The sequence below is a fragment of the Thermoanaerobacter ethanolicus JW 200 genome, from assembly GCF_003722315.1.
In the GTDB taxonomy this organism is placed as follows: Bacteria; Bacillota; Thermoanaerobacteria; order Thermoanaerobacterales; family Thermoanaerobacteraceae; genus Thermoanaerobacter; species Thermoanaerobacter ethanolicus.
The window spans coordinates 287693-403035 of record NZ_CP033580.1 but is presented as its reverse complement, the minus strand read 5'-3'; the positions used below and the strand labels follow the sequence as shown (position 1 = coordinate 403035).

The 115343-nt window shown below is 32.7% G+C and carries 112 protein-coding genes, 1 tRNA gene and 4 pseudogenes (2 of these 117 running past the window's edge); 97 read left to right on the top strand and 20 right to left on the bottom strand.

Annotated elements, in window-relative coordinates; all coding sequences use genetic code 11:
• The 6 genes from EB239_RS02025 to dnaA form a co-directional block, all read right to left on the bottom strand.
• Positions 1-1873 carry the 5' portion of a glycoside hydrolase family 31 protein gene (locus tag EB239_RS02025; protein WP_003869990.1) on the bottom strand. 386 nt of this gene lie to the left of the window's left edge, so only the first 1873 of its 2259 coding nucleotides appear in the window; it begins with the start codon at positions 1871-1873; the stop codon falls past the left edge of the window.
• Between the two features lie 12 nt (positions 1874-1885).
• Positions 1886-2143: an extracellular matrix regulator RemB gene (gene remB / locus EB239_RS02020; protein ID WP_003869991.1), complete on the bottom strand. Its 258-nt coding sequence runs from the start codon at positions 2141-2143 to the stop codon at positions 1886-1888.
• A gap of 11 nt (positions 2144-2154) precedes the next feature.
• A complete protein-coding gene (gene recF, locus EB239_RS02015) occupies positions 2155-3243 on the bottom strand; it encodes a DNA replication/repair protein RecF (protein WP_003869992.1) in 1089 nt (362 codons plus the stop codon).
• Between the two features lie 10 nt (positions 3244-3253).
• On the bottom strand, positions 3254-3460 hold the full coding sequence (yaaA, locus tag EB239_RS02010) for a S4 domain-containing protein YaaA (protein WP_003869993.1): 207 nt from the start codon (positions 3458-3460) through the stop codon (positions 3254-3256).
• Positions 3461-3480: 20 nt separating this feature from the next.
• Positions 3481-4593, bottom strand: a complete 1113-nt coding sequence (gene dnaN, locus EB239_RS02005) for a DNA polymerase III subunit beta (protein WP_003869994.1) — start codon at positions 4591-4593, stop codon at positions 3481-3483.
• Positions 4594-4828: 235 nt separating this feature from the next.
• Positions 4829-6160, bottom strand: a complete 1332-nt coding sequence (gene dnaA / locus EB239_RS02000) for a chromosomal replication initiator protein DnaA (protein ID WP_003869995.1) — start codon at positions 6158-6160, stop codon at positions 4829-4831.
• Between the two features lie 509 nt (positions 6161-6669).
• On the opposite strand from dnaA, the gene rpmH reads away from it, so the two are divergent.
• The 18 genes from rpmH to ltrA (EB239_RS01905) all read left to right on the top strand — a co-directional run bounded on the left by rpmH (position 6670) and on the right by ltrA (EB239_RS01905) (position 24514).
• The gene (gene rpmH / locus EB239_RS01995; RefSeq protein WP_003867410.1) at positions 6670-6804 is read left to right on the top strand and encodes a 50S ribosomal protein L34; all 135 of its coding nucleotides are present in this window, start codon (positions 6670-6672) and stop codon (positions 6802-6804) included.
• Positions 6805-6840: 36 nt separating this feature from the next.
• Complete coding sequence (rnpA, locus tag EB239_RS01990; protein ID WP_003869996.1) at positions 6841-7191, top strand: ribonuclease P protein component; 351 nt, start codon at positions 6841-6843, stop codon at positions 7189-7191.
• A complete protein-coding gene (gene yidD / locus EB239_RS01985) occupies positions 7188-7397 on the top strand; it encodes a membrane protein insertion efficiency factor YidD (protein ID WP_004399512.1) in 210 nt (69 codons plus the stop codon). Before rnpA ends, yidD begins: the two co-directional genes overlap by 4 nt.
• Positions 7398-7414: 17 nt before the next feature.
• Positions 7415-8035, top strand: a complete 621-nt coding sequence (locus EB239_RS01980) for a YidC/Oxa1 family membrane protein insertase (protein WP_003869997.1) — start codon at positions 7415-7417, stop codon at positions 8033-8035.
• Between the two features lies 1 nt (position 8036).
• A complete protein-coding gene (jag, locus tag EB239_RS01975) occupies positions 8037-8657 on the top strand; it encodes an RNA-binding cell elongation regulator Jag/EloR (protein ID WP_003869998.1) in 621 nt (206 codons plus the stop codon).
• A gap of 94 nt (positions 8658-8751) precedes the next feature.
• Complete coding sequence (gene mnmE / locus EB239_RS01970) at positions 8752-10134, top strand: tRNA uridine-5-carboxymethylaminomethyl(34) synthesis GTPase MnmE (RefSeq protein ID WP_208638271.1); 1383 nt, start codon at positions 8752-8754, stop codon at positions 10132-10134.
• 9 nt (positions 10135-10143) lie between these two features.
• On the top strand, positions 10144-12045 hold the full coding sequence (mnmG, locus tag EB239_RS01965) for a tRNA uridine-5-carboxymethylaminomethyl(34) synthesis enzyme MnmG (RefSeq protein WP_003870000.1): 1902 nt from the start codon (positions 10144-10146) through the stop codon (positions 12043-12045).
• Entirely contained in the window at positions 12026-12748 is a 723-nt protein-coding gene (gene rsmG / locus EB239_RS01960; RefSeq protein ID WP_003870001.1) for a 16S rRNA (guanine(527)-N(7))-methyltransferase RsmG, read from the top strand. Before mnmG ends, rsmG begins: the two co-directional genes overlap by 20 nt.
• 443 nt (positions 12749-13191) lie before the next feature.
• A complete protein-coding gene (locus EB239_RS01955) occupies positions 13192-13638 on the top strand; it encodes an NUDIX domain-containing protein (RefSeq protein WP_003870002.1) in 447 nt (148 codons plus the stop codon).
• Between the two features lie 101 nt (positions 13639-13739).
• Positions 13740-14546: a nucleoid occlusion protein gene (noc, locus tag EB239_RS01950; protein ID WP_042835464.1), complete on the top strand. Its 807-nt coding sequence runs from the start codon at positions 13740-13742 to the stop codon at positions 14544-14546.
• A 121-nt stretch (positions 14547-14667) separates the two neighbouring features.
• The gene (locus tag EB239_RS01945) at positions 14668-15435 is read left to right on the top strand and encodes a ParA family protein (RefSeq protein WP_003870004.1); all 768 of its coding nucleotides are present in this window, start codon (positions 14668-14670) and stop codon (positions 15433-15435) included.
• Between the two features lie 24 nt (positions 15436-15459).
• Entirely contained in the window at positions 15460-16320 is an 861-nt protein-coding gene (locus tag EB239_RS01940) for a ParB/RepB/Spo0J family partition protein (RefSeq protein WP_003870005.1), read from the top strand.
• A 252-nt stretch (positions 16321-16572) separates the two neighbouring features.
• Positions 16573-17715, top strand: coding sequence for an aminotransferase class V-fold PLP-dependent enzyme (locus EB239_RS01935; RefSeq protein ID WP_003870006.1), 1143 nt, complete (start codon positions 16573-16575; stop codon positions 17713-17715).
• A gap of 19 nt (positions 17716-17734) precedes the next feature.
• The gene (locus tag EB239_RS01930) at positions 17735-18238 is read left to right on the top strand and encodes a DUF4446 family protein (RefSeq protein ID WP_003870007.1); all 504 of its coding nucleotides are present in this window, start codon (positions 17735-17737) and stop codon (positions 18236-18238) included.
• A 19-nt stretch (positions 18239-18257) separates the two neighbouring features.
• On the top strand, positions 18258-19130 hold the full coding sequence (locus EB239_RS01925; protein ID WP_003870008.1) for a diacylglycerol/lipid kinase family protein: 873 nt from the start codon (positions 18258-18260) through the stop codon (positions 19128-19130).
• Between the two features lie 83 nt (positions 19131-19213).
• On the top strand, positions 19214-20035 hold the full coding sequence (locus EB239_RS01920; protein WP_003870009.1) for a cyanophycinase: 822 nt from the start codon (positions 19214-19216) through the stop codon (positions 20033-20035).
• On the top strand, positions 20032-22662 hold the full coding sequence (gene cphA, locus EB239_RS01915; RefSeq protein WP_003870010.1) for a cyanophycin synthetase: 2631 nt from the start codon (positions 20032-20034) through the stop codon (positions 22660-22662). Before EB239_RS01920 ends, cphA begins: the two co-directional genes overlap by 4 nt.
• A 439-nt stretch (positions 22663-23101) precedes the next feature.
• Positions 23102-24514 carry a group II intron reverse transcriptase/maturase gene (gene ltrA / locus EB239_RS01905; RefSeq protein WP_129545080.1) on the top strand — a complete coding sequence of 471 codons (1413 nt, stop codon included), beginning with the start codon at positions 23102-23104 and terminating at the stop codon, positions 24512-24514.
• Between the two features lie 59 nt (positions 24515-24573).
• Here ltrA (EB239_RS01905) and yyaC read toward each other — a convergent pair whose 3' ends face one another.
• Entirely contained in the window at positions 24574-25134 is a 561-nt protein-coding gene (gene yyaC, locus EB239_RS01900; protein WP_003871388.1) for a spore protease YyaC, read from the bottom strand.
• Positions 25135-25283: 149 nt separating this feature from the next.
• On the opposite strand from yyaC, the gene mscS reads away from it, so the two are divergent.
• The 12 genes from mscS (at position 25284) to EB239_RS01835 (ending at position 35254) form a co-directional block, all read left to right on the top strand.
• A complete protein-coding gene (gene mscS, locus EB239_RS01895) occupies positions 25284-26138 on the top strand; it encodes a small-conductance mechanosensitive channel MscS (RefSeq protein WP_003871387.1) in 855 nt (284 codons plus the stop codon).
• A gap of 79 nt (positions 26139-26217) precedes the next feature.
• Positions 26218-26424 (top strand): DUF951 domain-containing protein, encoded by a 207-nt coding sequence (locus EB239_RS01890; RefSeq protein ID WP_003867429.1) that lies wholly within the window; start codon positions 26218-26220, stop codon positions 26422-26424.
• A gap of 67 nt (positions 26425-26491) precedes the next feature.
• Entirely contained in the window at positions 26492-26779 is a 288-nt protein-coding gene (gene rpsF, locus EB239_RS01885; protein WP_003871386.1) for a 30S ribosomal protein S6, read from the top strand.
• A gap of 31 nt (positions 26780-26810) precedes the next feature.
• Positions 26811-27263 carry a single-stranded DNA-binding protein gene (locus EB239_RS01880; protein WP_003871385.1) on the top strand — a complete coding sequence of 151 codons (453 nt, stop codon included), beginning with the start codon at positions 26811-26813 and terminating at the stop codon, positions 27261-27263.
• A 15-nt stretch (positions 27264-27278) separates the two neighbouring features.
• Positions 27279-27545, top strand: a complete 267-nt coding sequence (gene rpsR, locus EB239_RS01875; RefSeq protein WP_003867432.1) for a 30S ribosomal protein S18 — start codon at positions 27279-27281, stop codon at positions 27543-27545.
• 460 nt (positions 27546-28005) lie between these two features.
• The gene (gene ltrA, locus EB239_RS01865) at positions 28006-29418 is read left to right on the top strand and encodes a group II intron reverse transcriptase/maturase (RefSeq protein ID WP_129545079.1); all 1413 of its coding nucleotides are present in this window, start codon (positions 28006-28008) and stop codon (positions 29416-29418) included.
• Between the two features lie 119 nt (positions 29419-29537).
• Positions 29538-29846 carry a MazG-like family protein gene (locus EB239_RS01860; RefSeq protein WP_003871297.1) on the top strand — a complete coding sequence of 103 codons (309 nt, stop codon included), beginning with the start codon at positions 29538-29540 and terminating at the stop codon, positions 29844-29846.
• Between the two features lie 8 nt (positions 29847-29854).
• Positions 29855-30763, top strand: a complete 909-nt coding sequence (locus tag EB239_RS01855; RefSeq protein ID WP_003871296.1) for a YybS family protein — start codon at positions 29855-29857, stop codon at positions 30761-30763.
• An 18-nt stretch (positions 30764-30781) separates the two neighbouring features.
• On the top strand, positions 30782-32749 hold the full coding sequence (locus tag EB239_RS01850; RefSeq protein WP_003871295.1) for a DHH family phosphoesterase: 1968 nt from the start codon (positions 30782-30784) through the stop codon (positions 32747-32749).
• Positions 32746-33189 carry a 50S ribosomal protein L9 gene (gene rplI / locus EB239_RS01845; RefSeq protein ID WP_003871294.1) on the top strand — a complete coding sequence of 148 codons (444 nt, stop codon included), beginning with the start codon at positions 32746-32748 and terminating at the stop codon, positions 33187-33189. The genes EB239_RS01850 and rplI overlap by 4 nt, the downstream gene beginning before the upstream one ends.
• Before the next feature lie 22 nt (positions 33190-33211).
• Positions 33212-34540: a replicative DNA helicase gene (gene dnaB, locus EB239_RS01840; protein WP_003871293.1), complete on the top strand. Its 1329-nt coding sequence runs from the start codon at positions 33212-33214 to the stop codon at positions 34538-34540.
• Between the two features lie 36 nt (positions 34541-34576).
• On the top strand, positions 34577-35254 hold the full coding sequence (locus tag EB239_RS01835) for a Crp/Fnr family transcriptional regulator (RefSeq protein WP_042835638.1): 678 nt from the start codon (positions 34577-34579) through the stop codon (positions 35252-35254).
• Here EB239_RS01835 and EB239_RS01830 read toward each other — a convergent pair.
• Together EB239_RS01830 and EB239_RS14830 are read right to left on the bottom strand one after the other, a co-directional pair.
• Entirely contained in the window at positions 35238-36176 is a 939-nt protein-coding gene (locus tag EB239_RS01830) for a tetratricopeptide repeat protein (protein ID WP_318261423.1), read from the bottom strand. The two genes, EB239_RS01835 and EB239_RS01830, sit on opposite strands and share 17 nt — an antisense overlap.
• Positions 36177-36263: 87 nt before the next feature.
• Positions 36264-36530: a helix-turn-helix domain-containing protein gene (locus EB239_RS14830; RefSeq protein WP_003871290.1), complete on the bottom strand. Its 267-nt coding sequence runs from the start codon at positions 36528-36530 to the stop codon at positions 36264-36266.
• A 311-nt stretch (positions 36531-36841) separates the two neighbouring features.
• Here EB239_RS14830 and EB239_RS14575 point away from each other — a divergent pair, with 311 nt between their 5' ends.
• The 14 genes and pseudogenes from EB239_RS14575 to EB239_RS01775 all read left to right on the top strand — a co-directional run bounded on the left by EB239_RS14575 (position 36842) and on the right by EB239_RS01775 (position 47889).
• Complete coding sequence (locus tag EB239_RS14575; protein WP_164995793.1) at positions 36842-37003, top strand: hypothetical protein; 162 nt, start codon at positions 36842-36844, stop codon at positions 37001-37003.
• A gap of 138 nt (positions 37004-37141) precedes the next feature.
• Complete coding sequence (locus tag EB239_RS01825) at positions 37142-37672, top strand: hypothetical protein (protein ID WP_003871289.1); 531 nt, start codon at positions 37142-37144, stop codon at positions 37670-37672.
• A 14-nt stretch (positions 37673-37686) separates the two neighbouring features.
• Positions 37687-38403 carry a SurA N-terminal domain-containing protein gene (locus EB239_RS01820; RefSeq protein ID WP_003871288.1) on the top strand — a complete coding sequence of 239 codons (717 nt, stop codon included), beginning with the start codon at positions 37687-37689 and terminating at the stop codon, positions 38401-38403.
• Positions 38404-38495: 92 nt separating this feature from the next.
• Positions 38496-38624 (top strand): annotated as a pseudogene (locus tag EB239_RS01815) (Crp/Fnr family transcriptional regulator); the annotation flags it as partial.
• Between the two features lie 148 nt (positions 38625-38772).
• Positions 38773-38973 carry a hypothetical protein gene (locus EB239_RS14570; RefSeq protein WP_208638262.1) on the top strand — a complete coding sequence of 67 codons (201 nt, stop codon included), beginning with the start codon at positions 38773-38775 and terminating at the stop codon, positions 38971-38973.
• Positions 38974-39436: 463 nt separating this feature from the next.
• The gene (locus tag EB239_RS01810) at positions 39437-40018 is read left to right on the top strand and encodes a hypothetical protein (protein WP_318261456.1); all 582 of its coding nucleotides are present in this window, start codon (positions 39437-39439) and stop codon (positions 40016-40018) included.
• 69 nt (positions 40019-40087) lie between these two features.
• A complete protein-coding gene (locus tag EB239_RS01805) occupies positions 40088-40834 on the top strand; it encodes a hypothetical protein (protein WP_003871286.1) in 747 nt (248 codons plus the stop codon).
• Positions 40835-41316: 482 nt separating this feature from the next.
• Positions 41317-41490, top strand: coding sequence for a hypothetical protein (locus tag EB239_RS14565; protein WP_003871591.1), 174 nt, complete (start codon positions 41317-41319; stop codon positions 41488-41490).
• Positions 41491-41945: 455 nt separating this feature from the next.
• Positions 41946-43199 carry a hypothetical protein gene (locus tag EB239_RS01800; protein WP_003871057.1) on the top strand — a complete coding sequence of 418 codons (1254 nt, stop codon included), beginning with the start codon at positions 41946-41948 and terminating at the stop codon, positions 43197-43199.
• Entirely contained in the window at positions 43180-44514 is a 1335-nt protein-coding gene (locus EB239_RS01795) for a B12-binding domain-containing radical SAM protein (RefSeq protein ID WP_003871058.1), read from the top strand. The genes EB239_RS01800 and EB239_RS01795 overlap by 20 nt, the downstream gene beginning before the upstream one ends.
• A 169-nt stretch (positions 44515-44683) precedes the next feature.
• Positions 44684-45649, top strand: coding sequence for an ABC transporter ATP-binding protein (locus EB239_RS01790; RefSeq protein WP_003871059.1), 966 nt, complete (start codon positions 44684-44686; stop codon positions 45647-45649).
• The gene (locus EB239_RS01785) at positions 45646-46431 is read left to right on the top strand and encodes an ABC transporter permease (RefSeq protein WP_003871060.1); all 786 of its coding nucleotides are present in this window, start codon (positions 45646-45648) and stop codon (positions 46429-46431) included. The genes EB239_RS01790 and EB239_RS01785 overlap by 4 nt, the downstream gene beginning before the upstream one ends.
• Before the next feature lie 16 nt (positions 46432-46447).
• Positions 46448-47512 (top strand): radical SAM protein, encoded by a 1065-nt coding sequence (locus EB239_RS01780; RefSeq protein ID WP_003871061.1) that lies wholly within the window; start codon positions 46448-46450, stop codon positions 47510-47512.
• A 32-nt stretch (positions 47513-47544) separates the two neighbouring features.
• Positions 47545-47889, top strand: a complete 345-nt coding sequence (locus EB239_RS01775; RefSeq protein ID WP_003871062.1) for a PqqD family protein — start codon at positions 47545-47547, stop codon at positions 47887-47889.
• Positions 47890-48274: 385 nt separating this feature from the next.
• Here EB239_RS01775 and EB239_RS01770 read toward each other — a convergent pair.
• Positions 48275-48916 (bottom strand): annotated as a pseudogene (locus EB239_RS01770) (helix-turn-helix domain-containing protein); the annotation flags it as partial.
• Between the two features lie 101 nt (positions 48917-49017).
• Here EB239_RS01770 and EB239_RS14560 point away from each other — a divergent pair.
• From EB239_RS14560 to EB239_RS01725, 11 genes and pseudogenes are all read left to right on the top strand, one after another.
• Entirely contained in the window at positions 49018-49164 is a 147-nt protein-coding gene (locus tag EB239_RS14560; RefSeq protein WP_003871064.1) for a hypothetical protein, read from the top strand.
• A gap of 115 nt (positions 49165-49279) precedes the next feature.
• Positions 49280-50605, top strand: coding sequence for a radical SAM/SPASM domain-containing protein (locus tag EB239_RS01765; protein WP_003871065.1), 1326 nt, complete (start codon positions 49280-49282; stop codon positions 50603-50605).
• 92 nt (positions 50606-50697) lie between these two features.
• The gene (locus EB239_RS01760) at positions 50698-50886 is read left to right on the top strand and encodes a hypothetical protein (RefSeq protein ID WP_003871066.1); all 189 of its coding nucleotides are present in this window, start codon (positions 50698-50700) and stop codon (positions 50884-50886) included.
• A 91-nt stretch (positions 50887-50977) separates the two neighbouring features.
• Positions 50978-52294: a S41 family peptidase gene (locus tag EB239_RS01755; RefSeq protein ID WP_003871067.1), complete on the top strand. Its 1317-nt coding sequence runs from the start codon at positions 50978-50980 to the stop codon at positions 52292-52294.
• 11 nt (positions 52295-52305) lie between these two features.
• Entirely contained in the window at positions 52306-52800 is a 495-nt protein-coding gene (locus EB239_RS15335) for a S41 family peptidase (RefSeq protein WP_003871068.1), read from the top strand.
• 40 nt (positions 52801-52840) lie between these two features.
• Positions 52841-53284 (top strand): S41 family peptidase, encoded by a 444-nt coding sequence (locus tag EB239_RS15330; protein ID WP_003871069.1) that lies wholly within the window; start codon positions 52841-52843, stop codon positions 53282-53284.
• A 30-nt stretch (positions 53285-53314) separates the two neighbouring features.
• Positions 53315-54964, top strand: coding sequence for an ABC transporter ATP-binding protein (locus tag EB239_RS01745; RefSeq protein ID WP_003871070.1), 1650 nt, complete (start codon positions 53315-53317; stop codon positions 54962-54964).
• Positions 54965-54978: 14 nt separating this feature from the next.
• A pseudogene (locus EB239_RS01740) lies at positions 54979-55746 on the top strand (ATP-binding cassette domain-containing protein); the annotation flags it as partial.
• Positions 55747-56079: 333 nt separating this feature from the next.
• Positions 56080-56604 (top strand): hypothetical protein, encoded by a 525-nt coding sequence (locus EB239_RS01735; RefSeq protein ID WP_003871072.1) that lies wholly within the window; start codon positions 56080-56082, stop codon positions 56602-56604.
• Positions 56605-56644: 40 nt separating this feature from the next.
• The gene (locus tag EB239_RS01730; protein ID WP_003871073.1) at positions 56645-57124 is read left to right on the top strand and encodes a transcription elongation factor Spt5; all 480 of its coding nucleotides are present in this window, start codon (positions 56645-56647) and stop codon (positions 57122-57124) included.
• 282 nt (positions 57125-57406) lie between these two features.
• The gene (locus EB239_RS01725) at positions 57407-57610 is read left to right on the top strand and encodes a DUF2281 domain-containing protein (protein WP_003871074.1); all 204 of its coding nucleotides are present in this window, start codon (positions 57407-57409) and stop codon (positions 57608-57610) included.
• Between the two features lie 92 nt (positions 57611-57702).
• Here EB239_RS01725 and EB239_RS01720 read toward each other — a convergent pair whose 3' ends face one another.
• A complete protein-coding gene (locus EB239_RS01720) occupies positions 57703-58647 on the bottom strand; it encodes a helix-turn-helix transcriptional regulator (protein ID WP_003871075.1) in 945 nt (314 codons plus the stop codon).
• A 292-nt stretch (positions 58648-58939) separates the two neighbouring features.
• Here EB239_RS01720 and EB239_RS01715 point away from each other — a divergent pair, with 292 nt between their 5' ends.
• From EB239_RS01715 to EB239_RS01705, 3 genes are read left to right on the top strand one after another with little or no spacing between them, the layout of a single operon-like run.
• Positions 58940-60301, top strand: a complete 1362-nt coding sequence (locus tag EB239_RS01715; protein WP_003871076.1) for a radical SAM/SPASM domain-containing protein — start codon at positions 58940-58942, stop codon at positions 60299-60301.
• Positions 60302-60316: 15 nt separating this feature from the next.
• Positions 60317-61258, top strand: a complete 942-nt coding sequence (locus tag EB239_RS01710; protein ID WP_003871077.1) for an ABC transporter ATP-binding protein — start codon at positions 60317-60319, stop codon at positions 61256-61258.
• Positions 61255-61992, top strand: coding sequence for an ABC transporter permease (locus EB239_RS01705; RefSeq protein ID WP_003871078.1), 738 nt, complete (start codon positions 61255-61257; stop codon positions 61990-61992). Before EB239_RS01710 ends, EB239_RS01705 begins: the two co-directional genes overlap by 4 nt.
• Before the next feature lie 434 nt (positions 61993-62426).
• Here the strand turns inward: EB239_RS01705 and EB239_RS01695 are convergent, their stop codons facing one another.
• Positions 62427-63710, bottom strand: a complete 1284-nt coding sequence (locus tag EB239_RS01695) for a helix-turn-helix domain-containing protein (RefSeq protein WP_003871079.1) — start codon at positions 63708-63710, stop codon at positions 62427-62429.
• 390 nt (positions 63711-64100) lie between these two features.
• Here EB239_RS01695 and EB239_RS14555 point away from each other — a divergent pair, with 390 nt between their 5' ends.
• Both EB239_RS14555 and EB239_RS01690 read left to right on the top strand, forming a co-directional pair.
• Entirely contained in the window at positions 64101-64274 is a 174-nt protein-coding gene (locus EB239_RS14555; RefSeq protein WP_003871591.1) for a hypothetical protein, read from the top strand.
• A 443-nt stretch (positions 64275-64717) separates the two neighbouring features.
• Positions 64718-66100, top strand: coding sequence for a radical SAM/SPASM domain-containing protein (locus tag EB239_RS01690; RefSeq protein WP_003871592.1), 1383 nt, complete (start codon positions 64718-64720; stop codon positions 66098-66100).
• 201 nt (positions 66101-66301) lie between these two features.
• On the opposite strand, the gene EB239_RS01685 is transcribed toward EB239_RS01690, so the two are convergent.
• On the bottom strand, positions 66302-67579 hold the full coding sequence (locus EB239_RS01685) for a transposase (RefSeq protein WP_003869069.1): 1278 nt from the start codon (positions 67577-67579) through the stop codon (positions 66302-66304).
• A 194-nt stretch (positions 67580-67773) separates the two neighbouring features.
• Here EB239_RS01685 and EB239_RS01680 point away from each other — a divergent pair, with 194 nt between their 5' ends.
• Positions 67774-69507, top strand: a complete 1734-nt coding sequence (locus EB239_RS01680; RefSeq protein WP_003871571.1) for an ABC transporter ATP-binding protein — start codon at positions 67774-67776, stop codon at positions 69505-69507.
• A gap of 418 nt (positions 69508-69925) precedes the next feature.
• Here the strand turns inward: EB239_RS01680 and EB239_RS01670 are convergent, their stop codons facing one another.
• Positions 69926-71209: a helix-turn-helix domain-containing protein gene (locus tag EB239_RS01670; protein ID WP_129545078.1), complete on the bottom strand. Its 1284-nt coding sequence runs from the start codon at positions 71207-71209 to the stop codon at positions 69926-69928.
• Between the two features lie 203 nt (positions 71210-71412).
• Here EB239_RS01670 and EB239_RS01665 point away from each other — a divergent pair, with 203 nt between their 5' ends.
• The 15 genes and pseudogenes from EB239_RS01665 to EB239_RS01595 all read left to right on the top strand — a co-directional run bounded on the left by EB239_RS01665 (position 71413) and on the right by EB239_RS01595 (position 88579).
• Positions 71413-72117: an ATP-binding cassette domain-containing protein gene (locus EB239_RS01665; protein WP_003871196.1), complete on the top strand. Its 705-nt coding sequence runs from the start codon at positions 71413-71415 to the stop codon at positions 72115-72117.
• 82 nt (positions 72118-72199) lie between these two features.
• A pseudogene (locus EB239_RS01660) lies at positions 72200-73201 on the top strand (MFS transporter); the annotation flags it as partial.
• 248 nt (positions 73202-73449) lie between these two features.
• Complete coding sequence (locus EB239_RS14550) at positions 73450-73593, top strand: hypothetical protein (protein WP_003871194.1); 144 nt, start codon at positions 73450-73452, stop codon at positions 73591-73593.
• 4 nt (positions 73594-73597) lie between these two features.
• Positions 73598-75283 (top strand): ABC transporter ATP-binding protein, encoded by a 1686-nt coding sequence (locus tag EB239_RS01655; protein ID WP_003871193.1) that lies wholly within the window; start codon positions 73598-73600, stop codon positions 75281-75283.
• Between the two features lie 636 nt (positions 75284-75919).
• A complete protein-coding gene (locus tag EB239_RS01645; protein WP_003871191.1) occupies positions 75920-76723 on the top strand; it encodes a class I SAM-dependent methyltransferase in 804 nt (267 codons plus the stop codon).
• A 112-nt stretch (positions 76724-76835) separates the two neighbouring features.
• The gene (gene pepF / locus EB239_RS01640) at positions 76836-78647 is read left to right on the top strand and encodes an oligoendopeptidase F (protein WP_003871190.1); all 1812 of its coding nucleotides are present in this window, start codon (positions 76836-76838) and stop codon (positions 78645-78647) included.
• Between the two features lie 122 nt (positions 78648-78769).
• Positions 78770-80452 carry a phospho-sugar mutase gene (locus EB239_RS01635; protein WP_003871189.1) on the top strand — a complete coding sequence of 561 codons (1683 nt, stop codon included), beginning with the start codon at positions 78770-78772 and terminating at the stop codon, positions 80450-80452.
• A 102-nt stretch (positions 80453-80554) separates the two neighbouring features.
• The gene (locus tag EB239_RS01630) at positions 80555-81640 is read left to right on the top strand and encodes a CapA family protein (protein WP_003871188.1); all 1086 of its coding nucleotides are present in this window, start codon (positions 80555-80557) and stop codon (positions 81638-81640) included.
• An 86-nt stretch (positions 81641-81726) separates the two neighbouring features.
• Entirely contained in the window at positions 81727-83082 is a 1356-nt protein-coding gene (locus tag EB239_RS01625) for an FAD-dependent oxidoreductase (protein WP_003871187.1), read from the top strand.
• Positions 83083-83157: 75 nt separating this feature from the next.
• Positions 83158-83877, top strand: a complete 720-nt coding sequence (locus EB239_RS01620) for a YitT family protein (protein ID WP_003871186.1) — start codon at positions 83158-83160, stop codon at positions 83875-83877.
• 128 nt (positions 83878-84005) lie between these two features.
• Positions 84006-84176 carry a XapX domain-containing protein gene (locus EB239_RS01615; protein ID WP_003871185.1) on the top strand — a complete coding sequence of 57 codons (171 nt, stop codon included), beginning with the start codon at positions 84006-84008 and terminating at the stop codon, positions 84174-84176.
• Positions 84177-84235: 59 nt separating this feature from the next.
• Positions 84236-85483 carry a methyl-accepting chemotaxis protein gene (locus EB239_RS01610; RefSeq protein WP_003871184.1) on the top strand — a complete coding sequence of 416 codons (1248 nt, stop codon included), beginning with the start codon at positions 84236-84238 and terminating at the stop codon, positions 85481-85483.
• 233 nt (positions 85484-85716) lie between these two features.
• Entirely contained in the window at positions 85717-87099 is a 1383-nt protein-coding gene (locus EB239_RS01605; protein WP_003871183.1) for an NAD(P)/FAD-dependent oxidoreductase, read from the top strand.
• 15 nt (positions 87100-87114) lie between these two features.
• Positions 87115-88395 carry an adenylosuccinate synthase gene (locus tag EB239_RS01600; protein WP_003871182.1) on the top strand — a complete coding sequence of 427 codons (1281 nt, stop codon included), beginning with the start codon at positions 87115-87117 and terminating at the stop codon, positions 88393-88395.
• Positions 88396-88503: 108 nt separating this feature from the next.
• Positions 88504-88579, top strand: a tRNA-Thr gene (locus EB239_RS01595).
• A gap of 510 nt (positions 88580-89089) precedes the next feature.
• Here EB239_RS01595 and EB239_RS01590 read toward each other — a convergent pair.
• Positions 89090-90367, bottom strand: a complete 1278-nt coding sequence (locus EB239_RS01590) for a transposase (protein WP_003869069.1) — start codon at positions 90365-90367, stop codon at positions 89090-89092.
• 193 nt (positions 90368-90560) lie between these two features.
• On the opposite strand from EB239_RS01590, the gene EB239_RS01585 reads away from it, so the two are divergent.
• Both EB239_RS01585 and EB239_RS01580 read left to right on the top strand, forming a co-directional pair.
• Complete coding sequence (locus tag EB239_RS01585; RefSeq protein WP_003870735.1) at positions 90561-90749, top strand: SHOCT domain-containing protein; 189 nt, start codon at positions 90561-90563, stop codon at positions 90747-90749.
• Between the two features lie 31 nt (positions 90750-90780).
• Complete coding sequence (locus EB239_RS01580) at positions 90781-91065, top strand: SHOCT domain-containing protein (protein ID WP_003870736.1); 285 nt, start codon at positions 90781-90783, stop codon at positions 91063-91065.
• Positions 91066-91976: 911 nt separating this feature from the next.
• Here EB239_RS01580 and EB239_RS01570 read toward each other — a convergent pair.
• On the bottom strand, positions 91977-92771 hold the full coding sequence (locus EB239_RS01570) for an FTR1 family iron permease (RefSeq protein ID WP_003870737.1): 795 nt from the start codon (positions 92769-92771) through the stop codon (positions 91977-91979).
• Positions 92772-93205: 434 nt separating this feature from the next.
• Between EB239_RS01570 and EB239_RS01565 the strand changes: the two genes are divergently transcribed.
• Positions 93206-93613, top strand: coding sequence for a VOC family protein (locus tag EB239_RS01565; RefSeq protein WP_003870738.1), 408 nt, complete (start codon positions 93206-93208; stop codon positions 93611-93613).
• A gap of 46 nt (positions 93614-93659) precedes the next feature.
• On the opposite strand, the gene EB239_RS14680 is transcribed toward EB239_RS01565, so the two are convergent.
• Positions 93660-93809 (bottom strand): hypothetical protein, encoded by a 150-nt coding sequence (locus tag EB239_RS14680; protein ID WP_208638261.1) that lies wholly within the window; start codon positions 93807-93809, stop codon positions 93660-93662.
• A 254-nt stretch (positions 93810-94063) separates the two neighbouring features.
• Between EB239_RS14680 and EB239_RS01560 the strand changes: the two genes are divergently transcribed.
• The 4 genes from EB239_RS01560 (at position 94064) to EB239_RS01545 (ending at position 99253) form a co-directional block, all read left to right on the top strand.
• A complete protein-coding gene (locus tag EB239_RS01560) occupies positions 94064-95020 on the top strand; it encodes a ComEC/Rec2 family competence protein (protein ID WP_003870739.1) in 957 nt (318 codons plus the stop codon).
• A gap of 105 nt (positions 95021-95125) precedes the next feature.
• The gene (locus EB239_RS01555) at positions 95126-96319 is read left to right on the top strand and encodes an RNA-guided endonuclease InsQ/TnpB family protein (protein ID WP_003870740.1); all 1194 of its coding nucleotides are present in this window, start codon (positions 95126-95128) and stop codon (positions 96317-96319) included.
• Between the two features lie 135 nt (positions 96320-96454).
• Positions 96455-97702 (top strand): DUF1015 domain-containing protein, encoded by a 1248-nt coding sequence (locus EB239_RS01550; protein ID WP_003870741.1) that lies wholly within the window; start codon positions 96455-96457, stop codon positions 97700-97702.
• Positions 97703-97810: 108 nt separating this feature from the next.
• Positions 97811-99253 carry a M1 family metallopeptidase gene (locus EB239_RS01545; RefSeq protein ID WP_003870742.1) on the top strand — a complete coding sequence of 481 codons (1443 nt, stop codon included), beginning with the start codon at positions 97811-97813 and terminating at the stop codon, positions 99251-99253.
• Here the strand turns inward: EB239_RS01545 and EB239_RS01540 are convergent.
• A complete protein-coding gene (locus EB239_RS01540) occupies positions 99250-100233 on the bottom strand; it encodes an ATP-binding protein (RefSeq protein WP_003870743.1) in 984 nt (327 codons plus the stop codon). The two genes, EB239_RS01545 and EB239_RS01540, sit on opposite strands and share 4 nt — an antisense overlap.
• On the bottom strand, positions 100226-101200 hold the full coding sequence (locus EB239_RS01535) for a DnaD domain protein (RefSeq protein WP_003870744.1): 975 nt from the start codon (positions 101198-101200) through the stop codon (positions 100226-100228). The genes EB239_RS01540 and EB239_RS01535 overlap by 8 nt, the downstream gene beginning before the upstream one ends.
• 237 nt (positions 101201-101437) lie before the next feature.
• On the opposite strand from EB239_RS01535, the gene EB239_RS01530 reads away from it, so the two are divergent.
• From EB239_RS01530 to rlmH, 11 genes are all read left to right on the top strand, one after another.
• A complete protein-coding gene (locus EB239_RS01530; protein WP_003870745.1) occupies positions 101438-102793 on the top strand; it encodes a peptidoglycan DD-metalloendopeptidase family protein in 1356 nt (451 codons plus the stop codon).
• A gap of 463 nt (positions 102794-103256) precedes the next feature.
• The gene (locus EB239_RS01525) at positions 103257-104063 is read left to right on the top strand and encodes a peptidase MA family metallohydrolase (protein ID WP_003870746.1); all 807 of its coding nucleotides are present in this window, start codon (positions 103257-103259) and stop codon (positions 104061-104063) included.
• A gap of 59 nt (positions 104064-104122) precedes the next feature.
• Entirely contained in the window at positions 104123-104818 is a 696-nt protein-coding gene (locus EB239_RS01520; RefSeq protein WP_003870747.1) for a response regulator, read from the top strand.
• Positions 104802-106508, top strand: a complete 1707-nt coding sequence (locus EB239_RS01515; protein ID WP_003870748.1) for an ATP-binding protein — start codon at positions 104802-104804, stop codon at positions 106506-106508. The genes EB239_RS01520 and EB239_RS01515 overlap by 17 nt, the downstream gene beginning before the upstream one ends.
• A gap of 87 nt (positions 106509-106595) precedes the next feature.
• A complete protein-coding gene (locus EB239_RS01510; RefSeq protein ID WP_003870749.1) occupies positions 106596-106991 on the top strand; it encodes a hypothetical protein in 396 nt (131 codons plus the stop codon).
• A 12-nt stretch (positions 106992-107003) separates the two neighbouring features.
• Positions 107004-108293: a two-component system activity regulator YycH gene (gene yycH / locus EB239_RS01505; RefSeq protein ID WP_003870750.1), complete on the top strand. Its 1290-nt coding sequence runs from the start codon at positions 107004-107006 to the stop codon at positions 108291-108293.
• Positions 108294-108296: 3 nt separating this feature from the next.
• The gene (locus EB239_RS01500) at positions 108297-109127 is read left to right on the top strand and encodes a two-component system regulatory protein YycI (protein ID WP_003870751.1); all 831 of its coding nucleotides are present in this window, start codon (positions 108297-108299) and stop codon (positions 109125-109127) included.
• 126 nt (positions 109128-109253) lie between these two features.
• Positions 109254-110507 carry a UDP-N-acetylglucosamine 1-carboxyvinyltransferase gene (locus EB239_RS01495; protein WP_003870752.1) on the top strand — a complete coding sequence of 418 codons (1254 nt, stop codon included), beginning with the start codon at positions 109254-109256 and terminating at the stop codon, positions 110505-110507.
• A 66-nt stretch (positions 110508-110573) separates the two neighbouring features.
• Positions 110574-111677 (top strand): S1C family serine protease, encoded by a 1104-nt coding sequence (locus EB239_RS01490; protein WP_003870753.1) that lies wholly within the window; start codon positions 110574-110576, stop codon positions 111675-111677.
• Between the two features lie 10 nt (positions 111678-111687).
• Positions 111688-111855 (top strand): CxxH/CxxC protein, encoded by a 168-nt coding sequence (locus EB239_RS01485; protein ID WP_003870754.1) that lies wholly within the window; start codon positions 111688-111690, stop codon positions 111853-111855.
• 17 nt (positions 111856-111872) lie between these two features.
• Positions 111873-112340, top strand: a complete 468-nt coding sequence (gene rlmH / locus EB239_RS01480) for a 23S rRNA (pseudouridine(1915)-N(3))-methyltransferase RlmH (RefSeq protein WP_003870755.1) — start codon at positions 111873-111875, stop codon at positions 112338-112340.
• Here rlmH and EB239_RS01475 read toward each other — a convergent pair.
• The gene (locus EB239_RS01475; protein ID WP_003870756.1) at positions 112331-112732 is read right to left on the bottom strand and encodes a 23S rRNA (pseudouridine(1915)-N(3))-methyltransferase RlmH; all 402 of its coding nucleotides are present in this window, start codon (positions 112730-112732) and stop codon (positions 112331-112333) included. The genes rlmH and EB239_RS01475 overlap by 10 nt on opposite strands.
• A 128-nt stretch (positions 112733-112860) precedes the next feature.
• On the opposite strand from EB239_RS01475, the gene tyrS reads away from it, so the two are divergent.
• From tyrS to EB239_RS01460, 3 genes are all read left to right on the top strand, one after another.
• Positions 112861-114081, top strand: a complete 1221-nt coding sequence (gene tyrS, locus EB239_RS01470) for a tyrosine--tRNA ligase (RefSeq protein WP_003870757.1) — start codon at positions 112861-112863, stop codon at positions 114079-114081.
• A gap of 14 nt (positions 114082-114095) precedes the next feature.
• Complete coding sequence (locus EB239_RS01465) at positions 114096-114524, top strand: coiled-coil domain-containing protein (RefSeq protein ID WP_003870758.1); 429 nt, start codon at positions 114096-114098, stop codon at positions 114522-114524.
• A gap of 62 nt (positions 114525-114586) precedes the next feature.
• On the top strand, positions 114587-115343 hold the 5' portion of the coding sequence (locus tag EB239_RS01460) for a 5'-methylthioadenosine/S-adenosylhomocysteine nucleosidase family protein (protein WP_042835556.1). It continues 62 nt past the right edge of the window; the window shows 757 of its 819 coding nt (coding positions 1-757); its start codon is at positions 114587-114589; its stop codon lies off the right edge, out of view.

The window sequence follows — 115343 nt, the reverse complement described above, 5'->3', positions numbered from 1 at the left end:
AGTTTTTTCCTTTGAATCCTTTTCCCGTCCAGTAATCATACCAGATTCCTTCAGGCAAATAAACTTCTCTTCTTTCTTTTGAAGGAAGATATACAGGAGCAACTAAGAGACCTTCTCCAAACATAAATTCATCATATATCTTATGAGTATTTTCATCTTTTTGATATTCAAAAACCAAAGGCCTCATAATAGGATAGCCTTTTTGAGATGCAATGTAAAACAAATCATATAAGTAAGGCAAAAGTTCATATCTCATTTTTATATATTTTCGAGAAATATCTTCTGCTCTTTTACCAAAAGACCATGGCTCTTGGTCTTTTGTTCCTATTGCAGAATGAACTCTTAAAAACGGAGTAAATACCGCAGCCTCTATCCACCTTATAAAAAGTTCTTCATGGCAATCTCCTTCAAATCCTCCAACATCTGCTCCTACAAACGGTTGTCCAGATAGACCTATGTTCATTAACATTGGCATCATCATAAGAAGATGCTCATACAAGCTTCTGTTGTCTCCTGTCCACATTGCAGCATACCTTTGTATCCCTGAAAAAGCGGCTCTTGTCAAAACAAAAGGCCTTTCATTAGGTCTTATCCTTAGAAAACCATCTCTTGTGGCCATTGCCATGTAATTTGCATAGACATTGTGAGCCTCTTTGTGAAGTACCTTTTCTCCATCTAAAATATGAATATTATCCTCTGGCATTGTTTTTGTAGGTGTTTCAAAAACAGCTGGTTCATTCATATCATTCCATATACCATCAATGCCATCATTTATAAATTCTCTGTGCTTTTCACCCCACCAATATCTCACTTCTTCTTGTAAAAAGTCAGGAAAACAAGCTTCCCCTGGCCATACTTTTCCAACGTAGGTTATACCGTACTTATCCTTTACAAAATAACCCTTTTCAATTCCTTCTCTGTAAACATGGTAGTCGTAATCTCTCTTAACTCCTGGATCTACAATTGTCACTACTTTAAATCCCATTTCTTTAAGCTGTTTTAACATTTCTTTGTGGTTTTTAAACGTTTCTTTATTCCATGTAAAAACTCTATACCCTTCCATGTAATCTATATCGAGATATATCACATCACAAGGAATATCTTTTTCTCTAAAAGTTTTTGCAACCTCCAGTACTCTCTCTTGTGGGGTGTAACTATATCTGCTTTGTTGATTACCTAATACCCATAATGGCGGAAGACTTATCCTTCCTGTAAGATATGTATAATTTTCCACAACCTCTTTTATGTCTTCTCCGTATATAAAATAGTAGTTCATTTGGCCGCCATATGCTCCAAAAAAATAATATTCTTGACTTTCTTGACCCATATCAAAAAAAGACCTAAAACTGTTGTCCAAAAATATTCCATAAGTGTGATAATCGTTCATTCCTATGAAAAAAGGGTAAGACTCATATAAAAGTTTTGTAGTCTGGTTGTGAGTCATAAATTCATCTGTATTCCACATCTCCAGCCTTTCGCCTTTTTTGTCGAGATATCCTGCTTTTTCTCCAAAACCGTAAAAATGGTCTTCTCTTAACTTTTTATAGCACCTTACATCTGTTTCATTGAACTTTGCTCCTCCATTGTAATCCTCATTAATTATATTTCCATTTTTATCTAGGAAACTCACAGAAAGGTCATTTTTATTTATTTTTACTTTCAATGAATTAGTCTCAATTAATATGCTTTCTAATTCATCACTTATACTAAACTCAGGAGTATCGTATTCTTTCCTTTCTATCGCAATTGTATCCTTTCTTTTTTCCTCTTTATTACTTACAAAAACGTTAATAATTTTATCACCTAATACTCTAAGCTCTAACTTCTTTCCTTCATTTCTCACAACAATTTTTTCCGATGTTTTTTGATACAATTCAATACCTCCCTATTCCTCTATTTTTTGTGTCCTTCTTATAAGAGTAAAGGCAGAAATTGGTGATAAATAAATAATACTCCTCTTATCCCTTTCTGTGATTATAAAAGACTTTGGCTTTTCGTCAGAAATTCTGACCACAAATCCTTCTTCTTCCGCTACTCTCAGAAACTGAATAGTAGCTTCAGAAGTGGTTACAATATTCATATCAAAAATGCCTATAATTTCTTTATCGGGTACTACCACGTTGCCGCCTAAATGGACATACATTTTTTGACCCCCTATTCCTTAATGACAACCCCATTAGATATCTTAAAATAACAATCTCCTTTTAAATCTCTTTTTGTAGTATGGGTTATAAAAGTCTGAAAACCTTGCAATCTTTCTAAGATATATTTCTTTCTATTTTCATCTAACTCTGACATTACATCATCCAGAAGCAGTATGGGTTTTTCACCAGTCTCCTTTTTTAAAATTTCAAACTCTGATAATTTAAGGCATAAAGCCACTGTTCGCTGTTGGCCTTGAGAAGAATATACTCTTGAATCATAGCCGTTTATAATAATCTTAAAATCTTCCCTATGAGGTCCTACTTGTGTTGTAAGATACTTTAAATCTAAATCTATATTCTTTAATAGTTTTTCTTTTAATCTTTTTTTAACTATTTCTTCATCTGAAGCATCTTTAAGTCCAACACTATTTAGGTAGACAATTTCTGCTGTCTCATTGGAAATTTCAAGTAAAAATTTTTTTATATTAATTTCTACATTTTTTAAGTAACTTTGTCTCACCACAATTATTTTTGCACCGTATTCTACTAATTGGTCATCGAAAACTTCTAGTATACTTCTACTTTTTCCTTCTTTTATAGTCTTTAATAGTTTATTTCTATTTATTAGTATTTTGTTATATTGCATGAGATTATAAAGATAATTCTTTTCAACCACAGAGATACAAGAATCTAAATATTTCCTGCGATAGGAAGGTCCTTCTTTTATTATGTTTAAATCTTCAGGAGAAAAAATGACTGTCAAAAGTTGACCTAAAAGTTCGGAAGTTGACTTTATTTTATTGCCATTTACTTTAATGACTTTATTTTCATTTTTCTTGTATCCAAATTCTATTTTTTTATCGTTATTTTCTTGACAAATTATTGCTTTTACATAAAAATAATCTTCTCCAAATTTTATTAGTTCTGTAGTTTTGCTCCCTCTAAAAGACCTTCCCATACTTAAAAGCCTAATACTTTCTAATAAATTGCTCTTTCCTTGTGCATTTAAACCATAAAATATATTTATTCCTTCGCAAAATTCTATTTTTTGCTTTTGTAAATTTCTAAAATTGTCGACAAATAGCTCCTTCACATACAAGTTAAATTCCTCACTTTATGATATAAGTTTTACCCTCTACCTCAATTATATCATTTTTGCGAAGTTTTTTACCTCTTTTTAATTCTATTGCGCCATTTACTTTAACTTTTCCTTCTAAAATAAATTGCTTTGCTTGTCCTCCAGTTTGACATATTTTCATATACTTTAAAAATTGCCCTAAGGTAATATATTCCGTCTCTATAGGCACTTCTATCATTTAAAAAACACCTCTTATTTTTAATTGAGTTTTACAGGAAGTATCATATAAAGATAATCTTTACTTCCTATAGGTTTTATTATTAACGGATTTATACTATTTATGAAATAAAGCGTTATTTCCTCTTCATCGATGGCTCTTAAAGAATCTAATAAATATCTTGAGTTAAAAGCGATCTCAAGAAACATTCCTTTTACATCGACTTCTATCTTTTCTACCATTTTACCCTTTTCAGAATTAGAAGAAACAGTAATAAATTTATCACCAATCTCAAACTTAATCAAATTATTTTTGCTTTCTGCAATTAGTGAAGCTCTTTCAATACTTTCAGTTAAAACTTCTCTTTTGACTACCACTTCAGTCTTATAATCCTTTGGTAAAACAGCATTGTAGTTTATAAAGCTTCCTTCTAAAAGCCTCGATATTACCTTTGTATTTTCAATTTGGAATAACACTTGATTAGCAGTGTGGTATATCTCTATCTCTGTTTCCTCATCTTTTAAGATTCTGTATATCTCTTCTAAAGTTTTACCTGGAATTACTATAGAATATTTTTCTATATCCTCGTCAAAGAATTTTTCCTCACTCTGATAAGAATATATAGCCATTCTAAATCCATCTAAAGCTACTGCTTTAACTTCATTTTGAAACACTTCGAATAGAACACCTGTCAAAATAGGTCTTGTTTGCTCCTGGGCAATACAAAAGACCGTTTTTCTTATTAAGTCTTTTAGAATATTTTGCGTCAATTTAAAAGAATTTTCTTTAGATACTTTAGGAATTTCAGGAAACTCTAAAGCATCACTTCCTGCAATAGTGAAATTTATACTATCGCAAACTACATTTACTGTGTTTTGAGAATCACTTTCTATTTTTACATCTCCCTCAGGCAATTTCCGAACTAATTCTGAAAAAATTTTTGCAGGTACTACTATTTCACCCTCTTCTTCTACCACCGCAGGAATTTGACATTCTATTCCTATGTCCAAATCAGTTCCTGAAAATTTGACCTGACTTTTTAAAGCCGAGATTTTTATACCTTGAAGAATAGGAAGAGTAGTACGGGAGGATACCCCCCTTATTGCAATATTTACTCCTTCAAATAATGAATTTTTGTCACACACAAATTTCATTTTTTTCACTCCTGTTTTTGAGAATATTTTTTTGAATCAAATCATATAATAGATAAGATAAACATTTAGTAGTCGTAGTAATAGAAAGTGTTATTTTGTTAGTAAGAGTTTGTAAAGCAGAGAAAAAGTCGATAATTGTCTGTGAATAACTTTTGGATAATTATTTAAAATTATTAACAATATTCACAGACAAAAAATTTTAAAACATATAAACAGGGTTATCCCTGTTTATATGTTAAAAACCTTTTATTCTCTTTTTAAGTTCTTCAATCTGCCTTGAGAGAAGTTCATCTTGTTTTATTTCACTAGAGATTTTTTCATAGGCATGGATTACAGTAGTATGGTCTTTTCCAAATTCTTCTCCTATCTTTGGAAGAGATAAATCTGTCAGTTCTCTCGCTAAGTACATTGCAATTTGCCGCGGATAAGCTATGTTTTTTGTCCTTTTGCGGGACCTGAAATCTTCTAGTTTTATGTTATAGTACTTGCAAACTTCTTCTTGTATGAGTTTTACAGTTATTTCTCTCGTTTTATTGGATACAATTTCTTTTAAAGCATGCTTAGCTAATTCTAAATCTATATTAGATTTTGTAAGATTTGAAAAAGCTACGATTCTTATTAACGCTCCTTCTAACTCTCTTATGTTTGATTGGATTTTTTCTGCCACATAAGCTAAAACTTCGTCGGGTATATTTAGATTTTCTGATTGAGCTTTTTTCTTAAGTATTGCAATTCTTGTTTCATAATCTGGTGGCTGTATATCCGCAATTAAACCCCATTCAAACCTTGACCTTAGTCTCTCTTCTAAAGTTGGAATTTCTTTTGGTGGTCTATCACTGGATATAACTATTTGCTTATTGGCTTCGTAAAGAGTGTTAAAAGTATGAAAAAATTCTTCTTGAGTTCGTTCTTTTTTTGCTATGAATTGAATATCATCTATTAGAAGGACATCAATGTTTCTGTACTTGTTTCTAAATTCTTCGTTTTTGTCGTCTTTTATGGAGTTAACCAGCTCATTTGTAAACGTTTCTGACGTAACGTACATTATTTTGTAACCACTTTGATGTTTATTGATAAAGTGCCCTATTGCATGCATTAAATGGGTTTTACCTAAACCCACTCCTCCATAAATAAATAAAGGGTTATACGCTTTTGCAGGAGCTTGAGCTACTGCAAGACATGCAGCGTGAGCAAGTTTATTGCTGTTTCCAACTACAAAAGTATCAAAAGTATATTTTGGATTTAGGGTGGAAAGAGTAGTGGATTCAGTTAAGTTTTCTTTTTCGATAGATTCTTTAATTTCTCTATATTCTTCTTCGTCTTCTGATAATATTTTTATCTCGTATAGTTTATTTGTAGCTTTTGAAGCAGCGTCGTAGATAATATTTATATATCTTCCATTTATTATATTTTTTGTAAAAGTATTAGGAGTGCTTAAAAATAATACATCATCAATGATTGCTAAGGGTTTTATGTGAACTAACCAGGTGTTATAGCTGGTGGGGGTAAGCTCACTCTTTATGACCTCCACTATCCTCTCCCATATTTGACGATGATCTCCATACATTGTATGACCTCCTAAGCCCATCAATAAAATGTGGATAACTTATTTAAAAGGGTGGCATAATATATTATCGGTATAAGTTAGTTGTTAGTAAGTTAAATTTAGTTTTGTGAATTTTTTAATTTGATAACTTTTACAAAAACACATGTGCAGATATTGTTGATAAAAGATATTTTGATAAAAAAACTGATAAAAAAATTAAAATACATTGATTATAAATATAATGAATAAGAAAACTAACATTTAAATAACAACTTATTCACAAATTTATCAACAACCTGTGAATAAGTTGTTATTTTTGTGGCTACAATTTATTTAAGTTATCAACAGTTTAATTTTATAATAGCAAATTATCAACAGATTATCAATAAGAAAAATAATTTTGTCTACAGCTGTGTGTAGATAATTCTTAAGTTGTTGATAATTTTCTTATTTTAAAAAGTCTTGTTGACATCCTCCTTAATTAACGTTATAATTTTTATAGCATTTTTTAGGTTTTAGGAGGTGTGGCAATGCTTCGCACTTATCAACCCAAAAAAAGACATAGAAAAAAAGTGCACGGTTTTAGAAAGAGGATGTCTACCAAAAGTGGTCGCAATGTTTTAAAAAGAAGAAGACAAAAAGGTAGACATAGATTGACAGCGTGAGGCCTTTAGGGCCTTTTTTACAATCCGGAGGTATAAATGAGTAACAAGATTATAAAAATTAAAAAAAGTTATGAATTTAAAAAGGTTTATTCAAATGGAAAATCTGTTGCTAATCAGTTTGTTGTAATGTATTATATGGAAAATAATTTAGGTTTTAATAGAGTTGGCTATTCAGTGAGTAAAAAAATAGGTAAAAGTGTGGTAAGAAATAGAGTTAGAAGGCTTTTACATGAAAGTTTTAGACTTTTAGATATTGAGATAAAAACAGGTTTTGATATAATTTTTGTCGCAAGGGGGAAAATTGTAGAGGCTGATTTTCACACTTTAAAAAATTCCATGAGAAAATTGATTATGAAAACACCTCTTTATGCGGGGAATGAAAGATGAAAAATGTTGTTATTTTTTTAATTAAGTTGTATCAAAGATATATTTCGCCTATGAAGCCAAGGACCTGTAGATTTTACCCAACTTGTTCTCAATATTCTATAGAAGCAATATCAAAGCATGGACTTTTAAAGGGCGGAATTATGTCAATTTGGCGGATTTTAAGGTGCAATCCCTTTAATCCCGGGGGATATGACCCTGTAAAATAAATTTTTGGAGGTATATTATGGCAACAATTGCTATGTATTTAGGACAATTGTTAGAATTTATACATCATTATGTGGGAAATTATGGTATCGCTATAATTATTTTTACTATTTTAATAAGGATACTTCTTTTGCCTTTTTATATACAGCAAATGAGCACAATGAAAAAGATGAAAGAAATACAGCCTCTTGTAGAAGAACTTCAAAAGAAGTATGCTAAAGACCCTCAAAAATTAAACATGGAAACAATGAAATTGTATCAAGAGAAAAAAGTAAATCCTTTCGGTGGATGTTTACCTATGCTTTTGCCTTTGATAATATTGTGGCCGCTTTTTACGATGCTTAGAACCTATCCAGCTTTTTCAACTGCTTCTTTTTTATGGATGCATAGCCTTGCACAAAAGGACCCTTATTATATAATTCCTATTTTAGCTACTGTGACTACTTATATATCTTCTGCAATGGTAGCAACAGACAAGAGTCAAAATTCTATGAATATAATGATGTCAATTTTTATGGGATGGGTAACTGTTTCTTTGCCGGCAGGGGTAGGAATATATTGGGTTACAAGCAATATATTCCAGATAGTGCAGCAGTATATTTTTATGAGAGAGACCAATACTGCTAAGGGGGAATCATAAGTTGAAAGAGCTTATAAGGACAGGTAAGACGGTGGAAGAAGCTGTAAATCTTGCGTTGCAAGAATTTGGCGTACCGAGGGAAATGGTAGAAGTAGAAGTGTTGGATGAAGGGGGTAAAGGTTTTCTAGGTCTTATAAGCAAGCAGGCAATAGTTAAAGTGATTTTAAAAGATGTAGTAAAGGAGAGTGCTAGAAATTTTTTACAGCAAGTAATTGAAGCGATGAAATTAGATGTTAAATTTGATATAGAAGAAGATGAGGATACTATAAAGTTTAATTTATATGGAAAAAATGTAGGGTTGCTGATAGGTCATAGGGGAGAGACATTAGATTCATTGCAATATCTTGTAAATGTCGTTGCTAGCAAGTATAGAGAATATGATAGATATAGAAGGATTATATTAGATGCAGAAAATTATAGAAAAAGAAGGGAAGAGACTCTAATTAGGCTTGCAAAAAAATTAGCCAAACAAGTAATGGAGACAAAAGAAAGCGTTGAGTTAGAGCCGATGAGTCCTAATGAAAGGCGAATAATTCACATGGCTTTGCAGGACCATCCATATGTAGAGACTTATAGTGAAGGAGAGGAGCCTAACAGAAGAGTCATAATAGCTTTAAAATAATACCCTGTCAAGGGGGTTTTTTTATATTTGTGATTGAAAAGCCAAAAACATTGGTATATTATTTTATAAGACAATTTTTTGGTTGGTGATGAAAATGGTTTTTGATACAATTGCAGCTATTTCCACTTTTCCGGGAGAAGCAGGAATTGGAATAGTTAGAATAAGTGGAGATGATGCTTTAGAGATAATTTCAAAAATTTTTAAACCCTATAAGCCTAAAAATATAAAAAAGGTGAAAAGTCATACTTTGCACTATGGACACATAGTAGACCCAGAAACAGAAGAAGTATATGACGAGGTTTTAGTATCTATTATGAAAAAACCTAATACCTATACCAGAGAAGATATAGTTGAAATAAATTGTCATGGAGGTATAGTAGTTACTTCTAAAATTTTGGAATTAGTATTAAAACAAGGTGCTCGTTTAGCTGAACCAGGGGAATTTACAAAAAGAGCTTTTTTAAATGGGCGAATTGATTTATCTCAAGCCGAAGCAGTTATAGATATAATTACCGCTAAGACTATGCTTGCTAATAAATACGCTCAAAAGCAGTTATCAGGTCATATAGGGCAAAAGATGAAAGAATTAAAAGACAAAATCATGGGTCTATTAGTCCATCTTTTAGCTTTAATAGATTTTCCTGAAGATGATGTGGAGGAACTTGAGAGAAAAGAAATGTTAGAAACTGCCAAGGAAATAGTGGAAGATATCGATAAACTTATTGCATCTTCTGAAAGTGGAATGATTATAAGAGAAGGACTTAAAACTGCTATAATTGGTAAACCAAATGTTGGTAAATCCTCTCTTTTAAACGCCTTATTGAAAGAAAATAGAGCTATTGTCACAGACATACCAGGAACTACCAGGGATATTATTGAAGAATATGTTAATGTAAAAGGTATTCCAATAAAACTTATTGATACGGCAGGAATTAGAGATACAGACGAATTGGTGGAAAAAATAGGAGTTGCTAAAAGCAAAGAAGTTCTGGCGGAAGCAGATTTAATATTGTTTGTGCTGGATGCCTCAAGAGAGTTAACTAAAGAAGACTACGAAATTTTCGACATTTTGGTAGGTAAAAATATTGTATTTGTGTTGAATAAAATCGATTTACCTAAAAAAATTGATGAAAAAGAATTAAAAAATCTTACCAAAGATGGTATAATAATAGAGGTTTCTACTGTTGAAAAAATTGGGCTACAAGAATTGGAAGACACAATATACAATTTGGTTTTTAAGGGAAATATAAATGTTAAGGAAGACGAAATAATTACAAATTCAAGGCACAAGGAAGCCCTTATCAATGCAAAAAAATATATGGAAAGTGTTGTAGAAGCCATTGAGAGGGAGTATAGTGAGGATTTAATTACAATTGATTTAAATGCAGCTCTTGAGCAAATAGGGAAAATTACTGGTGAAACAGCAACTGAAGATTTAATAAATCAAATTTTTGAAAGATTTTGTGTTGGAAAGTAGGTGAAAAGTATGAGATTTATTGCTGGAGAATATGATGTGGTAGTTGTTGGGTTGGGACATGCGGGCAGTGAGGCTGCTCTCGCTTGTGCAAGGTTGGGACTTAAAACAGTAGGTTTTGCTGTAAACTTAGATTCTATTGCTTTGATGGCTTGCAATCCTTCTATTGGTGGCCCTGCCAAGGCTCAGTTGGTGAGAGAGATTGACGCTTTAGGTGGGGAAATGGCTATAAATACTGACAAATCGCTACTACAAATTCGCACTTTAAATACCAGTAAAGGCCCTGCTGTAAGGTCTTTGAGAGCACAAGTTGACAAAAAACTTTACCAGATGAACATGAAGTACACTTTAGAAAGACAAGAAAACCTTGATATAAAACAGGCGGAAATTGTAGACATTTTGGTAGAAGACAACAAAGTCACGGGGGTTGTGACAAAATTAGGTGCGATATATAAATGTAAGGCTTGCATTATTACTACAGGGACCTTCTTAAAAGGAAGGGTTATAATTGGTGATGTAAGTTTTAACAGTGGACCTAGCGGGCTTTTTCCAGCTAATGAGCTTTCTGAGACTTTGAAAAGATTAGGTTTTAAATTGATGAGATTTAAAACAGGTACTCCTGCGAGAGTTGATAAAAGAAGCATTGATTTTTCCAAAATGGAAATACAGCCGGGGGATGAAGTTATTACTCCTTTTTCCTATATGCATGATAAAATCGAAATAGAACAGTTACCCTGTTGGCTCACTTATACGAATAAAAGAACTCATGAAATAATAATGGCAAATATTGACCGTTCTCCTCTTTTTAGTGGTGAAATAACAGGGGTAGGAGTAAGATACTGTCCCTCTATTGAAGATAAAGTTGTAAAATTTCCCCACAAAGAAAGGCATCAAATTTTTATTGAACCAGAAGGATTAAATACTTATGAGATGTATGTACAAGGCATGTCTTCTAGTTTACCTGAAGATGTACAACTGGAATTTTTGAGGACTGTTCCCGGTCTTGAAAATGTAAGAGTGATGAGGCCAGCTTACGCTATTGAATATGACTGTATAGACCCAACACAATTAAAAGCTACTTTAGAATCTAAAAAAATTGAAGGGTTGTACTTTGCAGGACAAGTCAATGGCACATCTGGATATGAAGAAGCGGCTGCTCAAGGTTTGATGGCGGGAATAAATGCTGCTATGAAGCTTTTAAACGAACCTCCTGTAATTTTGGATAGGTCTCAAGCTTATATAGGAGTGCTAATTGATGATTTAGTGACAAAAGGTACAAATGAGCCTTATAGGATGCTTACTTCGAGAGCGGAATATAGACTTCTATTAAGACAAGATAACGCAGATTTTAGATTGACAGAGCTAGGGTATAAAATTGGTCTTGTAACAGAAGAAAGATATCAAAAATTTTTAAAGAAGAAGATTCAGTTAGAAAAAGAGATGCAAAGACTTCCTGGCGTCATGGTAAGACCTTCTGAGGAAGTCAACAATTTTCTCATATCTAAAGGAAGTACTCCTTTAGTTACAGGAATTGACCTTTATACTTTGTTAAAGCGACCTGAAATTGATTATAAGTCTACTAAATTTTTGGATAAAGATAGACCGCATGATATTTTAGATAGTGTGGCTGAGCAAATAGACATAAATATTAAATATGAAGGATATATAATAAAACAACTGAGACAAGTTGAACACTTTAAAGCATTGGAAAACAAAAAAATTCCAGAAGATATTGATTATTATCAAATTCATGGTTTGAGTAATGAAGCAAAAGAAAAATTGACAAAAATAAGGCCTACTTCAATTGGACAGGCTTCTCGTATTTCGGGAGTTTCACCTGCTGATATTTCTGTGCTTTTAATTTACATGCAGCAGTTAAGGAGAAATAAAGACGATGAAGAACAAATCGGTTGATATGCTAATTGAGGGCGCTAAAGAGTGGGGTATATTTTTGGAAATGTTCCATGTGGAACATTTCCAAAAATATTATGCTCTTTTATTGGAATGGAATCAGAAGATGAATTTAACGGCAATTACAGAAGAAAGTGAAGTTGTGATTAAGCATTTATTAGATAGCTTATCTGTGGTTAAGAGTGGGAAAATAAAAGGGGACGAAAAAATTATAGACGTTGGTACAGGGGCTGGTTTTCCTTCTATTCCTTTAAAAATTGTGTTTCCTAAATTAAAAGCTACTCTTTTAGACGCTTCTAAAAAAAGAATTACTTTTTTAGAAGAGGTTATAAATAAATTGGGTATAAATGAAATAGAATTAATTCATGGAAGAGCAGAAGATATAGGAAAAGACATAAAATATAGAGAACAATTTGATTTATCTGTGGCAAGAGCTGTTGCACCTTTAAATGTTTTATTGGAATATACTCTTCCTTTTGTACAAGTAGGTGGGTATTTTATTGCTTTAAAAGGAAGAGAAGTTGAGGAAGAAATAAAAAGCAGTCAAAAAGCTTTAAAGGAGTTAAAAGGTGAAATTGAGGAGGTAAAGCAAATCAGACTTCCTTTTAGTGATATACTTCATCATTTGATAATTATAAGAAAAGGAGATAACTGTCCTCTGAAATATCCCAGAAAGGCCAATGCTATAAAAAGGTCTCCTTTGTGAAGTTAGAAGTTTGTCATCAATGCACTTTACGCATAAAAGTGTAATGTCTTTATGATATGTTGGCATTTTGCATAAGTGAGTGACTTAACAGCCCGGCATTCAACTTAAACATGTTAGAAAAAAGTAATAAGAGAGAGGACTAGCGTGTTCAGTTGAGTGCCGGGAAACTTAGCGAGACAGAGAGAGGTCGGCGGAGCCGCAGCCTTGTGAGGGCGGAGGCGGGCACCTGAGGAAAGGATGCCGCTGACGCAGAAGCCCCGCCTGAGTCCGAGGCCGAGCGCTAGTTTAGTCTGTGATGTTACCGGAGCAAACGATGCAAAATGCCAACAAAAATAGAACTTTGTCAACAAACTGAGAACAGGTTAGACTGTTCTTTTTTATTTTTATAAAAAATTTTTATGGTATAATTTTAGTATATCAATCTTGGAATGAGGGAAGAAAAAATGTTAAAATTTAGAGCGAGCTTTTTAGTTGCGAGAGTTGTCATTGTTGAAAAAGGAAAAGTTCTTTTAGTAAAACATCAAGAGGGGGAGGAAGTAGCATGGGTTTTTCCAGGAGGTAGGGTAGAAGAAAATGAATCAGTAGCAGTTGCCGCTATAAGAGAATGTAAAGAAGAAACAGGCTATGACATTAAGTTGAACGGAGTGTGTTATATTCAAGAATATGATATTTACTATGTAACATATTTTTATTCCTCTATTATTGGGGGAAAATTGACCTTAGGAAGTGACCCTGAATTACCTAAAGAGAAACAGGTTTTAAAAGAAGTAAAATGGGTTGATCTTAAGGATTTGAAAAACTATCAAGTTTACCCTCAAAAATTGGCGGAACTCATACAACAAAAAGATTTTTTCAATTGTCTTATTCCTATTCCTGAGACTTTTTTATAATTTAAACAATATATTTGAATTTAAGGAGGAATTTTACATTATTTGTCGAATATATATGTTAGAAAATCTATTATTGTTTTAAAAAAGTGGGGTGTGTAAAGGTGTTGTCGAGCAAAATGCAGGAAATCTCTTATTTGCCGATTGACTCTATAAGACCTAGTCCTTATCAGCCCAGGAAGACTTTTGATATAAAAAATTTACAAGAATTATCCGAATCAATCAAAGTTTATGGAGTGCTGCAACCTATTACTGTGAGAATGGTAGGTAACAATTCCTATGAATTAGTAGCGGGGGAAAGGCGGTTAAAAGCCTCAAAGTTAGCAGGACTTACTGAAATACCGGCAATAATTGTAAATGCTCAAGATGAAGATGCAGCTGTTTTAGCTTTAATTGAAAACTTACAAAGAGAAGACCTGAATTTTATCGAGGAAGCTGAAGGATATTACAATTTGATAAACGATCACCATTTGACGCAGGAACAGTTAGCAAAAATGTTGGGCAAAAGTCAATCGACTATTGCCAATAAGCTGAGAATTTTAAAGTTAAGTAAAGAAATAAAAGAAAAGTTATTAGAAAATGATTTAACAGAAAGACATGCCAGAGCCCTTTTAAGGCTTCCTGATGAAGAATTGCAAAAAAAAGCTTTAGAAGTAATTGTAAAGAAAAAGTTAAATGTAAGCCAAACGGAAAAACTTATACAAGATATGATAGATAAAATTACTAAACAACAGGAAGAAACAAAAAAGGCAAACAAAAAGATGATGAAATTTTATAAAGACATAAGAATTTTTGTAAATACAGTGAAACAAGCTGTAGATTTAATGAAAAAATCTGGTGTGCCGGCAGAATATATTGAAAATGATATGGAAGAATATGTAGAGTTTGTAATCAAAATTTCTAAAAAGTAAAAAACTTTTTCACCCCCCCTTGATAATGTTCCATGTGGAACATTGGTATAAACAATGATATAATAGACATATAAGTTTAGCATCCTTAAAGAGGTATTTGTACGCAAAAGGGGGTGAAAAAATGGGCAAGGTTATTGCTATTGCAAATCAAAAAGGTGGTGTAGGTAAAACTACTACAACTATAAACTTAGGATATTCTTTAGCAGTGCAAGGGAAAAAAGTTTTATGTATAGATATAGATCCTCAAAGTAATATGACGAGTGGCTTTGGGATAAACCCGGCTTCTTTAAAACACACTACATATACGGTATTGATTGAAGAGGAAGACATAAGAAATGCAATAATATATTTGAATGATTTAAAGGTTTCAATAGTTCCCTCCAGTATTCAATTGGCAGGAGCAGAAATCGAATTAGTTCCTATGCTTTCGCGAGAATATAAATTAAAAAATGCTGTAAATCAAATTAAAGATGGATTTGACTATATATTAATAGATTGCCCTCCATCTCTTGGACTTTTGACTATAAACGCTCTTACTGCTGCTGATTCAGTAATTGTTCCAATTCAGTGCGAATACTATGCTTTAGAAGGACTTACTCAGCTTATGAACACAATCAATCTCGTAAAAAAGAGCTTGAATCCTGAATTGGAAATAGAAGGTGTAGTTCTTACTATGTTTAACGCTCGGACAAACTTATCTATACAAGTGGTAGATGAGGTGAAAAAATTTTTTAAAGACAAAGTTTATAGAACGATTATTCCACGAAATATTCGCTTAGGAGAAGCACCAAGTTTCGGAAAACCAATTTCTATATATGACCCTAATTCTAAAGGAGCAGAGGCTTATGATGAATTGGCATTAGAAGTGATAGAAAGGGCAGGGATATGAAAAATTTACAAAGGTGGTGATGAAATGGCTGGTAAAAAGGGGCTAGGTAGAGGATTACAGGCTCTTATACCGGAATATCAAACAGAAGAACTGCAAGGGGTAGAAACGATAAATATAGCCTATATTCATCCCAATCAATACCAACCGAGAAAACAATTTGATGAAGAAAGTTTAAAAGAATTAGCAGAATCTATTAAACAACATGGAGTTATTCAGCCAATTATAGTAAGAAAGGTAGATTCTGGATATCAAATAGTAGCAGGGGAAAGACGTTGGAGAGCTGCTAAAATTGCGGGACTTTCGGAAATACCAGCAATTGTGAAGGATTTTGATGATTTACAGATTATGGAAATAGCCTTGATTGAGAATTTGCAAAGGGAAGATTTAAATCCCATCGAGGAAGCTAAAGCATATAAAGCATTGATAGAACAATTTAATCTTACACAAGAAGAGATATCTAAAAAAATTGGCAAGAGCCGTTCGGTAATTGCAAATAGCATAAGACTTCTCAATCTCGACGATAGAGTGCAAGAAATGTTAGTGAAAGGTGATATAACAATAGGCCATGCAAAGGTTATACTTTCTTTACCAAATAAAAGTTTACAGTATGAAGCAGCAAAAAAAGTTGTTGAAGAAAATTTAAATGTAAGAGAAACAGAAAATTTAGTAAAGAATCTATTGCGTAAAAATGAAAAAATCACGAAAAAGCTAAAGTTGGACAAGATAGATGTGCATGTTAAGGAAATAGAAGATAATTTATGCAGTTTTTTAGGAACAAAAGTAAAAATATCTCAAAGAAGTAAAGATAGAGGAATTATACAAATAGAATATTACAGTGAGGAAGATTTGACAAGAATTATTGAAATCATTTATGGAAAGGGCTAAAAAGCCTCCTATTTTTATGGAGGCTTTTAATTTTATCCAATTTTGCAGCAATTTTACCATTTTTAAAGCAAAACGAGGGATTTAATTAGGTACGTGCAATTGTCAGCATATTATTCACCTAACTTTTGACACACACTTTAATTAGTTTTTTGTTGCTAATGAGAAAAAATAAATATAAAATATAGTTAAGAACTCTAAAAGGAGGTTTGCATATATTAATAGCGGGAGATTTAATTTAAAGGAGATAGGATTATGATTTATTTTGATAATGCTGCTACTTCTTGGCCTAAACCCGAGGGAGTGTATAAGGAAGTAGAGAAAGTTTTAAGAAACTGCGGAAACCCTGGAAGAGGCGGACACAAAATGGCACTTGAATCAGGAAGGGTTATTTTTGAAGCCAGGCAAGAGATATGCAGCATTTTCAATATTAAAGACCTTATGAGAGTGGTATTTACATCTAATACAACAGAAGCTTTGAATATTGCTTTAAAGGGCCTTTTGAAAGAAGGAGATCATGTAATAACTTCTAGTATGGAGCATAATTCTATGATAAGGCCCCTTATGGCATTGAAAGAAAAAGGAATAGAAGTTACAATTGTGAAAGCAAATGAGGAAGGAAAGATTGACCCTGAGGATATAAAGAAAGCAATTACAAAAAAAACAAAAATGATTGCAATAACCCATGCTTCCAATGTGACAGGTACGATAAATCCTATTGAGGAAATAGGAAATATTGCCCGGGAAATGAATTTAATTTTCTTGGTGGATGCAGCTCAGACGGCGGGAGTATTGCCTATAGATGTAGAAAGACAAAACATCGACCTTTTAGCTTTTCCTGGCCACAAAGGATTGTACGGTCCTCAAGGTACAGGAGGATTATATGTAAGAGAAGGTATAGATGTATTGCCTCTTGAAGAAGGGGGAACGGGAAGTAAGTCAGAGTCAATGTATCAACCTGATTTGATGCCAGACAAATTAGAAAGTGGTACTCCTAATACTCCAGGGATTGCAGGACTAAAGGAAGGAGTGAAATTTGTAAAAAACATAGGTGTAGATGCTATATATCAACATGAAAGAAAGCTTACTAAAATGTTGATAGAAGGATTGGAGCAAATAAAAGAAGTTAAAGTATATGGTCCACAAGAAATAGAAGAAAGAGTTGGAGTAGTTTCAATAACATTAAAAGATAGAGATGTAGGAGAAATAAGTTATATTTTGGATAGAGACTTTGATATAGCTACTCGAGCGGGAATACACTGTGCTCCATTAGCCCATTCAACAATTGGCACACTAAAGACTGGCACTTTGAGATTTGGAATTGGCTATTTTAATACTGAAGAAGAAGTAGAAAAAGCTATAAAAGCTATTGAAATAATTTCGCGAAAAACATTCTGACGAATTGGAGGAGAAACTTATGCAAAATTTTTTAGACATTATTTCTCAAAATGCTACGCTGATTATCTTGTTTTTATCAGTTTTATCAATTATAGAATTAATTTTCATACTTATAATTAATGGGAAATTTTTAAGATTAAACAGGACTTATAATAAGGTAATTAAAACATTGGAAAAAGGAGATGTCTTTGATATTTTTTCTAGAATCCTTACAGAGAATGAAGAGATAAAAAACAAATTAGACAAGTTAAAAATTGATTTAAATTCTTTAGACAAAGAAGGAAAAACAGCAATTAAAAAAGTGGGAATGGTGCGGTATAATGCTTTTCCTGATGTAGGCTCTGATTTAAGCTTTTCTATTGCCCTATTAGATAGCAATGACGATGGTATTGTTTTGTCTGGAATATACGGAAGGAATGAGACGGCTACTTTTGCAAAACCTATTGAAAGAGGGCAATCTAAATATCCTCTTTCTGCTGAAGAAGTACAAGCTATAGAAAGAGCCAAAAGAAAAGCTTTGTAAAAAACAGGGAGTGATAACTTTGATTGCGTTTATTGTGAACCCAGTGGCGGGTGGAGGAAGGGCCTATCGGAAGATTCCAGAAATTAGAAGGATCATGAAAAAGAAATTAATCGATTACAAAATTTTTATAACAAAATATGCAGGGGAAGGGAAAATATTAGCAAGAAAAGCAGCTCTTAGTGGATTTAAAGTTGTGGCGGCAGTAGGAGGAGATGGTACTGTACTTGAAGTAGTAAATGGAATAAAAGGTACACAGGCTGTACTGGGAATTATTCCTGTAGGGACAGGAAATGACTTTGCAAGATTTTTCCACATACCTAAAAAGTTAGAAAAGGCTATTGATGTGCTTATAATGGGTAATATTAAAATTATAGACGGAGCTGTGATAAACGATATATTAACTTTTGGAAATATTACAAGCACAGGCATCGCTTCTGAAACAGCGGCAATGGCTGTGCGGTTTAAAAAGTTTTTATCTGGAATATGGGTTTATTTGTCTGCCCTTTTAAATGTCCTCTTTAAGTACAAGCCCTATTCTGTAAAGATAAAGATGGATGATAAAGAGTTAAATAGAGAAATAACAATTTTTGCAGCGGGAGTTTTAAGCTATTATGGAGGCGGCTTAAAGCTTTTGCCGGGTGCTGATCCTAATGATGGCTATTTAGATGTCATGATTGTTGACAAAATAAGTAAGATTAAATTATTGGTTTTATTGCCCTTAGTTCTTTTTGGAACCCATACTAAACTTAAAATTGTAGAAGTTTATAGAGCAAAAAAAGTAGAAATAGAGGCAGATCGAGAAGTACCTGTTACTGTCGATGGTGAAATATTATATATCAAAAACCTGGAAATAAAAGTGGAAAAAGATGCAATAAAATTATGCACTCTGTAAATTTAATAGAGTATATTGCGTTAAACTCTCAGGAATAATAAATTATGAAACCTGAGAGTTTATTATTTTTTGGAGGCGGATAAATGGCGGAGAAAGTAAAAGGAAAGTTGATTATCATAGGAGGAGCAGAAGACAAAGAGGACAAATGTGAAATATTGAGAGAAGTTGTAGGTTTAGCTGGGGGAAGAGAGAGTAGAATAGTTGTAATGACAACAGCCACAGAAAAACCTGTGGAAGTGGGCAATATGTACATTTCTATTTTTAAAAAATTAGGGGCAAATGATGTAAAAGTTGTAAACATAAATTCAAGGGAAGACAAAGAAATAAACTATGCAAGGGATGTACTTGAAGATTGCAGTTGCGTTTTTTTTACAGGTGGTGACCAATTGAGGATAACCAGTATTTTAGGAGGAAGTGGCATAGATAAATTGTTAAAACAATTGCACAAAGAAGGAACTTTGATTGTAGGTACAAGTGCAGGGGCTTCGGTGATGTCACAAACTATGATTGTGGAGGGAAATGATGAAGATTCTCCCAGGAAATGCACTATCAAAATGGCTCCTGGATTAGGTTTATTAAAAGATGTAATAATTGACCAACATTTTGCACAAAGAGGGCGCATTGGAAGGCTTCTTGCAGCAATTGCTCAAAACCCAAACAATCTCGGAATAGGGATTGATGAAGATACTGCCATAGTTGTAGAAGAAAATGAATTTAGGGTAATAGGGTCAAATGCTGTGACAGTAGTGGAGGGAAGAAAGCTAAAACACTCTAATGTTTCTGAATCAAGTCCTAATGAAATTTTAGCCCTCACCAATGTTATACTTCACATATTACCATCCGGTTATGGTTATGATTTAGAAAAATGGATACCCAAAGTCAAGCTCAAGGAGGATAAAGTATGATTATTAAAGATATAAGGGTATATCGAGGGAGAAATATATACAGCCATAGACCTGTAATAAAAATGGTAGTAGATATAGAGAGATTGGATATTCCTACAAAAGATATACCCAACTTTAATGAGAGATTGATAAAACGGCTTCCTAGCCTATCAAAACATAGTTGTTCTTACGGATATGAAGGGGGATTTCTAAAGAGATTAGAGGAAGGCACCTATTTACCCCATGTGACAGAGCATATAATTTTGGAACTACAAAATATGCTAGGGTATGATGTAAAATTTGGAAGAGCGAGAAATATAGAAGGGGATTTGTATTATATAATTTATGAATATGGATTAGAAGAGTGTGGCATAAGAGTGGGGAAATTAGCGGTTGAAATGGTAAATAAATTTATACAGGGGGAAGAATTTGATTTAGAAGAAAGACTAGAAAGAATACGCAATATAATTGCTGAGATAGAACTAGGGCCTAGCACAATGGCTATAAAAAATGAAGCTTTAAAAGCGGGAATCCCAGTTACAAGGGTGGGAAATGGAAGCATTTTGCGGCTAGGTTATGGGAAATATCAAAAAATGATTGAAGGCACAATTTCACAAAATACTAGTTGTATTGCTGTAGACATAGCATCAGATAAAATCTTGACAAAGCAGATTTTAAGAGACCATGGATTTCCTGTGCCGGAAGGAGATGTTGCTTACAATGAAGAAGAAGCGATTGCTATTGCGGAAGAAATTGGATATCCTGTCGCTATAAAACCTTACAACGGAAATCAAGGCAAAGGAGTTCATTTAAACATAACCAATAAAGAAGAAGTAAGTATAGCCTATAGAAACGCCAAAGCTTACAGTGACCTTGTTATTGTAGAAAAACATATAAAGGGAAAACATTACAGAGTATTAGTTGTAGGTGAAAAAGTAGTAGCGGTAGCTGAAAAAATTCCTGCCCATGTGATAGGAGATGGAATTCATACTATTGAAGAATTAGTAGAAATGGAAAATAAAAATCCTTTAAGAGGAAAAGGCCATGAAAAACCCCTTACCAAACTCACAATAGATACGATTTCTAAAATGATCCTTAAAAAACAAGGATTTGATCTAGAAGATATCCCCAAAAAAGGGCAAAAAGTGTTTTTAAGGGAAAGCGCAAACTTAAGTACAGGAGGAATTGCAATAGACAAAACAGATGACATTCACCCATATAACATAGAAATTGCTGTAAGAGCGGCAAAAGCCATTGGCCTTGATATAGCTGGTATAGACATTACAATGGAGGACATAAAAAAGCCTCTAACTAAAGAAAATGGAGCAATAATTGAAATAAATGCATCTCCGGGCATAAGGATGCACCATTATCCTAGCAAAGGTAAACCTAGAAATGTAGCAAAAGCGATTGTAGATATGCTTTTCCCTAAAGGAAGCAAAGCTACCATACCTATTATATCTATTACGGGTACAAACGGGAAAACTACAGTCACCAGGATGACAGCTCATATTTTAAAAACCTATGGCTATACTGTAGGAATGACTTGTACTGACGGCATTTATATCGATGACACCTGTGTCTACAAAGGTGACAATACTGGTCCTAAAAGTGCAAGAACTTGTCTTGCTGATAAAAACATAGATGCTGCAGTGTTAGAAACAGCAAGAGGAGGTATTATAAGGGAAGGTTTAGGTTACGATTTGGCAGATGTAGGGGTGATAACCAATATTTCAGAAGACCATCTTGGCATTGATGGGATAGAGACTTTAGAAGACTTGGCTTTTGTTAAGGCTTTAGTGGTGGAAGCGGTAAAAGAAGACGGTTATAGTGTTTTAAATGCTGATGACCCGATGACCACTTATTTGGCCCAAAGGGCAAAAGGGAAAATAATATATTTTTCAATGTACGATAATAACCTCACTGTAAAAAAACATATAGAAAAAGGCGGAATAGCAGTATACGTTAAAGACGGTGTCATCGTTATAGCGAATGGGCAAATAATTCCTGTTGTAAAGATAGAGGAGATTCCTGCAGCTTTGTCAGGGAAAGTTTTGTACAACGTGGAAAATGCTCTTGCAGCTATCGCTGCTTCTTATGGAGTAAAAGTGCCTGTAAATATTATTGCAAAAGGTATAAAGACATTTTACTGCGATACTACACACAATCCTGGGAGGTTTAACTTGTTTAATGTAGGTAATTTCCGTGTATTAGTAGATTATGGCCACAACATAGCTGGAATAAAAAGTGTAATAGAAGCAGCACAAAAACTTGATGCGAACAGGCTCATCGGTGTGATAGGAGTTCCAGGAGATAGAATAAATTCTAGCATATTAAAAGTAGGAGAAATTTGTGGTCAAGGATTTGACTTTATATATGTAAAAGAAGATTTAGATTTAAGAGGTAGAAAACCGGGAGAAGTAGCTAAATTATTAGAACAAGGTGCAATAAAAGGGGGTATAGATAGGAAAAAAATAAAGACTATTTTAAAAGAGACAGAAGCATTAAGGGCGGCTATGTACAATGCTGAAGGAGGAGATTTAATAGTAGTCTTTTATGAAAAATATCAGCCAATTATAGAGGTGATAGAGGAGTTTATCAAAAACAAAGATTTGAAAAATATTGAAATAAAATTAGAAAGGGCTTGAGTTTAAGCCCTTATCTTATGTGCGCCCGGCATGGGCGATAACTAGGCGGTGAAAGTCCGCTGTGGGCTTGGTAGTGGGAACCACTAGCCAAGAGCAAGGGTGTCCATCGTGAGGTGGAATCTGAAGGAAGCTTAAGGCAAAATCTCGGTCTGATGAACAAGAACCAGATAAGAGGCTGAATTGGGGTGGATGAGTTTGCGTAACAAAACGAAGTCCAACACTACCCGAATCCCATACAGTAAATCTGGCAGATATATGAGATGAAAGTTATCGTTCTTACCCGGGGAGGTCTCAAGGATAAGTCATGGAAGTAAAATCTGAAGTGACAACCCATGCAGTGATGTATGGCTGAACCTTGAGAAGTCAGCAGAGGTCATAGTACTTATCTAGACATGAATAGATAAGGAAGGACCGAACGTTAGGAGGTTTTGGAAATCTTATGGACTCGAAAGATATGCAGAGACTGCAGACAACTCAACAAAGAGGCTATCCGTTGAATAGAGAAATGGAATTTCAAAAGACAACGGAAGTGCATAGTATATCATCGGCGTCGGAAGATGGAAGAAACGAAGTACAAAGATATACCAGCAAGATGCTTGAAATGATAGTAGAACGAAGGAACATGGAAGCAGCATACAAGCGCGTTGTTGCAAATAAAGGAAGCCATGGAGTCGATGGGATGGAAGTAGATGAACTTCTACCGTATCTCAAAGAAAACTGGGCAACCATAAAACAACAACTGCTGGAGGGGAAATACAAACCACAACCAGTGCGAAGAGTAGAAATTCCCAAACCAGATGGAGGAGTAAGACTACTAGGAATACCTACAGTACTAGACAGACTAATACAACAAGCAATAGCCCAAATACTAAATAAAGTCTACAACCATACATTTTCTGATAGCAGTTATGGATTCAGACCAGGACGCAGTGCAAAAGACGCAATAAAAGCCGCAGAAGCATACATAAATGAAGGATACACATGGGTTGTAGATATGGACTTAGAAAAATTCTTTGACAGAGTAAACCACGACATAATAATGTCCAAACTAGAAAAGCGGATAGGGGACAAAAGAGTACTAAAGTTAATACGAAGATACCTAGAATCAGGAGTAATGATAAACGGAATCAAAGTATCAACAGAAGAAGGGACACCCCAAGGAGGGCCATTAAGTCCCCTATTAGCAAACATAATGTTGGACGAACTAGACAAAGAACTTGAGAAACGAGGGCATAAATTCTGCCGATATGCAGATGACTGCAACATATATGTAAAAAGCAGGTCTGCAGGAAACAGAGTAATGAGAAGCATAAAGAAATTCATAGAAAGCAAATTAAAACTAAAAGTCAACGAAGCAAAAAGTGCTGTAGATAGACCATGGAGAAGAAAATTTCTTGGATTTTCATTCTATACAAAAGAAAACGAAGTAAGAATAAGAATCCATGAAAAATCCATCAAAAGGTTTAAGGAAAAAGTAAGAGAAATAACCAATCGGAACAAGGGAATAAGCATGGAAAACAGAATAAAAAGACTAAATCAAATAACAACAGGATGGGTCAACTATTTTGGATTAGCAGACGCGAAAAGCATAATGAAAACCCTTGACGAATGGATAAGGCGAAGACTAAGGGCATGTATATGGAAACAATGGAAGAAGATAAAAACGAAGCATGATAACTTAGTAAAACTAGGAGTAGAAGAACAAAAAGCCTGGGAATACGCCAATACAAGGAAAGGCTACTGGAGAATATCCAATAGCCCAATCCTAAATAAGACTCTTACAAATAAATACTTTGAAAGCATAGGTTATAAGAGTTTATCCCAAAGATATCTAATTGTACACAATTCCTAATGAACCGCCGTATACCGAACGGTACGTACGGTGGTGTGAGAGGACGCTGAATAAAATAATTATTCAGCTCCTACTCGATTTTGTTCATATATTTCATTTATTGTCTTGTATATTCCCACAGAAATTATATCTGCCATTTTCATTACAGTTCTAAGTCTTGTATTTTGAAGCACCATGTATTCCATAAAACCAGAGATATTGACAATTCCTGTAACAAACATATCTCCTACAGGAGGCAGGTCTTTAGAAACCCCCGCTCCAGGCTTTATAGGTCCTTTTCCAACAGAGATATGACCTACGTGGTTTAAAGAACCCAAACAAGCGTCTATCGCTATCATAAAAGGACGTCCATAATTTAAATTTATGTACTTTAAAACCTGATGTATGTTTTTTGCATGTAGTGGTTCTTCTAAAGTACCAAAGACATGGGCTTTTCCTTTAAGAAGAGGCTTTAGTTTATGACCAATTAAAGGTCCCAAGCTATCCCCTGTGGACCTATCAGTCCCTATACACAGCAAAACTATTTCTTTTCGATAATCATATAGTTCTGTCAGGTAGTTAGAGAAAAATTTATAAAAATGCCCTACAGCACTTTTGTCTTCAATATTTATTAACTCCATATGTTTCTCCTTTCTTAAGTTGATAAGTCTTACAAATATATTTTTGTCAACTATGTAAAATTAAATACAGGTAATTTCCGGTTTTAATTATTGAAAAACCTTTCTTACTTGTGTAATATATAAAATATAAAGGAAATGAAGCGGGTGATATGATGGAGACAATAGCTCAACTATACCAAAAATTTTCAAGTCTTTACGATATAAAAATATTAAAAGTAACTTTCGATATCATAAAAATTTTGGTTATAGCTTTTATAGGTATAAAAATAGGAGACATACTTATATCAAGGTTTTACAAATTACAGACAAAAGGAAAAATACAGCTTCCTGAAAGAAAGATAGGCACTTTAATGTCTCTTACCAAAAATATATTGAGATATGTCATTTACTTCATAGCAGCTGCTTCAATACTAAAAATTTTCAACATAGAAATGACATCAATATTGGCAGTTGCCGGAATTGGCAGTTTGGCTATAGGTTTTGGTGCTCAAAATCTAGTCAAAGACGTAATTTCGGGATTTTTCATAATATTTGAAGATCAGTTTGGAGTTGGGGATTATATAACGATAAATAATTTTTCGGGTCTTGTTGAAGAAGTAGGACTTAGAACAAGCAAAATAAGGGATTTTTCGGGCGATTTACATATAATACCAAATGGAGAAATAAAGACTGTAACAAACCATACACGAGGCAGTATGAGAGCGCTTGTAAATGTAGGTATTCCTTATGAGGAAGATATTGATAGAATAATAAATGTGCTCACACAAATTTGTGAAGATATAAAAAAATCCAGGAATGATGTGATAGAGGGCCCTACAGTCTTGGGAATTACGGATTTTCAGGACTCGCAAGTTTTAATAACGATTATTGCGAAAACAGAGCCTATGAAACAATGGGAAGTTGAAAGGGATATAAGATACAGGATAAAAAAAGTATTTGATAGAGAAAAGATTACATTTCCGTATCCGCATACAGATGTTACAATAACAAATATTGACACATAACTTGGTTAGTAATGTGTGAAAATCAAAGCACCTTTTCAGTTGATTTATTAAGTTCATAAATTAGTTAGAGGTGATTGTTTTGCCAAAAGAACTCCATGTAGGAGATATTGTAAAGATGAAAAAAAAGCATCCTTGTGGTTCTGACGAATGGGAAATTTTAAGAGTTGGTATGGATATTCGCATAAAATGCCTAAAATGCGGAAGAATGGTTTTGATGCCACGAGCTAAATTTGAAAAGAGCATCAAAAAAATTTTAAAAACAGTTGAAAATCCCTCTGGACAATGATAGAATATGGATATGGATTGCCGCCTTGCCCTTTTTGGGGCCGTTTAGTCCAAAAGGAGGTGAAAAGATGAGGTCATACGAGACAATGTACATTCTCTCTCCAGATTTAAGTGAAGAGGAAAGAAAAGGCTTAATAGAAAGATTTAAAAACCTCATCATTGAAAATGGTGGAGAAATAACCAATTTTGATGAATGGGGTAAGAGAAAATTAGCCTATCCAATTGACAAAAAGCCTGAGGGATATTATGTACTGATGAACTTTAACAGCAACTCAAAGGTTTCTCAGGAATTGGAGAGAGTTTATAAGATCACAGATGGCGTTTTGAGATATTTAATAATAAGAACTGACGAATGATCGTTTATTAATATAAAAAGGTGGGTTAAAAATGTTAAATAAGGTTATTTTAATAGGCCGTCTTACAAAAGACCCTGTGATGAGGTATAGTGCTAACATGGTTCCTGTTACTACATTTACATTAGCGGTTAACAGGAATTATGTCAGTCAAAGCGGGGAAAGGCCTACAGATTTTATACCCATCGTAACTTGGAGAAAACTTGCAGAAATTTGCGGTAACAATTTAAAAAAAGGCAGATTAATAGCGGTAACTGGAAGCATTCAAACCCGAACATGGGATGATAGTAGCGGCAATCGACATTGGGTTACTGAAGTTGTAGCAGATGACGTGAGATTTTTAGAGCCGAAATCTGGTTTTGGCAGCAGTAGCAATGCTGAAGAAAATAAAGATTTCGATGAAGACTATGACAGCGTATTTGAAGATATACCGGAAGAGTTTGAGGGTTTTACACCTATAGAAAGTGAAGATGATTTACCTTTTTAAAAAGGAGGTTGAAGGATGACAACAGCTAATACGACGGCGAAAGATAACGCAGCTACTAAAAAAAGAGGCAGAAAAGCAAAAAAGCGCGTTTGTGCTTTTTGCACAGATAATATAGATAAGATTGATTACAAAGATGTAGCAAGGCTCCGCAAGTACATCACAGAAAGAGGAAAAATTCTGCCGAGAAGAATTACAGGAAACTGTGCAAGGCATCAAAGGCAGCTTACAAAAGCTATTAAAAGAGCAAGACAGATTGCACTACTACCATATACAGTAGAATAATGATATAATAATAAGAGGGCGATGCCCTCTTTTAGTTTACGTGCGCCCGGCATGGGCGATAACTAGGCGGTGAAAGTCCGCTGTGGGCTTGGTAGTGGGAACCACTAGCCAAGAGCAAGGGTGTCCATCGTGAGGTGGAATCTGAAGGAAGCTTAAGGCAAAATCTCGGTCTGATGAACAAGAACCAGATAAGAGGCTGAATTGGGATGGATGAGTTTGCGTAACAAAACGAAGTCCAACACTACCCGAATCCCATACAGTAAATCTGGCAGATATATGAGATGAAAGTTATCGTTCTTACCCGGGGAGGTCTCAAGGATAAGTCATGGAAGTAAAATCTGAAGTGACAACCCATGCAGTGATGTATGGCTGAACCTTGAGAAGTCAGCAGAGGTCATAGTACTTATCTAGACATGAATAGATAAGGAAGGACCGAACGTTAGGAGGTTTTGGAAATCTTATGGACTCGAAAGATATGCAGAGACTGCAGACAACTCAACAAAGAGGCTATCCGTTGAATAGAGAAATGGAATTTCAAAAGACAACGGAAGTGCATAGTATATCATCGGCGTCGGAAGATGGAAGAAACGAGGTACAAAGATATACCGGCAAGATGCTTGAAATGATAGTAGAACGAGGGAACATGGAAGCAGCATACAAGCGCGTTGTTGCAAATAAAGGAAGCCATGGAGTCGATGGGATGGGAGTAGATGAACTTCTACCGTATCTCAAAGAAAACTGGGCAACCATAAAACAACAACTGCTGGAGGGGAAATACAAACCACAACCAGTGCGAAGAGTAGAAATTCCCAAACCAGATGGAGGAGTAAGACTACTAGGAATACCTACAGTACTAGACAGACTAATACAACAAGCAATAGCCCAAATACTAAATAAAGTCTACAACCATACATTTTCTGATAGCAGTTATGGATTCAGACCAGGACGCAGTGCAAAAGACGCAATAAAAGCCGCAGAAGCATACATAAATGAAGGATACACATGGGTTGTAGATATGGACTTAGAAAAATTCTTTGACAGAGTAAACCACGACATAATAATGTCCAAACTAGAAAAGCGGATAGGGGACAAAAGAGTACTAAAGTTAATACGAAGATACCTAGAATCAGGAGTAATGATAAACGGAATCAAAGTATCAACAGAAGAAGGGACACCCCAAGGAGGGCCATTAAGTCCCCTATTAGCAAACATAATGTTGGACGAACTAGACAAAGAACTTGAGAAACGAGGGCATAAATTCTGCCGATATGCAGATGACTGCAACATATATGTAAAAAGCAGGTCTGCAGGAAACAGAGTAATGAGAAGCATAAAGAAATTCATAGAAAGCAAATTAAAACTAAAAGTCAACGAAGCAAAAAGTGCTGTAGATAGACCATGGAGAAGAAAATTTCTTGGATTTTCATTCTATACAAAAGAAAACGAAGTAAGAATAAGAATCCATGAAAAATCCATCAAAAGGTTTAAGGGAAAAGTAAGAGAAATAACCAATCGGAACAAGGGAATAAGCATGGAAAACAGAATAAAAAGACTAAATCAAATAACAACAGGATGGGTCAACTATTTTGGATTAGCAGACGCGAAAAGCATAATGAAAACCCTTGACGAATGGATAAGGCGAAGACTAAGGGCATGTATATGGAAACAATGGAAGAAGATAAAAACGAAGCATGATAACTTAGTAAAACTAGGAGTAGAAGAACAAAAAGCCTGGGAATACGCCAATACAAGGAAAGGTGACTTAAGAATATCCAATAGCCCAATCCTAAATAAGACTCTTACAAATAAATACTTTGAAAGCATAGGTTATAAGAGTTTATCCCAAAGATATCTAATTGTACACAATTCCTAATGAACCGCCGTATACCGAACGGTACGTACGGTGGTGTGAGAGGACGCTGAATAAAATAATTATTCAGCTCCTACTCGATTATTTAAAAAAGCTGTCAAAAATAAAGGTGGAATAAAAGTATGAAAAATAATCTTGAGATTGCTAAAAACATAAGGAGTATTGAAAATTTAAAAATAAAAATTTTAGGAAAAGTATATTCTCTTTTGAAAGCCTTTAATGAAGATGAAAGTGGAGAAGTGTTAGTAGACAATCTTTGTGATATTTTAATTTCTGCGTACTTATTAGGAGAGAAATTAGGCTATGACTTTGAAGAAATAGATGAAGCGCTTCAAAAAAAACTCAAACTTCAAATTATTGATAAAGACTTTGAAGGAGAATATAATTTTTCTGGATTAGAGAGATACATAAAGGGTAGAAAGCGGGAGTGATTGATTTAATGGATTTACGAAAACTTACCAATGCGGCAATGATGACAGCAATGGCTGTAGTAATGACATTAATAGGAGTGTATATTCCGCCCTTATTTGTGCTATTTTTTTTGATACCAGCTCCCATTGCTATAACTTGTATAAGAAGTTCTGAATCTTATGCTATTGCATCATCTTTTGCTGTATTTATTGTAAATGTAATTTTTACAGATATAGGTACAGCTTTTACAAGTTTATTTTTTGCCTTACAAGGATTTGTTATGGGGTATTTAATATCGAAAAAACGTAAAGCTAGTGAGACACTTATAGATACTTCTGTTGTGTCAATATTTGGTGTGATTGTAATATTTTATTTCATAAAAGTGGCTTTCAAAATAAATGCACTCGATCAGTTTTTTAAGGCAATTGATATGAGCACAAAAGAAGTATTATCTATTTATCAGGGACATCCAAACTTTTCGGCTATAAAAAGCAATTTATTAACAATTGAAGAAATGCTAAAAATGATTTTACCTGCATCTATAATAATCGCGGTCGTAGCTGTCATTTTAATTAATTATATAATTATATCCAAAATCTTAAAAACTCAAAGGGTCTATATAGAAGCACTTCCTCCTTTTGAAGAATGGAAAATGCCTTATGTCACAGGATGGATTTTTATTGGAGTGTTGTTATATCAATATTTTCTAAAGCAACCTGAAGCAATAACTACCAATATAATAGTATTGCTTTCTCTAGGTTTTACTTTAGGAGGCTTGGCGGTAGTAAAATATTATTTAACTCATAAACTGAATATGAAATCATTGGCTGCTAACTTAATCCTTGTATTTTTATTTCTTTTTCCTCTTACCTCTTGGCTATTTACCATAATAGGTATTGCAGATACCAGTATGGATTTAAGGAAATACATGAGTTAGAAAATGAGAGGTGTTTTTGTGGATAAGAAATTTTATAAAATAATTTCTTCTGTCAATGTGATAAATATTTTACTATCAGCTTTATTAATAGTTTTAATGTTTTACTACAACGAGATAATTGCTTCTATTTCATTAATCATCTTTCTTTATGTGCTTTTAAGTGAATACTATGGCGTAAAGAAAAAGCGATTAGAATTGGATAAATATATAGAAAATATATTTTTCAATGTTGATAAGGCATCAAAAAGCGTTTTAGCAAAGATGCCAATTCCTGCCGTTATTTTAAATGATAACGGAGAAATCCTGTGGTATAATTTAAACTATTCTCAGGTCTTTAATGAAAATGAAGAGATAAAGAAATTGATAAAAAAATATGCTGGAAACAAAATAGATGACAAAAAAAACCAAATAGAGTTCAATGGCCGGTACTATTCCGTGTTAAAAGTAGATTCTCAAGCAAAAAGAAAAAAAGGGAAGGACCTAAGCTGTACTCTTTTATTCCTTGATAACACTGAATACATTCAGCTTAAGAAATCTTTAGCTTTCGATAGACCTGTGGTAGGGCATATAATAATTGACAACTACGAAGAAGCGATGATGGCAATAGAAGATATTAAAAAAGCGGTGGTTTCTTCAGAAATAGAAAAAAAACTTTCAGAATGGGCTTCCTCAATAAAAGCTTTTATGAAAAAATATGATGATGATAAATACTTTGTCGTATTTAAAGAGGAAGGATTAAAAAGCTTAGAAGAAAATAAATTTGAAATATTGGATAAAGTGAGAGAAATTGGAGAAGAGATAAAAATCCCTTTAACTTTAAGCATAGGAATTGGAGCAGATGCCAATGACTTTTTAGCCTTAAATGAATATGCCTCTAGCGCCTTAGACTTAGCATTAGGGCGAGGAGGAGACCAAGCAGTAATAAAAAGAGGAGATAAAATTTCGTTTTATGGAGGAAGAACACAAGCTGTTGAAAAGAGGACAAAAGTAAAGGCGAGAGTAATTGCCCACGCTATAAAAGAGCTCATAAAAGAATCCTCTACCATTTTCATAATGGGTCACAACTTTATGGACTTTGATTCATTAGGTGCTGCAATTGGCATGTATAGAGCCAGCATGTCTTTAGGTAAAAAAGCCTATATAATATTAGATAAATCTAATGTAGCAATAGATGAATTGGTAAAGAAAATACAAAACACAAAAGGCTATGAAGATTTATTTATAAAAAGCAGTGAAGTTAAAAACATGGTGGACCAAAACAGCCTTTTAATAGTTGTTGATACCCATAGACCCAGTTATCTTACTTATCCCGAAATTGTAGATATTATAGACAGAATAGTTGTAATAGACCACCATAGAAGAGGGAAAGAGTTTATTGATAAAGCCTTGCTTGTCTATTTAGAGCCTTATGCTTCTTCTGCTAGCGAATTAGTCACAGAAATTTTGCAGTATATGGTAGACAAGATTGACATAAAACCTATAGAAGCTGAGGCTTTAATGGCAGGAATATCAGTGGATACAAAAAATTTCACTTTCAGGACAGGTTCCAGGACTTTTGAAGCAGCCTCCTTTTTGAGGAGAAAAGGGGCAGATACAACCTCTGTTAAGCAGCTTTTCCAAAATGACTTAGATTCTTACATAATAAAAGCTTCAATAGTGAAAAATGCCGAGATATTGGATAACGGCATTGCAATAGCAGTTAGCCCTCCAAATGCCAACAATCTCATCATAGCCCAGGCTGCTGATGAACTTCTTACAATAAAGGGAGTACAAGCCTCTTTTGTCCTTTTAAAAAGAGAAGAAGATGTAGCCATAAGCGGACGCTCTCTTGGAGACATAAATGTTCAAGTTATCCTTGAAAAGCTTGGTGGAGGAGGACATTTAACTGTTGCAGGAGCTCAGGTCAAAAAGCCTATAGAGGAAGTACTGCAAGACTTAAAAAATGCTATTAAAGAATATTTTGAAGAGGAAGGTGAAGACAAATGAAAGTTATATTAGTAAAAGATGTTAAAAATGTAGGAAAAGCAGGAGAAATTGTAAATGTCAGCGACGGGTATGGGAGAAATTATCTCCTTCCAAGAGGACTTGCCATAGAGGCTACAGAATCCAACATAAAAGTGCTTAATGAAAAGAAAAAGGCAGAAGAGAAAAAGAGACAGCAAGAATTAGAGGAAGCAAAAGAAATGGCCCAAAAGCTTTCAAACTTAAGCTTAGTTTTAAAAGTAAAAGCAGGAGAAAATGGTAAACTTTTTGGATCTATCACTTCAAAAGACGTAGAAGAGGCTTTAAAGGAGAAAGGCTTTGACATTGATAAGAAGAAAATATCTTTTGACGAGACTGTAAAGACTACAGGTACCTATTATGTAGACATAAAACTTTATCAAGGAGTCATAGCAAAAGTGAAGGTAGATGTTGTGGCAGAGTAATTAAAGCAAGGGGGGAATAAGGATGGAGTGGAGCAAAATCCCTCCCCAAAACATAGAAGCTGAACAATCCGTCTTAGGGTCAATGCTTTTATCTAGGGATGCTATAATAGACGTTTCTGAAATAATAAAAGCCGACGACTTTTATAAAGAATCCCACAAAAAATTATTCGATGTAATGATGGAGATGTTTGAAAAAGACATCCCCGTTGACCTTGTGACAGTAGTTGATGAACTTAGAAAGCGAAACATGCTGGAGGCTGTTGGCGGAATTGATTATATAGCAAGCCTGTCTTCCAATGTTATTACCACTGCTAACGTATCTTACTATGCAAAGCTTATAAAAGAAAAGGCTACATTGAGAAGGCTCATTGAGGCCTCTTCAGAGATTATGGAGTTAAGTTACGAAGGGGATGACGTAGAAACTGTCCTTGACATAGCAGAACAAAAAATATTTGATATAGCTCAAGGAAGAAACACTACTAATTTTTCACCTATAAAAGACGTGTTAATGAATACCTTTTATAAAATAGAAGAACTTTACAAAAACAAAGGACAGCTTACGGGAATTCCCTCTGGCTTTCCTGACCTTGACTTAAAAACTGCCGGCTTTCAGCCCTCTGACTTTATATTAGTCGCAGCAAGACCTTCAATGGGAAAAACCTCTTTTGCTTTAAATATTGCTCAAAATGCAGCTCTTTTGACAGGCCTTCCTGTTGCCATATTTAGCTTAGAGATGTCAAAAGAGCAGTTGGTAAACAGGCTTATCTGTTCTACTGCCAATATAGATAGCCAAAAGCTTAGGACAGGAAACCTTGATGAAGATGACTGGATGAAACTGGCAGCTGCGATGACTCCTCTTTCTAAAGCTCCTATCTATATTGATGATACCCCTGGAATTGGCGTAATGGACATAAGGGCGAAGTGCCGGCGCCTTAAACTGGAAAAAGGATTGGGCTTGGTGATGATAGATTATCTGCAGCTTATGCAGGGAAGAGGAAGGGCAGAAAACAGGCAACAAGAAATTTCAGAAATATCGAGGTCTCTTAAAAGTTTAGCAAGAGAACTCAATGTTCCTGTAATCACCCTTTCACAGCTTTCACGTGCACCTGAGTCTAGGTCAGACCACAGACCTATTTTAAGCGATTTGAGAGAATCTGGAGCAATAGAGCAGGACGCTGACATAGTAATGTTTTTGTACAGAGATGATTACTATCATAAAGATTCTGAAAAGAAAAACATAGCAGAAGTTATAATTGCAAAACACAGAAATGGGCCCACAGGGACAGTGGAACTTTTATGGCTTGCACAGTATACAAAATTTGTAAGTCTTGATAAATATAGAACGGAATAATCTTTAGTCTATTTCTGAGAAGGGATGAAAGTCATTATGGCTGATTTTGATTACCTTAAAAAAGTTCCTTATTTTAATGAGCTGGAGGATAAATCCCTTGAAGAGATACATAAAATTTCAACTATCAACTTTTTTAAAAAAGGGTCTATTATTTTCATGGAGGGGGAAAAGGGAGAAGCTATATATTTTGTAAAATCTGGCAAAGTTAAAATATCAAAAACATCTTCTATCGGGAAAGAGTACATTATTAAAATAATGGAAAAAGGAGACGTATTTGCTGAGTCTATTCTATTTGTCGGTGGAGAATATCCTGCAACTGCAGAGGCTATAGAGGACTCCGAAGTGATTATGCTTAAAAATCAAGACATAGAAAACTTGATACTAAAAAACAGCGAAATAGCCTTAAGCATTATTAAACTTATGGCGAAAAGGCTAAAAAATGTAGCTGTCATAATAGAAAATCTTGCCTTAAGAGATTCTATTGGCAGAACGGCTTCTGTGCTTCTCACTTTTGCAAAAGAGAGAGGAATAAACACAAAAGAAGGAATTTTATTAGATTTAAATCTCAATAGGCAAGACCTTGCCAACATAGTCGGCACATCAAGAGAAAATGTCACAAGGATTTTAAGCCAAATGGACAAAGAGGGGATAATACATCTTGACAGGCAGAAAATAATAATTAGAGATGTAAAAAAGCTTAAAGAGATGTTGTAGTGATATTTTTTCTTCCAATTTTGTTTTTACATTCGTCTTTTTTCTTCTTATAAATGGGATTATCTGTTATACAATATAAATCCTCATAGAGCATACACAAATCTCCATAATATTTATGAGTCAAAAAATAATTTTCACATTTTTTAAGCAAATTATATGCTTCAAAGGGCTCTTCCTGCAAATACTTTATATGTCCTAACATAAATTCGTATTCCCTTTTTCCTCTGTGGTTGAAAAGAGAAATGTCAATTTCTTCTGAGATTTCAACTATTTTATCGTATTGGCCTGTGTTAAAATAAAGTATCATTTCCTGGTTTACAAATTTATAATAAATTTCAGGATTACCCCTAAATTTTTTTTTATTTTCCTCAAGAATTTTAAAAGCTTCTTCAAAATTGCCACTATACCTTATGGCGTTTATATAATTTAAATAACACTCTGCCGTATCAGAATATTTTTCCATATATTCAAAAAGCAAAATGGCTTTTTTAATGTAATAAATAGACTTGTCATAATCTCCTATATTATAACAAGCAATATTTAGAGATATATAAATATCAGGCATGATATTTATATGTATAAAGTTAGCCTCGGAATTTATAAAGCTTTCTAGTAGAGTTACTACTTTTTGAAATTGGCAAGTTTTAAGATAAGCATAAGCTAAATTATTGTGTATAATAAAACTTATGGGACGGTTTAAAGTCTTGAAGTAGTGTAAATATTTTTTTGCAAGCTCTAAATAATTTATACCTTTTTCTAAATTATTATTTCTCAGCATAATTTTAAACAAGGTGTTTAATGCGTTACCAAAATTATCTATATTTTCTTTTTGAATCTCTTCACAGGAAGTAGTAAAAATTTTCACATATTTTCTGAGTAGTTTAAAAGCCTTATTAAACAATTTAGAATAAAAATAAGCCATACCTGCGCAATAATATTTGTTAAAATCCTCCATTTTACAAAATTCATTATAATTGTCTTCTACTAATTTTACAATGTCGTAATAATTTTAACTGTAAAATAACTCCTTAATAATTGAAGAAAAACTTTCTGCATTATTAATGCATGAGGTATCCTTCAAATCACTAAAAAAATAACTTACAGGCACTTCAAGTTTTTCAGCTATATAAATAAGTTGCTCTAAAGAAGGCAATGCTTTGCCATTTTCAATTCTGCTTAGGACTACTCTATTCATAAAATTTCCACACAGTTCACTTTGAGAAAGCTTCTTTTGAAGCCTTAAAGACTTTATTTTAGTGCCAATAGAAATATTCATAAATATCACCACATAAAGTTTAAATTTTCAGATAATTTATTTCAAAAAATTTCCTTTATTCCTTTCTAACCATTGATTTTACTGATTTTGAGGTTTTTTCTGAAATTTCTGACCTGTAACTGAAAGTTACAGTTTATCATTTTTTCAATGGCAATATATGAAAATAGTTAAAAAATCAAGGATAGGAGAGGTAAATTTATGTAACCATCTGTAAAAAGTCCTTATTAATGTTTTCTAATATTATATCACTTTTACTAATAAGTATAAAGATGTTATTATGAAGGTGAAGGAAATATATGGGGTAAGAAAAATTGAGAAAATTTATAACATTGTTGAGTTTAGTAGTGCTACTTACAGGTGTGTTTAGTTATTTTAAGGTAAATATAAGTCCTGTGCACAATAACACATCCTACAAATATTTTATCGCAAATGAGAAAGGGCAAAGAGTTCATGGAGAAGAAAGGTTAGGTTAATGACCAAATAAAAAAACTTGTTATGGGGTGCCACATTTAGTTTATAAATTTTTGTAAAAACATGTCAAAAATTTATAAATTTATAATAAAGAATCAAAATTTTAAAAAAAGTAAATTATAAACAAAGGAGGTAATAATATGGCAATAAAGAAAATAACAACATCAATATTAATTGTAGTTTTACTGGTTAGTGTCAATATTATTCCAAGTTTCGCTGCTTTTACTCAGAACTATATACGCCATTATGCGTGGTCCGGCGATTGGGGTATGAAAATTTTCGCTTTTTACGTAAATTACAGTGCTTCTAATTACATTAATTACCCCATGAAATCTATTGGTGATCATTATGTTGCTGCTTTTAATAACTTGCCAAATCATCCTGAAATAGGTAATGGCAATTGTTACTTAATAGGTGTTGACGTTGTTGATGCTAGTTCTGGAGTTTTAATTGGTGCAATAGATACTTCAAAATTCGTAAAAAATCCTAATGGCTCAATTTGGAATCCAAATACGTTAATATATTTTGATTTATATAGTTCTTATGCAATCAGTTATTATTCTACGACAACAAAAACTGTTAATTCTACTGTAAAGACTCTTTTTCAATTGGATCCTAGTTGGATACCAAACAATTGGGCAGACTATACGACCTTAACATTTAGTTTTTAAGGAGGTGAATTGAAGTGAAAAAAATAAAGCCTTTAATATTAATCACTGTGAGTCTCATTCTACTTTTTATTTTAGCTGTTGGTGCTTTTTCATTTTCAGCATCAGATCTGCAGGAGAAAGCGAATGAATTACGATTTAATAATGTTGCTAAAAATGTAGCTGCTTTTTTTAAAGGGAATAAAGATAAATTACAGATTGATAAAGGTGACGTGATTGCAGAAGTTAATGGTATACCAATATACAACAATGAATTCGAATTACGAAAGGGACTAACATTGGCATCAGGGGTACAAACTGATAATATAGATGATTATATATTGCAAAAGTTGATCAAGGAAAAAGTACAAGAATATCTAGCAAATAAATACAATATAAAGGTTTCACAAAATGAAATAAATGCATATATAGAAAAAGAAAAGAAAGAGTTTAACGAGTATCCTGAGGCAAAGAAAAAATTAGATGAATTGATTAGTACTAGCGGTATGACAGAAGATGAATATTGGAATACCTATGAAAAATACAATGCAAAAAGGATATTGTTGTTTAGCAAATTGTACAATTCTATTATAGAAGAAGGAATAAAGAGCGGGAGATTGAAAAAGGCCGAAGAGATGACAAACGACGTGCAAAATGAATACAAAAGGTATGTTGACAGTATAATAGATGAATACCTAAAAAGTGCCAAAATAACAATTAACAATAAATATAAAGATATGTTTAAAGGCTTTTGAGAACATTACCCAGACGCCGGGGACGGTTCCTTTTATCTGAAATTCGAAAATCAGACAAGAGGAACCGTCCCCTTTGTCCGTCCCCTTTGTCCGCCTATATAATAGAGAACCTTGCTTTAAGAGATTCAATAGGAAGGACTGCCTCCGTGCTTTTGACCTTTGCTAAGGAAAGAGGAGTAAATGTTAAAGAAGGGATTTTGCTAAATCTATATCAAAATAAACATATAAAGTTTAAATTTTCAGATAATTAACTTTAAACATCACTTATTAAGCTCTGAAAAGCTTTATTTTACTGCCTTTGAAGCAATTTTACAAATTTAGCCTATTGTAACGTACAGTTACAAAATTAAAATTTTCCACTGGCGATATATGAAAAAATGTGAAAAAGAAAGAAAAAGGCGAATAACTTCGATGAAACGAAATATTGGAAGGGCTTATAAACGTTTTTGCCATTTTACTGGGAGAGATAAGAATGGTAGGATAAAAGTGATACGGCAATATCTAGTAGCAGAAGAGAGAGAACCAAGGATACATGGAGAAAGATGGGATAAAACACATACCATCAATTGAAAGAACCAGTAGAATTATAGAAAATTTAAGTGATGTAGTTACTATATCCTTTCTAAATGACAAAACTGTACACGGAAACACCGCTTTGAAGAAGTTTCAAAGATTTGCGAATATTTTCTACTCTTAATCAAAAGCTTCTAAGTTATACTAAAACTTATCCATTTTTTGACGCCTTACCCTGATTCAAATCGTGTTGAAATTATTCTATTTACCATCTGTTATATAGTTAAGGAAGAGATATGTAAAGATGGCGCCATTTTGATATCTTCGTTGTGTTTTAACATGGTGGCCAAAAATTGAGTTGGACCATTAGGAGAGGAAGATTTAATAAGATGGCATTCTGCAGTGCCTGGGAGGTGATGGTAAAATGCGTTAAAATAACATTTTGGTAGTAAAAATTATTTAACAGGGGGGGTAGAAAATTACAAAATATAAAAATATATTGATGGTAATTATTTTGATTGTGGTTATAATTGCGTTAACATTTTTATATTACAAAATACATTTGGGCAATATAAACAAAATTAGGGATAACTTAATAACAAATAACGAAACCACTGATAATTTGGATATATTAAGCTATAAAGATTATAAGGAATTATTTGAAACAATGGTTAAGACTTTTAACATAGAGGGTTTCAAAGTGAAGGCTAGCACTATAGATGGGAATGTTACTGCAATTGAAAAAGAACTATCATTTGGTAAAAGGGAGTTTTTAACTTTAAACGGTGATTTTAATTCACCAAATACTGATGAACAGTTTACTATAGAAAATGAAAAGCAGAATATACAAATAACAGTTGGAATTTACTACACGAAAAATTATATTGGTAATGATTTTGTGGGATGGATTTATAATAAAGGATTTGCACATTTAAATAAAAATTTAGCAGAAAAAAATAGTACAGCTGTTTTAACATATAAAAATTTGATAGTTTTAGTTCAATATTCATCAACAAGCGAAGTAGATATATCATTAATGAATAATGTCATGAAAGCATTAATAGAAATATTAAAAAATTTTGATAAGACAAAAAATGATTAGACTAGATATGATAATAACTACTTTTAAACTTTTAAAATATAATTTATGAAGAGAAAGGAGAAATCCAGAATGAAAAAAATTATATTGTTACTTATGATTCTTGTCTTTACATTATTTATAAATGTATATTTTGTTTATGCAAATGATTTATCCAATAGTAATGATAATACAATACCAGATAGTGTATTAGAAAAAGTCAAAAGTAAAGTAGAAAAATCCCAATTCAAATTGCCAGAAATAAGAGCTTGGGAAATAGATAAAGATGGAAGCAAAAGAGAAGTTATCCCAAAAAGTATCAAAAATAACAATAACTTAATATCTACTATGGGAGTGCCTAATGACGGTTATATATATGTTTTTGATCACTATGACCCTAATTATGCAAGTAAAAATTGGCATTATGCAAGTGCAGGGACATACAGATTAGCAAATTATACTAATACTCCAATAAATGGTACTTACAAACAGCTGAACACCAAACAAATTTATTGGAATGTTTCAGCAAATGTTTCAGGAGAAACTACAGTAGGGAATGGGTTCCTTGCTGGAATAAAATTAAAAACAGGTGTAGAAGTTGACAGAAGTCAAACATGGTATGCAGGAAAAGAGTATGGAGTTGCTTTTACTGTTCCTCCACGTACAGTATATTATTTAACTAATTATCAAGTGGGCATTAATTCTTCAGGGTTATTATATTGGAAAAAATATTCACCTTCAGGGACTTCATGGTTAGGTTGGTATACTGAAACTGCTGGGGGAACTGTTATTGATAAAGACGACATAAATATAGAAGTGACAGATTCTGAACCAATGTAAAACTTGACAAAGAGAACGGTTCCTCTTGTTTGAAATCAAAAAGTCTTCTAGAAATAGGAGGGCTTTTTGATTTATTCTCTATTAGAAAACATTATTTCGCCATTGTCAGAAACAAAAGTATAAAAAGTTTTTGTAATTATAACATTTATACCTATAGGGGAGAATGACAAAAAATTAAAAGCGAAGGTATATAAAGTTTAAATTTTCAAATAATTTATTCTAAAAATTCCTTTTTAAATCTCTTAACAGTTTATTTTACCGCCTTTGAAGACATTTTACAAATTTAACCTGTTGTAACTTATAGTTACAAAATTAAAATTTTTCACTGGCGATATATGAAAAAAAGAGAAAAAGAAAGGAAAATATAGATAACTTCGCCAAAACGAAATATTGGGAGGGGTTATAAGCATTTTTGCCATTTTACTGGAAAGAGGTAAGAATGGTAGGATAAAATTGAAAGAAAATTTGGGAGGTGAAGAAAATTGAAGAAAGCTATAGCTTTATTGGCATTAGTAGCTTTTTTACTTGGGATAGTGACGTACATTAACGTAAAGCCCTCCTATATAAATGATAAAAAAGTAATGCAACAATACATGTTAGCAGAAGAAAGAGAACCAAGGGTACATGGAGATATAAATAATCCATGGGGTGGATAGAAGCTTAGAAATTGAAAAATATTTTTAATATCCAATGCTTACATACCGTAGAAGATAAAAACTCAAGAAGGATAAAAAGATATCTATAGAACGGCTTAGATGAAAGCTTTTGAATTTTCCCCAATCTATTATAAATAAAAAAGATGCAAAGCAAAAATAGATTTCAGGCAGGCTGAAGGCACATCTTAGAACTTTGATGTAAATACAAATAAAAAAGTTTTAAGATGTGCTCAGTATAGAAATTGTTTAGGGGGAGGTGAGAAAATGTTTAAACTAAACGATGCAAATCTTTACGAAAATCCTGACCTGGTTGATTTTACTGAAATACTAATGGAAATAGGGGAAACAGCGGTCTCTGTCACAGGTATTCAAATAATATTTTAATCCAATGTTATTCCCTAGTACTCTAGATAGAGTACTAGGGAACCCTAAAGTACATAGGGGAGGAGTTTTTGATGGTTCAGTTCTCTGATTTAGGTAATTATCTTGTAGTTGTACCAGTTTCTACTGGGGTTGCTTTAATAGATTTTTGGAGTGGCAATATTATATATTTACCAGGAGAGAAAGATATTACAAGAAGAAGTAAAGAAATTATACAAAAATTAGAATACTTAGGTTTTTTAGCATGTAATAATACAAATATAGAAAGATTAAAAGAAAAATGGTATTATTTGTATAAAGAAAAAATTTCTTTCCGTGTTTTTCTAGATTTAACAACCTCTAATGAAATATTTAGAGTTCCGTGGAATAAAATAGTAAACTTAGTATTGGAGACAAAAAAGGAATTTAAAAGCATATCCATAGGTTTGGTATTTAATGATAAGTATATAAATTTATTACCTAAAATTATCTTTGAACTTAAAGAACTGTTTTTGCCTATAAGTAAAAATAAAAAAGTGGAATTTATAATCTTTTTTTCTAATCCGCATATCTTTTTTAATTCACAATATAAAATTACCGATTTTGATACATTTATTTCATTAGTTCATGATTCAGAAATTAATATATATGTAAATTTTTTGATTTATCAACCCGACCAAATATTGCTTTTGTTTGAACCTGTAAGGAAAATACGCCAGAATTTTGGGATTCCAGTAGTTGTATATTTTGTAAACAACGATATGGAAAGTATATTAAAATTATCCCATGCCATATTTGAGAATCAACTTTATGCCTTGATTAATACATTTTATTTGTCACCAGTTGTTTCCAATATATATAGTCTAATTTTCTCTTGTGTACGAGACTTAAACCTTAATTTTTATAAAAAAATTGTTCCGACATTATTAAGTGAAAATCTTGAAAAGATTATGAGAATTTATGGAGGTGGGGTGTTAAGTAGTATTCGGTACTTTGTGAATAATGGAATGTATCTTCCTCCTAATTTAGTAAGATGCGGTTCTTCGTATACAATTCTTATTAAAGACTTAAAAGTTTATTTCTGTTTTAAAGAATATCAAGATAATGTTTACATTGATCTTGAAAATAACTGTTTTAAAAAATTAGCTAATGAGAAACTCAATTTTTATGAAAAAACTCACTTTTTATTTTCAGAAGTAAGCGAAGAAGAGGCTGTTACTTATGGTGGGATATGCCCTCATATATGTAAAAAGCTACAAAAAGAAAACGCAATAAAGCTATTAGAAAATTTTTTAGATGGTTATATTTTCACTAAAGGTGAGGATATTTATGAAAGTCGTGTTGATTAGCCCATATTTTCCAAGTGTAGGTAAAAACAAAGAGGAACACGTATCTTTGGGGGTACTATATCTTGCTACTGAAATTCAACATTTGTGTAAAGTGTATGTTTTCAATGCTTTGATAGATGAAATGGATGAAGATATGATTGTAAATAAAATAAAGAAAATAAGTCCCGATATTGTTGGTATAAGTATTAATTTTGCTCCAGCGTTAAATTCAGGTTTGAGAATTGCAGATAGATTAAGAAAAGAAAATTTCGATGGGATTATCGTTTTTGGGGGGAATACTTCTACTTTTCTATATAAGAAGATACTTACAGAAAGTTATGGAGATATAGTAGTTATGTATGAAGGAGAACACACTTTCAAAGAATTAATAACTATATTGCAAAAATGTTCCAATCAAGAAAATTTTATTGAGAAGTTGTCCGGTATTAGAGGAATAGCTTTTAAAACTGGAAAAGGAGAAGTAATCACCACTCAAAAAAGAGAGTTTGTAACTCAGCTTGATGAATTAAAAATACCGAATAGAACCTATCATGATAATTTTTATAAGTTGTCTAAAATGGCAACTATACTTTCTAGCAGAGGATGTCCTTATTCCTGTTTTTACTGCTCTACTACTGCAATGTGGGGGAGAAATTGGAGAGGTAGAAGTGCCCATAACATTGTCGCAGAAATAGAATACATAAGGTCTCTTTATCCTAATATCTGTACATTTGGTTTTGTTGATGATAATTTTTTAGTAGACAAAAAACGAGCTAGAGAATTTGCAGAATTATTAATTAGCAAAAACCTAGATATTACTTTTGGATTTTCTGCAAGAGTAGAACATTTGGAGTATGATTTATTGAAAACCCTCAAAAAGGCAGGATTATCAAAAATTTTCTTGGGGATTGAGTCAGGAAGTCCAAGAATTTTACGATTACTCCACAGAAATTATACTCCATATGAAGTTATTGAAAAAGTAGGGTATATTGAAAATCTAGGAATAAAAGTAACAGCTTCTTTTATGGTTGGAATTCCTTTTGAAACTAAGGATGATGTAGACGAAACTTTCAAACTTATAAAAAATATACCAGCTTCTGAAATTCAATGCCATATATTTACCCCCTTCCCAGGCACACCATGTTTTGAAAAACCTGATAATTTTGGAGTTAAATTACATGTAACGGACCCCACAGAAATTAGCTTGGATAAAAAAGTATATTTAGACACGTTATATCTAAGCAAAGAAGAAATTGAGCTTTTACATAGAAGAGCTATATCCCTTATTTTTCAAAAAAGATATATTAATAACCTTAAAAATAAAATAAAAAACTAAAATGAAATTTAATTTGTTAAAAACTGAAGTAATTAGCAACAGTAAAGAGGAATTTTGTCATTATAGATTAAGTTTTACAAAATAAATATTAAATAAATATTTTTATGGATTGAAATAAGTTCAATTTATAAAAATTTACAAAATATCAGAAATAGAGGTGGTTATGAAAATGGAGGACAAAATAGTCCTTAAGGCAGAAAATTTGGAAAAGACTTTTGGGGCGGGCAAGAGGGCAGTAAAAGCGGTGGATGGAGTATCTTTTGCTGTAAGAGAAAATGAGATTTTTGCACTTTTAGGTCCAAACGGAGCAGGGAAGACAACGACTGTGAAAATGCTTTTAAACCTTGTCTCCCCCGACAAAGGCAGTATACAAATATTTGGGAAAGATATGCCTAAAGCTCAAAAAGAGGTAATGAAAGAAATAGGGACATTACTTGAAGGTTCAAGAAATCTATACTGGCATATGACCATCAGAGAAAACGTTTATTACTTTGCAAATTTGAGAGGAAAATCTGCAAGAGAAGTAAAAGATGACATGGAAATGTGGGCAGAAAGGCTGATGATACAGGACAAACTGGAAGAAGAGGTTGGAAAGCTTTCAAGAGGGATGCAGCAGAAAGCTGCTATCATATGTGCACTTGCTACAAAGCCAAAACTTTTAATACTCGATGAACTCCTCCTCGGGCTTGATATTATAACGCGATTTGAAGTAGAGAAGCTGGTAAAAGAATTAAAAGAAATATCTACCCTTATCATTTCTTCCCATGATTTGAGATTTATTGAGAAAGTGTCTGATAGGATTCTGATAATCAATAAAGGGAAAGTAGTAGCAGAGGGGACTGCCTCAGAGCTCAGACATAAAATTTCTTATGCTAAATATAGATTTACTTTGAGAAAAAATGAAGAAAGCCAATATTTGGAAGAATTAAAAAGTATAAGAGGTGTTGAAATAAGTTTTTATGAAGGGAATATAGATACAGATATATTGGAGCTTACATTTGAAAGGCCAGAACTCATATACGATGTCTTTGATATTTTTAGGAAATTTTCTGTAATACCGGTTGAGATAGACAATTTAGGAGAACCGTTTGAAGAGATATTCAAAAGTTTTGTGGAAGGAGGAGAAAACAAATGAAGTATTTATGGGAGGCTGAATTGAGAAGGTTTGTGAAATTTATAAAAAATATGCCTACTGCTAATCTTCCCTTCCTCATATTCCTCTACATACTTTTCTGGCTCATTAATTTTTCTTCTACTTTAGTTATAGGAAATGTAGAGAGCAGTAGATCTCTTACAGCTGCAAATATGCTGGGATATGTGGTATGGTTTTTTGCAATGTTTTCAATATCTTCTATTGCACAAAATATGGAAGATGAGAGGATGCAGGGGACTTTTGAACATCTTCATCTTTCTTCTGTGGACATAAAGAGTATTTTCTTGGTAAGAGCTTTAATACATGCCATAGAATCCATTGTAATCATAGCGATATTTATTTTGATAGTTGGATTGATTCACAGAGTGGTAGTTTTTACAAATATCTACAGCCTTTTGGTTTTGCTTATACTTCTTCCAGGCCTTTATGGTTTTGCTTTCTTTTTAGCTGGCTTAGTACTCATGATGAGAAGTAAAGAGGCGAAAAACTGGCTGGCAATACTGATATACGTCCTTTTAGTGCCACTACTTATTCCAGAAAGGATTTTGTCACCGGCAGTGAGGGAAATTTTCTCATATTTCCCTATGTTTCAAAGCGTTATGATGCTAAGGAAGTTAAATATAGAGAGAATTCCATTAAATCTCATGGGAGTTGATTTTGTAAAACTTGTGATAACCTCTATACTGTTTCTTGTGATTGGGCTTTTAATCTTTGATATAGCAGACAAAAAGGCTAAAAAGAAAGGAATTTTGGGAACGTATTAGGAAGAGGTGAGGTTTTGTGGTAGAATTTCAAATGCTTCTAGAATATTTTTCCGATGCTCTTGGTATAAAAATTTCTCCATTAGTTGAGAAAGCTAAAGAATTTGTTTTAGATAAAAATAATAATTTGATTTCTTTCAATAGGCCTTTAGGAGTTCAATTGGAAATTACATCTTTATGTAATTTAAAGTGTGTGCATTGTTATAATAATTCAAGTAGCAATCCTAAGAGTTATAATGAAGAGTTATCAGAAGAATTATGGTTGAAAATTGCAAAAGAACTTAAGGCAATGGGAGTATTTACTGTTATTATTTCTGGCGGTGAACCTTTATTAAAACGATCACTTGTTGAGAAAATTTTAACAGTTTTTGCTGAGAATAAAAATATTGCAATTGGGATTATAACAAATGGATGGTTTGTAGATGACTCCTTTATTGATTTTTTAAAATCTCTTCCAAATCAAAAAAAATGGGTTCAGGTAAGTGTTGATGGAGCTACACCTCAAGAACATGATTGGGTAAGAGGTGTGACTGGCTCATGGGAAAGAGCTGTGGAGGCAGTATATAAAATAGCTAATGCAGGAATTTTAGTAAAGGTAGCACATACATGTAATAAGAAAAATTACAAAAATATATGGAAAATGGTCGAACTTGCTATTTTTCTTGGAGCCAAGGAGTTCATATTTACTCCTGTACTTGAAGCAGGAAGAGGTTTTTTAAATAGGGACTTGTTGATTTTGAGTGAAAACGAAAAAGAGGAATTAGATGCACTTGGGAAAAGTCTTATAAAACAGTATAATTCGTTAATAAAAATTATTCGTGGGGCAGAATATCCTGCATATTATAGCAAGTTTATATTTATTCCAACTTGTGCGGCATTGATACGTCCGGATGGGAAAGTAAAACTAGATTGTTCGGTTCCAGTTGTTTTTGGAGATTTAAAGGAGGAAACTTTTTCAAATATTTGGAATAAAAGGCTAAAATATGGTTGGCAAAATAAAATAGTACTAGATTTTGTTAAAAATTATACCGAAAACAAAACTCGTAATATTCCTTATGTATCAGATGATATATTGGCTTATTAAAAACAATGTTAAAAGAGGAGAGGAGGTAAAAGATGGATAAATCCCTAGAGCTTGAATATTTTAAAGAAATATTCGGTTTAATAAGATTCATAGAAAAACAAAAATTGAAAACAAGGGATGATATCCAAATTCATCAAGTTTCTGATAATCCCTTTAGAGCACTTATCTTTAATCCCGAGGATTCTAGAATGTTGATTGTCAATTTTGTAGGAGTTAAAATTTTAGAAATGTGTGATGGAAAATATTGCTTAGGAGAAATCGTTAAAAAAATAAGAGAACAACTTAGCTTAAACCTTGATAATAAAGAACTATTATTAGATATAATAAAATTTATTAGAAAATGCCAATATTACAGAATTTTAGAAACAGTTATATGATTTTGAAAAATATTGGTGGTAATATAATGTTTTTTGTAAGAAAGGTGTATTTACGACCAAGCCATGGATAAAGTACGTTTTAAAGGAATTAACACGAGCAAATGGATTAGCATTAGGTATTTGAGGAGTAAACAATTCTAGAGCAAAAAGAAAGCGAATATTTATGATTTGTTAAAGTAATAATTTAATATAATTAGCAATATATATATAAACTACTGATTTTAAACTCCTAGATTTTTAATGGTAAGATCAGTTATAAAAAATTTTTACCTACAAAATTTTGACACAGACTTATTTTCATTAAACCTTGAACAAAAAGCAGGATTATCAAACAGGAGGGACGGTTCCTTCTGTCTGATTTTTTCAGATAAAAGGAACCGTCTCTCCTGCTTGTTATATTGTCTTTCTCCAGTTCTTCTAAGCAAAAAAGGAGCATTTCTATGCATTTTTCGTATGATTCTTTTTCTCTTAGTATAATAGCCATACTCATTAAAATTCTAACTTCCATACTGCTGTACACAAAGCGGGTATAGTTAGAAAGAGAAAAATCTGGTATAGTGACTTTCATAGCTTCAATCAATTTTTCTAAAGCCTTTTCATAATCATTATTTACAGTTTTTTCAATAACAGACTCCACTAACAAGAGAAGTTGCTTCAATAATCGAATGTAATAAAGGCTCATTTTCCCTTCATCAATTATTTTTTTAAGCTCTTCAACGTCCTTTTTCAAATCTTCAAATTCTCCACCTTCAAGCTTATCTTCAATAGAAGTTTTTATTTTATAAAAAGAAGAGTAATCTTTAAGTCTGTACTTAAGCAAGAGCTCATTTAAGTCTCTTTTAAAGATGACAGACATCAAATCGAGAGTTTCCTGTTTAGGCATAACCTTTCCATTTTCAATTCTTCTTAGAGTATCTGTGCTTACAAGAGTTTGATCTGCCACATCTTTTTGAGTAAGCCTTAAAGATTTGCGTATATCTTTCAATTCATTTCCAAAAGCCTCTAAATCATAATAGAATCCATCCATTTTTTTACACACCACCCAGAATCAATTCGGGTTGAAATTGTTTAACTTACCATATATTATATAGGTAAGAGAAGGAAAAGTAAAGGGAGGCAAGGAGGGGCATGAAGAAAAAATTATTAATTGTTTTTTCCATAGTTACTCTTTTACTGTCTTCATGGTGTTTTAGTGTGATGGGAAATGTCGAAAGTATAGGACCAATGGGAGAAAAGGATATAATAGATTGGCATTCAGTAGTTGTAGATAAGTAAAAAGATGCAAAGCCAAGATAGATTTCAAGCAGGCCAAAGGCACATCTTAGAACTTTTATGTAGAAAAGTTTTTGAGATGGGCTCATCATAAAAATTCTTTAAGGGGAGAAAGAAAATGAAACCGTCTAGATATAACTTTTTCTTTGACTTTCCTGAAGAGCCGGAGAAAATAGTAGCTTATAATTCAAGAACAGGAGCTTTAGCCTTAATGGAAAAAAAGAATTACGACAAGTATAAAAATTATGTGGAAAAAGGCATTTCAATTGATGACAGTAAATTAATAGAAGACTTGAAAAAAGGTCAATTTCTCATAGATGACAATGTTGACGAACTCCAGCTATTACGTTTCAATCTCTGGCGGAGTAGATTTAATGACAAAAATTTGGGTTTAACTATTGCACCTACACTAGGGTGTAATTTTGCCTGTGTATATTGTTATGAAAAGGATAGTCAGAAAAATGTATTTATGAGCGAAGAAGTGCAGCGTAAAATAATTGAATACATAAAGCGGCAGATAAAGTATTTGCAGAGTGTAAATATTACTTGGTATGGAGGGGAACCTTTATTAGCTTTTGATATTGTTAAAGATATGTCAGAAAAAATTATAAAGCTCTGTGATGAAAATGAAGTTATATATGGTGCATCTATTGTGACAAATGGGTATAACTTGACGAGGGAAGTAGTAGAACAATTTAAGAACTTGCGATTATCATTTATACAAATAACATTAGACGGTCCCCAGGATGTGCATGATAAAAGACGTCCTTTAAAAGGTGGACAGGGGACTTTTGAAAAGATACTGATCAACATAGAAGAAAATATTGATATAATGCCAAATATTTACTTAAGAATAAACGTGGACAAAGAAAACGTAACCAGAGTTAATAAGATATTAGATGAGTTAGAAATAAGAGGATTGAAAAATAGACTCAGCGTTTATTTGGGACATGTAGAACATACAAATGACAGTTACGTACCAAATAAATGTCTATCTATGTATGAATACTCTAAAGTAACTTATATGTTTGAAAAAGTGTTAAAAGAAAGAGGTTTTTCAAATAATTTGATGCATAAGTATCCCTATTTAAAATACAATTTTTGTGGAGCAGATAGTGTAAATTCAATGGTGATAGACCCGGAAGGATACATATACAAGTGCTGGTCTGATATAGGGATGGAAGAGTATAGAGTAGGGAATATATTGGACGACACGTCCTTAGTTTCTTTGAATGTTGATAAATATATGGAATATCTTCTTTATGACCCTACGATAGACGAGATGTGTATTGATTGCAAGCTACTGCCAATTTGTATGGGAGGATGTCCAAGGAGAAGAATAGAGAGAGTGACGGAGAGGTGTAGGGATTATAAGTATGTTTTAGAAGAGTATTTAAAAGATATAGCAAAAGAATTGTTAGAGAAAAAACAAGAAAGGGTTTAAACCAATTTGAGTTTGATGTTTTAGGGTATTAATTTTGATTAGAATGTGCGCACATTCTATATAAAAGATAAAAAGAAGGGAGGTAAAAGAAAATGGAATATTTGATAGAAGGGTATAATAAAGAAATTGGCAATGAGATACCTAATGACGTTTTTCCTATAACACCTTGTGATATAATAAAATTACCAGAAGGACCAGGTCCCTGTGTGTGCTGGGGTCCATATTGTTGGGTGCAGGCATGCCGTCCTAAGATGGAGCCTTATTACGGAGCAATAAAGTAAATTGTTATCTTAATAGCGATGCATCTGGAACTTTTAAGTTTTAGATGCATCGCTACTTTTAAAAATTATAAGTGAAAGGATGGATATATTCTTGAGAAAAAAGTTACCTATTTTAATAGTTACTTTGGTATTTTCAGTAATTATATTACTCAGTACACATATTTTTTTGAATACACGGCTTAATTTATATTGGACAAAGGAATTAACAGAAAAGCAAAAAATAGAAGACTTTGAATACATGTATAACATCTTAAAAGACAATTATGCTCATTTTTATGAAGTGAAAAAGATGTATGGTTATGACTGGTTAGAATATAAAGAGCAATTTAAAGAAAAGATAAAGAAGACAAAAAATAATTTAGAATTTTATTATGCATTAAATGATATTCTACTAAAATTGCATGATGGGCATACACATGTTTTAAGTCCCGGGTATTATAAATATTTATTTGGACCATTAGGTTTTAAACCTTATGAAGATATGTTTAGGGAATCAGAAAGTTCTTATAAGATGTGGGAAAAAATCTTTAAAAATACATATAGACAGGGCGAACTAGAAGATTATTATTCACTAAAGAAAAGAAGAGAAAATGTTGTGACAGACGTTATAGAACCTGGAAAGATCGCTTATTTGAAAATCTATTCTTTTTTAATTGATTATCACAAAGAAGGAGAAGAATACAAGAAAGAAATAGAGATCATATACGATTTTTTGAAAAGTATAAAAGATTACCCGTATCTTTTCATAGATATTAGTGATAATGAAGGGGGTAATAGGGAGTACTGGTTGCAAGCTATAGTAGCACCTTTGAGGAATAAGTTAAAAGAAGTTAAAAACTTGTCAGTAGAAAAGACTTATCTTATAAGAGGTGGGGAATATATTGTTAATCTGCTTGAAAATTATATACCAGATTTGAAAAATAATACTATAGATAAACTTCCTATGTATGATTTGCTTCCTGCAGGAGTAAAAGAAAATTTCATGTACTATGCGACCACAGATATAGTAAAAGATTTTGAAAAATTTTCTAAATATGTAGAACCTGTAGATTTTAATGGGAAGATATTTTTAATCGTTAGTAGAACCACTTATTCAACAGCAAATATATTTGCAGAATTTTGTAAAGAAACGGGCTTTGCTACAGTAATAGGTGAAAGAACCAGAAAAGGAGATGGAGGATGGCTTATGCCAGGTTTAATGCGCCTTCCTAATAGCGGGTTAATTGTGAGATTTGATGGAGCAATGCTTATAAATCAGGATGGTACTTCATATTTTGAAACAGGGACTATACCAGATATAGAAATAAAAATGATTCCTAAAAACCCATTTGAAAAAGATGAGGAGCTAAAACAAAAAATACTGCAAGTAATTAAATCGTTAGAAAATGAGGAAAAAGGCATTAAATAAGGAAAAAAGGTGTGATACTGTTGAGTAAGAAACTGTCAATTTCTATGATTACTTTGATATTTTTATTGATTCTGATATTTTCAACAGGATTTTTTACCGGTATATATACTTCAAACACTCTATTTGCATCAAAGGAATTAAAAGATTTAACAGAGAAAGAAAAGATAGAAGATTTTGAGTATATGTATAACATTTTAAAAGACAATTACGCACATTTTTATGAAGTAAAAAAGATGTACGGCTACGACTGGCTAGCCCATAAGGAAGAGTTTATAGAAGAGATAAAAAATACAAGGAATAATATTGAGTTTTATAATAAATTAAATGAAATTTTAGGGAAATTGCATGATGGGCACCTTTATGTAGCAAGTCCTAGCTATTTTAATTATTTTTTAAAGTTAATCGAAGATGAAGCGATAAGAGATTTTGTTGAATTAAAGCCTTTTATAAAAATATTTAAAGATTCCAAGAAAAATTATGAAAAATGGAGTGAATTGCTAGTATAAATTCAGAGAGAGTCCTATATACGATAAACTTTCAGAAGAGATGAAAAAAGATTTTACAATCTATGAATTTAAAGAAAACCTATTTAAACAAGAGGAAAAGTATATAGAAAAGTTTTTCAAATCAAATGAATATGTAAATTTCAAAGGGAAGATATTTCTAATAATAGACAGAGCGACTTTTTCTGCAGCCACAGAATTTGCCAAGTTTTGTAAAGAAACAGGTTTTGCTACATTAGTGGGAAGAAATACTTTAGGCCATGGTTCACTTACCTCATATATGAGACTTCCCAACAGTGGATTGATTGTGAGATTTGAAGCCGGCACAATTTTAAACCGAGACGGGGGTTCATTTTTTATAGAAGGTGTGAAACCGGACATAGAATTAGATGTTCCAGATACAAATGCTGGCTATCCAGAAGTAAGAGCAGAAATATTGAAGCAAAAGACAGTTGAATTAATTAAATCTTTAGGAAAAGAGAAGTAATTTCTAAAAAATGCAAGAGAGTTGATCAATATGAAAATATTTAACTTTGTTAAAAAATTTATATTTAAGTACAAAAGCTCCCTGATAGTATTTCTGTTTTTTAGTATCATTGGATGGCTCATGTCAATTATAGTGCCTTACATTACAGGTAATTATATTGACCTTCTATTGCAGAGTAAAGATTTCAAAGTAATTTACGATTTTACAGCAAAGATAATATTAATTGGCATAATCACTATAACTACTTCTTTCATAGTGAGCTATACCTATGTTAAAATTCAGACCAAATCAATGACAGACTTAAACTTTTACGTATTGAACCATGTAACTAAATTGCCTATTCTTTACTTTAAAGGAGTAGACAGTGCATATCTAAATCAAAGAATAAACTCTGACAGCAATACTGTAGTTTCTTTTGTATTAGCCAATATGCTAGATATTCTTACTAATGCTTTAACTATTATTTTCTTGGCTTATATTTCCATGAGAATAAATGCCAAATTAACTTTAGAATTAATGGCTTTAATTCCTTTATATATATTTCTTTACTTTTTGTTTAGAAAACCTTTATATATAAGAGGCTATGAATTAAAAGAAAAACAGAACGAATTTTTTTCAAAAATGAATGATAATTTGCAAAATGTAAAAGTCATAAAACTAAATGCCACTTTTAAGGAAGAAACTGAAAGATTAAATAGCGCATTTGAAAAAATGTTTAATTCATTGCTGAGGTATACAAAAGTTTCTTATCTTTTTAATAGCAGCAATTCAATGGTGACTACTATTGCAAGGGTAATAATATTTTTTGTTGGCGGAATGGAAATAATAAATGGAAATTTGACAATAGGAGATTTTACGATAATTAGTAGCTATTTTTCGATGATGATAGGAAGTGTTGGGTATTTTTTAAACTTGGGTAAGTCATATCAGGATGCTTTAGTTTCCTACGATAGATTAAGACAAATATTAGATGAGCCCCAAGAGATAAATGGTACTATTAGATTAGAGGGTATAGAGACTATTGAACTTAGAAATGTTTCCTTTGCTTATGACAATTCTAAAAAAATTATACACGATTTCAACTATGAATTTGAAAAAGGGAAAATATACTGCATTGTAGGAGATAATGGAACGGGCAAAAGTACTCTTATTAACGTAATTCTTGGAATTTTAGTAAATTACTATTCGGGTGAAATACGCTACAATTCAATAGAACTTAAGGAACTAGACATGTATTACATAAGGAGAAAAATCATTGGAGTTACTGAACAGGAACCAAAATTAGTTAATGACACAATTATCAATAACTTAATATATGGGGTGGAGGTTTACGATTATAAAACTATTGATAAACTGCTAAAAGATTTAAATGTAAATATAGATAAATTTCATGAAGGATTGAATACAAAACTAAATGAAGCCTCCAGCAACATTTCAGGAGGAGAAAAATTAAAGATAGCGATTGCCAGGACATTTTTAAAAGATCCAGATGTCATAGTGTTAGATGAGCCCACGTCTGCCTTAGATGTTGTTAGTATTGAGAAATTAAAATCTATGCTAACAGCACTCAAGAAAGAAAAAATAATTTTAATTGTTACTCATAACCAAGAGTTTTTAAATATAGCGGATGAAGTGATAGATTTAAATAGAATTTCTAAAAAGGTGGAATGTTTGGTGTAAAAAGTTTCACAGGTTTTGAATTTAAAGATTCTATAGAAATCAAAAACTTAACCTTTTCTTACGATGGGAAGAGAAATGGTTTGTCGAATATAAACATGAAGCTTGATAAAGGCAAAAAGTATACATTAGTTGGAGAAAGTGGGTGTGGAAAGACCACACTGCTCAGAGTGCTATTAAATCACATTACAGATTATGAGGGGCAAGTGCTAATTGACGGAGTAGATATAAGAGAATTTGACCCTGCCTCTTATTACAGGAAAGTTAGTATCATACAGCAGGATGTCTTTATGTTTGGTGACACATTAAAGAATAACATTTGTCTGTATAGTGAATGCAGTGAAGAGGAACTCAATGAGTCATTGAAACAATCTGGTTTAATTCAGGTTGTTGAGAAACTCCCCAAAGGACTCGATACAATAGTAGGGGAAGGGGAAGTAGAACTATCGGGAGGAGAGAGACAGAGGATAGCAATTGCAAGAGCGTTAATCAAGAAAGCTGAAATACTGCTTATAGATGAAGCTACGGCGGCTTTAGACAAAGTTACGGCAAGCGATATAGAGAGGACACTTATAAATTTAGATGCGACAGTACTTGCTGTAACACATAAACTAGACCTGGAGATACTTAAAAGGTATGATGAAATATTTGTAATGAGAGATGGAGAAATCATTGAAAGAGGCACATTGGATGAGCTATTAGAGAAGAGAGGGTATTTCTATTATATGTATAATTATGGGATTGATGAGAAAGAAGAGATTGAGACTGTAGAAGAAACTGTATGAAAGGAAAATATGAGTGAAATGCCAGAGATTGGAGCGTAACCCAGAATCAATTCGGGTTGAAATTGTTTAACTTACCATATATTATAATAGGTAAGAGAAGGAAAAGTAAAGGGAGGCGGTAGCGTTAAATAGGGATGGGTAGTAGTTAGCTAAGCTAGACTATTTCAAATATAGTCTAACTTACCACACAAAAATTGTCAAAATTATAGAGTTTGATTAAGCTCAACAAACTATTGAATCAGTTTAGCTCAATTATCCACTTGGTAGCCATGTTTATTGAAGGAGGGTTCACGATGAAAATAGAAAAAAATCTTAAGTAGTATCTTTTTAGCTATGGTTATGGTTGTAACTCTTTGTATTTCAGCTATGGCAACTGAAACCGAAGATGAAACTTATATTGAGGTTCCTATTGTCACAGTTAATGAAAATCTTAACGTGGCAGAGATTGGTAAAATACTTTTGGATTCAGCAAAAACATCCACAAATGATATCACAACGGCGTCTACTCCTACTATAATTTATGCTACTATAACCCGATCCGGAAATACTGACACTTGTCATGTGTATTTAACCTGGAGTGGAACTGATCTATATTACGCTTGGCGTTTCAAATCTTTAACCATAGAGGATACGAGCTTTCTCTTCCCAAAAACGTATGCAACATTTGGAGATGGGAAGACGTACAGTACGTACTATACTGGTGTCTCCAGCGTAGGTACAGTTTTTATTGGATATGCTACAATACCAACTCATGTTAATAAGGTAAAGGTAAGTGTTAAGGATTTACAGGGGTATAATCTGACTTCTGGTGGTTGGCTTTCAGCATTAACATTTACAGGTACAGTTACAATAAACTAAATAAAGAATTAAAACTTTTCAGTGAAAAGGAGCTAAGACAATGAATAACAGAGAGGACTTACTAAAAAAATACAAACATAAAATTATGCCTGGTGAAAAAAGTATTGAAGAATTAATTGATTTCTTGAAACAGAAAGTGGATATTAAAGAAATTTCCACAACAGATTTGCCAGAGTCTATTATGCAACACATTGCGTTCAATGCCGTTCATTGTTTGCGAAATCAGCGATTAAATCTTACTGCTAGAGAATTTAATTTCATTGCATATAAAGTTTTAAAAAATGATAAAAGTAATTTGTACTATCAGTCAAATTATGCGCACATATCCAATAATGAAAAAGATGATATAATTTATGTTGTTTTTGAAACAAAAACAGGATGCATCCATTCAAATTGTAACAGATTGCTTTTAGAATTATTCATTGAACAAGGAATTAGTGAGTTTGATTATAAAAATAAAACACCTATGTTTTATGCTTACCTGGGCTATTTGGATGCCTATAATAATGGAGAATATTGATTAAAAAAGTGATAAATAGTCAAATCTTTATAAAAAAACTTACAATAAGGTAAGCATAAAACAATCCACCTCATACAAATGTCAAGCATCCAGAAGTAAGAGCAGAAATATTAAAACAAAAGACAGTGGAAGTAATTAAGTCTCTTGAAAAGTGAGAAAGTTTGCATTTTAATAATTGTTGGAATGTGTTAGAATATAATTAAGAAATCTGTAATGGTTGTGTTTAAAATGACAAATTTTGATAATGATAAACTTGATGATATTATTTATTAAAACGCAAGGATGTTGCCTAAAAATGCTAAAAAAGAAGTTTTAGATTTTATAGAATATCTTATTCAAAAGAGAATGAGAATTGTGAAAGAATTATTTGAAACAACAAAAGAAACTAAACAAAGGTTTGAAGAATTGGGTTATACAGAAGTGAGTATTTCTAAATTTGTGAAAGGAATAAGAGATAACTCCAAGAAAGTTCCTACAAATAATTGAGGGAAGTTAAAGAGCGGCAGAACCAATGATTTTATAGTCAGCAAGGAGTAGAATGCTAACATTTTACTCTCTGCTGTTTTTTTGTTTAAATATTAAAGCTTTTGAAAATTTTTCAGGTCTATATTATAAATTTTCTTGCAACTTTCTATGACCATTTTCTTTAACTTTTCATGCCCACATATTTCTGAAAGATTTACAGCCTTTAAAAGAGAGTCCATGTAATTTTCTCTATTAAGCTTAAATTCGGCAATTCCCTTTCTGAAGTATAAAAGTGCCAAGCCATTTAAAGTCTTGTTTTCTGTACAAGTTTTAATACCTTCTTCTGCGTAGTAAAGCGCCTTATCATATATGGAAGCCAGGTGATACGCATAGGAAAGGTTATAATATACCCTAATTCTTTCTTCTACATTGTCTGGCTCTAGAGCTTCTAAGCAGAAAAGGAGCATTTCTATACATTTTTCGTATGATTCTTTTTCTCTTAGTATAATAGCCATATTCATTAAAATTCTAACTTCCATACTGCTGTACACAAAGCGGGTATAGTTAGAAAAAGAAAAATCTGGTATAGTGACTTTCATAGCTTCAATCAATTTTTCTAAAGCCTTTTCATAATCATTATTTACAGTTTTTTCAATAACAGACTCCACTAACAAGAGAAGTTGCTTCAATAATCGAATGTAATAAAGACTCATTTTCCTTTCATCAATTATTTTTTTAAGCTCTTCAACCTCCTTTTTCAAATCTTCAAATTCTCCACCTTCAAGCTTATCTTCAATAGAAGTTTTTATTTTATAAAAAGAAGAGTAATCTTTAAGTCTGTACTTAAGCAAGAGCTCATTTAAGTCTCTTTTAAAGATGACAGACATCAAATCAAGAGTTTCCTGTTTAGGCATAACCTTTCCATTTTCAATTCTCCTTAGAGTATCTGTGCTTACAAGAGTTTGATCTGCTACATCTTTCTGAGTAAGCCTTAAAGATTTACGTATATCTTTCAATTCATTTCCAAAAGCCTCTAAATCATAATAGAATCCATCCATTTTTTTACACACCACCCAGAATCAATTCGGGTTGAAATTGTTTAACTTACCATATATTATATAGGTAAGAGAAGGAAAAGTAAAGGGAGTATGGGGAGGGGTGAAAAGATGTTAATTATTGAGGAAGCCAAATATCATATACCTGTAGGTGGGGAACCAAATTTTATTTGCGGGTGCTTTATCGCACCAGTTCGCACAATATTCTAATGAATTAAAAATCTGAACACCAGTAATTGGCCTGGTCATCTGATGACCAAGCCAATTACTGGTCCATAAGAAAGGAGGAAAGAAGATGTCCAAAGAACTTAAATTATCTCAATATGTACTAATAAAAGAAGATTTCCCAATAAAAGGCTACTATTTGCTTTATAGTACTTTGACTAGAAGTGTTATTGTTTTAGAAACAGAAATTTTTGAGAGAATTAGCAATAAAGATTTTGAAAAATGCCCTGAAAACATTATTGAAGAACTTTTTAATCAAGGGATATTAGTCTCTTATTCTGATAATGAGTCTAATTATATAAAATACTTTATCGAAAAAGGCAAGTTCAGCAATCCAGGATTTGGGGCCATGATATTGACCACTTATGATTGTAATTTGAAATGCGAATACTGTATAGAAACAGAAATCCAAGGATTCAGAAGGGAAAATATGACTAATGATACAACGAAAGATATAATTAATTGGATTCAAAGAAAGATAGATGAAAAATCCTACCGCATCCTAGAACTGGTATTTTATGGTGGCGAACCTTTACTTAATAAAGATCCGATATTTCAAATTTGCAATTATTTTTATAATGAAACCCTTAAGAAAAATTTAACTTTTTCCTTTAGCATTATTACAAATGGGACTATTGAACTTTCTGATGATGAATTAAAAACACTAACGAAAAATAACCTCAAATTTATTCAGATAACAATTGATGGAAGCAAGTACATTCATGATAAAAGAAGACCATATAAAAATGGGGAGGGAAGTTTTTCAGATATTATAAAGAACTTAAAAAAATTTTTGGAATTTACTAAAGTAGCTGTAAGAATTAATGTAGATAGTGCAAATATGGAAGATATAGATAATTTATTAAAGTACCTTAAAGAAGAAGGTTTAAACAATAGAGTTTATATTGATTTTTCTCCTCAAATGAAGTCTTGTTATCCATCTTTACAGTGTGATTCTAACGTTTTAACAGACAAAGCCTTTAGCGAATTTTTAATTAAGAAAGCACTTCCCTCAGCGAAAAGAGACGGATTTCCCATTACGCGAAGATTTGTAGATAGCGGACCATGTCTTCTTCTTTCAGAGTCACAGTTTGTGATTGATCCTGTGGGAGATATATATAAGTGTGGTGGTTTTGTTGGTAAAAAAGAATTTTCAATAGGAAATGTTAGAGATAAAAAATTTAATAGCAAATATGTGGAATTCATTACAATGGATAGATGGAGAGAATGTATTGAGTGTCCATATGTGCCTTTATGTGGGGGAGGCTGTGCTTTTGAATCCTATGTTAATGTAGGAGATTATACTAAAAAAATTTGTAAAAAACAACTCTTTTCAAGAGTTACCATGGAAGTCCTTGCTAGTTCTCTAGACACAGAGAAAATAGTTGATCATTTGAAGAAACGAAAAGATTTAAATGGAAAGGTAGTATAAAGGAGGATATTAAGTATGACAGAAATTTTAAAAATTGAAAATTTAACCAAAATATATCCTAATGGAGTCAAAGCAAACGACAATCTTAATATTTCAGTTAGAGAAAGAGAGATTATCGGAATTATTGGGCCTAATGGCGCAGGGAAAACCACTCTAATAAGGCAAGTACTTGGGTTACTGCGTCCTACCAATGGGAAAATTGAAATTTTTGGGGAAGACATATCTAAAAGCCCCCATATTGTTAGAGAAAATATTAGCTATTGTCCTCAAAATATTCTGTATTTTCCTTCCCTTACGGTAAAAGAAACTATCGAATTTGCACTTAAATTTAAAGGCTTAAAAAACGAACTTCTTTCCCAAAAAGTAGAAGAAGCTTTAAAAGGTTCGGGACTTGAAAATTTTAAAAATCATGCAGGATATATGCTTTCTTCTGGTATGATGAGGCTTTTGTTACTAAATATTGCTATTGTTAAGGATTCACCTCTTCTTATTCTTGATGAACCGACAGCTATGGTTGATGTGATTTCAAAGACTCGAATTTGGGAAAGGCTATCTCAATTGAGAAGTATGAAAAATAAGGCTGTTTTGATTGCAAGTCACGACATGAATGAAGTAAAATCTCTTTGTGATAGAGTGTACGTAATAGTAAAAGGGAAAATTATAGCAGAAGGTTCACCAGAAGAAATTTCAACTTTAATGAAGATGCCGGTAGAGATAACATTTATTCCTTTTGACGAAGAAAAAGTAGAAAAAGTAGAAAAAGTATTTGAATATGAAAAACCTCTCGGTTTTAAAAAAGAATATAATGTTTTTAATGTTACTTTTGATGAACTTAATAAAGGAATTAACTTTATAAAAGAAGTAAATGAATTAGCGGGGCTTAAATATTTGGAGCTGGAGGCTCCTTCATTTGAGAAAACTGTTGTAAAACTATTGGAGGAAGGAGATAAAAAATGAACAGAATTATTACTGGAATCCAAATGGAGTTTAAAAGCTTAAGATTGTATAAGTGGCAAGTATTAACTAGTCTTTTGATTTTGCCATTATCTTATGTTTTTGTATTATTATTGTTCGGAGATATCCGTGGAGAGACGGTAACTTATTTAATTTCTGGTTATATGGTGGCAACTCTCATTGGTTCTTTTCTAGGATTGTATGCAATAAGGATATGTAATCTGATGGAACCTCAAGTGCTTGAATTGTATTCTACTTTATCTGTTAGTACCTTTGAACTTGCTACTTCACTTGCTTTAAGCTATATAATACTTACACTTCCCAGCATACTAGTTTCAATATGTATTTCTGTCGCTTTTTCTACTACTGTTAATGCATTATTCTTAATTCTAGCTCTTTTAATCTCCATTTTCACTATCTTACTCATCGGAACTTTCTTAGGACTTCTGATCAAAAATATATTTATCGCGCAAGGTATAATCCCGCTGCTTTCGTGGGTTTTTCTACTTTTTGCACCGGTATATTATTCGACGGAGAATTTACATCCTGTATATACTTCAGTATTACTTATAAATCCTGTCACCCATTGCTTAAGTTTAGTAAGATTTGCTTTAGGCTTTCCTCCGATAGCTAATATGATCTGGTCGTTTATATATCTTACAGTTCTCATCACTGTTTTGAGTATTTATGTTTTAAAGACATTTAAACGCATATATATTCTTGAAAGATTTTATTAATTGTCCTTTCTCAAATTAGTCAAGTACCAATTTTTGTATAAAATTCTTCCATACCCAAACTGAGACTTGTCAAGAATTTTGTGTCTGGTTAAAGTAACATAACTGGAAAAGTTGTTGTATTTCATAGATATGGCCGTTTATCATTGGAACCGGTTTTATTCATTTTGTCTCTTTTAAATTTTTTTTCTCTGGAGATAAATATTAATTTCAAGGACCTCAATGGAATTGAAATATCTACCCGTTTTTATGCGAATTTTCTCAATAAGGCTGTTGGCACTTTCTACAACATTAGTGGTATAAATATGCTTTCTTAAATGTTTAAGGTATTTAGTAAAAGCTAAATAATACTCTGTTTTTTCCATAAGGAGATTCATATAAAGGAGGAACTCGTTATTATGAGGAGGGTTCCTGCTTTTGCTATACAGGACATTTGCTTATTTTATAATTACATTTTTCCTACCTGATTTATTTTTTACTGCTAATACTTTTTCTCTATAATTAACATCCCCTGTAATTACGTACAAGTCTTCATAGATAACAGATAGGTCATTGTAAAAAATCTCTTCAGCAAAATATTTTTCGCATTTTTTAAGAAATCTATAAGCCTCCTCAAATTCTTTATTCAAGTATTTTATATGACCTAATATGAAAGCGAGCTCTTTTTTCCCTCTCATGCTGAGTAAAGAAGTATTAATGCTTTCTGAAAGTTCAATAACTTTTTCATACATACCGATATTAAAATAAAGAATCATCTCTTGAATTTTAAACTTGTGATAAAGTTCAGCGTCATCTTTGTAATCATTCTTAGCTTTTTCAAGCACTTCAAAGGCTTCTTTAAATTTGCTACTGTGCCTTAAGGTATTTATATAGTTCAGGTAGCATTTTCCAGCTTCTAAATGATCGCCCTGAAACTCAAATAAAAGTATCGCTTTTTTTATATAGTAAAGGGCTTTTTCATAATTTCCTAAGTTGTAATAGGCGATATTTAGAGAAGTATATATATCTGGCATAATTTTAAGGCTTATAATATCATTATTGTAATTAATGAAATTTTCCAATATAATTACTACTTTTTGGAACTGACACGTTTTGAGGTAAGTGTAAGCTAAATTATTATGTATTGCAAAACTTACAGGTAAACTCAAGGCATTAAATTGATAAAGATACTTTCTTGCAAGCTCTAAGTAATGAAATCCCTTTTCATAGTTTTTATTTTTAAGCATTATTTTAAAAAGAGAGTTTAAGGCATCAGAAAATTTTTCTATATTTTCCCTTTTAAAGTCTGTGCTTGATTTAGTAAAAGCATTTATATATTTTTTCAAAATTTTTAAAGCTTTATCAAAGATATTGGAGTAAAAATAAGACATGCCAAGATAGTAGTATTTATTAGAATCTTCTACTTCACAAAAAGCATTGTGATTTTCCTCGGACCATTTAATAATTTCGTAATAATCTTTGGCTAAAAACAAGTCTTTAAGTAAAGACGAATTTTTCTCAAAAAGTATGTATTTTTCTCCTGTAGAATCACTAAAGAAATAACTTACAGGTACTTCTAATTTTTCGGCGAGGTAAGCTAACTGTTCTAATGAGGGGAGTGCTTTCCCGTTTTCAATTCTGCTCAAGACCACTCTACTCATAAAATTTCCACACAATTCACTTTGTGAGAGATTTTTTTGTAGTCTCAAAGCTTTAATTTTATCGCCTATAGAAGAGAGCATAATTTCACCACCAGAGGGGATGAAAATGTTTAAGTGTTTTTTATAATTATAGCATTTATGGCCATAAAAGGGAATACACAAAATTGACAAGAAGAAAAATAAAGTTTAAATTTTCAAACAATTTATTTTAAAATTGACTTTTTGTATCCTATAACAATTGATTATACTGTCTTTGAAGCCATTTTACAAATTTAACCTGTTGTAACTTACAGTTACAAAATTAAAATTTTTCACTGGTGATATATAAAAAAAAGAGAAAAAGAAAGGAAAATATAGATAACTTCGCCAAAACGAAATATTGGGAGGGCTTATAAGCATTTTTGCCATTTTACTGGAAAGAGGTAAGAATGGTAGGATAAAATTGAAAGAAAATTTGGGAGGTGAAGAAAATTGAAGAAAGCTATAGCTTTATTGGCATTAGTAGCTTTTTTACTTGGGATAGTGACGTACATTAACGTAAAGCCCTCCTATATAAATGATAAAAAAGTAATGCAACAATACATGTTAGCAGAAGAAAGAGAACCAAGGGTACATGGAGATATAAATAATCCATGGGGTGGATAGAAGCTTAGAAATTGAAAAATATTTTTAATATCCAATGCTTACATACCGTAGAAGATAAAAACTCAAGAAGGATAAAAAGATATCTATAGAACGGCTTAGATGAAAGCTTTTGAATTTTCCCCAATCTATTATAAATAAAAAAGATGCAAAGCAAAAATAGATTTCAGGCAGGCTGAAGGCACATTTTAGAACTTTGATGTAAATACAAATAAAAAAGTTTTAAGATGTGCTCAGTATAGAAATTGTTTAGGGGGAGGTGTCAATAGTGAGAAAGATAAATTTCGACCCCATCGTTAATCCAGCATTTTGTGGTTTCGCAAAAATATGCGGCGTTGAAATTAAGTAAAAATTCAAAAGGTGAGATATGTAGTCTTTTAAACTACATATCTCACCTCCTCTTTTTCCTTAATCATAATTGGATTATAAGGAGGAGCGTGTTTTCGATGTATTATGAAAAGGCTAATGTTTATATTACTAATGACAAGAAGATATTATTTGATTTGAATAAATACGATATATACGAGATTGATGATGAAACTTTCAACTTATTTGAAGAAATATATTTTGAGGTAGAAAAAGGAGTTTTATTTGATAAAAACATTAATGGAAGCACTCCTAAAAAGAAAGAAATATATGAACTGTTGTTTAGATTTCGGAATTATGACAGTAGTGGAGAAAAAGAGATTACCCAGATAAGGATCCACACGAGCAATGAGTGTAACCTTAAGTGCAAGTATTGTTATGCGAACCATGGGGACTATAACCAAGAGGAAGCTATAGTGACAGAAGAAATAGCGGAAAAAGTAGCTGATTTTATAAAGTTAAATTTTCCAAAAGTTAAAGTTATAGTATTTTTTGGAGGAGAACCTTTACTTGGATATAAAGCTATGGGAAAGATATGTGAAAAAATGGGAAAAGAAATACATTACATTGTTAACACTAATCTTACGATTTTAAATGAAGAAATAATAAAAATAATTAACGAGTATAGTATAAATGTTACAGGAAGCATAGATGGTCCAAAGGAAATACATGATCTTAATAGGGTATATAAAAGGAACGGAAGAGGAAGCTTTGATATTGTTAGGCACAATGCTAAGAAGCTTATGGAGGAAACAGAATATTTCGATACGGTGGATGCCGTATATACTCTTCAGGCTCAAAAAAAGTATTCTAAACATCAGATCGCAGAGTACCTTTACAAAGAGTTTAGAGTAAAATATATTGCTATTGGCGATGTGATTACAGAAGATGAAACGCTTAAAGTAGAAAAGGAAAAGGTCCAAGATATAGAAAAAGAAGTTGAATATGTGTTTGACAATATAATCGCTGATAGGTTTATTTATCTAAATGAATACTCTCTTCCATTAATATCATTTTTCTCCAAATCATATAATGATAATTTTTGTACTACAGGTATATCGAACATTACGATAACAGCCAGCGGGGATATATGGCCATGCCAATTGTTCATTGGGAAAAATGAATATCATATGGGGAAAATAGATTTTAACGACATTACAAACTTCGATTTTAAAAAATTCAATGAGGTGTCAGATAATTTTTACAAAATAAAGAAATCTAGATTTTCAGAATGTCAAAAGTGTATTGCTAGATATTGGTGTGTAAAGTGCTTGGGTGCTATACAAAAAAATAACTTAGAAGAAAATATTATAACAAGTGAGTGTGTAAATGTACGGAAAATAACAGAAGTAGTCTTGGAAAAATTAGGATATTATATTTTAAATGGCAATTTTGAAAAACTATACGGCAACCTAAAGAAAACGACAAAAGGAATTGAGGATAAATTTTTAAATGTTGTATAGGGATGTGCAAAATTAATTAAAATAATCACGAACAAAAACCAAAATATGTATGACATACAATATATAGTAATCAACACTGACAATCAAACATAAAGGAAGTGGTAAGGGAAAAGAAAAGACAAAAAGAGGAGCTAAAAAAGGGCATAAATATCCTGTAGAAGTCAAATGTTAAAAAATGGCATGAAATAGATTCAATAAAAATTAGGCCGATTGCATCAAAGCAACAAGAGATCTAAACTCATCATATTTGCCCAATTTAATAGCTACAATAGCGACAGTAAGCAAAGTAATATGGCCAAAAGTATTAAGGTTGCTCACAGAATTAATATTTCTAACATAAGCCTTTTCAAAATCCAGAGCTTTAAAGCGGGAATTATATCTTTCTGATTCAATTCTCAATTTGTAGACGGCCTTAAAATATAGGGAGTCTCTATTAATAGAGGACCTATAATCAGAAGATATAATAGCATACTTAGTACAGCCTCTATGCTTTTTGCCATTAAAATATTTAGGATGATTTATAGGGCAGGCAGAATCATCCTTAGAATTACAGAACTTGCAAACAAATTTTTGCTTAATAAAACCATCAAAATATTGCTTGCCATCTTTAAGCATTTTAATACCCGCTTCACAGACCATATAACCATCATCAGTCAGAGGGGGATTTTTAGAATTACGCTTGTTAAGAGGAATAAAGCAATGACCGTGGAGAATATTTCTAACATAATTATAAAGTTTCTTAACATCATAGCCTTTATCGGCAATAAAATTAACATACTTAAGGTTAAACCACTTATTAGTCTTCTCAAGCAAAGATAAAGCGGCTTCAAAATCAGGGGCATCAGCGGGGGTAGTAGTTTCAGCGATGGGTAAACCAGAGATAGCATCAACAATAATGTGATTTTTATAGCCCCAATAAAACTTATAGCGTTTATTAGAAGAATCGTTAGAAGCAGAATAAACGCCTAATTTACAATCCTTATCTGACTTAGGCTGATTATCTTTAGAGAATTTATTTTTAGAAAAAGACTTAGGGTTATTTAACTTAGTGTTAGCTTTAATAGGGGTAGAATCCATGGAAATAAACTCACCGGAGATAATACCCATATTTTTGAGGATATTGACCTGATTTTGAAAAATAGAGGTCAAATAATCATGAGAGAAGTCATTAATAAAACGGCGAAAAGTCCAATAAGAAGGAAGAGGTTTAGAAATGTCGAAGCCACAAAGATGAGCAATGATAAGATTATTGCGGAGATAATCTAAAAGGTCAGAAATTGTGCCGAATCTTTCAGCTTTCATGACAATAAAAGCTCTAAAAAGTGCATGGTGAGAATAACCCTTACGGCCAGGACTAGAGGAAGGGAATTCAGGTATTGAAGACAGGTCAAGATTTTCAAACATAGAAGAATAGAAATCAATTTTAGACTGAGAGGTAAAGAGTTCAGGTATATTTAAAAGCAATTGAAGCTGGTACATGTAGAATTTCCTCCTTCTTAAAAAATTTTTTATAGTGTATATATAATAATTCGACAAATGGGAGGGGAAATCCTACATAAAAGATAAAAAATTCAAGAGTGATAGGAAAAAAGTATGTCTGTAGAATGGCTTAAATTAAGGCTTCTGAATTTTGCACAAGTCTAATGTTGTATGAAAAGGAGTGAAAGGCCTGTATGAGAGAATTTTTATTCAAGTTCAAAAAAGAGTTTGTGCTTGCAGTATTTTTCTTAGTAGCTTCTGTATTGATAAATATTTACTTTGCTTTTATTTATAAAAAACTCATAGATATAGCAACTACACGAGATTTGGTGAAATTTTATTCTGTTGTCAAATTCGCAGTAATGTTTACCATATTGGAAGCAGTAGTTGGATGGTTAAATAGAACAACTCGATTTCATTACATGAAAAAAACTTTGATATATCTAAAAGACAGGTTATTTAGAGCAATCATTAAAAAGGATGTGGAACATTTTAATGAAGTTAATACAGGTAAGTACATTTCAATTATTTCAAATGATGTAAAGATTGTAGAAGAGGATTATTTTAACAATTTCTTTAGGCTTTTAGGCAGTGCAGTAGGATTTGTGGCTGCATTAATTTCTCTATTTATATTAAGTTACAAAATAACTGTGATGATAATACTCATGGCAATTCTTAGTGTAATAATTCCTCGCATTTTTGATGATAAGATTGCTAAAATGAGAAACGATTATTCTGAGAGCTTAGAACTTTTTACTATAGAATCTAAAGATACTCTTACAGGACTTGAAGTGATAAAGAGCTTCGGGATAGAGGATAAAGTACATGAGAAGTTTTCAAAAGTTAATGAAGATGTGGAAGATAAAAAGCTTAAATACAGCATACTTTTAAATACCTCTGACACTATGTCTGAAATTTTAAGTAGTTTTATTTTCCTCTCTGTATTTGCAGTAGGTTTGTACTTTACCATAAAAGGAGAGATGACTTTAGGAACAATGATTGCCTGTGTGCAGCTTAGCAATAGCATAATTATGCCAATATACAGTATGGGTCAAAATCTCAATAGGATACTCTCCTTAAAGAGCATATCACAGAAGATAAATGAAGTATTACAGGAAAAGGAAGAGGGGGATAATTATATACCAGTAAAATCTTTTAACGATTCAATAGAATTTAAAAATGTATCTTTTAGCTACACAGGTGAGACAAAAGCTTTGGATAACATAAACTTTACAATCAAAAAAGGAGGAAAGTACGCATTAGTAGGGACGAGTGGAGCAGGGAAATCCACAATACTCAAGTTATTGTTAAAACAATATGAAAACTATGAAGGAGAAATAAAACTGGATGGGATAGAATTAAGGAGAATAGACAAGAAAGACTTATTCAAAATAATTACGCTATTACATCAGAACGTATTCATATTTGACGGGACAGTAAAGGATAACATAACCCTATTTAATGACAAATACACATATGAAGAAGTAATAAGAGCAGCGAAGACAGCAGGATTAGGGCCATTGTTAGAGAAATTGCCAGAGGACATATTAAGCGATGTAGGAGAAGGGGGAAAACTTCTATCAGGAGGGGAGAGGCAGAGGATAGCGATAGCGAGGTCAATAATAACAAATGCGTCAATACTAGCACTGGATGAGGCAACAGCGGCACTGGACAATGAAACGGCATATTTAATAGAGAAGACGATACTGGAGATGGACATAACGGCGATAGTGGTGACACACAGGTTGTGGAGTGAGCTACTAAAGAAATATGATGAGATAATAGTATTAAGAGATGGTAGGATTGTAGAGAGGGGCAAGTTTGACGATTTAATAGAGAGGAAAGGATACTTTTACAGTTTATTTAACATAGAGAAGCTGGATAAGGTAGAGGAACCAGTGAAAGAAGGGGGAATATTTGTGGTATAGATTGAGGGCCTCTTAATCTAGGCGTATACTCGGAGATTTGTCAAGAATTTTGTGTCTGGTTAAAGTAACGTAACTGGAAAAGTTGTTGTATTTCATAGATATGGCCATTTGTCATTGGAACCGGCTTTTTCCCTTTTGTTTGTTTTAAATTTTTTCTCTGGAGATAAATATTAATTTCAAGGCCTCAGCGGAATTGAAATATTCACCTGTTTTTATGCGGGTTTTCTCGATCAGGCTATTGACACTTTCTATAATATTACTTTCTATAATATTAGTGGTATAAATATGCTTTCTTAAATGTTCAAGGTATTTAGTAAAAGCTAAATAATACTCTGTTTTTTCCATAAGGAGATTCATATAAAGGAGGAACTCATTATTATGAGGAGGGTTCCTGCTTTTTGCTATACAGGACATTTGCTTATTTTATAATTACATTTTTCCTACCTGATTTATTTTTTACTGCCAATACTTTTTCTCTATAATTAACATCACCTGTAATTGCGTATAAGTCTTCATAGATAACAGATAGGTCATTGTAAAAATTCTCTTCAGCAAAATATTTTTCGCATTTTTTAAGAAATCTATAAGCCTCCTCAAATTCTTTATTCAAGTATTTTATATGACCTAATATGAAAGCGAGCTCTTTTTTCCCTCTCATGCTGAGTAAAGAAGTATTAATGCTTTCTGAAAGTTCAATAACTTTTTCATACATACCGATATTAAAATAAAGAATCATCTCTTGAATTTTAAACTTGTGATAAAGTTCAGCGTCATCTTTGTAATCATTCTTAGCTTTTTCAAGCACTTCAAAGACTTCTTTAAATTTGCTACTGTGCCTTAAGGTATTTATATAGTTCAGGTAGCATTTTCCAGCTTCTAAATGATCGCCCTGAAACTCAAATAAAAGTATCGCTTTTTTTATATAGTAAAGGGCTTTTTCATAATTTCCTAAGTTGTAATAGGCGATATTTAGAGAAGTATATATATCTGGCATAATTTTAAGGCTTATAATATCATTATTGTAATTAATGAAATTTTCCAATATAATTACTACTTTTTGGAACTGACACGTTTTGAGGTAAGTGTAAGCTAAATTATTATGTATTGCAAAACTTACAGGTAAACTCAAGGCATTAAATTGATAAAGATACTTTCTTGCAAGCTCTAAGTAATGAAATCCCTTTTCATAGTTTTTATTTTTAAGCATTATTTTAAAAAGAGAGTTTAAGGCATCAGAAAATTTTTCTATATTTTCCCTTTTAAAGTCTGTGCTTGATTTAGTAAAAGCATTTATATATTTTTTCAAAATTTTTAAAGCTTTATCAAAGATATTGGAGTAAAAATAAGACATGCCAAGATAGTAGTATTTATTAGAATCTTCTACTTCACAAAAAGCATTGTGATTTTCCTCGGACCATTTAATAATTTCGTAATAATCTTTGGCTAAAAACAAGTCTTTAAGTAAAGACGAATTTTTCTCAAAAAGTATGTATTTTTCTCCTGTAGAATCACTAAAGAAATAACTTACAGGTACTTCTAATTTTTCGGCGAGGTAAGCTAACTGTTCTAATGAGGGGAGTGCTTTCCCGTTTTCAATTCTGCTCAAGACCACTCTACTCATAAAATTTCCACACAATTCACTTTGTGAGAGATTTTTTTGTAGTCTCAAAGCTTTAATTTTATCGCCTATAGAAGAGAGCATAATTTCACCACCAGAGGGGATGAAAATGTTTAAGTGTTTTTTATAATTATAGCATTTATGGCCATAAAAGGGAATACACAAAATTGACGAGTAAACAAACGGCAGGGACGGTTCTCTTTGTTTGAAAATTTCCATATTTTACTTCTAAATATCTTCATTTATTTAGATGAAAGAATTTAGACAAAAGACAAGTCCCTGTCCCTTTGTCTGCAATCAAAAAAGGTGGAAAATACGCTTTAGTAGGAACAAGTGGGGCAGGAAAATCGACTATACTGAAATTATTGTTAAAACAATATGAAAACTATGAAGGGAAGATATTATTAGATGGGATTGAATTAAGGCAAATAGATAAGAAAGACTTGTTCAAAATAATTACGTTATTACATCAAAATGTATTCATATTTGACGGCACAGTAAAAGACAACATAACTCTTTTTAATGACAAATACACAGATGAAGAAGTAATAAGAGCAGCAAAGATAGCGGGGTTAGGGCCATTGTTAGAGAAATTGCCAGAGGGGATATACAGTGATGTAGGGGAAGGAGGTAAATTATTATCAGGAGGGGAGAGGCAGAGGATAGCGGTAGCCAGGTCAATAATAACAAATGCATCGATTTTGGCGTTAGATGAGGCGACAGCAGCGTTAGACAATGAGACAGCCTATTTAATAGAGAAAACGATATTGGAGATGAAAGATATAACAGCAATAGTAGTGACACACAGATTATGGAGTGAGTTACTGAAGAAATATGATGAGATAATAGTATTAAAAGATGGGAAAGTAATAGAGAGTGGGAAATTTGATGAGCTATTAGATAGGAAAGGATATTTTTACAGTTTATTTAATATAGAGAAGTTGGATAAAGTAGAGGAGCCAGTGAGGGAAGAAGGAATATTTGTGGTGTAAAGAAACACCCACAGTAAAACATGAAAATGTTCAAAAGACAAGGGGACAGGGACCTGTCTGTTTTTAAGCTCTTGCGGATACATATAGTCGAAAATTTTCTGTTCTTTTATCTTTGTTGATTGGCAGTTTGACTTCTATCGGTATATACTTTAATACCTCTTTTGCAGTTTTATTATTTCTCTATTTTTTATCAGGGGTTGGAGCTACCCTCAACTCTGGGGCCTTTGAATCTTGGTTTGCTGATTCGATTCTTTTTAGTGAAAAAGACGTAGACCTTACAAAATACTGGGGACGTCTTACAAGTTATAATTACTTGGGAAGCACAATGGGTTTTTTAGGAGGGAGTATTTTAGTACGCTATAACATCTTCAGAGAAATTTGGCTAATAGAAGGTATAGGAATTTTTCTGGTTTTTATTTACGTATTTTTAACAGGCAAAAAAGATAAATCACAGAAAAAAGAGGTAGAATACAGTTATAGAGAATATTTTAGTAAAATTTCTAAAGGAACTGGATATCTATTTAAGCATCGGATTTTATTATCTATTACAATTGGAGCATTTTTCTTCTTTTTTTCTTCGGGAATTTTGTCAATGTTGTGGCAGCCCTATTTTGAAAAAGCAGGTATACCTGTAGAATGGTTTGGAGTCATATTAGCGTTAACCATGATACTTAGCATTATTGTCCCACGCTATGCTGACAGAATAGCTGAAAAATTTGGCGGGTTACTTCGGACATTAATGATTATAAGTATTATCTCGGCATTGTTTATATTTATGATGTATGTAATTCCAAGCTATTCATTTATACCTTATATTATTTATACAGTGATATATTCAGCTCATACACCAATTTTTATGCCATATTTTAATAAATTAATACCATCTTCAGAGCGTGCTACGATTATATCAATATACAGTCTGTTTATTAGTGTTTCGACAATTCTATGCACTTATTTATTTGGAATCTTAAGTGACAGAATGGGCCTTAATGCTGCACTTTTCTTATCTTTGATTACTGCTTTAATTTCCAGCATACCCTTTAAAAAGGCAATGGTATTGGAAAAAGAAGTAAGCATAGAGTAAACTGCAGAGCTTTTACTCTATGCTTTTTTTAATTTACACAGAAAAAAGGAATAAAACTTTAAAATTTAGAGAATTCATAAGCCAAATTCATTAAATGCGAAATAAAGGCCGTTTTTCGTGATTTAATAAATTTTACTGGAAATTTAAATAATGTTATTATTAAAGCAACAAAAATAAAAAAAATTAATTTTAAATTTGTATTATTTAAGATTAGTGTTGATTAGTTTAAGAAAAATAGGGGGGATACTTTGGGATTTATAAAGAAAGGCAAAATTTTTGTAGGATGCTTATTTATTGGTACAGGTTTAGGGATACTTCTTGGACATTTCATGGGTGGTCTGTTTTTAGGAGTTGGAATGGGATTTGTATTAGTAGAGGCTTTAGGGAGGTGAGAGAATGAGGGAGTATTTTTTTAAGCATAAGTTACTACTTACAGCAAATATAATTTTCACATTGGCAGAAAGTATATTAACTGTTATGGTGGCATTTATTTTGGGAAGTTTTGTAGATGCAGCTGTACAATATAATATGGAAAGCCTTTATAGAACCAGTATAATTTTTGTATTGTATTTAATTGGAGTACTCATTGTATGGTATTTTTTGAGAGTTTTAAGGGCGAACTATGTAAGACAAATGCTTTACAATTTAAAAAATGACATATTTTCTAAAGTCATAAATAGAGAAATAGACCAGTTTCAAAAGGGCAATAGTGCTGCGTATATTTCTACTTTGAATAATGATATCACAATACTTGAACAGGATTATTTTAAGAATATACTGATAATGTTAGAGCAAATATTTTCTTTTATAATCGCTACTGTGGCGATTTTTAAATTAAATGTTTACATTGCTGTAGGAGTTTTTGTCATAAATATTTTTCTCATAGTTATTCCTTATCTTTTTAGGGAGAAAATAAGTAAAGCTAAAAAAGATTTTTCTGATAGTTTATCTGATTTGACAGTGCAGACAAATGACATATTGTCTGGCTTTGAAATAGTCAAAAGTTTTAATGTGGAAAAATTGGTGGAGAAACAGTATCAGAAATACAACAAAAAAGTAGAAGACACTAGATTTTTCTTTGAAAAAATACTTGCTTTAGCAAATGCTTTGACGGAATTTTTTGGATCTTTAATGTTTTTTGTTTCACTGGGCGTTGGAGCCTATCTTGTGATAAAGCATGTTATAGAACCGGGATTGATGATAGCTGCAGTACAATTGATGAATAACATTGTAAATCCGATGATAGGAATTATAGAAAAAGTAAATGCTTTAAAAGGAACAGAGTCAATACAGCAGAAAATAATAGATATTATGCAGGACAAGAAAGACGGAAAAGAGGAATTTGTTTCAAAGGAAGACTTTAATGATGCAATAGTGTTTGACAATGTTAGTTTTTCTTATGATAGCAGAAAAGAACCAGTTTTAAAGAATGTATCTTTTACAGTAAAAAGAGGAGAAAAATGTGCAATTATTGGTCCAAGTGGCAGCGGAAAATCTACAATACTAAAACTTCTTTTGAAATACTATAACAATTTTGAGGGTAAAATCTTAATTGACGGTATAGATATAAGGAAGATAAAAACAGAAGATTTGTACAATAATTTAATATCTGTAATACATCAAAATGTGTTTATGTTTGATACTAGTATAAAAAACAATATAACTCTTTTTAAAGAGTATGATGAAAAAATTATAGAGAGAGCAATTTCTCTCTCTGGTTTAAAGGAATTTATAGAGAAACTACCTGAAAAAGAAAACACTGAAGTAGGAGAGAAAGGAAGCAATTTATCAGGTGGAGAAAGGCAGAGAATAAGTATTGCGAGGGCACTAATTAAGGGCACACCTATTTTGGTTTCAGATGAACCTACTTCTTCACTGGATAAAAAGACAGCCTCCAGCATAGAAGATTCTATTTTAAGCATAGAAGGTTTGACAGCATTGGTAATTACTCATAATACTTCTGAAGAGGTGTTGAGAAAATATGACAAGATAATTTTTGTAGAGGATGGAGAAGTAATAAAAATAGGTACTTTTGATGAGATTTTCACACCTGCGAGTGTAGTTTTATCAGTGGTAAGCTAGTTTAAATAACCCCTTTTATGTGGGCTTATTTTTTTATGCGCATATCCATTTTTTTACATCAAACCCCGATTTAAATCGGGTTAAAATTGTTTTCTTTATTTTGTATAATATAGGAAATAGAATAAGTAAAAAAGAAAATTTAGAAGAAAATAAAATGTGTGTTTTGAAATTTAATGGGGGATATACTATCTTTACATATTTGAAGGTTTCTATTCGACAAAGATGGCCAATATTTCTCTTTATTTTGGGTGTAGGATATGCTGGATTACAAAGGCTAACAGAAGTTGTTACTATCAAAGCAAACGCTCCATGAGAGGTGTATTTTTTTAATCCATTTTTCATGAGTAAAAAAACAATGAAACCAAGTATTAACACCCAAACTAATGAAATAAACAATCCTTTATTTACTATTTCAATGTCAAAATTAGCATCACATATAAGCTTTGACGGGATGTATGTCATATAAGGGAAAGGTATAATACAATTAACACGTAAAACAATGGAATATCCAGGGAAAGAATTGGTATATTGGCTGATGAAATTATCAAGTAATTTCCCTATTGATAAAGAGAGTAGAGTTGATAGAATAAAATCATAAGATTCATGAAACTATCCATTTAATGGGGGTAATGATAAATGAAAATGGAAGACTTACTAAAAATAGAAAGTGAAGAAGAGAGAATTTCAGCTCTTTATGAAATCTTTGATGAAGATTTCAGGTTATCTTCAAAAGCTTCAAGAATTGAATTTTTAACTACAGTAAGACAAATTGAAAAATATTTGAAACCGGGAATGAAAATTTTAGACTTAGGAGCAGGCACTGGAGAATATTCTTTGTATTTTGCAGAAAAGGGTTATCAAGTGACTGCGGTAGATTTGGTTGAAAAACATGTAAAACGTATTAAAGAAAAGAAAAAGCCATATATGAAACTTGACATATTTCAAGGTAATGCTTTAGATCTTTCTAGATTCGAAAATAATAGCTATGATATTGTGTTATGTCTTGGCCCATTGTATCATTTAGAAGATATAGGGAATCGATTGAAATGTATAGAGGAAGTAAAACGGGTATGTAAAGATGATGGAATGATGCTTTTTGCGTTTATTAATAATGATATGGTTATTGTTACAGAAACCATGTGTTATCAACCTGATTATTTAAGGAAAGGTAATTATGACCGCAAGACTTTTAAGGTAAGAGATTTTCCTTTTGTATTTATAACAGTCCAACAAGCAAGAGAATTACTTAAAAACTCCGGATTGACAATTGTGGCTGAAATTGCAACCGATGGTTTAAGTGAATTATTAGCGGATAAAATAAACAACATGGATGATGAGAGTTATCAATTGTGGCTTAATTTCCATTTTTATTATAGCGAAAAGCCAGAGTTTTTCGGAGCAAGTAATCATTTATTATTTGTTGCACAAAAATGTAAATAAGAAAACAAAACTAAATACAAAAAAAGGAAATCAATGCAGAATCAATTCGGGTTGATTTTATTTTTTTGAGGGGGTATCATATAATTACCAAAAATTAAAGGGGGGTATTTTTTTGAGTACACATTTGTTGGATAGAAAGGATGTTGATGAAAGGCTGACTTGGGATTTGTCGGGTATTTTCAAGACAGAAGAAGAGTATGAAGCGACAGTTAAAAAAACGGAAGAGCTTACAAAAGAGCTTGAAGAAGAATTTAAAGGTAAGCTCACAACTCCGGAAAATATTAATAAGTGCCTGGACAAGTTAAGAAGTATAGCAGAGCTTCTTACACTGGCAGGTAGCTATGCTTATCTAGCTGTGGCAGTTGACCAGACCAATACAGAAAATCTTCAGAGGCAGATGAAGTTTAGAAATGTCGCATCAAATATTGAGAGCCGCATAAGTTTTGTGGAATCTGAGATTATACAGCAGGAAGAAGAGGTGATAAATAAAGCGATAGAAGGGTCGAAGGAAAATGCAAATTATCTGAAAGAAATTTTAAGGAAGAAAAAACATGCCCTTCATCCCGAAGTTGAAAAGGCTTTGTCTGCTTTATCTCCTGTTTTAGAAGTTTTTGAAGATATTTACAATATGGCAAAATTGGCAGATATGGATTTTGGAACTTTTAAGGTTGAAGACAAGGAATACCCTTTGAGCTTTTCACTATTTGAGACTAAATGGGAGTATGAGAAAGATGCGAAAGTCAGAAGAGCTGCCTTTGAAGCTTTTTACAGAAAATTAAAGGAATATCAGCACACTATAGCAGCTGTTTACCAGGCACAGGTGCAGAAAGAGAAGATTATAGCCACTTTGAGGGGGTTTGATTCTGTCATTGATAGCTTGCTTTTCCCTCAGAAAGTGGAAAGGGATATGTACGAGAGGCAGATTGACCTTATAATGGAAAATCTTGCACCTCATATAAGAAAATTTGCTAAACTTCTTCAAAGAATACACGGGTTAGATGAGATGACTTTTGCCGATTTGAAGCTGGAAGTAGACCCTGATTTTGAGCCAGAAGTGACAATTGAAGAGGCAAAAAGGTACATAGAAGAGGGGCTTTCAGTTTTCGGCGAAGATTACAGGGAGATGATAAGAAGAGCTTTTAGCGAGAGATGGATAGATTTTGCGGAAAATAGAGGAAAGGCTACAGGTGCTTTTTGTGCCACACCTTACGGTGCTCACCCGTACGTTTTGATAAACTGGGCGGATAAAATGAGAGAAGTGTTTGTCCTAGCGCATGAGCTGGGGCATGCTGGGCATTTTTACTTGGCACATCAGCATCAAAATATTTTTGATTCAAGGCCATCCCTTTACTTTATAGAAGCGCCATCCACAATGAATGAGCTTCTCATGGCTAATTATTTGATGCAGAAAAATAGCAATGATAAGAGAATGAAGAGATGGGTGCTCTCTACTTTGATTTCCAGGACATATTACCACAATTTTGTGACGCACCTTTTAGAAGCAGCTTATCAAAGAGAAGTGTACAGGATAATTGATGAGGGAGGGTCTGTTACTGCTCCCACTTTGAATAAGATTAAAAGAGAAGTTCTGGAAAAGTTCTGGGGAGATGCTGTTAAAATAAACGAAGGAGCAGAACTCACTTGGATGAGACAGCCTCATTATTATATGGGACTTTACCCTTACACTTACAGTGCAGGGCTTACTATAGCCACCCAAGTGAACAAGAGATATTTAGAGGAAGGGCAAAAGGCATTGGAAGATTGGAAAGAGGTATTAAAAGCTGGCGGTACAAAGACACCAGTAGAACTGGCGAAAATGGCGGGAGTAGATATAACAACAGAAAAGCCGTTATTGGATACAATCCAGTATATTGGCAGTATAATAGATGAGATAATTAAATTAACAGAGGAATTAGAAAAATAAATTTACAAAACTTGACATTTTCGCTGATACTCAGCTTTGAGTATCAGTTTTTTTATAAATTGTAGACAATAAAATTTAAATTGGTTAAAATAGAAGTACAAAAAATAGGTAGTAGGAAAGGCGTGGATGAGATGGAGAAGGAAACAATGGAGAGGTATCAAGCATGGTTAAATGACCCTTCAATTTCAGAGAAGGATAAAGAAGTTTTAAGGAAAATGAATGAATCTGAAATACAGGATGCTTTTTTTAAAGACCTGGAATTTGGCACAGCAGGTATGCGGGGCGTTATAGGGCTTGGAGCAAATAGGATGAATTTTTACACTGTAGGTAGAGCAACACAAGCTTTTGCCAATTACATAAATAAGACGGTACGAGGAGAAAAAAGTGTTGCTATTTCTTATGATACAAGGAATTTTTCTAAGGATTTTGCAATTGAATCGGCAGAAATTCTTGCTGCAAATGGCATAAAGGTGTATTTGTTTGACGACTTTAGACCAACTCCTCTTTTGTCATTTGCTGTTAGGTATTTAAAGACAACAGCAGGTATAATGATTACTGCAAGTCATAATCCTCTAGAGTACAATGGTTACAAGGTATATTGGTCAAATGGAGCGCAGGTGATACCGCCTCATGATGAGGGGATTATAAAAGAATATGAGGAAATAAAATCTTTTGGTGAAATAAAGAGGATGCCTTTTGAAGAGGCAAAGAAAAAAGGGCTTGTTGTAATGGTGGGTCAGGAAATTGATTTGGCATATTTTGAAAGAGCACTTTCTTATTCTTTTGGAATTTCTTCAAAAGATTTAAATATTGTCTATACACCGCTTCACGGAACAGGCATAAAGATAGTGCCACCACTGCTTGAGAAAGTGGGTTTTGATATTTACATTCAAAAAGAGCAGCAAGTACCTGATGGAAATTTTCCTACAGTAAATTATCCTAATCCCGAATTTGATGACGCCTTTAAGTTAGCTTTAGATGATGCGAAAAGGCTTGATGCAGATATAGTTGTAGCTTCTGACCCTGACGCAGACAGGATGGGAGTATTAGTGAAGCATAAGGGAGATTATGTGAGAATAGATGGCAATCAAATGGGGATACTTTTTTTGAATTTCTTGTTGGAGATGTATTCAAAAAAGGGCATGCCTAAAAATCCAGCAGTTATAGAGTCCATTGTTTCTTCAAAGTTGTTTGCTAAAATTGCAAAGGCTCATGGGGTTGAGGTTTCTGAAGTGTTGACTGGATTTAAGTGGATTTGCAATGAGGCTGACAGATTGAGAGCAGAAGGCACGACAGTGTTTTTTGCTTATGAGGAAAGCTATGGATACAATATAGGTGATTTTGTTTACGATAAAGATTCTGGGACTCCAATAATGGTGACTTGTGAAATGGCAGCTTATTACAAGCAAAAGGGCATGACTTTGGTGGACGCTTTAGAAGAGATTTATAAAAAATACGGGTATTATCTTGAAGGGCAGCTTTCTCCTGTGTATGAAGGGGGAGCAGGAGTAGAAAAGATAAAGAGAATAATGAAAAGGTTGAGGGAAAATCCTATTGAAAATCTTGCGGGACATAAACTGACAGGGATGATAGATTATTTAAAAGGACATGGACAAATTCCGCCTTCAGATGTTTTGAGGATGGAGTTTGGAGATAAGCTTTTGGTCTATGCAAGGCCTTCAGGGACAGAGCCAAAAGTGAAGTTTTACTTTATGGTTATGAATATGGAAACTTTTGAAGAAGCTAAATCTCTATTAGAAAAGGCAAAAGAAGAGTTTACAAAAGTTTTAGGTTTAGAAGATTAGTTATTTCAAAGGAGACCACAATAAGTGGTTTCCTTTTTATATTGATTTATTTTGTATGAATGTGTAAAATTGTTACAGAATGTTAAGAAGAGGGCAGTGGATATGAAAGGAAAAACGGTGACTAAAATTTTAGTTTTTGTTTTTCTCATAATGGCAATAATTGCTATTCCATTAAAGGCAGTAAATCTGGGGATTTCGGAAACTCTTTTAAAGGAATTTATTGTGGAAGAAAAGCCACAAAGTCTTCCTCAAGAAGATGTTCATAAGGAAGATAATTATACAAAAATAGTCATAAGTGCAGTAGGGGATTGCGTTTTAGGTTCAGATGAGTCTTATGGGAAATATGGCACTTTTGATGAAGAATTTAAAAAACATAATTATGACTATGGATATTTTTTTGAAAATGTAAAGAGTGTATTAGAAAAGGATGATTTGACCATCGCCAATTTAGAGACAACTCTTACTAATGCAACCAAGCGGGCTGAAAAGGAGTATGCTTTTAAAGGGGACCCTTCCTATGCCAAGATTTTGAAAGAAGGAAGCATTGAAGTTGTGAATTTGGCTAATAATCACACTTTTGATTATTTGAAAGAAGGCTTTGAAGACACTGTAAAAGCCTTAAAGAAAGAAGGAATTGGGTATTTTGGATATGGGTATCAGTATATTATGACTGTAAAAGGGATAAAAATTGGAATATTAGGGTATACAGGTTTTGACAATAGCAAATGGACTAAAAATCAAATTAAAAAAGATATTGAGAAGTTGAGGCCCAGTGTAGATATTTTGATTGTCAGTTTTCACTGGGGGGAAGAAAATAGATACTATCCAAATAAGATTCAAAGGGATTTAGGGCATTTTGTAATAGATGAAGGGGCAGACTTAGTAATTGGTCATCATCCCCATGTGTTACAGGGAATAGAGAAGTATAAAGATAGGTATATTGCATATTCTCTTGGGAATTTTTCTTTCGGAGGTAATAGAAATCCAAAAGATAAGGATTCTATAATTTTACAACAAATTTTTCTTTTTAATGACAAAAGAGAAATAGCAAAAGTAGAGATGAACATAATACCTGTTTCTATTTCTTCACAAAAAGATAGGAATGACTATAAACCGGTTATTTTAGAAGGGGAAGAAAAAGAGAGGGTATTAAAAAAGATTGAAATGTTATCAAAGTGGGTAAATTAAACTTCAAGAAGCTTTTGGTTTGAAAAAATAAGCAGGTAAGAGTATAATGTAAATATGGACATAAGTGCAAAAAAGGAGGAGAAAAAATGGCCAAGCGTTATGTAATTGTTGGCGGCGATGCTGCTGGAATGAGTGCAGCTTCTCAAATTAGAAGACAGGACCCTGAAGGAGAAATTCTTGTCTTTGAAAAAGAGGGGGTCATTTCTTATGCTCAATGTGGCCTTCCCTACTGGATAGGGGGAGTAGTAGCTGAAAGGAAAAAGCTTATTGCGCGAACAGCTGAAGAGTTTTACACTCGCTATAATATCGATGTAAAGCTTTATCATGAGGTTACACAGATTATACCTCAAAAGAAGCAGATTCGCGTATATCGCCGGGAAGAAAAAGATGAAATTACAGTGCCTTATGATGTGCTTTTAATTGGGACAGGAAGTGCAGCGATTGTACCGCCATGGGAAGGTAGAAATTTGCCTGGAGTTTTTACTTTGAAGACAATGGGAGATGCAGAAAAGCTCTTGTCTTGGCTTGAAACTCATACTCCTAATAAAGCAGTGGTAATTGGTGGGGGATATATTGGTTTAGAAACAGCAGAAGCCTTACATAATAGAGGTTTCAAAGTAACTGTTTTAGATCTAGCACCCCAACTTATACCAACTTTTGATTCAGTTATTGCTGAAATTGCACAGGATGTTCTTAAAAGGCATGGGGTAGAAATTCATTTAAATGAAGAAGTTGTGGGGTTAGAAGGAGATGAAAAAGGCGTACGGGCTGTTGTGACAAAAAATGATTCTTTCCCAGCCGATTTAGTCATTATTTCTATAGGAGTTCGCCCAGTTAGTGAGCTTGCCAGAGAAGCTGGTATAGAGTTAGGCCCTCGAAATGCGATTCTTGTAAATGAACGCCTACAAACAAATATTCCAGATATTTTTGCCGCGGGGGATTGCGCTACTCATTTTCATCGCATAAAAAATGCGCCAGATTATGTGCCATTAGGGACAACGGCTAATAAACAAGGGCGAATTGCTGGAATTAACATGGCGGGCGGAGATGCAAAATTTGCAGGTATTGTCGGTACAGCGATTGTGAAGGTTTTTGATAGGACGATTGCAAGAAGCGGTTTAGGGGAAAGGGAATGCCAAGCTTTAGGTCTTCCATATCAGACTGTTTCTATTAAGGCAAGACCTATAAGTCATTATTATCCCTGGGAAGATGAAGTTTTGACTATTCGTCTCCACTTTAATAAAGACAACCGCAAGCTTTTAGGAGGACAAATTGCAGGAGGTGCTGGGGTAGACAAGCGAATTGATGTTCTTGCTACAGCGCTTTTCCATGGTATGACAATTGATGACCTTCAGGCCTTGGACCTTGCCTATGCACCTCCATATAACTCAGTGTGGGATCCTCTCCAACAAGCAGCGACAGTAGCACAAAGAGAAAAATAACGATCAAAAAGGTCTTACCTATATTCATGGTAGGACCTTTTTATATGTTTTAAAAATCTCGACTTAACCAGGCATTTGGAATTAAGCTATTTAACAAAATTGCCTCTTGGAGCTTTTATTTTTCTATTAAATATTCCCTTCTTAGTTTTTGGTTATAAACAAATAGGTAAGAGTTTTGTAATTTCTACTTTTTTTGCTGTTACGATTCTTTCTATAGGGGTCACTTTTTTAGAGAAACTCCCTTCTCTTACAAGTGATACTTTGCTGGCTTCTGTTTTTGGAGGTATCATTTTGGGAATTGGAGTAGGGCTTGTAATAAGGTATGGAGGTTCAATGGATGGAACAGAAATTGTGGCAGTGGTAATTTCAGAATGGAGTGGTTTTTCTGTAGGAGAAATTGTATTATTTTTTAATATTTTTATTCTTGGAAGTGCTGGAATAGTTTTTACTTGGGATAGAGCCATGTATTCTCTCATCACTTATTTTATTGCTTTTAAGGTTATTGATTTGATTATAGAAGGTTTAGATGAAGCGAAAGCTGTTATGATAGTTACAGAGAAAGCAGATGAGATTGCAGAAACTATAATAGCCCGTTTAGGACGAAGTGTTACGCTTTGGGAAGGGAAGGGTGGTTATACTAAAGGAACAAAAGGAATTTTGTATGCTGTAGTTAGCCGTTTGGAGATTGCTAAGTTAAAAATGATTGTGAAGGAACATGACGAAAGAGCCTTTGTTACCATACATGATGTCTACGATGTTTTAGGAGGTAAATTGCAAAAGAGGTCGATTCATTAATGCTGTACACATCTTATTTTTCTGAAAAGTGATTAGACGTCTGACAAATAACAAAAAATTGTGATATAATATAAAATTGGTTAAAGTAAATAATAAAAATACCGATAAAAATAAAGTGAGGTGTTAATGTGAAAGAGACATTGTTAGCATTAGTTACTGGAATGATTGTAGGATTAATTTTTTCATCTTTAAAATTGCCACTCCCTGCTCCGAATGTATTACCAGGAATAGCTGGCATTATAGGAATTTACCTTGGGGGAGTATTGTTTGAATACATCCTTAAATTGATTGGTAGGTGAAGTCTTAAAGTAGCAGGGTGGTGGGGTGAAAACATAATCTATAAAAGGGGGGAACACATATGAGAAGCATATTTTGGCGACTCATTATTTCATTTCTTATAGTAGCAGCCATACCGGTGGGGGCTATTTATTATTTTGCGGTTGACGATAAAGTAATGCATCTCTTTGTTACAGTAGCAAGTGTTAGTTTTGCTTTGTCATTAATTTTATCAGTAATTATTTCATTAAATATTACAAGACCTATTAAAAAATTAATTGAAGAACTTAAAAAAGCACAAGAAGGAGATTTTACAGCTAAGGTAGATTTAAAGAGAAAAGATGAGATTGGTACATTAATAACGACTTTTAATACGATGATGGAAAATGTTAGAGCAATTTTACAAGATGTCTCTACTTTTGCTCAAAACACTAAAGATACGGCAAATGCTCTTTTTAAATCTATTGAACAAGGGAATATGACTTTTGAACAAATTTCTAAGGCAGTGGAAGAGATTGCAAATGGAGCTTCTGAACAAGCAAAAGATACTTCTAATGCAGCCGATATGGTGCAGAATATTGGGAATAGTATTGATGATTCGGCTAAATTTTTCAAAGCCGTAGAAGAGTCTACTATAAATGCTGATAAACTTAGTCAAAATGGCATGCACACAGTAAATTCTTTAAAAGAAAAAACTGATGTTACAAAAGAGTCAATTGACGAAGTTGTTAGTGCGATAAATGAGTTGCAAGCAAATTCTCATCATATTGAAAAGATTATAGAGGTGATAACGGGAATTGCAGACCAGACCAATTTGCTTGCTTTAAATGCTGCTATTGAGGCAGCAAGAGCCGGCGAGGCTGGTCGTGGATTTGCAGTTGTTGCAGAAGAAGTTCGAAATTTAGCAGAGCAATCGAGACAAGCTGCCAGTGAAATAGCCAAGATTATAAGCGAAATAGAGCAAAAAACAGACAAGACAGTTGAAAAAGCAAATGTGGTAAAGGAAATTGCGGAAGACCAAGCGCATCAAGTGGAAACTACATATGCTGCCTTTAATGAGATCAAGAGTTCAATAGATACTATTACTGAAAATATACATATGTTGAATAATGCGATGATGGAACTTGCAAGGTATAAAGATGAAATAATAGGATCTATAGCAAATATTACAGCAGTGTCAGAAGAGACTGCTGCATCCACTGAAGAAGTTGCCGCATCTACAGAAGAGCACATGAAATTTATTGAGGAAATAAAAGAAAGTTCGGAAAATCTGCTAAAATCAGCTACACAACTAGAAAATGTATTATCGAAATTGGTTGTATCTTTATAAAAATTAATGAGTAATGAAAGACAGAGCGTAATAGCCTGTCTTTTTATTTTTATAGGAATTGTTTTGAAAAGATTTTAATAAATATAGTTGGGCGATAGCCATTATGAAATACGAACATTTAATAGAATTATTCAAATAAAATTCGCATTTTTATTGATTTGTAATTCTTTTTTTGGTAATATATATTACGGGTTTTGTAGTTTACTACATCAAAGAGAAGGGGTCATATTTTTATGAAAATATACGATGTTATTATTGTAGGAGGCGGACCTGCAGGCCTTTTTACGGCTTTAGAGCTTGTAGACAAAAATGAAAGTTTAGACATACTTTTGTTTGAAAAAGGAAAAGATATACAAAAGAGAATTTGCCCTCTTAATGCTTATGGTTCAAAGTGCCTTAATTGCAAACCTTGTTCTATTACTTCAGGCATAGGTGGTGCAGGGGCATTTAGTGATGGAAAGTTAACATTAACCTCAGAGTTTGGTGGTGTTTTAGACGAGTACATGCCGAAGTCTCAGCTTAATCATCTCATAAGTTATGTAGACAGCATATATGTAAAGTTTGGTGGGACGACAGAAGTTCATGGAACGGATAGAGCAAAGATTAGAGAAATTGAAAAGAGAGCTCAAGCAGCAGATTTAAAATTGATTCCTGCTGTTATTAAACACTTGGGGACAGATAAAAGTTTCGATATCATAAAAAATATGAGAGAATACCTTGGCGAAAAAGTGGAGATTAAAACAGAGACAATGGTAACTGAGATAATTGTAGAAAATGGGAAGGCGAAAGGTGTAGTTACAGAAAAAGGAGAAGAATATTACGGCAAATATATAGTGGTTGTGCCTGGAAGAGAAGGGGCAGAGTGGTTTAAGAAAGAAGCTGATAGACTTGGGCTAGAGACAAAGAATAATGCGGTAGATATAGGTGTGAGAGTAGAAATCCCTGCTGTTGTTATGGAGGATATTACAAAGGAGGTTTATGAATCTAAATTTATATATTATTCTAAGTCTTTTGATGACAGAGTAAGGACCTTTTGCATGAACCCTTATGGCAAGGTGGTTGTTGAAAACAATAATGGCATAAAAACTGTAAATGGGCATAGTTACAAAGATATAAAAACGGAGAATACAAATTTTGCAATACTGGTAAGTAAAGAGTTTACTCATCCTTTCAATAGGCCAATAGAATATGGTCGTTATATTGCAGAGCTTGCTAATATGTTAGGAGATGGAGTGATTGTCCAAAGGTTAGGAGATTTGTTGGCAGGAAGGCGCTCTACTCCGGAAAGGATTAAAAGAGGACTTGTAGAGCCCACTTTAAAAGATGCAACACCAGGGGATTTAAGCTTGGTGTTACCTTATAGATTTTTGCAGTCAATAATTGAGATGTTGCAAGCTTTGGACAAAGTATCTCCAGGGGTATATTCTAAACATACACTTTTATACGGTGTTGAGGTAAAGTTTTATTCCTCACGAGTAAAGCTTACTGACAAATTTGAAACGCAAATTCAAAATCTATTTGCGGCGGGAGATGGAGCAGGCATTACACGGGGACTGGCACAAGCCTCTGTATCTGGCGTTGTAGTTGCAAGAGAAATTCTAACGAGAGTTAAATAGGGAAGGAGAATAATTATGTCAACATTAGTTATAGTTGGTACCCAATGGGGAGATGAAGGGAAAGGGAAAATTACTGATTATCTTGCGGAAAAGGCAGATGTAGTCGTAAGATACCAAGGAGGAAATAATGCTGGTCATACAGTTGAAAAAGGAGGAGTGCAGTATAAACTTCATTTAATTCCCTCTGGAATATTATATCCTGATAAAATTTGTATAATAGGAAATGGAGTGGTAATTGACCCAGCTTCTTTGATTGAGGAAATAGAAAATTTAGAAAAACAAGGGGTTAGTATAGAGAATTTAAAAATAAGCGATAGAGCCCATATTGTATTTCCTTATCATATAAGACAAGACGAACTTGAAGAACTAGCAAAAGGAAAAAATGACTTGGGTACTACGAGAAAAGGCATAGGTCCTTGCTATATGGATAAGTCAGAAAGGATAGGAATAAGAGTATGCGACCTTATAAAGCCAAAGGTTTTAGAGGAAAAGCTTAAAAGAAATATAGAAAAGAAAAATAAACTTTTTAGAGATTTGTATGGTGTAGAAGGCTTTGATTTTGATGAAATGTATAAAAAATATTTAGAGTATGCTGAAAAAATAAAACCCTTTGTTACTGATACAACAGTGCTTTTATACGATTTAATTAAAAGTGGCAAAAAAGTTTTATTTGAAGGAGCACAGGGGACACTTCTTGATTTAGATTTGGGTACCTATCCTTATGTTACTGCGTCTCATCCCATAGCAGGAGGAGTGACAGTAGGAGCAGGAATAGGACCTACAATGATTGATGAAGTAATAGGTGTAGTAAAAGCATATACTACAAGGGTTGGTAAAGGGCCTTTTCCCACAGAGCTTTTTGATGAAAATGGAGATTTCTTAAGAGAAAAAGGTCATGAATATGGGACTACTACAGGAAGACCGAGACGATGTGGTTGGCTGGATGCTGTTATTCTTAAATACTCTGTAAGAGTGTCTGGTATAACTCATTTTGCTCTTACCAAATTAGATACTTTGACAGGGCTTAAAAAAATAAAAATATGCACAGGTTATAGATTTAAGGGAGAAATAATAACAGATTTTCCTGCAAGCCTTGAGGATTTGGCTCAATGTGAACCTGTATATGAAGAATTTGACGGGTGGGAAGAAGATATACAAGGAGCAAAAACTTTTGACGACTTACCTTATAATGCTCAAAAATATATAAAAAGAATTGAAGAATTGATAGGTATTAAAGCAGCAATAATCTCTGTAGGACCTGAAAGAAATCAGACTATTGTTTTAAGGGATTTTTGATAAAGTGATTAAGGCTCTTTTACAAAAATTTTATAAAAAAGCTTGACATATACTGTTGCTCTAAGTATAATATATAAATGTCAGGACAATTGGATAGCTAATAAAGGTGCTGGCGTAGCTCAATAGGCAGAGCAGCTGACTTGTAATCAGCAGGTTGAAGGTTCGAGTCCTTTCGCCAGCTCCATTTTTTTTGTCAAAAAGTCAAGGTTTTTAAGTACCTTGCTTTTTTATTTTAGTGTTGGTGACAACAAAATGACAACATCTTATCTTTACCGTTTATAAATAACTTACTTAGTTTTTCAGCTGCTTCTTTCTGCATTTCGGGAAGTACATGCGAATAATGTATTAAGAGTCATTTTTACGTCTGAATGCCCAAGACCTTTGCCAGTTCATGAAGAAAAACGTACTTTTATATTTATTTTCTCTTCATATTTTCTTCAAAAGTAAGTTTTAAAATAAAGGTAAAGCAAGTTAACAATTTTTCGATAAATAGGGATGTGCAAAATTAATTAAAATAATCATAATCAAAAACCAAAATATGTATTACATACAATATATAGTAATCAACACTGACAATCAAACATAAAGGAAGTGGTAAGGGAAAAGAAAAGACAAAAAGAGGAGCTAAAAAAGGGCATAAATATCCTGTAGAAGTCAAATGTTAAAAAATGGCATGAAATAGATTCAATAAAAATTAGGCCGATTGCATCAAAGCAACAAGAGATCTAAACTCATCATATTTGCCCAATTTAATAGCTACAATAGCGACAGTAAGCAAAGTAATATGGCCAAAAGTATTAAGGTTGCTCACAGAATTAATATTTCTAACATAAGCCTTTTCAAAATCCAGAGCTTTAAAGCGGGAATTATATCTTTCTGATTCAATTCTCAATTTGTAGACGGCCTTAAAATATAGGGAGTCTCTATTAATAGAGGACCTATAATCAGAAGATATAATAGCATACTTAGTACAGCCTCTATGCTTTTTGCCATTAAAATATTTAGGATGATTTATAGGGCAGGCAGAATCATCCTTAGAATTACAGAACTTGCAAACAAATTTTTGCTTAATAAAACCATCAAAATATTGCTTGCCATCTTTAAGCATTTTAATACCCGCTTCACAGACCATATAACCATCATCAGTCAGAGGGGGATTTTTAGAATTACGCTTGTTAAGAGGAATAAAGCAATGACCGTGGAGAATATTTCTAACATAATTATAAAGTTTCTTAACATCATAGCCTTTATCAGCAATAAAATTAACATACTTAAGGTTAAACCACTTATTAGTCTTCTCAAGCAAAGATAAAGCGGCTTCAAAATCAGGGGCATCAGCGGGGGTAGTAGTTTCAGCGATGGGTAAACCAGAGATAGCATCAACAATAATGTGATTTTTATAGCCCCAATAAAACTTATAGCGTTTATTAGAAGAATCGTTAGAAGCAGAATAAACGCCTAATTTACAATCCTTATCTGACTTAGGCTGATTATCTTTAGAGAATTTATTTTTAGAAAAAGACTTAGGGTTATTTAACTTAGTGTTAGCTTTAATAGGGGTAGAATCCATGGAAATAAACTCACCGGAGATAATACCCATATTTTTGAGGATATTGACCTGATTTTGAAAAATAGAGGTCAAATAATCATGAGAGAAGTCATTAATAAAACGGCGAAAAGTCCAATAAGAAGGAAGAGGTTTAGAAATGTCGAAGCCACAAAGATGAGCAATGATAAGATTATTGCGGAGATAATCTAAAAGGTCAGAAATTGTGCCGAATCTTTCAGCTTTCATGACAATAAAAGCTCTAAAAAGTGCATGGTGAGAATAACCCTTACGGCCAGGACTAGAGGAAGGGAATTCAGGTATTGAAGACAGGTCAAGATTTTCAAACATAGAAGAATAGAAATCAATTTTAGACTGAGAGGTAAAGAGTTCAGGTATATTTAAAAGCAATTGAAGCTGGTACATGTAGGATTTCCTCCTTCTTAAAAAATTTTTTATAGTGTATATATAATAATTCGACAAATGGGAGGGGAAATCCTACATAAAAGATAAAAAATTCAAGAGTGATAGGAAAAAAGTATGTCTGTAGAATGGCTTAAATTAAGGCTTCTGAATTTTGCACAAGTCTATTTCGATAAATAGAAAGGAGTTGAAAAGTATGTGTCTTATATTAATCTTGGCAATTGGCTTTTATTTGTACAAAACAGGTGACCTGCAAAGAATGATTAATAATTTACATGAAAACAAAAATTACCAAACAAACGAAGCAAAAAGAATACTCGATATACGCTTGGCTAAAGGCGAAATTACAGAAGAAGAATATAATAAATTAAAAAGTATTTTGTAAAATTTAAATATTTAGAGAGGAGGAGAAAACAATGTTTGGAGGATATATACCGGGTGGTTTAGGTCATTGTTTTGGAGGATATTATCCGTACGGTTATGGAACTTGGTTCGGTGGTGGACTTACCAATATATTGTTCTTAATTTTAATAGGTGTAGTAATTTACTTGCTAGTAAAACAGATTAGAAATGTTAACTTTTTTAAAAAACACGATACAGATCCTAATAATGAAGCATTAGAAATTGCCAAGTTAAGATACGTTCGAGGTGAAATTACTTCAGACGAATATACAGAAATAGTAAAAATGTTAAAAAAATAAGCTAAATAATTTGACATTATTTTTGCTTACATTGCTCCTATTGACATTTTATGACCTTAAAAGACGAGACCTTTACATAATATGTTTTATATATTATGTAAAGGTCCTAATTTATTTAGGTTGTTTGTCAAAAGTTAGGGTAAAGTATGTCCGTGTTAAGATTTTGTATGTAAGTTTTTAAAATATTTTAATTTGAATTGGCTTACCATCGGTTACATACTTTGCTTGTTCAGTTGTGGAATACATTTTATTTATAATAAAATCATTACTTATATGAGAAAACGGTAGAGTTTTAGACTCTTTACCAGCTTAATAAATGAAAATTAATGGTATTATATTTCCTTTAAGTTAGATTGCTTCGAGTAACTTTCGCTTTCCCCCTTTCTTTGTATTTCTTTCGGAAATGCTACAAGAGGCCGTTTTAGACCTTAGCGTCGCAGAAAACGGCGTCTTTGAGATGGTACAGTTTCTATCTTCTACGCATACTCTAAAAGGCTAAGAGAAATAAACGAAGAAGAAGTTTACCAGGTAGAAAATGAAATCAGTTTATGAGAGCAGTAGCTTTCGCTTATACATTAATTAATTCAAATTGCCAGTAACAAATATTAACATATTTTGGCGGTAATGCTCTTAAAAAGCGAAAAAAATTTTTAATCAGGCTGTAATAATTTGAGAAAAAATATTTTTATGCCCTTAAAAAATACCATCATAATTGAAAATCTTTGGAGATCTAATTTGAGAATTAACAATGCATTATATCCCTTCTTTCTCTAGACAAGGTTTCAGTACATTGATGATCTGTTTCTCATCATCAACTACCCGGATGTTTCTTTTATTTTCCATCTTACTATCGCCACAATTTAATGCTATTTTGTATCGCAAATAGGTATATATTCACATAAAATTACGTATTAGGTGGTTCCTTTCGAACTATTCATAAACATTTTACCTACAATCAATATATAAGCACTATACGCAATGACCTGCATTAAAGACGGAGTGCTTTCGTATCCAATAAACGCGTGCAGTAACTTACCTAACAAACTTTCATCTGGAATTAACCATTCTAGGCTCCATACTTTTTCAATTATTGGAGGTATTATTCCTAATTCTCCTAATGCATGAATTGCATGAGATGTTAAACCTGCTGCAATGAATATCAAAAGCCAGCCAGTTATCATAAAGAATTTCCTTAAATTCAATTTTATTGTTGTTTTGTATAATAATACAGATATTATTGCAGCTATAAATAACCCTGTAAATGATCCTAATAATAAACCTTCACCTTTTAAGGCGGTTAAGAATAGTGCCGTTTCTATCCCTTCTCTTATCACTGTTACAAATGCTAATATCGTTATGCCCCATACCTGATTATTTGACAAAGCTTCATCAACCTTTGCTTGAAGCTCACCTTTGATGTTCTTGCTCTGCTTTTGCATCCAGACAACCATATATGAAAGGATAATAATGGCTATCGCTGCAACAACTATTTCAAATAATTCAGCACTTTCGCCTTCAAAACTAATTTTTAAAGCCTGGAATATAAACGAAATAACAACACTCAAAACTATAGCACCAATAGCACCTAGCCATACGTGTTTAAAGTACTTTTTTTGGTTGATTTTTGTAAGGTATCCTAATAGTATACCTATGACTAAAAAAGCCTCGAGTCCTTCGCGGATTGTAATTAATATACCTGCTAACATAAAAACCCTCCTTATATGATTATGATAATCATTATCAATTTTATTTTAGACTATGCATATTCATTTTGTCAACTTTTTTATATTATATTTGTTGTGGTGTTAGTATATTATTGTAGACACTTTAACTCGAACAGGATAAAATAAAAATATAAAGAGAGGAAGTGTCTACAAAATGCCAAGAGGACAAAGAAAATATAATGATGAAGTATAATCTTTACGGCTGGGGGTGGAAGAAGGAAATTCAGCATTGGAGATAGATCAAGATTTTCAAACATAGAAGAATAGAAATAATTCGATAAATAAGGGAGGAAATCCTACATAAAAGATAAGAAATTTAGGAATGATAATAAAAAGTACATCCTAGGAATGGCTTAAATGAAGGCTTTTAAATTATGCACAAGCCAACGTATAATTAACTAAGGAGTGGATAAATAATGATTAAGAAAATTGTGCCATATTTAATGTTTGAAGGAAATGCAGAAGAAGCATTAAACTTCTACAGCGATGTATTTGGCGGAGAAAAATCTAATGTTATAAGATATGGAGATTCACAGATGCCAGTTAAGGAAGAATATAAGGATAAAATATTGCATGCAAGACTTGAACATAAATCATTTATTTTATATTTATCTGACACATTCCAGGGACAGAAGGTTGAAAAAGGAACTAATGTATCTTTAACACTTGAGTTTGACACAGAAGAGGCTATTGATAAGGCTTATACTGCCTTATCAGAGGGTGGTAAGATACATATGGAGCTTCAAAAAACTTTTTGGAATGCTAAATATGCGAAAGTTACTGATAAATTTGGAATAACTTGGGATTTAAATTACCAATATTGATTGTGGGCTCTTTGTCAAGAGTTGGGGTGGGTATTTTTCTGAATGCCTACCCTTTAGTTTTAAACTGAAGCATATAATCGTCGTGACATCTTGCAGAAATTTTGTGATATAATTTATATGCTTTTATTCTTATGCTCCTTTTATAGCAGGCATTTAGAATAAGTTCACTATTTTTTATGAATGATTTTTTATCCACCTCACCACTTTGTAATTTTTCATTTTCGCTTTGCTCAAAACAAAAATTAGCCTTATGAAATCAGGGTCTTTTGGCTTCGTTCATTCGAAAAAAGAATTAATTATTTTTTAAAGAGGCGATAATAATGCCTAAAGAAAATGAAATTTGTGTTGTAGATAGTAGTCTATTGAAGATTTGGCAAAGGACTTATTTAAAGATGAATAAAGATGGATAAATGTTAAAAAAGTGCATAATTTGAAGGAGAGGTTTTAGCTATGTACAAGAAGAGATTACTGTTGCCCTTTATATTAATACTATTTGCATTTATATTGACAGGCTGTACAATATTTGACAATACATCTACTCATGAAGTTCAACAACTTTTACAGGATGAGGGGACAAAAAGCCAGCAAGAAACAGTTAAAAAATCCGAAACAGATAGTTTAACAATAAATTATATAGACGTAGGACAAGGAGACAGTATATTTATACAAACTCCATCAGGCAAAACGATATTAATAGATGCAGGAACGCCTGAAATGGGCAGTGAAGTTGAAAATTACATAAAAAGCCGCGGAATCAATAAAATTGATATACTTATCGGAACTCACCCTCATAATGACCACATAGGTGGTATAGTAGAAGTTATAAAAACCTTTAAAATAGGAAAGTTTTATATGCCTAAAGTAACGACGACAACAAGGACATTTGAAGAAGTTCTAAAGGCAGCAAAATCAAAAGGACTTTCGATAAATGTTGCAAAAGCAGGAGTAGTAATTGACCTTGGAGATGGCATAATTGCAAAAATGCTTGCGCCAAATAGTTCCCATTACGAGGACTTAAATAATTATAGTGCAGTAGTAAAAATTACGTATGGTAATACCTCTTTTTTGTTTACAGGAGATGCTGGTGAACAATCTGAAAAGGAAATGCTGAGTGAAGGATATAATTTAAAAGCTGACGTATTAAAAATTGGGCATCATGGCAGTTCTTCAGCTTCTACGTGGGCATTTTTAAAGGCAGTACATCCTAAATATGCTGTTATATCTTGCGGTAAATACAATGACTATGGTCATCCCCACAAAGAAACAATGAAAAAGCTTAGGTCATTAGGAATAATAGTATATAGAACAGATGAATGTGGGACTGTAATTGCAGTAAGTGATGGCAAAACTATAAATTTTAATGTAGAGCCGGGGGATTATTTGTCGGGAAGTGAGATTAAAAGATAATTTACGATCATCCGCCGAGAACGCTTTCCAATTTATTGAGAGATGAAAGGCGGTAAAAAATGTGATAAAATAAAGTAGAGTTAAAACAGGAAGGAGGTGAGAAAAATGGAAGTAACAAGAGTTATAGTATTTCAACTTTCTCACTGCAGCAGAGAACACAGAATAATATTGGGACATTTAACATACTCAGCATCAAAACTGTGGAACGTCGCAAACTACGCTGTTCAGAACAGAGAAATATCAGTAAATCAGTTAGAAAAGTGCTTAAAGGATAATTTCTGGTATAAAAACTTGCATTCACAATCTGCACAAGCAATACTGCAAAAACTACAGATAGCTTGGAAGAATTTTTTTGATGGATATACTAAAAAGCCGAAGTATCAACCCAAAAACGGGCATATCCCTGTAAGATGGAAGAAAAATGGCATAAAAATAATTAATAACAAAATCAGACTATCATTGTCCACACAAACAAAGCAATATTTAAAAGAAAAGTACGGTATTGAGTCCAAATATCTATGGATAGATTTACCGAAAAATCTATCGCTCAATACTGTACAGGAAATTGAAATTGTTCCAAAAACTTTGTATGGACATACTACATATTTTGTTCATATCGTTTATAAAAAAGATATACCAGAAGTCGAACCTGCAGATAAAAAAATGATGGGAATAGATTTTGGAATAAAGAATTTTGCAGCAATAGTTATAGAAGAAAATCCAGAAACATTTATTATTGATGGCGGTTATCTTATCTCAAGATTAAGATTATTAGCCAAGGAAAAAGCGAGAATCCAATCTGTAATTTCAAAACAAGGATACAAAACATCGTATAAGCTTCACAATTTAATAATCAAAGAGAAGAACTTTGTAAAAGACTACATACATAAAGTTTCAAGGTATATAATAGAACTGGCGAGGCAGAACGGAGTAAGCAAAATAATAATAGGTGGAATGAGTGACGGAATAAGAGATATGGATATAGGACATAAGAATAACGAGAAACTGCACAAAATACCATTTGGTAGATTGTTTGATATGATAAAATACAAAGCTAGAGAATATGGGATAGAGGCAAAAAAAGTAGAAGAAGCATATACTTCTCAAACATGTTCTGTATGCGGTATAGTGGAGAAGAATAATCGCATATACAGAGGATTATATGTTTGCAGTAGGTGTAGGACAGTAATGAATGCAGATATAAACGGTGCAGTGAACATATTAAAGAGAGTAACCCTGAATCCGAGATTGGATAGGGGTAGAGGGTTTGGCAACCCCAAGCGAATAAGGGTAGCATAGACTATCAATCTTCGCTTAAAGAACCTCTCCACTTTAGTGGAGAGAGTGTGTCAGTTTAATACATTGCATTTATAAAGTGATATGATATAATAAAAGCATTGAAACCAGTTGAAATAAATTTTTAGGAGGATTATTATGGCTACAGTAAAACCCTTTAAGGCAATAAGGCCTGCACCAGGATTGGCAAATAAAATAGCGTCCTTGCCTTATGACGTCGTAAATACCGAGGAAGCGAGGAATTTGGCGAAAGATAATCCTTATTCATTTCTTCATGTGGATAGAGCAGAAATAGATTTAGCTCCTTCTATAAATCCTTACGATGAAATAGTTTATGAAAAAGCGAGAGAAAATTTTGACAGAATGCTTAAAAAAGGGCTGTTAATAAAAGATAATGAGGAGAACTATTACATCTATAGAGAAATAATGAATGGCAGGAGTCAAGTGGGATTGGTAGCGACTGTTTCGATTGATGAGTATTTAGAAAGAATAATTAAAAAGCATGAGCTTACTCTGCCGGAGAAAGAACAGGATAGAATAAATCACATGGATTACTGTGATGCTCACACCAGTCCAGTTTTTTTAACGTACAAAGCCAATCAAGAGCTTAAAAAGTTGTTAAATAGCTGGATGGGGAGCAAAGATCCTATATATGATTTTACATCAGAGGATGAAATAAGACATACAGTATGGATTATAGATGACAAATCTTTAATAAATAAAATTACTTCTGTTTTTAAGGAAATAGACTATCTTTACATTGCAGATGGACATCATCGGGCTGCTGCTTCTGTAAAAGTAGGCTTAAAGAGGCGAGAACAAAATCGTGATTATAAAGGAGATGAGGAGTTTAACTATTTTTTAGCAGTGTTAGTGCCCAATGATGAAGTTTTTATCATGCCATATAATAGAGTGGTAAAGGATTTAAACGGCTATTCCGAAAGTGAATTTATCGAAAAAATAGAAGAGAAATTTGAAGTAGAGAAATGTAATGAAGGTCAGCCTTTCAATCCTTCGCAAAAGCACACTTTTGGCATGTATCTATCAGGAAATTGGTACAAACTTACTGCCAAAGAAGGTACTTTTAATCCATCGGATCCGATAGAAAGTTTAGATGTATCCATCTTACAAAAAAATCTTTTGGATCCTATTTTGGGAATAAAAGATCCGAGAACTGACAAAAGGATTGATTTTGTAGGAGGAATTAGAGGCTTAGAAGAATTAGAAAGAAGAGTTAAGGAAGACATGAAAGTAGCTTTTTCTATGCACCCGACAACAGTTGAAGATTTAATTGCTGTTGCCGACGGGGGAATGATAATGCCTCCTAAGTCTACCTGGTTTGAGCCTAAACTAAGAAGCGGATTATTTATTCACGAATTGAGCTAAAAGCACCTTTTCATTTTAAGGTGCTTTTTATTTTTTAAGTGAAAAAGTTCTATTATTTAAAAATTTGTACTAATATATATTGAAGGATAATTTAGGGGAGCTGGTTATATGAAAATAAAACAAAAAGCACTATTGGGTTTAGCTATAATTGTAATTATCGGTTTAGTGCTTTATCTTTTGCCTGAAGAGAGTCAACTTACATCTTACACAATTGAAGCAAAATATGATGACCAAAATAAAATAATTTATGCTACTCAAACAGTAAAATATATAAATACTAATGATATTCCTTTAAAAGAAATATACTTTCATTTATATCCAAATGCTTTCAAGACACAAGAGAATTTGCCTTTTACGAAGGGAGAGCTCCCTTTTGCCTATCCTGATGGTTTTCAACCGGGATTTATAGAGATTGAAAAAGTTACTTTTGATAAAGACATTCCAGCTACTTACGAATTGGAAGAACCTAATGAGGAAATTTTAAAAATAAATTTGCCTAAAGAATTAAAAAAAGGAGAAACAATAGAAATCAATATGACCTACAAAGTACAAATTCCACCTTGTAGAAGTAGATTTGGCTATGGGAACAATACCGTACAGATAGGAAATTGGTATCCTATACTCTCTGTATATGATAAAAATGGCTGGAATAATGATCCGTACTACATTTTTGGAGATCCTTTTTATAGTAATATAGCAAATTACAAAGTAAAATTGTCAGTACCTAAAAACATGATAGTTGCTTCCACTGGAGAAATAAAAGAAGAGAAAAACTATGGAGATTCCAAAGAATTAGTTATTGAAGCACAAAAAGTAAGGGATTTTGCTATGGTGTTAAGTACGAAATTTAAGATAGCAGAGCAACAGGTAGATGGCATAAAAGTTAAATCCTATTATTTTACGGAAGGATATGGAGACAAAGCTCTTAAATTTGCTGTAGATGCAATTAAGTTTTACAATGATTATATTGGCAAGTATCCTTATAAACAATATTCTGTTGTACAGACTGATTTTTACATGGGAGGCATGGAATATCCTAATCTTGTAATGATATCAAAAGATTTGTACACAAAAGCTAATTTGTTTCATTTAGAATATGTAATTGCTCACGAGACTGCTCATCAATGGTGGTATGGTGCTGTGGGAAACAACCAAATAAAAGAATCTTGGCTGGATGAGGGATTGACGGAGTACACTACAATTATGTATATAGAAAGGTATTACGGTAAGGCAACAGCTGATGAGATTTATAGGCTTGTTATAGAGGGAGAATTTAATAAATTTCTAAATACCAATTCAGATATTTCTTTTGCTAAGACTTTGGCAGATTTTAAAGAGTGGAAGGAGTACACTAATATAGCTTATAACAAAGGAGCAATGGTATTTTATAATCTGAGGAATCTGGTAGGTGACGAAGAATTCAAAAAAGTGCTTCAAAATTATTACGATAAATACAAATATAAAATTGCCACTACGCAAGACTTAATTGACGTAGTGGACAGTGTGACAGGCAAAGATACAGGTGGATTTTTCCAAGAGTGGTTCTATTAAATTATCATTTTTCGTTTTAGTCTTATATCTTCACCGTAGAAATTAAGCAATTTAAAATGGCCGAATATTCGTGAATAAATTCTTTCGGGATAAATTGCCATTATTTCTGATAGAGGTAAATTTGTAGAAATAATAAATTTTTTGCCAAGCAACAATCTTGTATTTAAAATATTAAAAAATTCCTGCAAACTAAAAGCAGTTATAGATTCTGTTCCCAAATCGTCGATTATAAGGAGGTCACATTCTTTTAACAATTCCAAATATTCATTATAACTACTGCCATCAGCATTAAGCTTGTTTATTCTCAAACCTTCAATTAAATCTGGCGCTGTTCGATATATCACACTTTTACCTCTATCTAATAATTCCTTTGCTATACAATTAGCAAGGAATGTTTTACCAAGACCCGAGTCTCCATAGAAAAAAAGACTTTCAGCGGTAGTATCAAAATTTTTTATAAAATTAAGAGAAAACTCTACAATATTTTTCATGTTGCTTCTTGGGGAAGGCTTATCTCCATAGGGTTTGTCTGAATAATATTCGAAATTAAAATTAGAGAAATTTTCTTTTTTAAGTATTTCGGCTATACTTGATTGTTTATAATAAATATTTATAAGCTTTTGGTCAAAACATTTACATCGCTTTCCATTTACATATCCTGTATCTTTGCATATGTTGCATTCGTATTTAGGTTCTAGATAATCTTCAGGGTATCCATTAGATTCTAAGAGATAAGCCTTCTTCTTTTTTAATTTATTTAACCTCTCTTTTAAAAGATTTAAAAGTTCTCTTCCCTTTTCAGGTTCTTTAAAAATTGATTGAGTTATTTCGATTCCTACGTTCTTAATCTCTTCCTCAATTTTTTCAAGTTCAGGAATTTTTTTATAAAGTTTGTTTTTACGGTAAAGGGCTTCTTGCAAAGCCTTATCTCTTTTCATTTCATATTCTTTAAGGATTTCATGGATGATGTTTTCATTCATTTAATTCACCCCTTGAATGGGCTAAAAGCTTTTTCTCCAAATCTTCTATGTCGTAACTTCTCTGAGAGTAGCTGTTGAAGTAGTTTTTAGGAGCTTTAAAACCTGAGGTAACAGGAGTTTTTTTCTTTGTAGAGGACTTTTTATTTTCTAAATCTTCTACTGTTCTTATACCTTCATTAAACCAGTTGATTAGTATTTTATTTATATAAGGGAAACTGGGTTCATTCAATTTAAGAGTACATTCGTTGCAGGCTTTTATTATCACATCTACATCAAAACCTAAATCGTCCATCCAGCGGTCCATCATCTCTTTGTGGGATTCCATTAATTCATCCTCTTTAAGGCCTAAAGCATTTAAAATCTTTCTATAATTTTGCCATCTTTTGTTTTCTGCTTTTAAGTATTCTTCTACATCTAATGCGGTTTTAAGACCTGCGTCATGCCAGGCTATTGCTACCTTTTCCATATATCTTAAAGAAGTTTTGTTTTTAGAAGCGCAATAACTTACTAACATCGTTATTATTTCCAAGGAAAAGCCGTATTCATCTATCCAGCTTAAATATGTTTCCATTTCTGTGGGGGTTAAAGGCCTTCCCAAAGTCAATTCAATTGCTTCAAACATTTGTTTTACTTGAGGGTCCTGTAAGGACACGCTGTGATTTGAGGTTGGTTGTGGAATAACCGGGAGATATTCAACTGTGTATTCACCATCTATGTATTTTAATTTAACTAAGCCTGATTTTTCCCAATACTTCAAAGCTCTGTCAATTTCTATATCTGACATAAATAATTTATCTACTAAAGTTTTCAAAGGTATTTCATTGCCATAATAGCAATATTTCAATCCCAAAATATATACTTTGACATATTCGCCTGGGGCATCCAACATGAAATGATTTATAAAATAATTGCTGATGGGAGTACTTCCCCAATCGTCATTTTCGTTTAAAAATCTAAAAACGCTCATCCTCCCCACCTCGAATATATTATAACACAGCGAAATAGCCTCTTCAATTGAAAAGAATTTAACATAATTATCGGAATATTTGAGTATATTGTTAAATTAAATAAGTATATATAGGAATATTAGTTTGAAGTATAACATACAATATAGAAAGATGCTAAAAATTTCATTAATTAAAATTTGGTTTTACAAAAAAGTATGGTATAATTAAAAAAGATTAACAGAAGAAAGGAGAATACTATGGGGAAGGTGGGGGATAAAAGCTATAAGTTTTTTCTTGGTTTATTAAAGACTTACAAGAACAATATTATAGCTTTTGTGGTAGCACTGTCCATAGGTCTTTCTTTTATTGTATATGAAGAAGGATTTGCCTACAAGATAACAGTAGATGGTGAAACTATTGGAATTACCAAGAATATAGATGAGGTAAAAAGTTTTATAGAAGAATTACATAAAAAAGAAAAGCAAAAGACAGGAACGGATATAGTTTTAAATCAGCAAATAAAATTTGAAAGGGTAAGAGTATCAAATAAAGAGTTGACAGATGTACATAAAATTTATGCTAATTTGGAAAATGCTATGAGTTTTAGCTGCAAAGCTGCTGCCATAATAGTAGATGGCAAGTTTGTGACTGCGTTAAAAAATGAAGAAGAGGCAAATAAGGTTCTTGAAATGTTAAAGAATAAATACGCAAGGGATTCTGATAGAACATATTTTAAAGAGGATGTCAAAATTGAAGAAAAGTACATACCTCCAAAATATTTAGTAAGCTTTGAGGAAGCGTTAAAAATATTGCAACAACCTGTAAAAAAAGCTGTTACATACACTGTAAAAGAAAACGATAGTTTGTGGTCTATTGCAAGAGACCACGACATGTACATTGATGATATTTTAAAATTAAATCCTGGCCTTACAGAAAATTTAAAACCAGGACAAATAATATATTTATCTTCTGCTGTACCTAATGTCACGGTTGTTACTGAAAAGAGAATAGTTTACAAAGAGGAAATACCTTTTGAGACAAAGCTTACTAAAGATGACAAACTGTATACCAATCAGTCTAAAGTGTTAGTAGAAGGTAAAAAAGGCTTGAAAGAGGTAACTGCTGTTGTTGTAAGTTACAATGGCATTGAGGTTTCAAAAAAAATAAAGAACGAAAATGTCCTTGAAAATCCTATCAACAAAATAGTTGCCGTAGGTTCAAAAAGAATATCTTATGTTGCTACAGGGTCTTTTAATTATCCTGCGAGAGGTACAATAACCTCACGATTTGGTCCTAGATGGGGGAGTTTTCATACGGGAGTTGATATAGCAGCTTCAGAAGGAACTCCTATCTATGCTGCAGATGCAGGAACTGTTATATTTTCTGGTTGGGAAAGTGGCTATGGCTATTTAGTGAAAATTGACCATCACAATGGTTATGTTACTTATTACGGACACGCTAGTAAACTCCTTGCTAAGAAAGGCGATAAAGTGGCGAAAGGACAAAAAATTGCTTTGGTAGGTTCGACAGGTCGTGCAACAGGGTCTCATCTCCACTTTGAAGTTAGAAAAAATGGCGTTCCAGTTAATCCTTTATCATATTTAAATAGATGAAATTGTGACAAGCCCTATGGAGGGCTTTCAGACTGTAGACAAACTTTCGTAAAGGAGATATTTTGCATAAGGAGCGACTTGTTACAAAGCGGTAACAAAACTTAGCAAGACCGAGGGTGGAGGCAGGGCCGAAGCCATGGATGGCGAAGGCGGGCACCTGAGGCAAGGAGGCCGATTGTGCCCGGTACCCTGCCGGAGCCCGAAGGTCGAGCTTTAGTTTTGTCGCTTTGGAACATCGGAGCGACGATGCAAAATATCTCCTTTGAATATTTTTTAACTTTGTCAACAAACTGCAAGCCCTATGGAGGGCTTTTTATTTTTGTAGGGTTGCTACAAGTATTTATGAATGTTATAATACAGTTGTAATTATATTTGTCAAAAAAACCTGTATCGCTTCATACATATAAAAGCCTCTACATATAAATTACATACGGGGTTTTAAATGTATGTGAGGTGATACAGGATGAAAAAGAAAATTATTGTTTTTGCTATTGCACTTATTTTGTTCATTTCTCTTTATTATGCTAACAAAATTATGGTGGCTTCCTATCCTTATGTGAGAGAAATAAAAGAAAATAGTTTAACAGATAATGTAAAAGATTACAAAACAACACAAAGTGAGCACTTTATAGTGCGATATACCATGCCAGATGAAAAATACGTTTCTCTTGTTTTAGAAATTGCAGAAAAACATTATGATAGTGTTACTAAAGATTTAGATTACAAACCACCTGGTAAAACCGTCATTATAATGTACCATGACCCTGAAAAAATGAACACAGATTTTTCACTTGCAAAAGGGGATACTGCGATGGGGCTTTATTTAAATGGAGTCATAAGCATAGTATCACCTGAATTGTGGATTAGTCCTACAGAAGACCTAGAAAAAGTCTTTGAGCATGACGGACCGATTGTACACGAATTTGCCCACCTTGTTGTAGATGATATTGCGAGAGGCAATTACCCCGTATGGTTTACAGAAGGTATAGCCCTTTTGGAAGAATATCGAGAAAACGGTTTTGTCTGGGGTGAAGGTGTAACAGGTGATAAACCCTATTCCCTCAAAGAGTTGACTTATAACTTTAACCAATTAGATGAGACATTGGCCTATAAAAGGTCTTTTGAAATAGTAAAAGCCATAAGTGATAAATATGGGATGCAAAGCATAAGAGATATTTTAAAATATTTGGGGAGAGGGTTAAGTTTAAGTGAGAGTTTTTATAAAGTTACAGGACAAGATTTAGAGAAATTTATAGATTCAGTGAAATAAAGCAAGGAGAGTGTTGCTCTTCTTGCTTTAACCCTATAAAAAGACAAGGGGGAAGTAAAATGAGTTACAGAATACTGATAGTTGATGATGAGAAGCCTATAGTTGAGATAATCAAATACAATCTGGAAAAAGAGGGATACATAACTTATGAAGCTTATGATGGGGAAGAGGCTTTAAAAATAGCAAAAGAGCAAAATCCAGATTTGATAATACTTGATGTGATGTTGCCTAAATTAGACGGTTTTTCAGTACTAAGGACTCTAAGGCAATCGATGACTATACCTATTTTGATGTTGACGGCTAAAGAGGAAGAAGTAGACAAAGTATTGGGACTGGAATTGGGAGCTGATGACTACATAACGAAACCTTTTTCTATAAGAGAACTCATAGCACGAGTAAAAGCTAATTTAAGGAGAATTAGTTTAAATGGAAACGAGTCTGGGAATATCATTTACGTAAAAAATTTAAAAATTGACATGTCGAAATATAAAGTAGAAAAAAACAATAAAGAGATAGAACTTACCTCCAGAGAATTTGAACTTTTGAGATTTCTCATTTTAAACAAGGGGCTTATTTTTTCACGCGAAATGCTATTGGAAAAGGTATGGGGTTATGAATATCTGGGTGATATTAGAACAGTAGATGTCACCATAAGAAGACTGAGAGAAAAAATTGAAGATGACCCCAGTAACCCCAAGCTTATTCACACAAAAAGAGGGGTTGGTTACTATTTTAGCGATGAGAAGCAGATTTAAAAGCATTCAATGGAAAATAATTCTCATATATACTTTGTTAATACTTGTAGCAATGGAAATCATATGGGTATATCTTTATAAATCTCTTGAAAATTACCACATGAATAACTTTGACAATTACCTTGAAGCGCAAGCACGAGGTATTTCTTTTACCCTTAAAGACAACATGGATGCAAAAAGCTTAAAAAATGTGATAAATATGTACATGGGTCCTAATTCAAACGTAAAGTATGTGTATATTTTGGATAATAAAGGAAATATTTTAGCTAGTTCAACTGGGGATAGGGGTAAAATGATGACTCCTGCTATTGTCAAAGCCCTATCAGGAGAAATCGGAAGTGAAGTGACTGATGATTATAATTCTACTGGAAAAATAAAAAGCTTTGCCATGCCAGTTTATAATAGCGATGGTAAAATAAATGGAGTTGTGTATATTAGCGGTTCTTTAAATGGAATATATGAGACTTTATGGGATGTCAATTTGATTCTTTCGAGTGCTACTCTTTTTGCTGTTGGAATTACTATGGTGCTTGGATATATTTTGTCCAAGACTATAACTGACCCCATCAAAGAAGTGACAAAATATGCTCAAAAGATGGCAGAAGGTAATTTTGATGTGACGATAAAGATAAAATCTAATGATGAAATAGGAAAATTAGGTGAAATGTTTAATTTTTTATCTTTGCGGTTAAAACAGACTTTAAATGATATTCAAGGTGAAAAAAACAAAATAGAAGCTATTATACAATTTATGACCGATGGTGTTGTGGCAACAGATGCAAAAGGCAACATAATCCACTATAATGAGGCTGCCGAGAAAATGTTAAATGTGAAGCTGGAATTAGGAATGCCAATAGAGGGAATACTAAATTTAGAAAAAGAAGATGCAGTAGCGACAATGAATTGCGGAAACAAGGTTTTAACAGTTAACATAGCTCCGCTAAAAAGCAATCAACAAATAGAAGGATATGTTTATGTACTTCACGATATCACGGAGCAACACAAATTGGATGCCATGAGGAAGGAGTTTGTGGCAAATGTCTCTCATGAACTTAGAACTCCTCTTGCCACCATAAAAAGCTATGTTGAAACTCTTCTTTACAGCGACGTAGATGCTGAATATTTAAAGAGATTTTTAAAAATAATAGATTCAGAAACTGACAGAATGACACGTCTTGTAAAAGATTTACTTCTTTTATCTAAAATGGATTCTGAAGAGAAAAACCTCAAATTTGAGCATAAAAATTTAAATGAAGTAATAATTGACGTAATAAATAGACTTTCTATTGAAGCTCATAAAAAAAATCAGAAACTTATCGTCGACCTTCAAGAAGTACCAAGGCATGTGTATATTGACAAAGATAAAATGGAACAAGTTATAGTGAACCTAGTAACCAATGCTATAAAATACACTCCAGAAAACGGAATGATAAAAGTTATGACAGAATACGATGAAAATTTTGCAACCTTCATTGTGGAAGACAACGGTATAGGAATTCCTAAAGAAGACCTGCCTCGAATCTTTGAAAGGTTTTACAGAGTAGATAAAGCCAGATCCAGAGAGCTTGGAGGTACAGGTTTGGGGCTTTCTATTGTAAAACAAATTGTAGAACTTCACAAAGGAGAAGTAAACATAGAAAGCGAAGTAGGAAAAGGCACTATAGTGAGGGTTAAACTGCCATACCAGTAAATTCGTAATAATAATTTAATATTACTGTAACAATATTGTAATAATAGTACTGTATAATAAAACCATAAAGGAGAAGGAGGGATATCCTTGAAAAAAATAGTTGCTTTATTTGTAGCAGTGATGATGTTTATGGCTCTTTTTATGTCATATGGATATGCAGATGACCTCATAAAAGTTAAAACTAATATAAACGATGTAAAAACGGACAACAAATATTTTATAATTTCTGGGAGTGGACAACCTAATACTACTGTAGAGCTTATCTTAAACGATAATTTAAGCGACAAATGGGTAATTGGCGATACAATGCTTTTCGCAAAATTATTGACTTTAAGCTATGGAGATAATTATATAGTAATAAAAGCTTATAAAGACGACCAATTGCAAATAATAAAAGGCCATGTGATACTTACAAAAAAGGATGGGATTTTGCAAATAACAATTACTGCCATTGAGGATATAATAAAATCTCTTTTAAAATAGAGGTCTTGAAGGATGAGGGAGAAGATTAAGTCACTGCTATTGTTTTTTCTTGTTTTAACTAGCGTGTATTTAACTTATAAACTGTGGATATCCTTTCCGCAAAATGAATTATCATTTATTAATAAAAAGTCCACAAATACAAAGGTGGACATTTTTCGTATAATAAGGCCAGAATACACTTTTGTGGGTTTGCAAGGAAAAGTGTACTTAGTATCAGATGGTAATCTTTCCTTTTCTTTATGGAAAAAAACAACGGATTTTATTAGTTCAAATAAAGAAGAAAAAATAAATGTGGTCGATGAGAATAGTTGGGAAAACGCACAAAAAGGTACGTTTATGCGGTTTTTAATGGGAAAAAGTGCAAATGGTGACTTGTTAAAAGATATTTTTAGCAACAGAGATAGCTGGTCTAGAAAAATAAATAGCAATGTATATGTAAAAGAGATTATCGTTAACATAGACAAAAATCAAATTTTTGTGAAGGATGCAGCCAATAAAAAATTTTATAGTTTCAATTATTCAGAGATGGAGGATTTAAAAAACATTATAAAGAATTTCCCTAAAGATGAGGTCAGTGTGTGTGAATCTGTTTATGAGGAAGGCAATGCATATTTTGAAAAAAACGTGTACATACCTTCTCTAACGTTTTCGATAAAAAAAATATATAGTAAAGAAACAAATTTTGAATCTGACCCCCATTTTCTAGAAAAATTTTTTACGAATATCTCTGTTGTAAGAAAAATTACCGAGAATAACGGATGTACTGTTTATACCGACGGTTTAAAAAGTCTGCGCTTATATCAAAATGGGTATATAGAATTTTATGACACTGTTTCTGAAGCTTCTCCCACTGATAAAATTTTTGCACTGAGAAAATCTGTCGTCTTTTTGGAGGAAATAGGGATAAAAGTTGACGATATTTATCTGATGGATTTCAAAGAAGAAAAAGGGGAATATAATTTTTATTTTAATTATATATTTGATTATCCTCTTCGAATTTTGCAAAAAGAAATGCTGGATTTTCCAATCGAAATAAATATTTCAAATGGCAATATTAAATATGCACGAGTTTTGTATTTAGATTTGATGAGTAATGGAAGTTATTTAATTTCTCATGCAAAATTGAAGCAACCTCTTGCAATGGGATTAAAAGAGATAAACTGGCGAGAACCGCTTTCTGATTTAAAAATAGGTTATGCGTATTATGAGGGACAATTTATCCCTGTTTGGATTGGAGAAAGTAACAATAAAGTGTTTTTTATAAACATATTTAATGGAAAGTTGATTTACAATGGGGTATAAATTATGAACTGGTCTAAAGCAAAGACAGTGCTGATAATCACCTTTGCGATTTTGAATGTTCTTTTATATCTAACTATTGCTAAAATTAATAAACCGCAACCCCAGCTTTTATCAAGGCAAGATTTGTATTCAATAGAGGAAGTCTTATTGCAAAACAACATAATTTTGAAAACTACAATTCCGCAAGAGACAGAGCCAATGCCTCTTGTTAAGGTAACGAGAGAAATATTTGATGAAAGTTTTGTTTTAGAAAATTTTATTAAAAGTCAAAAATATGAAAAATACAAAGAAAATAGATATACAATTTTTAAATTTGAAGATAAAACTATCAAAGTAGATGGCATTAGTTTTTATTATTTTGAAAAGAACGATAAATTTAAAGATATGTCTTCTTCTCAAAAGGAAGAGTATGTACAGAATTTTATAAATAATTATCATTTTAAAGAAATAAATGTACAAGTTGAAAAAATTTCTCAAGGTAAAGAGGTAAAGATAAAGTATTTTCAAACCTATAAGGATTACTTCATAGATGGCGGATGGATGGAAGGGAAAATAGATGACAAAAGCTTTGAATTTTCAAAGTCTTGGTTTGGTTCTGTTGTGATGGAAAAGGCGAAAAAAGAGGTGATAAATGCGGCTTATGCTCTTTTGAAGCTTGTGGAGATAAAGACGGATGCAAAACCTATGGTTGTAAAAGAAATAAAATTAGGCTATTATTTTAACTGGAGCAGTGCTACTAAAGGAGAAGCAGTACCTGTTTGGAGGATAACTACTCAGGATGGCAACAGATATTACATAAACGCTTATACGGGAAATTTTGAGGAAGGTAAATAATACCACCTTCTTCTTCTTTTTTTTAACCCTTAAATACTTGTAAAATATTTTAAATTGTATTAAAGTATATATTGTGATACTGTTTAAGTTTAATTTATTTTATTGATTTGAAGGGAAGATTGAAGAATGGAAAAGTTTATAATAAAAGGAGGAAAGCCCCTTAAAGGAAGTATACAGATAAGTGGCGCTAAAAACTCTGCTGTTGCAATCCTTCCCGCAGCCCTATTGGCTGATACTCCGAGTGTGATAGATAATTTGCCTGATATAAAAGATATAGAATTATTAGTCCAGATGATACGCCATCTGGGAGGAAAAGTAGAAAAGAAAAAACACGAAGTAGTAATTGCCCCTGAAGGGCTTAATTCCTTTTACCCCCCTCGAGATTTAGCAAGCCAGATGAGGGCTTCTTATTATCTTATAGGTGCACTTTTAAGTAGATTTAATGAGGCAGTAATAGCTATGCCAGGTGGGTGCAATATTGGTGTAAGACCTATTGATCAGCATATTAAAGGGTTTGAAGCTTTAGGCGCGGAGACTACTATAGAACATGGACTTATAAGGATTAAAGCTGATAAATTAGTAGGGAATCATATATATTTTGATGTGGCGAGTGTAGGTGCTACTATAAATTTGATGTTGGCAGCAGTTAAAGCTGAAGGGGTAACGATATTAGAAAACTGTGCAAAAGAGCCCCATGTAGTTGATGTAGCAAACTTTTTAAATGCCATGGGAGCGAATATCAAAGGTGCTGGTACAGATACTATTAAGATAACAGGCGTAGACAAGCTTCACGGATGTCACTATACTATTATTCCTGACCAAATAGAAGCAGGAACTTACATGGTGGCAGCTGCCGCAACTAAAGGTGATGTGTATATAAAAGGAGTAATTCCAAATCACTTAGAAGCAATTGTTGCAAAACTTGCAGAAATGGGCGTCATTGTTGAAGAATACGATGATGTGATAAGAGTAAGAAGAGAAGGACCTTTAAAACATGTTGATATAAAAACTTTACCTTATCCTGGCTTTCCAACAGATATGCAACAGCCCTTTGCGGTGCTTTTGGCTTTGGCTGATGGCATAAGTGTCATTACTGAAAATATATATGAAAATAGATTTAAATATTTAAATGAGTTAAAGAAAATGGGAGCGAAAGTAAGAGTAGAAGGAAGGACTGCAATAATTGAAGGCGTAGAGAAATTGACAGGTGCACCTCTTTATGCGACAGACTTAAGAGCAGGTGCAGCGATGGTTATAGCAGGGCTTGCTGCTGAGGGTACGACAGAGGTTATGGAGGTTTATCATATAGATAGAGGTTATGAAGCGATGGAAGTAAAGCTTCAACAACTAGGAGCTGATGTAGTAAGGGTAAAAGAGTAAAAAAGCTATAAAATTTTGAGTATAATGTGCTGCATAATATCTCATCCTATTTAGTGAGGTGATATTATGCAGCGTCAATTGAAGAGTTTTTTTGCTGTTGCAATTATAGTTTCTTTGGTTACCTCTTTAGTATTTGTATATATTGCACCAAAATATTTATGGGGTAAGGTTATTCCTATACCTTATCCTCCTTCTTCAGGAATAAAAACAGAAGTAGTGATACCAACAAAAGAATCTCCTACAATAGCGGAAGTAGTGGCAAAAAAGGATACTCCTGCTGTTGTGGGAATTACTACTGTAGAATTTCAAAGAGAGTATTATTTTATAGAAAAAGCTGTAGAAGGTGTAGGTTCAGGTTTTATTGTTAATCCAAATGGCTATATTATAACAAATAATCATGTAGCTAATGAAAAATCCAAAAATATAAAGGTATATTTAAGTAATGGCAGTATACTTCCGGGTAAAGTTTTATGGACTGACCCTGTTTTAGACCTTTCTATCTTAAAAATTGATGCAAAAGATTTACCAATTATACCTTTGGGAGATTCTGACAAGATATCGGTAGGGCAAACCGCAATAGCAATTGGAAATCCTTTAGGTCTTAGGTTTCAAAGGACGGTTACTTCTGGAATAATAAGCGCTTTAAATAGAAGCCTTCCCATTACTGAGGATGGAAAACCGCGAATCATGGAAGACTTGATACAGACAGATGCTTCTATAAATCCAGGGAATAGCGGAGGGCCTTTAGTGGATTCTCAAGGCTATGCAATTGGAATAAATACTGCGAAGGTAACAACTGCTGAAGGATTGGGCTTTGCTATACCTATAAATATTGTAAAGCCTATACTTAAGAAAGTGATAGAAACGGGTACATTTAAAGCACCTTATATTGGCATAGTTGCGTATGATAAAGAAATTGCCAGTTACATTTCCGCAGATGTTTATATATATGAGGGGATATATGTGGCAGATATTGATCCTAAAGGTCCTGCTTATAAAGCTGGCATTAAAAAAGGCTATATTATTTTGGAGATAGATGAAAGACCTGTAAATACTATGACAAGTTTAAAATGTATTATTTATGAAAAAAATCCAGGTGACAAAATAAAAGTTAAGTACCAAACCGTATCGGGAAAGACAGGATATACTACTATAACTCTCGGAGAATAGGAGAGGTTTTATGTTTGTTGTGTGTGAAAAGCATTTAGAGGATGCCATTGAAGAATTTGTCGAAGTGTACGAACAACCACCGGATATTTACAAATTGGATGAAGTTTCTTTTACTGATTGGCTGGTACCTCATAAATGTGATTTTTGCGATGAGCCACCTAAATATCTTGTAGTTTAAAAATGAGGGACTTAATAATGAAGATATATATAATAGCTGTTGGAAAAATAAAGGAGAACTATATAAGCGATGGAATAGTTTTTTATTTAAAAAAATTGCGCCCTTATTGTGAAATAGAAATTAAAGAAGTAGAAGAAGAAAAAGCTCCTCAAAATTTAAGTGAAAAAGAAAAAAAGGAGATTTTGCGTAAAGAAGGAGAAAGAGTTCTTTCTAAAATAAAAAAGGGAAGCTTTGTTGTTTCTCTTGCTATAGAAGGAAAAGAAATAGACTCATATAAATTTTCCCAATTTATAAAGGCGACTTTTCAATCTGGTTATAGAGAAATGACCTTTGTAATAGGTGGATCGTTGGGATTGTGGGAAAATATAAAGAAACAATCCCATTTAAATCTTTCTTTTTCTAAAATGACTTTTCCTCACCAGCTTATGAGACTTATACTTTTAGAGCAGATTTATTTAGCTTTTAGTGGAGAAAATCACTTGTGATAAGGTTCATTGTTTAAAATTTTATATGCCCTATATAACTGTTCAAAGAAAATAGTAGAAGTCAAACCTAAACTCATTTTCATGCTACTTATGCTTATGGTCTCATTACAATGAATTTCTTCATTTCCTATGATTATTAATATATCTGTTATTCCAGTAAGTTCAAACTCTTTTATTTTTTCTGCCAATTCCTCTGAAGACAAGGATTTACCTGCAGGTGATATTACTATTTTGTAATATTTATCCGTTTCTTGAAAAGGTAATTTTTGAGAATTTTTGTAGCTTGAAAAAGTGATATTGCAAAATCGGCTCAGCCTCTTTTGATATTCTTTTATTGCATCAGAATAAAACTTTTCTATTTTATTACCTGTAGCATAGACTTTGTAATTCATACAATCACTTCTCTTTTATTTGTTGATAGTAAATATTATAAAGTGATAAAATTATATTGTCAAAAATATTTGAAAATATGTTTTTCATTTGATACAATATACAAAAATAAGATGATGGAGGTATTATCGTGTCTGTACTTGATGTTTTGCAAGAAAGAGGATATATTCAGCAAATGACTCATGAAGAGGAAATACGAGAACTTTTAGAAAAAGAAAAAATTACTTTTTACATAGGCTTTGATCCTACTGCTGATAGCTTACATGTGGGACATTTTCTTCAAATTATGGTGATGTCTCACATGCAAAAAGCAGGCCACAGGCCTATTGTGTTAATAGGCGGTGGCACAGCGATGGTAGGAGACCCAAGCGGCAGGACTGATATGAGAAAGATGTTGACTAAAGAAGAAATAGATAGAAATGCTGAAGCTTTTAAAAAGCAGATGCAAAGACTCATTGATTTTTCGAATGGCAAAGCCATCATGGCAAATAATGCTGACTGGCTTTTAAACTTAAACTATATTGAATTTTTAAGAGATATAGGGGTTCATTTTTCTGTAAATAGAATGCTTACAGCGGAATGCTTTAAGTCCCGATTAGAAAGAGGCCTTTCCTTTTTAGAGTTTAACTACATGCTGATGCAGGCTTATGATTTTCTTGAATTAAACAGAAGATACAATTGCGTAATGCAAATGGGCGGAGACGATCAATGGTCTAATATTATTGCTGGCATAGAGCTTATACGAAAAAAAGAAGGTAAACAGGCTTATGGTATGACATTTACTTTACTTACAACCAGTGAAGGGAAGAAAATGGGAAAAACACAAAAGGGAGCAGTGTGGCTTGACCCGAATAAGACTTCTCCTTATGAATTCTATCAATACTGGAGAAATATAGCTGATGCGGACGTGGAAAAGGCCCTGGCACTTCTCACTTTCTTGCCTATGGATGAAGTGAGAAGATTAGGGGCATTAAAAGATAAAGAGATAAACGAGGCGAAAAAAATATTGGCATATGAGGTCACGAAACTTATACACGGAGAGGAAGAGGCTATAAAAGCCCAAAAGGCGGCAGAGGCTTTATTTGAAAGCGGTGGAGATTTAGATAATGTGCCTTCTGTTACTGTCTCTTCTGATGTTTTAGGTAAAAAAATTTTAGATGTGCTTTTTGAAGCAAAGATAATACCTTCAAAGAGTGAGGGTAGAAGGCTCATTCAACAAGGTGGACTGTATATAAACAATGAAAAAGTTGAAAGTATTGATGAATATATAAAAGATGATATGATAAAAGATAATAGCATTTTAATAAGAAAGGGCAAAAAAGAGTATCACAGGCTTGTCATTAAAGAATAAAGGGGGAGCTTTTTGTGTCAAGTGAAGAATTATTAAACCTTGTATTAGAAAGACTTAACAGTATTGACACAGGGCTTGAGAATTTAGAAAACCGCATTGACAGGTTAGAAGTTAAATTTACTGAGTTTGAAAAAAGGATAGACAAATTAGAACAAAGAATGGACAATTTTGAGCAAAGGATGTATAAGTTAGAGCAAAGAATGGATAACTTTGAACATAGGATGGACACTTTTGAACAGAGGTTAGATAGGCTCGAACAAAAAGTGGATAAAATTGAAAATATTGTTACAAGTACTTTTGAACAAGTGGCAAGAAACACTGAATCTCTTACGGAGATAAACTTTCAATTTAAGCGCATTGACAAGAAATTTGAAGCTTTAAATAACCATATATTAGAAAGAGAAGCAGATGTGAGGCTTTTATTAGAAAAAGTGGGGTTATAAAAATTTGTGTCAAGAGAGTTCTCTTGACACAAATTTTATATGTTCTTGAAAGAGGTGCTAAGATGGTCTTTATCGCAACCGCTTTATATATTGAGGCAAAACCTCTAATTGAATATTTTGGCTTAAAAAAAGATGTAGAAAATCGATATTTTCAAGTTTTTAAAAATGAAGAAATAACGTTGGTAGTAACAGGAGTGGGCAAAATAAATAGCAGTATAGCTGTTTCTCATGCGGCAACTCGATATTTGTGGGATCCACAAAGCTTTATAATAAACCTTGGTGTATGTGGTTCGAAAGATATTGATGAAAAAATAGGGAACATATACCTTATTAACAAAATTGTAGACAATGAAACTCAGAAAAATTATATACCTGATATCTTGGTAAATCATCCTTTTGAAGAAAGCGATATAGAGACTTTTAACTATATAGTAAAAGATAAAGGTTTGATGACAGCAAGACTTTGTGATATGGAAACCAGCGGCTTTTATCAAGCAGCCTCTAAATTTTTTGAGACCCACAGAATTTATATTTTAAAAATTGTCTCTGATAGTACAGATTTCGAGGATGTGTCTAAAGATAAAATTTATGAGTTAATAAAAAACAAGTTAAAGGAAATAGATGAATTTATTAAAATATTGAAAAATAGTTTTAAGACTAGCGAAATATTTTCCTTTTATGAAAGAGAAATTATAAATTTTCTTTCACAAAAGCTAAAACTTACGGTAAGTCAAAAGCAAATTTTTTATAAAGCTTGCCTACATTATAAGGTTAGAAAAAGTGAAGGTATAGATTTTTTAGAAAACTTTTATGATGTAC

Excerpts from the sequence above, each read along its gene's own strand:
- mscS (WP_003871387.1), top strand. The coding sequence starts at position 25,284 with ATGATGGAGACAATAGCTCAACTATACCAAAAATTTTCAAGTCTTTAC.
- EB239_RS01725 (WP_003871074.1), top strand. The coding sequence starts at position 57,407 with ATGTTGCCTAAAAATGCTAAAAAAGAAGTTTTAGATTTTATAGAATAT.
- EB239_RS01735 (WP_003871072.1), top strand. The coding sequence starts at position 56,080 with ATGGTTATGGTTGTAACTCTTTGTATTTCAGCTATGGCAACTGAAACC.
- EB239_RS01935 (WP_003870006.1), top strand. The coding sequence starts at position 16,573 with ATGATTTATTTTGATAATGCTGCTACTTCTTGGCCTAAACCCGAGGGA.
- EB239_RS01720 (WP_003871075.1), bottom strand. The coding sequence starts at position 58,647 with ATGGATGGATTCTATTATGATTTAGAGGCTTTTGGAAATGAATTGAAA.
- EB239_RS01930 (WP_003870007.1), top strand. The coding sequence starts at position 17,735 with ATGCAAAATTTTTTAGACATTATTTCTCAAAATGCTACGCTGATTATC.
- rlmH (WP_003870755.1), top strand. The coding sequence starts at position 111,873 with ATGAAGATATATATAATAGCTGTTGGAAAAATAAAGGAGAACTATATA.
- EB239_RS01730 (WP_003871073.1), top strand. The coding sequence starts at position 56,645 with ATGAATAACAGAGAGGACTTACTAAAAAAATACAAACATAAAATTATG.
- EB239_RS01705 (WP_003871078.1), top strand. The coding sequence starts at position 61,255 with ATGAACAGAATTATTACTGGAATCCAAATGGAGTTTAAAAGCTTAAGA.
- EB239_RS01545 (WP_003870742.1), top strand. The coding sequence starts at position 97,811 with ATGAAAATAAAACAAAAAGCACTATTGGGTTTAGCTATAATTGTAATT.
- EB239_RS01795 (WP_003871058.1), top strand. The coding sequence starts at position 43,180 with ATGAAAGTCGTGTTGATTAGCCCATATTTTCCAAGTGTAGGTAAAAAC.
- EB239_RS01570 (WP_003870737.1), bottom strand. The coding sequence starts at position 92,771 with ATGTTAGCAGGTATATTAATTACAATCCGCGAAGGACTCGAGGCTTTT.
- EB239_RS01695 (WP_003871079.1), bottom strand. The coding sequence starts at position 63,710 with ATGCTCTCTTCTATAGGCGATAAAATTAAAGCTTTGAGACTACAAAAA.
- EB239_RS15330 (WP_003871069.1), top strand. The coding sequence starts at position 52,841 with ATGAAAAAAGATTTTACAATCTATGAATTTAAAGAAAACCTATTTAAA.
- EB239_RS01605 (WP_003871183.1), top strand. The coding sequence starts at position 85,717 with ATGAAAATATACGATGTTATTATTGTAGGAGGCGGACCTGCAGGCCTT.
- EB239_RS01600 (WP_003871182.1), top strand. The coding sequence starts at position 87,115 with ATGTCAACATTAGTTATAGTTGGTACCCAATGGGGAGATGAAGGGAAA.
- EB239_RS01745 (WP_003871070.1), top strand. The coding sequence starts at position 53,315 with ATGAAAATATTTAACTTTGTTAAAAAATTTATATTTAAGTACAAAAGC.
- EB239_RS01790 (WP_003871059.1), top strand. The coding sequence starts at position 44,684 with ATGGAGGACAAAATAGTCCTTAAGGCAGAAAATTTGGAAAAGACTTTT.
- EB239_RS01805 (WP_003871286.1), top strand. The coding sequence starts at position 40,088 with ATGAAAAAAATTATATTGTTACTTATGATTCTTGTCTTTACATTATTT.
- dnaN (WP_003869994.1), bottom strand. The coding sequence starts at position 4,593 with ATGAAATTTGTGTGTGACAAAAATTCATTATTTGAAGGAGTAAATATT.
- EB239_RS01630 (WP_003871188.1), top strand. The coding sequence starts at position 80,555 with ATGAAAGGAAAAACGGTGACTAAAATTTTAGTTTTTGTTTTTCTCATA.
- ltrA (WP_129545080.1), top strand. The coding sequence starts at position 23,102 with ATGGACTCGAAAGATATGCAGAGACTGCAGACAACTCAACAAAGAGGC.
- EB239_RS01495 (WP_003870752.1), top strand. The coding sequence starts at position 109,254 with ATGGAAAAGTTTATAATAAAAGGAGGAAAGCCCCTTAAAGGAAGTATA.
- yidD (WP_004399512.1), top strand. The coding sequence starts at position 7,188 with ATGAAAAATGTTGTTATTTTTTTAATTAAGTTGTATCAAAGATATATT.
- EB239_RS01585 (WP_003870735.1), top strand. The coding sequence starts at position 90,561 with ATGTGTCTTATATTAATCTTGGCAATTGGCTTTTATTTGTACAAAACA.
- EB239_RS01800 (WP_003871057.1), top strand. The coding sequence starts at position 41,946 with ATGGTTCAGTTCTCTGATTTAGGTAATTATCTTGTAGTTGTACCAGTT.
- yaaA (WP_003869993.1), bottom strand. The coding sequence starts at position 3,460 with ATGATAGAAGTGCCTATAGAGACGGAATATATTACCTTAGGGCAATTT.
- EB239_RS01830 (WP_318261423.1), bottom strand. The coding sequence starts at position 36,176 with ATGGCTTATTTTTATTCTAAATTGTTTAATAAGGCTTTTAAACTACTC.
- EB239_RS01775 (WP_003871062.1), top strand. The coding sequence starts at position 47,545 with ATGGATAAATCCCTAGAGCTTGAATATTTTAAAGAAATATTCGGTTTA.
- EB239_RS01945 (WP_003870004.1), top strand. The coding sequence starts at position 14,668 with ATGGGCAAGGTTATTGCTATTGCAAATCAAAAAGGTGGTGTAGGTAAA.
- rpmH (WP_003867410.1), top strand. The coding sequence starts at position 6,670 with ATGCTTCGCACTTATCAACCCAAAAAAAGACATAGAAAAAAAGTGCAC.
- EB239_RS01655 (WP_003871193.1), top strand. The coding sequence starts at position 73,598 with ATGAGGGAGTATTTTTTTAAGCATAAGTTACTACTTACAGCAAATATA.
- EB239_RS01920 (WP_003870009.1), top strand. The coding sequence starts at position 19,214 with ATGGCGGAGAAAGTAAAAGGAAAGTTGATTATCATAGGAGGAGCAGAA.
- EB239_RS01680 (WP_003871571.1), top strand. The coding sequence starts at position 67,774 with ATGAGAGAATTTTTATTCAAGTTCAAAAAAGAGTTTGTGCTTGCAGTA.
- EB239_RS01785 (WP_003871060.1), top strand. The coding sequence starts at position 45,646 with ATGAAGTATTTATGGGAGGCTGAATTGAGAAGGTTTGTGAAATTTATA.
- EB239_RS01540 (WP_003870743.1), bottom strand. The coding sequence starts at position 100,233 with ATGAATGAAAACATCATCCATGAAATCCTTAAAGAATATGAAATGAAA.
- EB239_RS01855 (WP_003871296.1), top strand. The coding sequence starts at position 29,855 with ATGGATTTACGAAAACTTACCAATGCGGCAATGATGACAGCAATGGCT.
- EB239_RS01610 (WP_003871184.1), top strand. The coding sequence starts at position 84,236 with ATGAGAAGCATATTTTGGCGACTCATTATTTCATTTCTTATAGTAGCA.
- yyaC (WP_003871388.1), bottom strand. The coding sequence starts at position 25,134 with ATGGAGTTAATAAATATTGAAGACAAAAGTGCTGTAGGGCATTTTTAT.
- mnmG (WP_003870000.1), top strand. The coding sequence starts at position 10,144 with ATGAGATTTATTGCTGGAGAATATGATGTGGTAGTTGTTGGGTTGGGA.
- EB239_RS01475 (WP_003870756.1), bottom strand. The coding sequence starts at position 112,732 with ATGAATTACAAAGTCTATGCTACAGGTAATAAAATAGAAAAGTTTTAT.
- EB239_RS01835 (WP_042835638.1), top strand. The coding sequence starts at position 34,577 with ATGGCTGATTTTGATTACCTTAAAAAAGTTCCTTATTTTAATGAGCTG.
- EB239_RS14560 (WP_003871064.1), top strand. The coding sequence starts at position 49,018 with ATGAAGAAAAAATTATTAATTGTTTTTTCCATAGTTACTCTTTTACTG.
- mnmE (WP_208638271.1), top strand. The coding sequence starts at position 8,752 with ATGGTTTTTGATACAATTGCAGCTATTTCCACTTTTCCGGGAGAAGCA.
- EB239_RS01955 (WP_003870002.1), top strand. The coding sequence starts at position 13,192 with ATGTTAAAATTTAGAGCGAGCTTTTTAGTTGCGAGAGTTGTCATTGTT.
- EB239_RS01760 (WP_003871066.1), top strand. The coding sequence starts at position 50,698 with ATGGAATATTTGATAGAAGGGTATAATAAAGAAATTGGCAATGAGATA.
- EB239_RS01565 (WP_003870738.1), top strand. The coding sequence starts at position 93,206 with ATGATTAAGAAAATTGTGCCATATTTAATGTTTGAAGGAAATGCAGAA.
- EB239_RS01555 (WP_003870740.1), top strand. The coding sequence starts at position 95,126 with ATGGAAGTAACAAGAGTTATAGTATTTCAACTTTCTCACTGCAGCAGA.
- rnpA (WP_003869996.1), top strand. The coding sequence starts at position 6,841 with ATGAGTAACAAGATTATAAAAATTAAAAAAAGTTATGAATTTAAAAAG.
- EB239_RS01710 (WP_003871077.1), top strand. The coding sequence starts at position 60,317 with ATGACAGAAATTTTAAAAATTGAAAATTTAACCAAAATATATCCTAAT.
- EB239_RS01580 (WP_003870736.1), top strand. The coding sequence starts at position 90,781 with ATGTTTGGAGGATATATACCGGGTGGTTTAGGTCATTGTTTTGGAGGA.
- EB239_RS01980 (WP_003869997.1), top strand. The coding sequence starts at position 7,415 with ATGGCAACAATTGCTATGTATTTAGGACAATTGTTAGAATTTATACAT.
- EB239_RS01525 (WP_003870746.1), top strand. The coding sequence starts at position 103,257 with ATGAAAAAGAAAATTATTGTTTTTGCTATTGCACTTATTTTGTTCATT.
- rplI (WP_003871294.1), top strand. The coding sequence starts at position 32,746 with ATGAAAGTTATATTAGTAAAAGATGTTAAAAATGTAGGAAAAGCAGGA.
- EB239_RS01535 (WP_003870744.1), bottom strand. The coding sequence starts at position 101,200 with ATGAGCGTTTTTAGATTTTTAAACGAAAATGACGATTGGGGAAGTACT.
- EB239_RS01515 (WP_003870748.1), top strand. The coding sequence starts at position 104,802 with ATGAGAAGCAGATTTAAAAGCATTCAATGGAAAATAATTCTCATATAT.
- EB239_RS01560 (WP_003870739.1), top strand. The coding sequence starts at position 94,064 with ATGTACAAGAAGAGATTACTGTTGCCCTTTATATTAATACTATTTGCA.
- yycH (WP_003870750.1), top strand. The coding sequence starts at position 107,004 with ATGAGGGAGAAGATTAAGTCACTGCTATTGTTTTTTCTTGTTTTAACT.
- EB239_RS14570 (WP_208638262.1), top strand. The coding sequence starts at position 38,773 with ATGAAAAAATGTGAAAAAGAAAGAAAAAGGCGAATAACTTCGATGAAA.
- EB239_RS01860 (WP_003871297.1), top strand. The coding sequence starts at position 29,538 with ATGAAAAATAATCTTGAGATTGCTAAAAACATAAGGAGTATTGAAAAT.
- cphA (WP_003870010.1), top strand. The coding sequence starts at position 20,032 with ATGATTATTAAAGATATAAGGGTATATCGAGGGAGAAATATATACAGC.
- EB239_RS01500 (WP_003870751.1), top strand. The coding sequence starts at position 108,297 with ATGAACTGGTCTAAAGCAAAGACAGTGCTGATAATCACCTTTGCGATT.
- remB (WP_003869991.1), bottom strand. The coding sequence starts at position 2,143 with ATGTATGTCCATTTAGGCGGCAACGTGGTAGTACCCGATAAAGAAATT.
- EB239_RS01880 (WP_003871385.1), top strand. The coding sequence starts at position 26,811 with ATGTTAAATAAGGTTATTTTAATAGGCCGTCTTACAAAAGACCCTGTG.
- rsmG (WP_003870001.1), top strand. The coding sequence starts at position 12,026 with ATGAAGAACAAATCGGTTGATATGCTAATTGAGGGCGCTAAAGAGTGG.
- EB239_RS01940 (WP_003870005.1), top strand. The coding sequence starts at position 15,460 with ATGGCTGGTAAAAAGGGGCTAGGTAGAGGATTACAGGCTCTTATACCG.
- EB239_RS01625 (WP_003871187.1), top strand. The coding sequence starts at position 81,727 with ATGGCCAAGCGTTATGTAATTGTTGGCGGCGATGCTGCTGGAATGAGT.
- EB239_RS01530 (WP_003870745.1), top strand. The coding sequence starts at position 101,438 with ATGGGGAAGGTGGGGGATAAAAGCTATAAGTTTTTTCTTGGTTTATTA.
- EB239_RS01590 (WP_003869069.1), bottom strand. The coding sequence starts at position 90,367 with ATGTACCAGCTTCAATTGCTTTTAAATATACCTGAACTCTTTACCTCT.
- dnaA (WP_003869995.1), bottom strand. The coding sequence starts at position 6,160 with ATGTATGGAGATCATCGTCAAATATGGGAGAGGATAGTGGAGGTCATA.
- EB239_RS01670 (WP_129545078.1), bottom strand. The coding sequence starts at position 71,209 with ATGCTCTCTTCTATAGGCGATAAAATTAAAGCTTTGAGACTACAAAAA.
- EB239_RS01485 (WP_003870754.1), top strand. The coding sequence starts at position 111,688 with ATGTTTGTTGTGTGTGAAAAGCATTTAGAGGATGCCATTGAAGAATTT.
- rpsF (WP_003871386.1), top strand. The coding sequence starts at position 26,492 with ATGAGGTCATACGAGACAATGTACATTCTCTCTCCAGATTTAAGTGAA.
- EB239_RS01690 (WP_003871592.1), top strand. The coding sequence starts at position 64,718 with ATGTATTATGAAAAGGCTAATGTTTATATTACTAATGACAAGAAGATA.
- EB239_RS01685 (WP_003869069.1), bottom strand. The coding sequence starts at position 67,579 with ATGTACCAGCTTCAATTGCTTTTAAATATACCTGAACTCTTTACCTCT.
- EB239_RS01490 (WP_003870753.1), top strand. The coding sequence starts at position 110,574 with ATGCAGCGTCAATTGAAGAGTTTTTTTGCTGTTGCAATTATAGTTTCT.
- EB239_RS01550 (WP_003870741.1), top strand. The coding sequence starts at position 96,455 with ATGGCTACAGTAAAACCCTTTAAGGCAATAAGGCCTGCACCAGGATTG.
- EB239_RS01765 (WP_003871065.1), top strand. The coding sequence starts at position 49,280 with ATGAAACCGTCTAGATATAACTTTTTCTTTGACTTTCCTGAAGAGCCG.
- EB239_RS01520 (WP_003870747.1), top strand. The coding sequence starts at position 104,123 with ATGAGTTACAGAATACTGATAGTTGATGATGAGAAGCCTATAGTTGAG.
- EB239_RS14830 (WP_003871290.1), bottom strand. The coding sequence starts at position 36,530 with ATGAATATTTCTATTGGCACTAAAATAAAGTCTTTAAGGCTTCAAAAG.
- EB239_RS01825 (WP_003871289.1), top strand. The coding sequence starts at position 37,142 with ATGGCAATAAAGAAAATAACAACATCAATATTAATTGTAGTTTTACTG.
- EB239_RS01645 (WP_003871191.1), top strand. The coding sequence starts at position 75,920 with ATGAAAATGGAAGACTTACTAAAAATAGAAAGTGAAGAAGAGAGAATT.
- EB239_RS01715 (WP_003871076.1), top strand. The coding sequence starts at position 58,940 with ATGTCCAAAGAACTTAAATTATCTCAATATGTACTAATAAAAGAAGAT.
- dnaB (WP_003871293.1), top strand. The coding sequence starts at position 33,212 with ATGGAGTGGAGCAAAATCCCTCCCCAAAACATAGAAGCTGAACAATCC.
- rpsR (WP_003867432.1), top strand. The coding sequence starts at position 27,279 with ATGACAACAGCTAATACGACGGCGAAAGATAACGCAGCTACTAAAAAA.
- ltrA (WP_129545079.1), top strand. The coding sequence starts at position 28,006 with ATGGACTCGAAAGATATGCAGAGACTGCAGACAACTCAACAAAGAGGC.